Origin of the sequence: Pseudomonas sp. Mn2068, assembly GCF_049319725.1 — a bacterium.
Lineage (GTDB): Bacteria > Pseudomonadota > Gammaproteobacteria > Pseudomonadales > Pseudomonadaceae > Aquipseudomonas > Aquipseudomonas gingeri.
The window spans coordinates 1-112366 of the sequence record NZ_JBMOUG010000011.1 but is presented as its reverse complement, the minus strand read 5'-3'; the positions used below and the strand labels follow the sequence as shown (position 1 = coordinate 112366).

Here is a 112366-nt window from a genome sequence, read left to right as displayed (position 1 = left end):
CCTGGACAACAGCAACGGCACCTTCAGTGGCAATGCCGGCGTGACCCTCGACCTGCTCGGCACCCTGACCAATACCAACGGCAAACTCTCCAGCGTCGGGCCGCTGCTGGTGCAGCGCAGTGCACAGATCAACAACCAGAACGGCGGGATCAACAGCCAGGGCCTGCTGACCCTGCTCACTGGCGGCCTGGACAACAGCCATCAGGGCACCATCGGCGCCAACGACACCTTGCTGGTGACCGCCAGCGGCAGCGTGGACAACAGCGCCGACGGCCTGATCGCCAGCCGTAACGCCGACCTGCAACTCACCGCGGCCAGCCTCGGCAATGCCAAGGGCTCGCTGCAGGGCAAGGGCGCGGTGAACCTCATTGTCAGCGGCGATATCGACAACCAGAGCGGCAAGGTCATCGCCCAGGATGGCGACCTGAGCGTGAGCGCGGCCAATCTCGACAGTCGCGGTGGCACGCTGTCCAGCGTCAAGGGCGCATTGGAAACCCAGGTCGTCGGCGTCCTGAAAAACGGTTACGACCAGGGCAACAACAGCCAGGGCGGCACACTCCAGGCCCAGCGCCTGATGCTCAATGCGTTGGGCGGCATCGATAATAATGGCGGGCGTATCGCCGCCCAGGCCGGCGATGCCGTGCTTGATGCCCGCAGCGGTAACATCGATAACCGCAACGGCGGTCTCTACGCCAGCAACCTGGTGCGGGTCAGCGGTAATGATCTGGACAACAGCGGTGATCAGGGCGGCAAGATCAGCGGCAGCGAAATCAGCTTCTCCTTGTTGGGCAAGCTGAACAACCGCAAGGGCATCATCGAGAGTGGCAGCACCTTGTCGACCACGGCAGCCAGTCTGGACAACCAGAACGGCCAGTTGCGGGCACTGGGCAAGAGCCTCAGGACTGTCTTCGCCATTGGCGGCCTGCTCGACAACAGCAATGGCACCCTGGAAACCGCCAACACCGATCTGGGACTCGACGCCGGCAGTTTCCAGAACCTGGGCGGCAGCGTGTTGCACGTGGGCACGGGGATCTTCGGTCTCTCCATGGCCAATCTCGAAGATGTCGGTGGCCGCCTGGTCACCCATGGCGACCTGACGCTCGACGGCGACAGCTGGACCAACAGCAGTTCCATCCAGGCCAAACACCTGACCGTCAACGTCAACCACCTGACCCAGACCACGACCGGCCAGTTGCTGTCCACGTCCGACCTGAAAGGCCGTGGTATCGACTGGGCCAACGATGGGCTGTTCGGCACGGACGGTTCCCTCGACGTCGACCTGAGCGGCAGCTACGCGGGCAAAGGGCGCTTGAGCAGTCTCGGCACCCTGGATTTTCATGCGGCGCGAGTCGACCTGACGGACTCGGCGAGCATTGCCAGCGGCGCGGATACCACGATCAACATCGACGGCCTGCTCAACAGCGCTGGTCGCATGACCTCCAGCAACAATCTGAAGCTGACTGCCGCGGGTATCACCAACAGCGGAACCTTGGGCAGCGGCAAGGACCTGACGGTCACGACCGGGGCGCTGGTCAACGATCACGGCCTGGTTTCCAGTGGCGGCGAAATGCAGCTGCTGGTATCGAGCTTCAGTAACCGTTATGCGCAGGTCTACAGCCTGGGCACGGCATTGATTGCCAAGGACTCGACGGGGGCCAAGGCTGATCTGCTGGATAATCGTTCGGGGGATATCGAGAGTCTCGGCAAGTTGACGATTACCGCGACCACCGTCAATAACGTCATGGACGTACTGGAGTACACCGAGCACGAGAAGAGCGCTGCCAGTATTACGCGGCTCTCCTGCAACCTGATTGCGGGGATTGGCTGCGACGATCGTGGTGGTGGTCGCATCAACGGTTTGTGGGAAGTGGCGGAAACCGATCGCCTGAATGTCATCCGCAGCAGCGCCGCCGCCAGCCTCACCAGCGGCGCTGACCTACTGATCGACACACAGACGCTGAACAACACCAGCAGCATCGTCGCCGCGACCGGGAACCTGCAAGTCAACGCTGCGACCATCAACAACAAAGGTCTGCAACCCCAGGAAATCAAAACGGTTCGGCAGGTGGTGAGTTGGGTCAACGAGACCGCCAGCGCCATTGACACGGCGGCCACCTTCAATGCGCGAAACAACCCGACCCCTTCGGCGTTTTTTGCCTCTGACCTGGGGGCGTTCCTGTTCTGGGCTCGCGTGCCGATCAGTACCCGTTCGGTAACCACGAACATCAGCGACAAGTCGTTCGATGCGATTATCCAGGCGGGCGGCAACGTCAGCCTCAACGCTGGCGAGACGATCAACAACAGCGCGGTCCGTCCCTTCTATGAGTATGTGGCCGTGGGTCGTACCCGTGCCGACACCGGGGCCGGCAGTGGCTATTCCACGCCGGTTTACATCAACGCCCAGCTACCGCCCGACCTGGCCCAGCAACAGATCAATCCGCTGTCCTTGCCGGGCTTTACCTTGCCGACAGGCCAGAACGGCCTGTTCCGCCTGAGCGGGCAGGGCAGCAGTATTCCGGTCGCCACGTCGCCCCAGGTGCCGGGTCTGCCTGATACCTCGGGCAGGTCCAATCCGCAGAAATACCTGATCGAAACCAACCCGATGCTCACCGACCTCAAGCAGTTCATGAGCTCGGATTATCTGCTGTCCAACCTGGGTTACGACCCGCAGGCCAGTGCCAAGCGCCTGGGTGACGGTTTCTACGAGCAGAAGCTGATCCAGCAGGCCGTAAGCGCTCGCACGGGCCAACGTTTCATCGATGGTCAGACCTCCGACGAGGCGATGTTCAAGTACCTGATGAATAACGCCGTCGCCAGCAAGCAGGAACTGAACCTGCAACTGGGGGTGAGCCTGACGTCCGAGCAGGTCGCAGCGCTGACCCACGATATCGTCTGGATGGAAAACCAGACGGTAAACGGCGAGCCGGTGCTGGTACCGGTGTTGTACCTGGCCAACGCCAACAACCGCCTGGCGGCCAATGGTGCCTTGGTGCAGGGCAAGGACATGACCTTGATTGCTGGCAAGGATCTGGTCAGTGCCGGTACCTTGCGGGCCAGCAATAACCTGTCCGGTGTCGCGGGGAACAACCTGGTCAACATGGGATTGGCTGAGGCTGGCAATCGTCTTGACCTGCTCGCGGCTACTCATCTGGCGAACATGGCCGGTGGGATTATCGCCGGGCGTGATGTGGGGCTGACCGCGGTGACCGGTGATCTGCTCAACGAGCGTACGACCACGACCCACAGAAGCAGCGACGAGCGCTACAGCCAGGAACGGATTTTTGTCGACAGCGCTGCCCGCATCGAGGCGGCGAACACCCTGACCGTCAAGGCCGGAAACGATATCAGCAACAACGGCAGCGTACTGCAGAGTGGCGGTGATACGTCTCTCAGCGCCGGTCGTGATGTGAACATCGCTTCAACCCAGGCGGGGATCAAGGAAGCTTTCGGCCCACAGAACAACAACTCGAGCATCAGCCAGAACGGTTCCAGTGTCAGTGTGGGTAATGACCTGACGGTCAGTGCCGGGCGGGATATCGCGGCGGGGGCCAGCCAGATCGATGCCAAGCGCGATATCAGCATGACGGCCGCCGAAAACCTCACGCTCGCGGCGGCGGCCAACGAAGGTCATTCCTACTCCAAGACCAAGACGCTGACGATGCAAGAGGACCACGTCAGTCAGGTTGCGACCACGGTCAGCGCGGGTGGCGATGTCAAGCTGAACGCCGGTAAGGACATGACGTTGATCTCCAGCAAGATCGGTGCGGGAGATGAAGCCTACCTGGTGGCGGGCGGCAAGCTGGAGCTGCTGGCGGCGCAGGACACTGATTACTCGCTGCTGGACATGAAGAAAAAGGGCGGCTTCGGCAACTTGAAGACCCGTCGTGACGAAGTGACCGAAATCGTTAACGTCGGGAGCGAAATCAAGACCGGCGGCAACCTCACGCTCAAGAGCAACGGCGACCAGCGTTATCAGGTGGCGAAACTCGAAAGTAGCAACGATCTGATGCTGGACAGCGGTGGCGCCATTACTTTTGAAGGGGTGAAAGACCTTCATCAAGAGAGTCACGAGAAGACCAATAACAATTCGTTCTGGAACTCCTCCAAGGGTAAGGGTAATACCGACGAGACCCTGCGCCAGACCCAGATGACGGCTGCCGGTGCGATCACCATCAAGGCCGTCGAAGGCCTGAAGATCGATATCAAGCAGGTCAATCAACAGTCGGTCAGCCAGACCATTGACGCGATGGTCAAGGCAGACCCGCAACTGGCCTGGCTCAAGGATGCCGAGCAGCGCGGAGACGTTGACTGGCATCAGGTGAAGGAAATTCATGACTCCTTCAAGTACAACAACTCGGGGTTGGGTCCGGCTTCGCAATTGATTATTGCGATTGTGATGGCGGCGGTTGTCGGGCCGATGGTCATGACCGCCATGGCGGGCTCCAGCCCGGCCATCGCGGCGGGTGTAGCGGCTATTGCCTCAAGCGCGGCCGCCAATGCCACCACCAGCTTCATCAACAACGGCGGAAACCTGGGCGCGGTCTTCAAGGATCTCAGTTCTTCCGACGCCCTGAAGGGTTATGTCATCTCCGGGATGACGGCCGGACTGACGGCGAAATACTTTGATGGCTGGACCGGCACCAAGACTGATCCGGTGACGGGGAAAGTGACGGGACCGTCCCTTAATACCTGGACCGGTGTCGGGCAGTTTGCGGCTAATCAGACCTTGCAGGCGGGCACGTCAACGCTGCTGAGCAAAGCTCTGGGGCAGGGTGGGAATCTCAGTGACGCGTTGAAAGGTGCGTTGTTCAATACCTTGGCGGCTGCCAGTTTCAACTCTGTTGGGGATTACACGAAAGATGTGAGCGGGTTTGACGATGGCTCCATCGGGAAAATCGCTGTGCATGCCATGGTCGGAGGACTTTTGGCGCAAGCAACTGGTGGTGACTTCAAAACTGGGGCTTTGGCCGCTGGTGCGAATGAAGCATTGGTGGCGCAGCTTAACAATCTGGTTAGTGGCGATAAAAACCTGTTGACCATGAGCTCTCAGATAGTGGGGGTTCTAGCTGCCGCAGCTCAGAAAGATGTTGATGCCAGCAAACTCGAGAAGGGAGCTTGGATTGCAAAAAATGCTACACAGTACAACTGGTTGCTACATCATGAAACGGAGCAGATGATCCGTGAAGTGGACGAGCAAACAACGGATGAGGAAAAGAACAAGGTTCGTGAGCGATATGCTGAGCTGGACGAGGCGCGGAATAAGGAGCTGCCTGACCTATGTAGGAAGAATCCAGATTTTTGCATACGTTTGTCAGATAAGTTGGCCGCCGACAATCCTGAGCTTCTGGCGTTCGCACATGATTTGGCTCGAGAGGGTAAGGTTGATCAGGCGCTTGTGATTGGGTTTCTGATAACAGGAAATAATCAGACGGCGCAGGATATCATTGCTAGTGAGCTGAGCGCTATTTCAGGAGGGGATAGTTCGCGTTTTAAGAATGTATTGGGTACAATTCTGCTTGGTGCAGCAACTGGTGGGGTAAGGCCTTCCAGCGGTGCAGGTGGTGGGCCGAAGACTCCCAATGCAATTGAGGAAATATCAAACCCGCCGCAGGCGCCGGTAATTCCGGCCGGTTGGGTCAGCCGTCCGGGGCGAAATGGTGGTGAGATCTATTTTCCAGCCGGTACTGATCCTGCGAAAGGAGAGCATATTAGAGTTATGCCGCCTGGTTCATCACCTGTTCCAGGATATGAGAACGGCTATTGGCGTTGGCAGAATTCTGGTAAGCAGCCAATGGATCCGTCGACCGGTAAGCCGGGTAAAGGTCCAGGAGATACGCATGTTCCACTCCCTCCGAATTCTTTACCGCCCTTCCGCCGATAAAATTTACAGTGAGAGTTTTGATTATATATGGCCACGTTACCGGATGATTTTGATTTCTCATTGCTTTCGGAGTGCTATTTGGAAATGGTTTCTTTTGGCGCTTCTATCACGCGATTAGATTTTTCGCGCGTGCAACGTTCTCCTGGTATTCCTCCGTACAAGGTTTCGTTTTGTGTTGAGGGTGGGTTGAAGTATCAAGTGAACGGTTTTGTAGGGGAGCGGTTTTTTACGAACTCGTCTACCAGTGCTCCGTTGTTAGATTTATTGCTGAAGGATGTAGTGTTAGTCTCAAAAAAAGAGACTGCTTCGATCCAGATAGAATTTTGCTCTGGTGATAGAGTCTTGATTGATGGTGATAGTGGTGGTTATGAGTCATATTCTATTTACTTGGATTCTGGTGACGTTGTGGTTGTGTAGTGTGGAGGAGTTAGTAAGTCTTTAGGATGGCGGAAAGTTTTTGGGTTTTGCAGTGGGGTTTAGCATTATCCCATGGTGCAATGGAAGATATGGATAAAATTCAAAATATTGCATTTCAGACGCCTTCAATCAGTAAGGTCGATAGCCTGCTTTTCCAACACCGAATCCATCCACATCTACGCCATCTCGATCAGACGTACCACGCCCATCGCAACCTTGCGATTTAAGCCGGTCTGGTTATCTGCATTCTCGTATGCGGTGGCCGCCGCCGATTGCAGGATGGAGTAGAGGGTGACCAGGGCGTCTTCCCGGCTGTGTGGTTCTGGCAGACGATCAGGCAGCGAGAGGGGCGGTAAGGCGGGGGATTCTTAACGTCAGCAGCCTGAGAGTCGTGATGGACAGATCATCGTTTCTGATTTCGCAGACTTTTGCAGTTGATACACGTACAGCCTGCCTCATCGTGAGATCTCGATTCGATTGAATTCAACCTCAGCAGTGCGAAGGTCGAGATAAGAATCGCAGCCAACGACAAGAGTCCGGTGGCGCTGTTGAGAAAATCCCACATCCGTTCGGTTCCTTCCCTGGAAGTATCTGAATGACCTCTTCGGTAAAGGCTGCCCAAAAAAACTGCGGCTGCCTACTGTCAGAAATGACAGGTCGGATGACCGTTCGTCTGGAATATCCTCAGTTCCCGCGACTATCAAGACGGCACCAGTGGCTCGGGTGTTGGGTGACCCTTTGGATATCGCCCAATTGGCGATACTGGCTGACGGCTGACCCCGCCTCACCGAGGCATAAAATCCTTCTGCCAGCGATGGGGGATTTTCAGCGCCAGCAGCCCCAGCACCGTGGCGATTGCTGCACTCACCACCAAGGCCTGGACACCCAGCTGGCGTTCCAGCACGGCGCCGCATACCGCGCCCAGCAGCATGCCGCTCCACGGCACCAACTGCACCCGCCAGCCATCGCGCTTTTCGCCCAGCAGTCGCCGCCCCAGGCCGCGGCCGAAGCGTGACAGCGCGCCGGTGACGTAGGTCAGGCCGATGGGCAGGCCGTTGACCTGTTCCACCGCGGCATTGAGCATGCCCATGGCGATGATCGCGGTCAGCAGCGCCGGTACCCGGGTCTGGAAGGGCAGCGCCGCGGCCACGCACAGCAAGGTGGCGATGCATAGCAGCAAAGGCAGGGAGCGTCGACCGCCGGCGCGCCCGGCCACCACCCCCAGCGCATTGCCAGCGATAAAGGCGGCCACCGCCGCGAACAGGCGCAGCACCATGGACAGGTCGCCCTCGCTGATCGCCACCGCCAGGCGCGTGGTGTTGCCGCTCATGAAGGACACGAAGTCACCGGTGGCCATGAAGCCGATGGCGTCGGTCATGCCCGCGAGGAAGGACAGGCTGGCCACCAGGGCCAGGCCGACCCGGCCACGCAGGCGGCGCAGGTGCAGGCGATTGCCGGAAAGGGTCGGTGATGAGGGCAGCATCCGCATGACTCCTGGCGGGTGGTTCAGGCGTTGGATGAAGAGGTTGCATCCACGGCGGGATGTTCCTCCTTGCGGTACAGGGTGAGGGGAATCTCCAGGGTGAACAAGGCCCCTTTTCCCGGTCCGTCGCTATGGGCGTACAGGCGACCGTTCATCTCGACCGCCGCCAGGGCACAGCTGTGCAGGCCGAAGCCGTGGCCGTCCTTGCGTGTGGTGAAGCCGTGATTGAAGATCCGCGAGATGTTTTCCGGCGCAATCCCCTCGCCATCGTCCTTCACGCTGATGCGCAGGGTCGTGCCGTCGACCACCCTGACGCCGAGGGTGATGTCGCGTTCACGGTTCGACAGGTCGGACACCGCATACTTGGCGTTGCTGATCAGGTTGATCAGGACCAGCAGCAGGCGGTGCTTGTCGCCCAGCAGGGTGGGCACGTCCTGGTAATCCTTGAGCACCGTGACCTGGTGCCGGGTCAGGGCGCCCGAGTTCATGCGCAGGGCATCTTCGAGCAGGTCGGTGATGTTCAGCGGCTCCAGCAGCCTGGCCGCCCCGGCATAGGACTGCTGGGTGGCGACGATTTCCTTGATGTGGTCGACGCTTTTGCTCAGTTGTGCCAGTTCCTGGACGATCTCCGCCTGCTCGGTGCCGATGGCCGTGACCAGTTGGCCGAGATAGGCGGGCAGCAGCTTGCCTTTTTCATCCTGGCTGACGAAGTGCCCCAGGTCGTCGGCATGCTCGTTCATCAGTTGCACGGCCTTGCCCAGTCCCTGCGCTTTGCTCGCGCGGACCTTGCGGCTGACCAGGTCGGCGGAGATGTTCACGCTGTTGAGCACGTTGCCGACGTTGTGCAGGACGTTGGTGGCGATCTCCGCCATGCCGGCCATGCGCGCAGTGTCGAGCAGCTCGCTCTGGGCCTCCCTGAGTTCGCGGGTGCGTTCTTCCACCCGTTGTTCGAGGCGCTCGTTGGCTGCCTGCAGTGCGCTGTTCATCTGGTTGATCAGGGCATGGCTGCGTAGTTGGCGAATGATCAGGTAGAACACCAGCAACGCCATGCAGGCAGCGCACAGGGTCAGGTAGAGATGGTCCTGGTGGCTCTGCAGGTCGGCGCGCCGCTGGCTTTCATTGAGGTATTCATTGATGGCGTCGAGGCTGGAGGCAACCGGGATGAAGCCGATGCGGTCAAGCAGGTCGTTGGCCAGGGGCTGTTCGCGCACGATCAGGTTGACCTGCTCGACCAGCTTGTCGAGCGAGGGGGTCAAGGTCGTCGCCAGGGCGCTCCTCTGGGTGGTCAGGTTGTCGATCTGGCCCTGAATCCGCTCGGCTTTTTCATTCGAGGCGTGTTGGGCGTACTCCAGGGTGCCCAAGGTCAGTTTCGAGGCGCTGTAGAGCACGCTCAGCGTGGCTACCGGGTGTTCGACGCTGGAAGGTTCCAGCTCTTTCTGAATGGTTTCTTCTATGGATGACAGGGTTTCCAGGTCATCGCGCAGGGTGATGTTCTGCAACTGGAACTGCTCGATCAGCTTGTTCTTTTCCGCCGTGGCGTCGAGGTAGGCTTTTTTCCGGGCCTGCCAGATGGGGGAATCGTCCAGTGTCGCGTTCAGCGTCACCAACTGCTCCCAGCGGCGGCTCGACTCCGTAGTCGAACCGGTGAGCAGGTTGTAATTGTACTCGGCGCTGATCCGCGCCTTGAGCACCTTCGCATCGAGCTTGCCGTCCAGTTGCTTGAGCTGGCGGAGCAGGTCGCGTGATTCGAAGTAGGTGGAGGTGTCCCGTGAGTAGACCTTGACCAGCAGGAACGCCAGGAGGCTGACGAGGATGATGAACAGCGCCACCAGGGCACTGCTGCGGTACCTGTTCCATCGCGTCATGGTCTACATCCTTGCAGGAGTTGACGGCAATTATCGCAGGTCCTCGGCAGTTCTGCCGGAGCCTTTTGCCCAGCGCCTGACAAGATGGTCAATGGCGAAGGGGCCCGGTCCGCCGATGACCAGTGTGATCAGCGCGGCCAGATAGAGCAGATCGGTTTCATAGCCCGGCTGGCCGAAAAGTGCGCCGTTCGGGCCGATGGATAACAACTTTATGGAACTGAACCCATAAGGCAAGTGCACTGTGAAAGTAGCCACTAATAACGTGATGATCATCGGGATACTTGCCAGTGTGACAAAGGCCCCCAGTAATATCGCCAGTCCGCCGAATATTTCAATCGCCACGGTCAGCCATGAAAAAACAGCGGCGGCGGGAAAGTGCATGGCCTGAAGAATAACGGTGAATGCTTCCGGCCCCCTGAACAGTTTCGCCAGGCCGTGGGCCATGAAGCCGTAGCCGACGATCAGGCGCAGGGTCAGCGGTGCCCAGTGGCCAAGCCTGCGTGGGTTGGGGAGGCAGGTGGCAAGGCGGACAAGGTGCCTGATCGTATTCTTTGTGGGTGGGGTAGTTTTCATGAATATTTCGTCATCTTCCAGTTGGAATAAGTGGCGAAATTTGGCGTGTGGATAATTAACAAATCGTTAAGTCATTTATAACGATTTGTTTAAGTTTTTTCATGGTCCTCTTAATTTGCGGATAATGCGCGATGGCGACTCTTCACTCAGAAACTTTTGCCCGACAGTTCATGTTGGCGAGTATTTTTCCTCTTGAGTGAGTTGCGATGAAGATCTATGCGAAGTGTTTGACCGTGGCGGTTTTTCTTTTCAGTGCCCAGGCCTTTGCCCTGGACAAGAAGGATGTGGCCGAAGTGATCCGGGTGGATTCCGATCCCTATGCCTGTGGCATCGTCGACGCCAAGATGACCTACAAGACCCCGAGTGGCGAGATCAAGGAGTACAACTACAAGACCTGGGGTAGTGGTTGTTCCGGGGATTGAGGGAGGCCAAGAGCAGGCATGAGCACACGCGCCGGCTCATTGGCTGAGACCAGCGCGTGCGGGTTCGCCGCTGTCGGGCGGGTTCAGAGATCCGTCAGGCGTACGATCAGTTTGCCGAAGTTCTTGCCCTGCAATAGCCCGATAAAGGCCTGCGGTGCCTGGGCCAGGCCATCGACGATATCCTCGCGCCATTTCAGCTTGCCCTGGGCAATCCACTGCGCGGCCTCGTTCAGGAAATCAGCCTGCTGCCGATCGACAAATTCGTGCTGGATAAAACCGCGTACGGTGAGGCTCTTGGTGAGGATGTCACGCATTGTCGCGGGGAGGCGATCAACGCTGGCACTCGGCGACGCATCGTTGTAGTGAGCGATCACCCCGCAGACCGGAATGCGCGCAAAGTCATTGAGCAGCGGCCTGACCGCATCCCAGATGGCTCCCGATACATTCTCGAAGTACACGTCGATGCCGTTCGGACAGGCTTCGGCCAGCTTCTCGGCGAAGTCCGGCGCCTGGTGGTCGACGACGGCATCGAAGCCCAGTTCATTTTTCACGAATGCACATTTTTGCGCTCCACCGGCGATACCCACGGCGCGTGCGCCCTGGATACGGGCGAGTTGGCCGACCACGGAGCCTACTGCGCCACTGGCCGCCGCGACCACCAGTGTTTCTCCGGGCTTTGGCTGACCGATATTGCGCAAGCCGGCATAGGCGGTGAAGCCAGGCATGCCTAGCACGCCGAGCGCCGTGGTGGGAGGAGCAATGGCCGGGTCCAGAAGTCGCAGCTCCTGCCCATTCGACAGGGCGAAATGCTGCCAACCCGCATCGGCCAATACGATGTCGCCTTCGCGCCATTGCGGATGACGCGACTGCTTTATCCGGGCGATCGTGGCCCCCACTATCACCTCACCGATGCCTATCGGCTGGGCATAGGACTTGGCTGCACTCATACGTCCGCGCATGTACGGGTCAAGAGACAGGTACAGATTTTCGAGCAGCACCTGGCCCTCGCCCGGGGCAGGGATATCGGCGTACTCCAGGCGGAAATCGGCCGGTTTTGGAAGCCCCTCGGGACGTGTGGCCAGCACGATGCGCGGGTTCTGGTTATTGCTCATGGATACGCTCCTGATGAATGGAAAACCTTTCGAGGGGTGATGGTAGTCATTGGCAGGGTATTCAAATAGGCTTATATCGAATCAATCAGAGTTAATCGAAACATGATATCCGATGCCTTCGACCCCTATCTGTTGCGTACCTTCGTCTCGGTTTGCCAGCATCGCAGCCTCAGTGGCGCCGCCAATCAGGCGGGCAGGGCGCAATCGGCGTTGAGCGCGCAGATCCGCAGGCTTGAGGAACTGCTGGGGCAGCGGCTCCTGCACAGGACGGGGCGTGGCGTGGTGCCGACGACCGAGGGCGAACTGCTGCTCAGTTACGCAACCCGTATCCTCGCGCTGGGAGACACCGTGGCCGCGCGGCTGAAAGAGCGGACCTTGATGGGCAATGTCCGTATCGGCCTTTCGGAGAATGTCGCGATATCGACCTTGCCGGCTGCCCTGGGGCGGTTGCGTCGAGCCTGTCCCCACATGCACCTGGAAATCAGCGTGGAACACGGCGATGCGCTTGCCGAGCGTTGGCATGAAGGGGTGCTTGATGTGGCCATCGGGGTCAGTTCGGCGTTCGCGGCTGATCCGCTGCGCTCATGGAATGTTGACCTGTACTGGGTCTGCGCGATCGACGAGGAGATCGATCCGGCGCAACCACTCGATGTGATTGTGTATGCCGAGCCTTGCTCGTGGCGACGCTTGATGTTCGATGCCCTGCTACAGGCGGGACGCGATTTTCGCGTGGCGGTGACGAGTCCCAATATTGGTGTGATCACGGCGGCCGTGGAAAATGGGCTGGGGGTGGCTCTGCTACCGGCTGAAAGTATCCGGCCCGAGACCATGCGGGTGGTTTCATTGGCGGCGGCGAACGGTGGGCCGGGATTGAGCGTCAACTATGGCCTGTTTGCGGTTCACCGACAGAGCGAAAGTATCCGTGCCGCAGTCGCGTTGCTCAGTGAAAGCCTGCATTCGATGACGCGGCCGATATTCTGTTGAACGCCCGGTAAAGCAGGCAGAAGCGCCATGGGCGCCCCTGCCTGGTTTCTTACCAGAGGGGAATCACGTAGCTGACGTAGAAGCGGTTTTCGTCCTGAATCGTCTGGCCGGTGATTTCCGGCGCCGCGTGGGCGTTCTGCCATTTCACGCCCAGGCCTTTCAACTGGCCGGTCGGTACTTCGTACGCGAGGGATATGTCACGTTCCCATTCGCTGGCATCGCGGTTGGCCGGGGTACGCACCTGGTCGCCATGGGCGTAGGTCGCGGCGAACTTCAGGCCGTCGACACCCAGTTGGGCGAAGTCGTATTTGTACTGCGCCAGCCAGGTGCGTTCACCCGCGTGCTGGAACTTGTTCAATTGCAGGTTGGTCAGCGCCGGGGTATCCGCGCCCGAGCCAGGGCCTTGGCGGTTGTCGCCGCTGTTCAGGCCCGAATCCAGGTACGGGAAGTCGCTGTTGCCACTGTTCTTCTGCGCGCCCAGGCCAATGGTGTGACCGGCCAGGGTGTAGCTTTCCAGCAAGCTGATGGTCGACTGGTTGATGCGGCCCTTGGTCGAACCGTCGCCATAGAAACCGGACGCGGCGAACTGGCTGTCACCATCGCTGTTGCCGCCGGTGCCGATGCTGCGATAGGCACGGAAGTCGCTGTCGATGGCACCGACCGGCAAGGCGTCATGGCGCTTGGCGCCGAGGAAGGCCTGCTGGTAGTAGTCCTCGAGGTTCGAGTACCAGGCGCTCAGGGTGGTACCCGCAAGGCCGGTGTAGTCGGCGCCACCGTAGAGGAAGCGATCGCTCTTCTTGGTGCCGCCGGCGGTGATCATGCCGGTGTCGCCGGTTTCGTTACGAATCTTAGTCTGGGTGATATCACCGACGGTAAAGGTGAAGTTATCCAGGTCCTTGGACACCAGTTGCGCGCCGGTGTTGGTCTGGCGGTACAGGCGGCCGTCGGTGTTGGCCAGCATCGGGTTGTTCTGGTACAGGGTGCCGATGCGCAGTTCGTCTTTCAGGAAGCGCGCCTTGAAGGTCGGGCTGAGCACGCCGAACTGGTCGGCGGACTTGCCGTCATCCAGGGGGAACATGCTGCCGGGGTAGCGGCCCTGGTGATCCTTGTCGTTCAGGTCGCCACCCGAGTCGAGCTTGAGGCCGTAGAACGCCTGCAAGTCCAGGCCCAGGCCGATGGTGCCTTCGGTGTAGCCGGACTTGAAGTCGAACTGGAAGCCCTGACCCCAGTCACGAATGCTATGTGCCTTGGCACTGCTGCCGCTGATGTCACGCCCCTCCTGGTTGAGGTAGCGGTTGAGCAGGGTCACGTCGGCGTGACTGTCATCGATGAAATCCGCGTGGGCAGACATCATGACGCTCGCCAGAGCGGCGCCCATCATAGGACTAAACAGCTTGTTCATTGGTTCGGATCCTGGTCACAGAATTGAAATAAGAGCAGCAAACTCTTGAAACAATTAAGGGGTGGCGATGTGACAGTTCTGAGTCAAAGCGGGGCTGGAACGGATGAAATTAAATTTAAGAACTGAACTTTTTCGGGGCGTTTTTCGTCCGGTTGGGCAGTTTTTCATGATGTGATTTTGGATTATTTAATCAATTATTTTTCAGATTTTTATTCTATTGGTAGGGCTTGTGATGCTATTTTGGATTTTTTAATCCAAAATAGGTGGTGCGTCATGATGTCCGAATTCCAGTCCCTGAAAAATAAAGTCGCCCTGGTGACAGGCGGTTCCCGTGGCATCGGCGCGGCGGTGGTGAAGCGCCTCGCGCGCGAGGGCGCGCTGGTCGCGTTCACCTACTCAGCGTCCGCGCAAAAGGCCCGGGAAGTGGTGGTGGCGGTCGAGGCGGAGGGCGGCAAGGCATTGGCGATCCACGCCGACAGTGCCGATGCGCAAGCCATCGAACAGGCTGTGAGCCAGACCGTGGAGACCCTGGGTGGCCTGAATATCCTGGTCAATAACGCCGGGATTCTGCTGCTCGGAGGGATCGGCGAGTTCAAGCTGGAGGACTTCGACCGGACGTTCGCCATCAATGTCCGCGCGGCTTTTGTCGCCGCCCAGTGCGCCGCGCGGCACATGGCCGAGGGCGACCGGATCATCCTGATGGGCAGCGTGGTGGCCGAGCGTTCGGGGTTTCCCGGTTCCAGCGTGTATTCGATGAGCAAGTCGGCGCTGGTCGGACTGACCCGGGGCATTGCCCTGGACCTGGCGCCGCGGGGCATCACGGTCAATCTGGTCCAGCCCGGTCCCACGGCCACCGACATGAACCCGGCCGATGGCCCGCACCACGAGGCGGTACGCAACCTGGTGCCGCTCAAGCGCATGGGCAGCGGCGAGGAGATCGCCGACATGGTGGCCTATCTGGCCAGTCCGGGAGCGTCGTTTGTCACCGGCACGAGCCTGAGCGTCGATGGCGGCTACCTGGCCTGAGGCGAGACGCCGTGCCGAAGGCGCCGTATCATGCACGGTTTATGGCAGCCGGCGGCGCAGACCGTCGGAGCCTGCCTTGAACGACGAGAACGAGCATGGCCAGAACCCGAGCATTCAACCGCGAACAGGCGCTGCAACAGGCGATCCGGGTCTTTTGCGACAAGGGTTTCAGCGCGGCGTCCACCGACGAGTTGATGCAGGCCATGCAGCTTGGCCGGCAGAGCATGTACAACACCTTTGGCGACAAGCGTACGTTGTACATGCACGCCATGCGGCAGTACATCGCCGACAGCGTCAGTGACCTGATCCTCAAGCTGGGCAAGGGGGCTTCGCCCCTGGCCGGCCTGGAATCGGCCCTGCTGGCGTTTGTCTCACGGGTACAGTCGGAGGGGACCGCCGGTTGCATGGGGGTCAACGCGGTCTGTGAGTTCGGCGTCGAGGATGCCGAGATCAACCAGCTGCGCGAGAGCGCGGCGCAGACCTTGATGGCGGCGTTCGAACGGGCGTTGCACGAAGCTCGGGAAGCGGGGGAGATCGACCGCGAGATCGATATCCCCGCCGCGGCCCGCTACCTGATGAGCAGCCTGGGCGGTCTGAAGATCAGTGCCAAGGCCGGGGCACCGGTTCAGGTCCTGCAGGAGACTGCGAGGTTTGCCCTGCGCAGTCTCAGATAGGTGGCTGAAGGCTGTAGGCGGCTGAAGGTTCAGGCGCCGGCCTTGGTTTCCGGCAGGAACCAGTTCAGCACCAGGGCGCAGATGCCGCCGGTGGCAACACCCGACTCCAGCACATTGCGCAGCGCCGCCGGCATATGGGCGAGGAACTCCGGCACCTGGGAAACGCCAAGCCCCAGTGCCAGGGACACGGCGATGATCAGCAGGGCACGACGGTCGAGGGTGATGCTCGCCAGGATGTTGATGCCCGAGGCCGCGACGGCGCCGAACATGACCATGGCCGCTCCCCCCAGTACCGGCTCCGGCACGGCCTGGATCGCCCCGGCGACCGAAGGGAACAGGCCCAGCAGTACCAGCATCAGGGCGATCCACTTGCCGATATGCCGGCTGGCAATCCCGGTCAGCTGAATCACGCCGTTGTTCTGGGCGAAGATCGAGCTGGGAAAGGTGTTGAAGACACCGGCCAGCAGCGAGTTGGCGCCGTTGACCAGCACGCCGCCCTTGATCCGCTGCATCCACAGCGGACCTTCCACCGGCTGGCGCGACACCTTGCTGGTGGCGGTGACGTCGCCGATGGCTTCCAGGGAAGTGACCAGGTAGATCACCAGCATCGGAATGAACAGCGCCCAGGAAAATCCCAGTCCGAAGTGCAGCGGTGTCGGCACCTGGAACAGCGGCGCTTCGTGCATGCCGGTGAAGTCCAGGCGTCCCAGGTAACCGGCCAGGGCATAGCCGGCGGCCAGGGCGATGACGATCGCGCAGCTGCGCATCCACACCAGCGGGATGCGGTTGAGCACGACGATGATCGCCAGCACCACCCCGGACAGCAGCAGGTTCTCGCCGTTGGCGAAGGTGCCGTTGCCCATGGCGCTGAAGCCGCCGCCCATGCTGATCAGGCCGACCTTGATCAGGGTCAGGCCGATCATCAGGACGACGATGCCGGTCACCAGCGGGGTGATCATGCGCTTGACGAAAGGCAGGATGCGCGAGATGCCCATCTCGACGAACGAACCGGCGATGACCACGCCGAAGATCGCCGCCATCACCGCTTCCACCGGCGTGCCTTGCTTGACCATCAGGGCGCCGCCGGCAATCAGCGGGCCGACGAAGTTGAAGCTGGTGCCCTGGACGATCAGCAAGCCGGCGCCGAAGGGGCCGAAGCGCCGGCACTGGACGAAGGTGGCGATCCCGGAGATCACCAGCGACATCGAGACGATCAGGTTGGTGTCCCGCGCCGAGACGCCCAGGGCCTGGCAGATCAGCAGGCCGGGGGTGACGATCGGCACGATGATCGCCAGCAGGTGCTGCAGCGCGGCCAGCAGGCCGATCAGCAGCCGGGGCCGGTCTTCCAGGCCGAGGATCAGTTCGTTGGCCTGGGGCGCGGCGGTGGGCGGAGTCTGGTGAGAGGTCATGGCGGGGCCCTGAAAAAATTAGGCGGCGATTCTACTGCAACACCCTTCAGTTGCGTGAAGCACAATCGGTAGGCGCGACCTTGAGATCGCCATCGCCAGCAAGCCGGCTCCCACGGGTCGGTGCCTCTCCGCAAAATAGCGTCGCGCCTGAAACCTTGTGGGAGCTGGCTTGCCGGCGATGAACGATAACGCGGTGTTCCTGCAAGCCGGCTCCCACGGGTCGGTGCCTCGCCGCCAAATAGCGTCGTGCCTGAAACCTTGTGGGAGCTGGCTTGCCGGCGATGAACGATAACGCGGTGTGCCTGCAAGTTGGCTCCAGGGAGTTTATTCGAGAATATCGAAGCCGCTGCTGCCCAGGCGCTCGCCATTGATCAGCAGGTGCACCGCGTGATGGCCGCTGTAGTGCTTGCGGGTGGTCAGTTCACGAATGTGCTGGCGCCGACTCAGGGTTTCGCTCGCGCCAGCGGCCAGGTGCAGGGTCTTGAGCTTGAAGACCTTGGTCGAGGTGCCGCCGTTGGCCTTCACGTAGTCGATGCCGTAGTCGATCACCAGCTTCTGGCTGGCCGGTGCCGTGGAGGCCAGGGTGAAGGAGAGGGTGACGCTGTCGCCAAGGCGGATCACTGCCGGCTCGACCTTCAGTTCCAGCACCTCGACCTGGGCCTTGGCGCCTGCGCCCATCAGCGCCAGGGCCCGTGGATTGCCCTGCTTGATCAGGCTGCGCAGGGCATGGCGGGCGATCCAGGCGGTACGCGGGTCTTCCAGCGACCAGCCTTCGATCAGGTCCAGCACCCAGTCGGGATGTTCCTTGGTGATATCGTTGAGGTGATTGGCCACCGACTTGCGCACGTACAGGCTGTCATCGCTCTTGAGTCGCTCGAGTATGCCGGCGGCCAGGCTCGGGTCGGCCTGGATCCGTGCCAGTCGGAACGACCACGGCAGGCGCGGTCGCGAACCTTCGCTGGCGAGGCGCCGGACATGTTCGTTGGTGTCCGAGGCCCAGCTTTCCATCACCGCCAGGGTGCGTTCGAAATCGTTGAGCAGGAAGTGGCGGATGGCGAATTCGGCGGAGCCGAAGGTGGTGAAGTACTTCAGGGCCTCCATCGACAGATCGAAATCCTTCGCCCCGTAGCTGGCGACATAATGCGGCAGGCACAGGGTGACAAAGCTGCTGTTGAGGCGCGGGGCGAGCTGGCGCAACACCTTGAGCGATTGCTTGTAGGTCAGTGGCAGCACGGCGTGCAGGCTCTCGCTGACCCTGGCCAGGCGCTGCATGATCGACAGTTCGTCCAGGCCCTGGTGGGTCAGGCCGAGAAAGCCGGCACTGTCGAAATCGGGATACACCGCGCGCATTTCGCTGGCGATATGCTGCAGGCGTTCGCTGTTGAAGATCTCCTTCAGCGCCGGGGCTTGTTCCGTGCTCATGGCGATACCTTTTCCGTTAGAACGTTGGCGGGGTGATGACCCAGATGACCACGGCCTCGACATCGCCGGGGTTGCCGTAGCGGTGCGGTTCCTGGCTGGAGAAGCTGAAACTGTCGCCTTCGGCCAGCAGGAAATGCCGCTCGCCGACCCACAGTTCGAAGACGCCGGACAACAGGTAGCCGGCTTCCTCGCCTTCATGGCTGTAGCTTTGCTGGCTGTAGGTGCCCGGCGGGAAGCGCGAGTGGAGGATTTCCAGCTGGCGGTTGGGTTGCGGGGTCAGCAACTGGTCGACGATACCGTCCTCGTAGTGCACGCTCAGGCGGCTGTTCTTGCGCACTACATAGCCGTTGTCTTCGGGAGCGGTGGTGGCTTCGCTGGCGAAGAACCACTGGATGGTCACTCCCAGGCTGCGGGCGATATTGAACAGGGCCGGGATCGACGGGTAGGCGAGATTGCGTTCCAGTTGGCTGATGTAGCCGGCGGTGAGCTCGGCCTGGGTCGCCAGTTCGGTCAGGGTCATGCCGCGCCGTTTGCGCAGGCCGCGAATACGCGTGCCGAGAAACTGCGGGCCCGCTGCGGTGCTGTCGCCGGCGGGCGTTGGGGCGTTGCTCATGACCAGCTCCGATCCTTGAAAGGGCCGCAGTATAAGGCACTTGGCGCTTATTGAGGTGCAACGAAACCTTGTAGGAGCCGGCTTGCTGGCGATGGCGTCCCGAGGGGCGGTGCAAGGTTCGGGAACCTCATCGCCGGCAAGCCGGCTCCTACAGGGGATGGTGTGGGGTATCAGATTTCCCAGGCCACCTTCAGGCCCTCGTAGATCGCTTCTTCCACCGTGCGCGGCGCCAGGCAGTCGCCGATCCGGCGAAACTCCACCAGCCCCTGCAACTGGTCGCCGAGGGTGTCGACCGGTTGATGGCCCTGGCACAGCACCAGGGTATCGACGTCCTCGAACAGCATCGGCTCGCCGCTGGCGGTGTGTTGCAGGTACACGGTGCTGTCGTCGCAACCATAGAGCCGGGCATAGGGGGTGATGGCAATGCCCAGGCGGTGCAGTTCGCCCGCCAGTTGATCGCGCACATAGAGGGGCAGGTTCTCGCCGCAATGGGTGCCGTTGACCGCCAGCCGTACCTGATGCCCGGCGCGCACCAGTCGCTCGGCAATCCCCGGGCCGATCCAGTCGCAACGCCAGTCGACCACCACCACCGAACGACCGATCGGCACTTCGTCACGCAGCACCTGCCAGGCATCCACCACCTGCAGTTCGCCGCCGCGCTCGAACGGCGGCCAATAGGGTTCGGCCCCCGTGGCGACGATCACCTGGTCCGGCCGCTCGCGCTCCACCAGCGCCCGGTCGACCCGGGTATTGCGCAGCACCCGTACGCCTGCCAGCTCCATCTCCCGTTGCAGGTTGGTGCTGGCGCCGCCGAACTCGCTGCGTCGTGGCAGCAACTGCGCCAGCAGGACCTGGCCGCCCAGTTGCGACCCGGCTTCGTACAGCGTCACCTCATGGCCGCGTTGAGCCGCGACGGCCGCGGCCTTCATCCCCGCGGGGCCGCCGCCGACCACCATCACCCGCTGACGTCTGGCCGTGGCGATCAACTGTCCGTACTGCAACTCGCGACCGGTTTCCGGATGCTGGATGCAACTGATCGGCAGACCCTTGTGGAAGTGGCCGATACAGGCCTGGTTGCAGGCAATGCAGGCGCGGACGTCTTCGCTGTGGCCGCTGTCGGTCTTGTTCGGCATCTGCGGATCACAGATCAGTGCGCGGGTCATGCCGCACACGTCCGCCTGGCCGCGGGCAATGATCAGCTCGGCTTCCTGGGGCTGGTTGATCCGCCCCGTCACGAACAGCGGAATCGACAGGCTGGCCTTGAAGGTCCCGGCTTCCTTCGCCAGGTACGCCGCCTCGATGGCCATCGGCGGCACGATATGTATCGCACCGCCAAGGGAGGCCGAGGTGCCGGCGACGATGTGCACGTAGTCCAGTTCACCTTGCAGTCGCACCACGGCGGCCAGGGATTCGTCTTCGGTCAGGCCTTCGGGATCGCGCTCGTCGGCGCAGATCCGCAGGCCGATGATGAACTGCGGGTCGCTGGCCGCCCGTATCGCCGCAATCACTTCCCGCAGGAAACGCAGGCGCTGGTCGAGGTCGCCGTTGTAGCCGTCGGTACGCCGGTTGACCCGTGGGTTGAGAAATTGCGCCGGCAGGTAGCCGTGGCTGGCGACCACCTCCACGCCATCGATGCCAGCTCGGTGCAAGCGCCGGGCGGCAGCGGCATAACCGCTGACGATCTCGTCGATCATCGTCTGGTCCAGCGCCCGGGGCATGACCCGGAAGCGCTCGTTGGGCACGCTGGACGCCGAGTAGGCGACGGCCAGCAAGCCGTCGCTGGACTCCATGATTTCCCGGCCGGGATGAAATACCTGGGACAGCACGACCGTGCCCTGTGCATGACAGACCTCGGCCAGCCGCCGGTAGCCGTCGATGCAGGCATCGTCGGTGGCCATCAGCACATGGGAGGTGTAGCGCGCACTGTCGTGGACCCCGGCCACCTGCAGCACGATCAGGCCGACGCCGCCCTCGGCGCGAGCCCGGTGATAGGCGATCAACTGTTCGTTGACCAGGTTGTCGGTCGGCATGGAGGTGTCGTGTCCGCTGGACATGATGCGGTTCTTCAGGCGCTTGCCGCGCAGTTGCAACGGTTCGAACAGGTGGGCGAAGGCGTGCGGGGACGACGGCATGGCGACACTCCGGGCGACCCGGAATCGATGCCGGGCAGTTGTTATTGTTCTTGTATGAAAATTTACCTGTAGTAAAAAATCAACTTATATTTTTACTATGAAAGATATCGGATGCTCACAAATCAGAACACCAAGGGCCTTTCAATGTGCGGGCAAGCCAGTAAAGTAGCCAGGGTCGGGCGCTGCCGTGGCGCACCGTCGGCCTGAGCCGATCCACCTGCCTGAGGGAGTCCTCCGCTTGAACGACCTTCTGCATACCGCTGCCGCGCCGGCAGCCATCGAGCGCCAATTGCGCGAGCAACTGGCGGCCTGTTATCGCCTGGTTGCGCACTTTCGCATGACCGACCTGATCTTCACCCATATCTCCCTGCGCCTGCCCGGGCCGGATCACCATTTCCTGATCAACCCCTACGGACTGATGTTCGAGGAGATCACCGCGTCGAGCCTGGTGAAGATCGATCTGGACGGCCGGGCGGTGGAGGATTCGCCGTACCCGGTGAATCCGGCCGGCTTCGTGATCCACAGTGCGATCCATGGCGCGCGCAAGGATGCCCACTGTGTGCTGCACACCCATACCCGGGCCGGTTGCGCGGTGGCGGCCCTCAAGTGCGGGCTGCTGCCGGTGAACCAGATCTCCATGGAGTTCTACGGACGCACGGCTTACCACGACTATGAAGGCGTGGCGCTGGACATGGATGAGCAGGCACGGCTGGTGCACGACCTGGGGGACAAGTCGGTGATGGTGCTGCGCAATCACGGTTTGTTGAGCGTGGGCGAGACGGTGGGCCAGGCGTTCCTGCGCATGTACTACCTGGAAAAGGCTTGCCAGATCCAGGTCACCGCCCAGGCCTGTGGCGAGCTGGTGTTGCCGTCCCATGAAGTCTGTGCGCATACCGAGCGCCAGTTCAACGATCCGGGGCGGCCGGTGGAGGAAGGGCAACTGACCGACCCGGACGCCATGGAGCTGGCGTGGTCGGCGATGCTGCGCCTGCTGGATCGGGTGGCGCCGGATTATCGGGATTGATGCTTTTCGAATGAGCGCCGGGAGTTGTGTATACGACACTCCACTGTAGGAGCGGGCTTGCCCGCGAAGGCGTCAGTCCTGACGCTGCAAGGCTTGAGGGCCTCATCGCTGGCAAGCCAGCTCCCACAACGGCGCCTGGCTGGGCACAAGATTGCAACCCTGTGGGAGCGGGCTTGCCCGCGAAGTCGTCAGTCCTGACGCTGCAAGGCTTGAGGGCCTCATCGCTGGCAAGCCAGCTCCCACAACGGCGCCTGGCTGAGCACAAGATTGCAACCCGGCACGGACCTTGTGGGAGCGGGCTTGCCCGCGAAGGCGTCAGTCCTGACGCTACAAGGCTTGAGGGCCTCATCGCTGGCAAGCCAGCTCCTACATGGGATGGTGTCAGTCGGTTGAAACGGGTACGCCATCAGACATGCAACGCATGCCCCAGCGCCCGCAGGGCCGCCTCCTGCACCGCTTCACCCAGGGTCGGATGGGCATGGATGGTCCCGGCGATATCTTCCAGGCGCGCGCCCATTTCCAGCGACTGGCCAAAGGCGGCCGCCAGTTCCGAGACCCCGGCACCCACCGCTTGCCAGCCGACAATCAGGTGATTGTCACGCTGCGCCACCACCCGCACAAAACCGCTTTTCGCTTCCAGGGTCATGGCGCGGCCATTGGCGGCGAACGGGAAGTTCGACACCAGGCAGTCCAGTCCGGCAGCCTTGGCTTCGTCCGGCGTCTTGCCAACCACCACCAGTTCCGGGTCGGTAAAGCACACGGCGGCAATGGCCGTGGGGTTGAACTCGCGGTGCTTGCCGGCAATCAGTTCGGCAACCATTTCGCCTTGTGCCATGGCGCGGTGGGCCAGCATCGGCTCGCCGGTCAGGTCGCCGATGGCCCAGACATTGCGCATGCTGGTCTGGCAACGGTTGTCGATGCGGATCGCCGCGCCGTTCATTTCCAGGGCCAGCGCCTCGAGGTTCCAGCCCTGGGTACGCGGCTTGCGGCCGACGGCCACCAGCACCTGGTCGGTCGCCAGCTTCAGGGTTTCACCCTGGGGATCGCGTACCTCAAGGGTGGTTGTCGCGGCATCGAAGCCTTCGACACTGTGGCCCAGGAGGACGCTGATGCCCAGGGCCTTGATCGACTCGGCCACCGGCTGGGTCAGTTCGCGGTCGTAGGTCGGCAGAATCCGCTCGCGGGCCTCGACCACCGTCACTTCTGCGCCGAGCTTGCGGTAGGCAATGCCCAGTTCCAGGCCGATGTAGCCGGCGCCGACCACGATCAGGCGCTTGGGAATCGAGGTCGGGGCCAGGGCTTCGGTGGAGGAAATCACCGCGCCGCCCACCGGCAGCATCGGCAGGTTGACTGTCTGCGAACCGCTGGCCAGCAGCAGGTGTTCACACTGGATGCGCAGGCCGTCGACTTCGACGTGCTTGCCGTCGATCACCTTGGCCCAGCCATGAATGACCTTGACCCCGTTCTTCTTCAGCAGCGCCGCGACGCCACTGGTCAGGCGGTCGACGATGCCGTCCTTCCACTCGACGCTCTTGCCGATATCCAGGGTCGGTGCCGACACCTTGATCCCCAGTGGCGAGGTATCGCCGCTGTAGCTTTGCGTGGTGTGGAACTGTTCGGCGACATGGATCAGCGCCTTGGACGGGATGCAGCCGACATTCAGGCAGGTGCCGCCCAGTGCCTGGCCTTCCACCAGCACGGTGGGAATGCCCAGTTGCCCGGCACGGATGGCCGCGACGTAACCGCCGGGGCCGCCACCGATGATCAGCAGGGTGGTGTTTTGAGTCTGTTGCATGGTCACTCCACAAACAGGCAGGCGGGTTGTTCGAGCAGGCCGCGAATGGCCTGGATGAATTGCGCCGCGTCCATGCCGTCGACCACGCGGTGATCGAAGGAACTGGAAAGGTTCATCATCTTGCGAATGACGATCTGGCCCTTGATTACCACGGGCCGCTCGACAATGCGGTTGACGCCGACGATGGCGACTTCCGGCAGGTTCAGCACCGGCGTGCTGACGATGCCGCCGAGGGCACCGAGGCTGGTCAGGGTGATAGTCGAGCCGGACATTTCCTCACGCGTGGCCTTGCCCGTGCGTGCGGCCTTGGCCAGGCGGTTGATCTCGTCCGCGGTGCCCCACAGGTTGAGGCTTTCGGCATGCCGTACCACCGGCACCATGAGGCCGCCGTCGGTCTGCGCGGCGACGCCGACATGCACCGCGCCGTGGCGGGTGATGACCTGGGCTTCATCGTCGTAGCGCACGTTGATCTGCGGGAAGTCGCGCAGGGCCACGACCAGCGCCCGCACGAGGAACGGCAGCAGGGTCAGCTTGCCGCGGCTGTCGCCGTGCTTGTGGTTCAGGTGCACGCGCAGTTCTTCGAGGGCCGTGACATCGACTTCCTCGACATAGCTGAAGTGCGCGGCACGGCGCTTGGCGTCCTGCATGCGCTGGGCGATCTTGCGGCGCAGGCCGATCACCGGGATCTGCTCTTCGTCGGTGCGTCGGGCATAGCCGCTGCCGCTGCTCTGCACGGGTTGCCCGGCCTGGGCCAGGTAGGCGTCCAGGTCGTCGTGGAGGATTCGTCCCGCCGGGCCGCTACCCTGGACGAAACGCAATTCGATCCCGGCATCCCAGGCGCGCTTGCGCACGGCCGGGGAGGCCAGCGGACGTTCATCGGCCTGGCGTGCCACCGGCGCCGGGCGTGCCGCTGCCGGGGTAGCCGCGGGCTTGGCGGCCGGGCTTTCGACTTTCGGTTCGGCAACCGCTGCCTGCGCTACCGGAGCGGGAGCCGGAGCCGTCTTGGTCGCCGGGGCTTCGCAGCCCTCACGGAGGTTGCCGGCGCCTTCCACTTCAATGCTGATCAGGATGCTGCCGACCGCCATGACTTCACCCGGCTGGCCGCCAAGGGAAATCACCTTGCCGTGGACCGGCGAGGGAATATCGACCATGGCCTTGTCGGTCATGACGTCCGCCAGAACCTGGTCCTCGACCACCAGGTCGCCGACCTGGACATGCCACTGGGACAGTTCTACTTCTGCGATGCCTTCGCCAATGTCAGGCATCTTGATGACGTGGGTACCCATTCAGACCTCCATGACCCGTTTCAAAGCCGCCCCGACACGCACCGGACCCGGGAAATACGCCCACTCCTGTGCATGAGGGTAGGGCGTGTCCCAGCCGGTGACGCGCTCGATCGGCGCTTCCAGGTAGTGGAAGCAGTGCTCCTGGATCAGCGAGATCAGCTCGGCACCGAAGCCGCAGGTGCGCGTGGCTTCGTGGACGACGACACAGCGACGGGTTTTCTTCACGGAATTGACGATGGTTTCCAGGTCCAGCGGCCACAGGCTGCGCAGGTCGATGACTTCGGCATCGACACCGGTTTCCTCGGCGGCGGCCTGGGCCACATAGACGGTGGTGCCATAGGTGAGGATGGTCACCTCGCTGCCCGGCCGGACAATCGCGGCGCTGTCCAGGGGCACGGTGTAGTAGCCGTCGGGCACGGCGCTGGCCGGGTGTTTCGACCACGGTGTTACCGGGCGGTCGTGATGGCCGTCGAACGGGCCGTTATACAGGCGCTTGGGTTCGAGGAAGATCACCGGATCATCGTTTTCGATGGCGGCGATCAGCAGGCCCTTGGCGTCATAGGGGTTGGACGGCATGACGGTACGCAGGCCGCAGACCTGGGTGAACATGGCTTCCGGGCTCTGGCTGTGGGTCTGGCCGCCGTAGATGCCGCCACCGCAGGGCATGCGCAGGGTCATCGGCGCGACGAACTCGCCGGCCGAGCGATAGCGCAGGCGCGCCGCTTCCGAGACGATCTGGTCGGAGGCCGGGTAGAAGTAGTCGGCGAACTGGATTTCCGCCACCGGCCGCAGGCCGTAGGCGCCCATGCCGACCGCGACGCCGACGATCCCGCTTTCCGAGATCGGCGCATCGAATACCCGCGAGGTGCCGTACTTGCCCTGCAGGCCTTCGGTGCAGCGGAACACGCCGCCGAAGTAGCCCACGTCCTGGCCGAACACCACCACGTTGTCGTCGCGCTCGAGCATCACATCCATGGCCGAGCGCAGGGCCTGGATCATGGTCATGGTGCTGGTCGCCACGGCGTTCTCCGTTTGCAGTTTGCTGTGATCGTTCATGACTTATAACCCCAATTCCTGGCGCTGCCGACGCAAGTGGTCGGGCATTTCCTTGTAGACGTCCTCGAAGATGGTCGCGGCGCTGGGCATCTGCCCGCCGGCCAGGGTGCCGAAGCGCTCGGCTTCTTTCTGGGCGGCGATGACCTCGGCCTCCAGTTCGGCGCTGACGCTGGCGTGTTCTTCTTCGGACCATTGGCCGATGGCGATCAGGTGCTGCTTGAGGCGCGTGATCGGGTCACCGAGGGGGAAGTGGCTCCAGTCGTCGGCGGGGCGGTACTTGGACGGATCGTCGGAGGTGGAGTGCGGCCCGGCGCGGTAGGTCACCCACTCGATCAGGGTCGGGCCGAGGTTGCGCCGGGCGCGTTCGGCGGCCCAGGCGGAGGCGGCATAGACCGCGATGAAATCGTTGCCGTCGACCCGCAGCGAGGCGATACCGCAGCCCACGCCACGTCCGGCGAAGGTGGTGGCCTCACCGCCGGCGATGGCCTGGAAGGTAGAGATCGCCCACTGGTTGTTGACCACGTTGAGGATCACCGGGGCGCGGTAGACGTGGGCGAAGGTCAGGGCGGTGTGGAAGTCCGATTCGGCGGTGGCGCCGTCGCCGATCCAGGCCGAGGCGATCTTGGTATCGCCCTTGATCGCCGAGGCCATGCCCCAGCCGACGGCCTGGACGAACTGGGTGGCGAGGTTGCCGGAAATGGTGAAGAAGCCATGTTCGCGGACCGAATACATGATAGGCAGTTGCCGGCCCTTGAGCGGATCGCGCTCGTTGGACAGCAGTTGGCAGATCAGGTCCACCAGCGGCACTTCGCGGGCCATCAGGATGCTTTGCTGGCGGTAGGTCGGAAAGCACATGTCGGTGACGTTCAGGGCCAGGGCCTGGGCGCTGCCGATGGCTTCCTCGCCGAGGCTCTGCATGTAGAACGACATTTTCTTCTGGCGCTGGGCGACCACCATGCGGGTGTCGAAGATCCGCGTCTTGAGCATGGCACGCATGCCCTTGCGCAGGATCTCCACCGGCACGTCCTCGGCCCAGGGACCGAGGGCCTGGCCCTTGTCGTCGAGCACGCGGATCAGGCCCCTGGCCAGGTCGGCGGTGTCGGCGGGTTCGACGTCGATGGGCGGTTTGCGGACCTGGCCGGCATCGGTCAGGCGCAGGTAACTGAAGTCGGTCTTGCAACCGGGACGGCCTGAGGGTTCAGGAACGTGCAGGCGCAGCGGTTCGTACGCTGAGGTCATGGCTTTCTACGCTCTATCTTGTGAATTTCTTGTAGTGGGCGCGCTAGCTGGCAATCATTCCCTGGGTAAGGGAAATCTTGTCCTACAACAATCATAGGCCGGTCGTAGGAGAATATTTCTCTCTGTTTGGTTGCGCTTGAAGGTATTTGCAGATAAAAAATCTTCATAACCATAAAAAACAGGTGTTTTTATCTCATGCGCAAACTGGATCGTACTGACATCGGGATTCTCAACAGCCTTCAGGAGAATGCCCGCATCACCAACGCCGACCTGGCCCGCTCGGTCAACCTGTCGCCGACGCCGTGCTTCAACCGGGTCAAGGCGATGGAGGAACTGGGGTTGATCCGCGAGCAGGTGACCTTGCTCGATCCGGAACTGTTGGGGTTGCACGTCAACGTGTTTATCCACGTCAGCCTGGAAAAGCAGGTGGAAGAGGCGCTGCAGCATTTCGAGGCGGCGATCGCCGATCGGCCGGAGGTGATGGAGTGCTACCTGATGGCGGGGGACCCGGATTACCTGATTCGCGTTCTGGTGCCGACCATCCAGGCGCTGGAGCGCTTCATGATGGACTTCCTGACCAAGGTGCCGGGCGTGGCGAACATCCGCTCCAGTTTCGCGCTCAAGCAGGTGCGCTACAAGACGGCGCTGCCGTTGCCGGCGGGCGGCCTGAACCTGGCCCTGTGACAGGGCGATGCATGGGCAAAGGCAAGGAGGAGGCGAGGGGAACTTTCGTCAGCCGCGACCGTGGGCGGCAGGGCTGACGAGTGTGAAGTCCTACAGAGGGTCTTTCTTTTCTCCGGCAGACAGGCCGGCCTGGATACGCTGGTAAATCTCTTCACGATGCACGGCGACGTCCTTGGGGGCGTTGATGCCAACCCGGACTTGCTGGCCGCTAACGCCCAGAATCGTGATCGTGATGTCGTCACCGATGTTGATGCTTTCACCGACTTTGCGGGTGAGTATCAGCATGTCTTTCTCCTTGATTGTTACTAAGGTGCCTTTCGCAGGCATTCCTGGCTTAGGTCTTACACACAGAATACCGCCAAGTTCATTCGAGCGGGTGGTTCATTACAGACGTCATTTCATTCTATTTAATTCCCCGAAGCCGGAAAATCGTCGGTAATTCAGCCTGATAAGACAGGAGCAGCCCAGTTCAACTAAGGTTGAGACAAGCCGTAAGGTGATAAAATCACATTAACTGATCATTACGGGAGACGCTTTGTGCGCAGAATAGCAGTGATGGTGGCATTCGTGGTGCTGGCCGGTTGTGGCGATGGTTCGGGAAACAAGGTCGAGCCGGTCAAGGCGGCCGTTGCGCCGGTGCCCGCGGCTGCGGCAACCACGGGATGGGACCTGCTGATCAAGGATGACAAGTCCAAGGCGCTGACCGACTGGACCGCCTGGCTGATCGAGCACGGCTTCCCGTTCAAGATCCTCGACGACGGTCGGGTGATTGCCGGGCCGTTCGCGAGCAAGGAAATTGCCGAGCAGAAAAAGGCGCAACTGGCCGACAAGCAGAACATGGATTCCGAGGTCGTGGAGCACAAGGCGCAGCCTTGATAACGCAGGGGAGCCGGTTTGCCGGCGATGGCGGTTGATCGTTCCCACGCTCCGCGTGGAATGCCGCCCAGGACGCTTTGCGTCCGCTCTGTCGGTGACGCGGAGCGTCACCCGATGCGTTCCCACGCAGAGCGTGGGAACGATCATCACTTCTGTAGGCGCCGGCACGTCGGCTCCTACAGAAGGATGTGTAGGGTAAGGTCAGCCGCAGGCCTTCAGGTCTACCGCCCCGACGAACTCGTTGCCACGGCCCATCACGCAGGCCACGCTCTGGTTGCGCTGGCGTTCCCAGACCTGCACCGGGTAGGTCTTGTCCCACGCCTCATACAACTGGCGATCCTGTTTCGACAGGCGCAGGCCATACTGCTTGCTCATGTAGAAATAGGTGCGGGCGATCATCCCGCGAATAGAGGGCCGCGGCATGACCTTCTTCGCCTTGAAGTCGACCTGGGTCAGGCACGAACCGTATTGGCCTTTCTGCTCCGGCAGCCAGCCGAAGCTGAAGTTGCTGCGGTCGCCGTTCACTTCGCCGATGCTCGGCACCAGGTTGTGCAGATCGGCTTCGGCGCGCTTGTAGACCGGATCGTGCTGGCTGCATTGCTTGCGCCCGCCCTGTTGCCAGCACTGGCGCTGGTGGCCGATCTGCCAGGCGGGGACGATATGTTCCCACTCGATGCGCGCGGCACGGTTGGCGTTCTTGCGCGGGACATAACCGCAGGCCTCGAGATTGACCCGGTTGCCGCTGTACTTGCAGCCGCAATAGAACTCCGTGGACTGCCGTTCATAGAGTTTCCAGGCGACTTTCTTGGCTTCGGCGAAGGTGCGTGGGGCCTCTGCCTGGGCCGGCAGCAGCCAGCCCAGGCAGAGCAAAGCGATAACGCGCACAAGCATTGTTTCAGTCTTCCTTCGGCACGACCCAGAAAATCTGCACGCCACCGTCATCGCGGTAGGCGAGGGTGACGTTGTCGTTCTCGGCGATTTCCTCGAGCAGTTGTTCCCACTCGTCGACGGACTCGTCCAGCAGGCGGAAGATCAGCGCGGCCCTGGCTTTCTGGGCGGTGGGCGAGTTGATGATTTTCTGTACGCGCAGGCCCATGCGTTCGTAGGAGCTGGGGACGGCGGAAGCTGAGGTTGGGTTTGCCACGGAACAATCCTTAATAAGCTGTACGTGCATACAGTATTTAACTGTAAGCAATTTCGCAACTCCCAGCGAGGGCTGGTGCGGTTTCTGACAACAGCTTTTGCGATTTGATGTCGGTCGTAGGAAAAATTATAAGAATTTACAGTGGGATAGATGTCGGTCGGTGATTCTTGAACGGTAGGGCTTTTCAGCTTTTGCGGGGGGAGGCGGGGGTGACTTTAGGGGGGGGATGTATCGGTGGGGGATACAAGGTCGTACAGGATGGCTAAAGATCAGGCGATTGCCGCCGATACACCGGTACAGAAAATTTTCCTGAGGTTCCTATGTCCATGTCAGTCGGTTTTCCTTCTCCTGGCGGTTTGCTGATCAACGGCAAGCTGCCTGGTTCGACGGAGTCCAAGACCATCGCCATGACGGACGAGATCGACAAGGCGGTGAAAGACACCAGCGAGGCCGACGCGAAGGACGGCAAAGTGAAGACCGGCGGGGCCGCTGCCGATGCGCCGGATGCCGACAGCGGCGCAAGCTCGCAGAACATCACGATCAAGATGCTGCAAAAGCGCATGAAGGAATTGCAGGAACTCTTGCGTCAGCAGGAACAGCAACTGGCCGCGGCGGAAAAGGCCTCCTACCCATCGGATGATGTGCGCACCACCACGCTGATGGGGATCCAGGGCCAGATTTCCCAGACCAACGGCAGCCTGATGGAAGTGGCCAATGCCTTGGTCAAGGCGCTGACCGATCAGGCGGGCAAGGGCTCTGCGATCAACACCACTGCCTGATCGTCCCTTCGCGTCGACGTTTTGTCGATGACGCTTTTTTCATGAAATTCTCTGGTTGAAACCCCTGCAACCCCGTTGACAAAAGTCAGCGGGGTTCTCATAGTTTGTCTCACGCAAACGTTTGCGCGGACTGTTTCAGGGGCTTTCTCCAAAAGTCGCATCCGAAGTCCTGTCGCGCTCCTGGCGTTGCTCACAATAATCATAAGATCGGAGTGAACCCATGAAGTTGCCATTCGCTGGACGTCTTCTCGCTGTCGCTGTGCTGGCTGCCGCCTCTGCCGCTCTGCCACTTTCTTCGGCCTTCGCCGCAGAAACCGCCAAGCCGAAAGTCGGCCTGGTCATGAAATCCCTCGCCAATGAATTCTTCGTCACCATGCAGGATGGCGCCAAGGATTACCAGAAAGCCCACGCCGCCGATTTCGACATGATCACCAACGGTATCAAGAACGAAACCGATACCGCCGCGCAGATCGATATCGTCAACCAGATGATCCTCTCCAAGGTCGATGCCCTGGTGATTGCCCCCGCCGACTCCAAGGCCCTGGTGACCGTGCTGAAAAAAGCCAGCGACGCCGGGATCAAGGTCGTCAACATCGACAACCGCCTGGACCCGGACGTACTGAAAAGCAAGAATCTCGATATCCCTTTCGTAGGGCCGGATAACCGCAAGGGTGCCCGCCTGGTGGGTGACTACCTGGCCAAGACCCTGGCGGCCGGTGACAAGGTCGGCATCATCGAAGGCGTACCGACCACCACCAACGCCCAGCAGCGTACCGCCGGGTTCAAGGACGCGATGGACGCGGCCGGCATGAAGATCGTTTCCACCCAGTCCGGTAACTGGGAAATCGACCAGGGCAACAAGGTTGCCTCCGCCATGCTGAGCGAGTACCCGGACCTCAAGGCCTTGCTGGCCGGTAACGACAACATGGCCCTGGGCGCCGTTTCCGCGGTACGTGCCGCGGGCAAGGCTGGCAAGGTGCAAGTGGTCGGCTACGACAACATCGAGGCCATCAAGCCGATGCTCCAGGATGGCCGTGTCCTGGCCACCGCCGACCAGGCCGCTGCCCAGCAAGCCGTCTTCGGTATCCAGAACGCGCTCAAGCTGGTCAAGGGCGAGAAGGTCGACAGCGTCAACGGCGTGATCGAAACCCCGGTCGAACTGGTCCTCAAGAAGTAATCCCTGCACTTGGCTGCACCCAACAGCGCCCGCTCGTCCTGAGCGGGCGCCTGGAGACTTTCCTATGTCATCTTCCGCACCGAACGCTGTCCTGTCGGTCAGCGGTATCGGCAAGACCTACGCGCAACCTGTCCTGAGCAACATCGACCTGACGCTGATGCGTGGGGAAGTGTTGGCGCTGACCGGTGAAAACGGCGCGGGGAAAAGCACGCTGTCGAAGATCATCGGCGGGCTGGTCACACCGACCACCGGCCAGATGCAGTTCAATGGCCGGGCCTATACCCCCGGCAGTCGGACCCAGGCTGAAGAGCAGGGGATCCGCATGGTCATGCAGGAGCTCAATCTGTTGCCGACGCTGTCGGTGGCGGAGAACCTGTTTCTCGACAACCTGCCCAGCCATGGCGGCTGGATCAGTCGCAAGCAACTGCGCAAGGCCGCCATCGAGGCGATGGCCCAGGTCGGCCTGGACGCGATCGATCCGGATACCCTGGTCGGCGAGCTGGGCATCGGCCACCAGCAGATGGTGGAAATTGCCCGCAACCTGATCGGCGATTGCCATGTACTGATTCTCGACGAGCCGACCGCGATGCTCACCGCCCGCGAAGTCGAAATGCTCTTCGAGCAGATCACCCGCCTGCAGGCCCGTGGCGTGTCGATCATCTATATCTCCCACCGGCTCGAAGAACTGGCCCGGGTCGCCCAGCGCATCGCGGTACTGCGCGACGGCAATCTGGTCTGCGTCGAACCGATGGCCAATTACAACAGCGAGCAACTGGTCAACCTGATGGTGGGCCGCGAACTCGGCGAACACATGGATATGGGCGTGCGCAAGATTGGCGCGCCGGCCCTGACGGTCAAGGGCCTGAGCCGTGCGGACAAGGTGCTCGATGTTTCCTTCGAGGTACGTGCCGGAGAGATCTATGGCATCTCCGGCCTGATCGGCGCGGGCCGCACGGAGCTGTTGCGCCTGATCTACGGTGCGGATATCGCCGACAGCGGCACGGTGTCCCTCGGTTCGCCGGCGCAGATCGTGGACATCCGCTCCCCGGTGGATGCGGTACGCCATGGCATTGCGCTGATCACCGAGGATCGCAAGGGCGAGGGGCTGCTGCTGACGCAATCGATCAGCGCCAATATCGCCCTGGGCAACATGCCGGCGATTTCCAGCGGCGGCGTGGTCAACGGTCGTGACGAAACCGCCCTGGCGCGGCGGCAGATCGAGGCCATGCGCATTCGCAGTTCGAGCCCGGACCAACTGGTGTCCGAGCTGTCCGGCGGCAACCAGCAGAAGGTGGTGATCGGCCGCTGGCTGGAGCGCGACTGTTCGGTATTGCTGTTCGATGAGCCGACGCGCGGGATCGACGTCGGTGCCAAGTTCGATATCTATGCCTTGCTCGGCGAACTGACCCGCCAGGGCAAGGCGCTGGTGGTGGTGTCCAGCGACCTGCGCGAACTGATGCTGATCTGCGACCGGATCGGCGTGCTGTCGGCCGGGCGCCTGATCGAAACCTTCGAGCGCGACACCTGGACCCAGGACGATTTGCTTGCTGCCGCCTTTGCCGGCTACCAAAAACGTGACGCGCTGCTCAACGATGCGGCGCCTAGGGATACCCTATGAAAACTGCACCCTCGGCCGGTAAAGCCAGTCGCAACTTCTATGGCCTCGGCACCTACCTGGGGCTGGCCGGCGCGCTGTTGGCGATGATCATCCTGTTCTCCAGCCTGAGCAGTCATTTCCTGTCCTATGACACCTTCAGCACCCTGGCCAACCAGATTCCCGATCTGATGGTGCTGGCGGTGGGCATGACCTTCGTACTGATCATCGGCGGCATCGACCTGTCGGTGGGCTCGGTACTGGCGCTGGCGGCGTCCGCGGTCAGCGTGGCGATTCTCGGCTGGGGCTGGGGCGTGTTGCCGGCGGCGGTGCTGGGCATGGGTTGTGCGGCCCTGGCCGGGACCATCACCGGTTCGATCACCGTGGCCTGGCGGATTCCGTCGTTTATCGTGTCCCTCGGCGTGCTGGAAATGGCCCGTGGTGTCGCCTACCAGATGACCGGCTCGCGCACCGCCTATATCGGCGACTCGTTCGCCTGGCTGTCGAACCCGATCGCCTTCGGTATCTCGCCGTCGTTCATCATCGCCCTGGCGATCATCATCGCGGCGCAGTTGGTATTGACCAGGACCGTGTTCGGTCGCTACCTGATCGGTATCGGCACCAACGAGGAAGCGGTACGGCTGGCGGGGATCAATCCCAAGCCCTACAAGATCCTGGTGTTCAGCCTGATGGGGTTGCTGGCCGGGGTCGCGGCCCTGTTCCAGATCTCGCGCCTGGAAGCGGCTGACCCGAACGCCGGTTCCGGCCTGGAACTGCAAGTGATCGCCGCCGTGGTGATCGGTGGCACCAGCCTGATGGGCGGACGCGGCTCGGTGATCAGCACCTTCTTCGGTGTCCTGATCATCTCGGTACTGGCGGCCGGCCTGGCGCAGATCGGCGCGACCGAACCGACCAAGCGGATCATCACCGGTGCCGTGATCGTCATCGCGGTGGTGCTCGATACCTACCGCAGCCAACGCGCCCGTCGGCGGGCTTGAGCCATGGCGACCATCAAGGACGTTGCTGCGCTGGCCGGGATCTCCTACACCACGGTGTCCCATGTGCTGAACAAGACCCGGCCGGTCAGCGAGGAAGTGCGACTCAAGGTCGAGGCGGCGATTGCCACCCTCGACTATGTGCCCAGTGCCGTGGCGCGCTCGCTCAAGGCCAAGACTACCGCGACCATCGGCCTGCTGGTGCCCAACAGCCTGAACCCGTACTTCGCCGAACTGGCACGGGGCATCGAGGATTACTGCGAGCGCAACAATTACTGCGTGATCCTCTGCAACTCCGACGATGACCCGGACAAACAGCGAAGCTACCTGCGGGTGCTGCTGGAGAAACGCGTCGACGGCCTGATCGTGGCGTCCACCGGCGGCGACGAAAGTTTCGCGGCCGGCCTGTCGGCGGTGCGCACGCCGATGGTGATCGTCGACCGGGGGGTCGTCGGCCTGGAAACCGACATGGTGCGGATCGACCACGAGGAGGGCGCGTACCTCGCGACCCGGCACCTGCTGGAGCTGGGGCACCGGGCGATCGCGTTCATCGGCGGGCCGGACAATACCAGCGTGGCGCAACTGCGCCTGGCCGGTTATCGCCGGGCGTTGCAGCGGGTGAAAGTCAAGGTGCCCGCCCAGTGGGTGGTGGCCAGCGACTTCACCAGCACTGGCGGTTATCAGGCGGCGGCGCTGTTGCTGGACGGTGACCGGCCCAGCGCGATTTTTGCCGGTAACGACTTGCTCGGCATCGGTGTGCTGCGGGCGGCGGCGGAACGTAATATCCGCGTGCCCGGCGAGCTGTCGGTCATCGGCTTCGACGATATCCAGATGAGTCGCTATGTCTATCCGGCGCTGACCACGGTTGGCCAGTCGATCCTGCAACTGGGGGAGACGGCGGCCGAACTACTGCTGCGACGTATTGCAACGCCGCAGGTGCCGATCGATCAGCGGATCGTGATCCCGAGTATCGTCCTGCGCGAGTCGACGGCGCCGGTCTCGACCGGGTTCGCCTGAGCCCTTGGGGCTGCAGCGCTGAATCTGACCGAATTGAATTCAAGAGTAATGATGCATGCAAGCAAAAGTAGTGGTCATAGGCAGTCTCAACATGGACCTGGTCACCCGGGCCGAGCGGTTGCCGCGCGCGGGTGAGACCCTGATCGGCCAGTCCTTCGCCACGGTTCCCGGCGGCAAGGGCGCCAACCAGGCGGTAGCGGCGGCGCGACTGGGGGCCCAGGTGTCGATGGTCGGCTGCGTCGGCGATGACGCCTACGGCCGGCAACTGCGCGATGCCTTGCTGGTCGAGGGCATCGATTGCCGGGCGGTCACCGCGGTGGACGGCGTGTCCAGCGGGGTTGCACTGATCGTGGTCGATGCCAGCAGCCAGAACGCGATTGTCATTGTCGCCGGCGGCAACGGCTGTCTGACGACCGATGTGCTCAAGGGGTTCGATGCGGTGCTGCAGGCGGCGGATGTGATCATCTGTCAGCTCGAAGTGCCGATGGAAACCGTCGGTTATGCGCTCAAGCGCGGTCGTGAACTGGGCAAGACGGTGATCCTCAATCCGGCGCCGGCCAGCGCGCCGTTGCCGGCCGACTGGTATGCGGCCATCGACTACCTGATTCCCAATGAAAGCGAGGCCTCGGCCCTGAGCGGCTTGCCGGTGGATTCGCTGGCGACTGCCGAGGCTGCCGCGACGCGCCTGATGGCGGCCGGGGCAGGGAAGGTGATCATCACTCTGGGGGCCCAGGGTTCGTTGTTTGCCGATGGCCAGGCCTTTGCGCATTTCCCTGCGCCCAAGGTCAAGGCACTCGACACCACGGCTGCCGGCGACACCTTTGTCGGCGGTTTTGCCGCCGCGCTGGCCTCCGGCAAGAGCGAAGCCGAGGCCATTCGTTTTGGCCAGGTCGCGGCGGCGCTGTCGGTCACCCGCGCCGGCGCGCAGCCGTCCATTCCCCATTTGTCCGACGTACAGGGTTTCAAACAGCCATGAAAAAAGCACCGCTGCTCAATATCGCGCTGTCACGCCTGATCGCCTCCCTGGGCCACGGCGACATGCTGGTGATCGGCGATGCCGGTCTGCCGGTGCCACCGGGTGTCGAGTTGATCGACCTGGCCCTGACCCAGGGTATTCCGGATTTCGTCAGCACCCTGCGCACCGTGCTCAGCGAGATGCAGGTAGAAAGCCATGTGCTGGCCGAAGAGGTCCTGCTCAAGCGCCCGCCGGCCCTGGAGCACCTGGAGGCCTTGAATGCCCAGGGCGATCTCGGACAGCGCCGGTTGCTCAGTCACGAAGAGCTCAAAGCGCTCAGCCGCCAGGCGAGGGCGGTGGTGCGCACCGGCGAATGCCAGCCGTACTGCAACATCGTCCTGGTCGCCGGCGTCACGTTTTAAATCCCAATCCATGCACAAGGAGTGCACCATGCACCGCTATGCTCAGATCTTGCAACGCTGGTTCCGGAGTCTGCTGATTTTGTCCTTGCTCACTGCTACAGGCGCCCAGGCGGCGGAAAAAATCGACCTGATCATCGACACTGACCCGGGGGCCGACGATGTGGTCGCGCTGCTGTTCGCCCTGGCTTCTCCGGAGGAGCTGCATATCCGTGCCCTGACCACCGTGGCCGGCAATGTGCGCCTGGACAAGACCTCGCGCAACGCGCGCCTGGCCCGTGAGTGGGCAGGGCGCGAGGAGGTGCCGGTGTATGCCGGTGCGCCCAGGCCGCTGCTGCGCACGCCGATCTATGCCGAGAACATCCACGGCAAGGAAGGCATTTCCGGCGTCACCGTGCACGAACCCAAGGCACCCCTGGCCAAGGGTAACGCGGTCAACTACCTGATCGAGACCCTGCGCGCGGCCAAGCCCCACAGCATCACCATTGCCATGCTTGGGCCACAGACCAACCTGGCGCTGGCGTTGATCCAGGATCCGGAGATCACCCAGGGCATCAAGGAAGTGGTGGTCATGGGCGGTGCGCACTTCAACGGCGGCAATATCACGCCGGTGGCCGAGTTCAACCTGTTCGCCGACCCGCAGGCCGCCGAGGTGGTGCTCAAGAGCGGGGTCAAGCTGACCTACCTGCCGCTGGACGTGACCCACAAGATCCTCACCAGCGACGAGCGCCTGAAGAAGATCGCGGCGTTGAACAACAACGCCAGCAAGGTGGTCGGCGATATTCTCAACGAGTACGTCAAGGGTGACATGGAGCACTACGGCATTCCCGGTGGCCCGGTGCACGACGCCACGGTGATCGCCTACCTGCTCAAGCCCGGGCTGTTCAGCGGGCGCCAGGTCAACATGGTGGTCGACAGCCGTGAAGGCCCGACCTTCGGCCAGACCATCGTCGACTGGTACGACGGCCTGAAGCAGAACAAGAACGTGTTCTGGGTCGAGAACGGCGACGCCCAGGGCTTCTTCGACCTGCTGACGGCGCGCCTGGCCCGCCTGAAGTAACACCCGGCACTGATTGTTCCCAGGCGCGGCAACCCGTAGCCCGGGGGCGATCAAACCGCTCGCGGCGACTGGGCACAAGGGCCGGTCGCATGCCAAACTCGGGTTTTGTTTTTTCTGGAACCCGCCCGTGCAGATCGACCTGAACAACCCCGCCAACCTGACCCTCGACGCTGTGCGCCAACTGCTCGCTTCGGCCAGCGATGACGTGCACACCCAGTTGCGCGTGACCCGTTCCGGCATCGCCTACCTGTCCTCCGGCGTGGTCGGTGGGCAGGATATCGACGGCCTGCTGTTCCGGCTGGAAACCTGGGCGGCCGGCTCGGGTTATGTCGGCAACGTCGCGGCCAGTGACGAGGTCTGGGTCATGCAGATCTTCAATGCGTTGAAGGAGAACTGGCCCAACCCGCCGTTCGACTACATCGACATCTACTGACTCAACAATTCGTTCATATTCAGTCACGATTCATTGTGCAGGTGAGTCGGTGGCTCAGGCAGACTTGTCCTGCGTTGCCGTAGGAATCAGGCCAACGATCATTCGGCATGCAACCAATGGCGTAAACGGCGGTCGCACGCACTCTACTTATTTTCTGAAAGGAGGCTTCATGCCTTGGAAGCTTGCATCTTTGGGGGCGTTGTTCGCCATGTCGGTCCTGGCGGGTTGCGCGAACAGTGGTTCCGCGCCGGCAGCCAGTGCGCCTGCCGGCGAGAGCGGCAATGGCAGCGGCCGTTGTGAAGCCAAAGGCGCCGAGTTCACGATCGGCAAGCAGGTCTCTGCCGAACTGCTGGAGCAGGCGCGCAGCCGCAGTGGCGCACAAAGCGCCCGCATCCTCGGGCCGGATGACATGGTCACGCTGGAGTACCGTTCCGACCGGCTGAACCTCAATGTCGACAGCACCGGCAAGGTCGAGCGGGTCAACTGTGGCTGATCGGCCGACGGTTTTGTAGCGCCCATAAAAAACCCCGCCACATGGACGGGGTTTTTTCAGTTCGCGGAAACTTACTCCGGACGAACCTGTGCAGCTTGCATACCCTTTTGGCCTTTCTCAGCCACGAAGGAAACGGTCTGGCCTTCTTTCAGGCTTTTGAAACCGTCGCTTTCGATAGCTTTGAAGTGTACGAACAGGTCGTCACCGCCACCTTGAGGAGTGATGAAGCCGAAGCCTTTTTCATCGTTGAACCATTTTACGGTGCCGGTTTGGCGATTAGACATGGTGTATCTCCAAGAAACATATATTTTCAGTAGTACTGTGCTGCTCAGGCCAACTGGGCACACTGGCCTATCATAGTCGAAATGTTCGACTTGGGAGCCCCCCGCAGCGGCGGATTGCCAATCAGTCGCGCTTTCTTTACCGCTGTGTTTGTCTGAGAGGCCCGGTTTAAAAGGCCTGCAGGTAAAAATGGCGGTGATAAAAAAAGCCGTAAAAGCTGCATAAAATGTGTGAAAAAGCTGTTTTTCAGGCTGTTTTCAGCCCTGAAGGCCTCACAAACGTCCCTGTTTCAGGGGCTATTTGACGACGCGGCAGGCGGCAATGGCGTTCAGGGCATCGGTCTTGAGCTCTTTACTCGGTTCTTTTTTCGTGTCCATCAGTTGGCTGATCTGCTCGGTGGTGAACTTCTCCTTGAGCCTGTCGGCACCACAGGCGCAATGTTGCTGCGCGACATTGACCGGGACGCTCTTGCTGGCGGCGGCGGTACAGTCTTTCATGTAGGCCTCGCGCTGGCCGGCGGGCCAATCCGCGTGGGCGCTCAACGGCAGCAGCAGGAGGGCGGGGGCGGCAAAGGCAAAAAGATGAGTCAGGCGCATGTTCGAATACTCCTCTGGATAAAAAAACGACGGGCTGGGTAGCGCTTGCCCTGTATTTGAGGGCGAGAGTGCAATTCAAGTTCACCCGGGCTGCAAAACCTGCGGACTTTAGCAGTTTGTGCGTCAGGCGAGGCGATGACCGTTCATCTGTGCTAGCATCCCCGACCTGGCTATTTCCGGCGTCGGTGCGGGTTGCACCCGACTGATGCCCCGCCATCAACCCTTTTTCTTGAACTCCAGTCACGGTGGTTCGTTTTCCGGTTGGCCTTGCGGCTCCTGCCACTGTGCGGCAGGCGTTCTTCACTGAACGGCTGGACGGATCATGTACTGGCTGCTCATCCCAACCCACGTGACCTTTGGTAGGGGTCACCACTAGGAGAGGAGGCGCCATGCCCACTATTACTCTTCCCGACGGCAGTCAACGTTCGTTCGATCATCCGGTTTCCGTCGCCGACGTCGCCGCATCCATCGGTGCCGGCCTGGCCAAGGCCACCGTGGCCGGCAAGGTCAACGGCAAGCTGGTCGATGCCTGTGACCTGATCGACGCCGACGCCACGCTGCAGATCATCACGCCCAAGGATGAAGAGGGGCTGGAGATCATTCGCCACTCTTGCGCCCACCTGGTCGGTCATGCGGTCAAGCAGCTGTATCCGACGGCCAAGATGGTGATCGGTCCGGTCATCGACGAAGGTTTCTACTACGACATCGCCTATGAGCGTCCTTTCACCCCGGACGACCTGGCCGCGATCGAGCAGCGCATGCAGCTGCTGATCGAAAAAGACTACGACGTGATCAAGAAGGTCACGCCGCGCGCCGAAGTGATCGACGTGTTCACCCAGCGTGGCGAGGACTACAAGCTGCGCCTGGTCGAAGACATGCCGAATGAGCAGGCCATGGGCCTGTACTATCACGAAGAATACGTCGACATGTGCCGTGGCCCGCACGTGCCGAACACGCGCTTCCTGAAGTCGTTCAAACTGACCAAGCTGTCCGGTGCCTACTGGCGCGGCGACGCCAAGAACGAGCAACTGCAGCGCGTCTACGGCACCGCCTGGGCGGACAAGAAGCAGCTGGCTGCCTACATCCAGCGCATCGAGGAAGCGGAAAAACGCGACCACCGCAAGATCGGCAAGCGCCTGGGCCTGTTCCATACCCAGGAAGAAGCGCCGGGCATGGTGTTCTGGCACCCGAACGGCTGGACCCTGTACCAGGTGCTCGAGCAGTACATGCGCAAGGTGCAGCGTGACAACGGCTACCTGGAGATCAAGACCCCGCAAGTGGTCGATCGCTCCCTGTGGGAGAAGTCCGGGCACTGGGCCAACTACGCCGAGAACATGTTCACCACCGAGTCGGAAAGCCGCGACTACGCCATCAAGCCGATGAACTGCCCATGCCACGTGCAGGTGTTCAACCAGGGCTTGAAGAGCTACCGCGAGCTGCCGATGCGCCTGGCCGAGTTCGGTGCCTGCCACCGCAACGAGCCGTCGGGTGCGCTGCACGGCATCATGCGCGTGCGCGCCTTCACCCAGGACGATGCCCATATCTTCTGCACCGAAGAGCAGATGCAGGCCGAATCCGCCGCGTTCATCAAGCTGACCATGGATGTCTATGCCGACTTCGGCTTCAAGGACATCGAGATGAAGCTGTCCACCCGTCCGGAAAAGCGCGTGGGTTCCGACGAGTTGTGGGATCGGGCTGAAAATGCCCTGGCCGCGGCACTCGACAGCGCGGGCCTGCCGTATGACCTGCAGCCGGGCGAGGGCGCCTTCTATGGTCCGAAGATCGAGTTTTCCCTGAAGGACTGTCTCGGTCGCGTCTGGCAGTGTGGTACCCTGCAGCTCGATTTCAACCTGCCTATCCGTCTCGGCGCCGAATACGTGTCCGAAGACAACAGCCGCAAGCACCCGGTGATGTTGCACCGGGCGATCCTTGGTTCGTTCGAGCGTTTCGTCGGAATTCTGATCGAGCACTACGAGGGCGCGTTCCCCGCGTGGCTGGCGCCAACCCAGGCCGTGATCATGAATATCACGGACAAGCAGGCTGATTTCGCCCTCGAAGTGGAAAAAACTCTGGCCGAAAGCGGATTTCGTGCCAAGTCCGACTTGAGAAATGAAAAGATCGGCTTTAAAATCCGCGAGCATACTTTGCTCAAGGTTCCCTATCTTTTGGTTATCGGAGATCGGGAAGTCGAGATGCAGACTGTCGCTGTGCGTACTCGTGAAGGTGCTGACCTGGGCTCGATGCCCGTCGCCCAGTTCGCCGAGTTCCTCGCGCAAGCGGTTTCCCGGCGTGGTCGCCCAGATTCGGAGTAATTATTATTAAGCGTGAAATGAGACAAGATAAACGAGCTGCACCGAAGGCCCCGATCAACGAGAATATCTCGGCACGCGAGGTTCGGTTAATTGGCGCTGATGGCGAGCAGATTGGCATCGTCTCGATTGATGAAGCGCTTCGGATTGCTGAAGAAGCCAAGCTGGATCTGGTGGAGATTTCCGCCGATGCAGTGCCACCCGTCTGCCGGGTGATGGACTACGGCAAGTCGATTTTCGAAAAGAAAAAGCAAATTGCTGCTGCGAAGAAAAACCAGAAGCAAGTGCAGGTTAAAGAAATCAAGTTTCGTCCAGGGACGGAGGAAGGGGATTACCAGGTAAAACTGCGCAACCTGGTACGTTTCCTGAGTGATGGGGACAGGGCCAAGGTTTCCTTGAGATTCCGCGGTCGTGAGATGGCCCACCAGGAGCTGGGGATGGAACTCCTCAAGCGGGTTGAAGGTGACCTGCTCGAGTACGGTTCGGTCGAACAGCATCCTAAGATGGAAGGACGCCAGCTTATTATGGTCATCGCCCCGAAAAAGAAGAAGTAACCACCAGGGCACGGCAGGCCTTGCGGTTATGTTTATCAACTGAATGCGGAGTATCCGAACATGCCAAAGATGAAAACTAAAAGTGGTGCTGCTAAGCGGTTTCTGAAAACTGCTAACGGTATCAAGCACAAGCACGCTTTCAAGAGCCACATCCTGACCAAAATGTCGACCAAGCGTAAGCGTCAACTGCGCGGTAGCAGCTTGCTGCATCCGTCTGACGTGGCAAAAGTCGAGCGCATGCTGCGCCTTCGTTAATTTTTGGATCAAGAATAGAGGAAGTAACTCATGGCTCGTGTAAAGCGTGGCGTCATTGCCCGTAAACGTCACAAAAAAATTCTGAAACTTGCTAAAGGCTACTACGGCGCTCGCTCGCGCGTATTCCGTGTTGCCAAGCAAGCGGTAATCAAGGCAGGCCAATACGCCTACCGTGACCGTCGTCAGAAAAAGCGTCAGTTCCGCGCTCTGTGGATCGCTCGTATCAACGCTGGTGCTCGTATCAACGGTCTGTCCTACAGCCGTTTCATCGCCGGCCTGAAAAAAGCGTCCATCGAGATCGACCGTAAGGTTCTGGCTGATCTGGCAGTGAACGAAAAAGCGGCGTTTGCTGCGATTGTCGAGAAAGCTAAAGCCACCTTGGCTTAAGTACCCCCCGACAATCACCCGGGTTCGCCTTTGCGGGTTCGGGTGTTAAACGTCAGTAAATAGGGGAAGAGCCTTAAAGCTCTTCCCCTATTTCGTATCTGGAGTCTGTACATGGAAAACCTGGACGCACTGGTCTCTCAAGCACTTGAGGCTGTGCAAAGCGCTGAAGACATCAATGCCCTGGAGCAAATCCGGGTTCACTACCTTGGCAAGAAGGGCGAGCTGACTCAGGTGATGAAGACCCTGGGGAGCCTGCCGGCAGAAGAGCGTCCGCAAGTCGGCGCCCTGATCAACGTTGCCAAGGAACGTGTCACAGAGGTTCTCAATGCGCGCAAGGCGTCGTTCGAGGAGGCGGATCTGGCTGCCAGACTCGCCGCCGAGTCCATTGACGTGACCCTGCCTGGCCGCGGCCAGACCTCGGGCGGTCTGCATCCGGTTACCCGGACTCTGGAACGCGTCGAACAATTCTTCACCCGCATCGGCTACGGCATCGCCGAAGGTCCCGAGGTGGAAGACGATTACCACAACTTCGAAGCGCTCAACATCCCAGGCCATCACCCGGCCCGGTCGATGCATGACACCTTCTATTTCAACGCGAACATGCTGTTGCGCACCCACACCTCGCCGGTACAGGTCCGCACCATGGAATCGCAGAAGCCGCCGATCCGCATCGTCTGCCCAGGCCGTGTGTATCGTAGCGACTCCGATATCACCCACTCGCCGATGTTCCACCAGGTCGAAGGCCTGCTGGTCGATCGCGACATCAATTTCGCCGATCTCAAAGGCACCATCGAAGAGTTCCTGCGGGTGTTCTTCGAGAAAGAGCTGGCGGTGCGTTTCCGTCCTTCGTACTTCCCATTCACCGAGCCGTCCGCTGAAGTCGACATGGAATGCGTGATGTGCAGTGGCAAAGGCTGTCGCGTCTGCAAGCAGACCGGCTGGCTGGAAGTCATGGGCTGCGGCATGGTGCACCCGAACGTGCTGCGCATGTCCGGCATCGATCCGGAAGAGTTCCAGGGCTTTGCCTTCGGCATGGGCGTCGAGCGTCTGGCCATGCTGCGTTACGGCGTGAACGACTTGCGTCTGTTCTTCGACAACGACTTGCGGTTCCTCGCGCAATTTCGCTAGTCGTAACGAATCTATTAGGAGAACAGGATGAAATTCAGTGAACAATGGCTGCGCGGCTGGGTAAGCCCGCAGGTGAGCCGCGACGAGCTGGTTGCTCGTCTGTCGATGGCCGGCCTCGAGGTCGATAGCGTGACCCCGGCCGCCGGTGCCTTCAGCGGCGTGATCGTCGGCGAGGTGCTCAGCACCGAACAGCACCCGGATGCCGACAAGCTGCGCGTCTGCCAGGTCAGCAACGGTTCGGAGACCTTCCAGGTCGTCTGTGGCGCGCCCAACGTGCGCCCGGGCCTGAAGATCCCGTTCGCGATGATCGGTGCCGAACTGCCCGGCGACTTCAAGATCAAGAAAGCCAAGCTGCGCGGCGTCGAGTCCAACGGCATGCTGTGCTCGCAAGCCGAACTGCAGATCGGCGAAGGCAATGACGGCCTGATGGAACTGGCGGCCGATGCGCCGGTGGGCGAAGACATTCGTGTCTACCTGAACCTGGACGACGCGAGCATCGAGGTCGACCTGACCCCGAACCGTGGCGACTGCCTGTCCCTGGCCGGTCTGGCCCGTGAAGTCGGCGCGCTGTATGCCGCTCCGGTCACTCGTCCAGTCGTGGCGGCGGTGCCCGCCGTGCATGATGAAGTGCGTTCGATCGAAGTCCTGGCGCCGGCAGCGTGCCCGCGTTACCTGGGCCGCGTGATCCGCAATGTCGACCTGTCGAAGCCGACCCCGCTGTGGATGGTCGAGCGTCTGCGTCGTTCCGACGTGCGCAGCATCGATGCCGCCGTCGACATCACCAACTACGTGATGATCGAACTGGGCCAGCCGCTGCACGCGTTCGACCTCGCCGAAATCAACGGCGGTATCCGCGTGCGGATGGCGGAAGAGGGCGAGAAGCTGGTACTGCTCGACGGTCAGGAAGTCAGCCTGCGTAGCGATACCCTGGTGATTGCCGACCACACCCGCGCCCTGGCGATTGCCGGCGTGATGGGCGGTGAGCACAGCGGCGTCAACACCGCGACCACCCGTGACATCTTCCTCGAAAGCGCTTTCTTCGACCAGATCGCCGTCGCTGGCAAGGCCCGTTCCTACGGCCTGCACACCGATGCCTCGCATCGCTACGAGCGTGGCGTGGATTGGCAACTGGCCCGTGAAGCCATGGAGCGCGCCACCGGCCTGCTGCTGGAAATCACCGGTGGCGAAGCCGGTCCGATCATCGAAACCGTCAGTGAAGCGCATCTGCCGGCCATTGCCCCGGTGACCCTGCGTGCCGAGCGCATCACCCAGATGCTGGGCATGGAAATGGATGCTCCTCAGGTTGAGCGTCTGCTGTCCGGCCTGGGCCTGGGCATTGTTGCCAGCGGCGCGGGGCAGTGGCAGGTCGAAGTACCTAGTCATCGCTTCGATATCAGCCTGGAAGTCGACCTGATCGAAGAGCTGGCGCGGCTGTACGGCTACAACCGCCTGCCGGTTCGTTACCCGCAGGCCCGTCTGGCCCCGAAAGCCAAGGCAGAAGCCCGTAGCGACCTGCCTGAGCTGCGTCGTCTGCTGGTGGCTCGTGGTTACCAGGAAGCGATCACCTACAGCTTCATCGATCCGAAGCAGTTCGAACTGTTCAACCCCGGCGTCGAGCCGCTGTTGCTGGCCAACCCGATCTCCAACGACATGGCGGCCATGCGTTCGTCCTTGTGGCCGGGTCTGGTCAAGGCGCTGCAGCACAACCTGAACCGCCAGCAGGATCGCGTCCGTCTGTTCGAAAGCGGCCTGCGTTTCGTCGGTCAGCTGGAAGGCCTGAAGCAAGAGCCGATGCTCGCCGGTGTGGTCTGCGGCAGCCGTCTGCCGGAAGGCTGGGCACAGGGGCGCGACACCGTCGACTTCTTCGACGTCAAGGCTGACGTGGAAGCGTTGCTGGGCTTTGCCGGTGCCCTGGACTCGTTCACCTTCGTGCCGGGCAAACACCCCGCGCTGCATCCGGGTCAGACCGCGCGCATCGAGCGGGAAGGGCGCCTGGTCGGTTTCATCGGCGCAATCCACCCCGAATTGTCGAAAACCCTCGGTCTCGACCGTCCGGTCTTCGTGTTCGAGCTGGTTCTGGCTGAAGTGGCTCTGGGCAAAATGCCGAAATTCAGCGAGTTGTCGCGTTTCCCTGAAGTGCGTCGTGACCTTGCGCTGCTGGCAGACAAGGGCGTGGCGGCCAGTGCCGTACTGGACGTAATTCGAGAAAATGCAGGCGAATGGCTCACAGAGCTCAGGCTCTTTGACGTCTATGAGGGTAAAGGCATTGATCCGCATAGAAAAAGCCTTGCAGTTGGCTTGACCTGGCAGCATCCATCGCGCACTCTTAATGACGATGAGGTGAATTCCACGACGCAAAATATCCTCACCTCGCTTGAAACCAGGTTGAACGCCACGTTAAGGAAGTGACGTATGGGGGCTCTGACGAAAGCTGAAATGGCGGAACGTCTCTACGAAGAGCTGGGTCTGAATAAACGTGAGGCCAAGGAATTGGTCGAACTGTTTTTTGAAGAAATCAGACACGCTCTCGAAGACAACGAGCAGGTCAAACTGTCGGGATTCGGCAATTTTGATCTGCGGGACAAACGCCAGCGGCCTGGCCGCAATCCAAAAACGGGAGAAGAAATCCCGATCACGGCTCGCCGTGTGGTCACCTTTCGTCCAGGGCAGAAGTTGAAAGCCCGAGTTGAGGCCTATGCTGGAACCAAGTCATAACGACGAGCTCCCGCCGATCCCAGGCAAACGCTACTTCACCATTGGTGAAGTCAGCGAGCTGTGTGCGGTAAAACCGCACGTGCTGCGTTACTGGGAACAAGAGTTTCCTCAACTCAACCCCGCCAAGCGTGGTGGTAATCGTCGGTATTATCAGCGCCATGACGTGCTGATGATCCGTCAGATCCGCGCCTTGCTGTACGACCAGGGATTCACCATCGGCGGGGCGCGTCTGCGTCTCTCCGGTGACGAGGCCAAGGACGACAGTACCCAGTACAAACAGCTGATCCGCCAGATGATTTCCGAGCTGGAGGATGTGCTGGTGGTACTGAAGAAGTAAATTTTTTGGAAATAATACTTCCAAAATTCAAAAGGTTAGGTTAGATTCCTAATCGCTTTCAGAGGTTTGAAAGCACAGCTACTCAGTGTCGGGGCGTAGCGCAGCCCGGTAGCGCACTTGCATGGGGTGCAAGGGGTCGAGTGTTCGAATCACTCCGTCCCGACCAATAATTTAGTAGACGGCTCAAGCACTTACGGTGATTGAGCCGTTTTCTTTTGCGGCATCACAATCAAAACAGAATCAAAATAAAATCAAAACATCAGCCCGAAGAAAGGTTGGGCTTTTTCATGTGCGTCACTTTTGAAGCCCGCCCACCTGAAACACCTGTAGAGGGATCTATGCACATTACCCGTCTGGCGCATCTCCATACCGTCTCTGTCGTTTGCGAGGGGCTGGTCTCATGTTCCTGAAGCATATTCCTCTGTATGCCGGCCTGATCCTGCTCACTGCCTGTGGCATGCGGCCGTGGGTCCCCTATGTCGAGCCGGCTCCAGGTACCGACACCGCCCAGCTTCGCGTGATCACCAATGGTGAGGTGCGGGGCGGCGTGTACGACGGCTGTGTGGGGAATGAGCAGGGCCTGGCCAGGGCGGGGCGCTTCTATGGCGATCACCTGCCATCAATCAACTACCCGCAGTCACCCGTGGTGCCGCCGCAGTTGGATATGCCCGCCCGTTTTGCGCCGAAACTGAGTGACTACCTGGGCGCGATAAGAATGGCTGAAGGCAACTATTCGGAAATCGTGGCCGAGTACCGGGTGCCGGCGGGCAAGCCATTTGTGCTGGCGCTGCAAACGCTGCAGGCGGGCACCTATGGCAGTAGCTATATGCAGTGTTCGGCGCAGGCCGCTGTTTTTACCTTTGAAAAAGGTAAAAACTATGAGGTGTTCATGGGCATCAATAGCGTCACCGCCAAAGATGGCACGACTCAGGTGAAATGCCCTTTTGCGGCGTATGAGCTGGTGAGTCTGGGCACGCGGGGGTTGGTGCTTCCGAGCATGCTCAAGCCCACGGCCCCGTCGGGGCAGAAGTGTCCGGCTCGATGAGTGGGCGGGGCTTTTTGAGCAAACAACCCCGCCGGTTTGCTGGCGGGGTATCACTGCTCTGTCCCATGGTGTGACAAGGGGGCTGCGTTCTGGCTCACGCTTCATGCACACGTTTGCCCACGTCGATCGTGACCTCGCTCGACAAGGCAATACCGTTCTTGGCCGCCAGTATTTCGGCCATGACGCTCACCGCGATCTCGGACGGGGTCTTGCTGCCGATGTAGATGCCGATCGGCCCCCGCAGGCGCTTGAGCGAGGCTTCGGTCTGGGCGAAGTGCTCGATCAGCCGCTCGCGGCGCAACTGGCTGTTGCGACGCGAGCCGATGGCGCCGATGTAGAAGGCGGGGCCCTGCAAGGCTTCCAGCAGCGCCAGGTCGTCGAGCTTGGGGTCATGGCTGAGCGCGACGATGCAGGTCCGCAGGTCGACGGAAAAGGCGCGGACGACATCGTCCGGCATGCCGACGATGCACTCCACGTCGGCGACCGCCCAGGACTCCATGTACTCGGGTCGAGGATCGCAGACCGCCACCTTGAAGCCGTTGAACAGCGCCATGGTCGCCAGGTATTCGGCCAGCGCGCCGGCGCCGATCAGTAGCATGCGATAGCCGGGGCCCAGGGTGTTGGTCATGTACTGCCCATCGAAGCTGAACTGCTCAGGGATCGCGGCAGGTTCCAGGACCACTTCGTTGGTGTCTACCGCCAGCCGGCGACGAATGAGACTGCCGGCATCGAGCCGGTTCAGGATTTCATCGAGCTGCTGTCGCGACGGGCTGAACTCGAGAACCAGTTCCAGGGTGCCGCCGCAGGGCAGGCCAAAGCGATGGGCCTCGTCCGCGCTGATACCGTAACGCACGACTTCGGGCAGCCCGTCTGTCAGGCCCGTGCCGCCATGGGCGGTGGTGTATCGGTGGATCAGGTCATCCTCGATACAGCCCCCGGAGACGCTGCCCACCACACGGCCATCGTTACGCAAGGCCATCATCGAGCCGACGGGACGCGGCGACGAGCCCCAGGTACGCGCCACGGTTGCCAGCAGCACGCGTTCCCCGGCGCCGAGCCAGTCCCGGGCGGTGCGCAAGACCAGCAGATCGATACTCTCCATGATGTCCAGGCTCAACGCATCTGCAGGATGATGGGGCTGCTGCTGGCGGGACCGGTATGCCCGCGCAACGTGCCGACCGCTTGGGCATCAACGGCGCCACCCTGATTGCCCCAGGTGCTGCGCACGAACGTCAGCACCTCGGCGATTTCCTGGTCCGACAGTTGCTCGCGGAATGCCGGCATCCGGTAGGCATCCGGCACGCCAGCCGCCACCACGCGCTGCGAGCCGTTGAGGGTGATATTGATCGCCGACTCGGCATGCGCGGCCAGTGCCGAGGTGGCTCCGGCCAGCGGTGGCATCCATTCGGGCTGACCCTCGCCCGCCAGGCCATGGCAGGCAGCGCAACGGGTCACATAGGTGTGGGCGCCGGGAGTGTCCTGGCGCGTCGCGGCGGATACCGCCTGGTATTGCCAGGCGGGCCCGTCACGCCCGGGGTCGCCGGGAAGTGATTTGAGATAGCGGGCGATTGCCCGCAAGTCATCGTCGCTCATGAACTGGGTGGAGTTGTTGAACGCCTCGGTCATCGAGCCATAGACCACCGCGTGCTGGTTACGCCCGGTCTTGAGAAACTGGACGATCTGCGGCTCGCTCCAGCGCCCCAGGCCCGTGTTGTGATCGTCGCGCAGGCTCGGCGCGTACCAGCCGTCGAGCAGGGCGCCGGCCAGGAACGGTGTGCCGGAGTCGTCCAGTGCCTTCTCGTTGAAGGCCAGGCCTCGCGGCGTATGGCAACTGCCGCAATGACCGGGTCCCTGGACGAGGTAGGCGCCACGGTTCCACAGTGCATCGTTTGCCGGCTTGGCCGCGTAGGGCGCCGTATCGGCAAAGACGCCATTCCACAGGGCGATGGGCCAGCGCATGTTCAGCGGCCAGGGGATCTGGCTGGGGATATTGGCCTGTTTGACCGGGGCCACACCCTGCATGAAAAACGCGTACAGCGCACGCACGTCGTCGTCGCTGAGTTTGCCGTAGGACGGGTAGGGCATGGCCGGGTACAGGCGCCGTCCACCCGGAGCGACGCCGCTGCGCACGGCACGGTCGAAGTCCGCCAGGCTATAGTGGCCGATACCGGTATCGCGGTCCGGAGTGACGTTGGTGGTGTGAATCGCGCCCAGCGGCGTGGCCATCTCCAGGCCACCGGCGAAGGGCGCACCGCCCGGCACACTGTGGCAGGCCACGCAGTCGCTGAGGCGGGCGACGTACTCGCCACGAGCGACCAGGGCCGGGTCGAAGCGGGCCTCGGCGGCCTGATCGCTTGCCAGGGGCGAGGTCGGCTCGCGGGTGACGTACCAGGCCAGCAGGCCTGCCGCGACCAGGCACGGCACGGCCAGCCAGCCAGCGGTTCTTGCGAATCGGCTGTTCTTCATAATGGCTCCGGCGCCGTTCAGGCGAAGGTGTATCGGCTCAGGGGCATGCTGCGGATGCGCTGGCCGGTCAGCCGCGCCACCGCGTTGGCCACGGCGGGCGCCACTGCCGGCAGCGGCGGCTCGCCGACGCCGCCCATCTTTTCCCCGCTCTCGACGATACGCACGTGCACCCGCGCCATGCGTGACGGTGGCAGGATCGGGTACAGGTCGTAATTGCGCGCGCGGGGCTTGCCGTCGACATACACCGCTTCTTCCACCAGCACCTGGGACAGGCCCAGGGCCACGGCACCGTTGACCTGGGCTTCGACGATGGCGGGGTTGACGATGCTGCCAGGGTCGATGGCTTGCCAGATGTCGTGCACCTTGACCTGGCCCTTGTCGATCGATACCTCGGCGATCACCGCGGTCTGGGTGCCGAACGGCGACGCCATGGCCACGCCCCGGGCGCGTCGGGTGCCGTCTTCGGCGGTGAACGGGCCGCGTTTCCAGCCTCCCGACAGCTCGCCGACGGCTTGCAGCAAGTGAGTCAGGCGCGGGTTGCCGCGCAGCAGGTGCAGGCGCAATTCGAACGGGTCCTTGCCGCCTTTGTCGGCCAGTTCATCGAGGAAGGCCTCGTAGAAAAAGTCGTTGAGCGAATTGCCCACCGAACGCCAGTAGCCGAGCATGACCGGCCCCTTGACGTAGACCTGGGCGATGCGTTTGTTGGCGATGGCGTAGGACTTGCCCGCCAACCCTTCGAGGGCGGTGGGGTCGAGCTTTTCGCCCTGTTTGCCCGCCAGGGCCTCGCTGGGACCTTCGGTGGCGCTGATCGCCTCGATGGCGACGGGCAGGCCGTCATTGTCCAGTGCCGCGCGGAACCTGACCGCGGCGATGGGGCGCAGCGCATCGCGCAGGAACTCTTCCTCGCGACTCCAGATAAGCTTGACCGGGCGCCCCACGGCCTTGGCCAAGGCAATGGCCTGCGGGTAGGGGTTGGCCGAGTCGTAGAGGAAATGGCGCCCGAAAAAGCCACCCAGCAGGGGCGAGTGCAAGGTGATCCGGGACGGATCAAGGCCGGTACGTTTCGCGATGTCGTTGCGGAACATGTCGGGCGCCTGGTTGGGCAGCCAGACCTCCAGCGAACCGTCGGCATTGAAGCGCGCCAGGGCGGAGGGCGGCTCCAGCTGGCCATGATTGAGGTACTGGTTGTGGTACGTCGCCTCGACGCGGGTTTTGGCGTTGGCCAGGGTGGTGGCGACATCGCCTTCATTTTCCGCGTCGCGGCCCGGCCCCTGCTCGGCGGCAAGGCGCTGCACAAAGGCATCGCTGGAAAAGTCCGCGGGCATTGGCCGTACCTGGGTGTCGGCCGCAGGCTCCTGCCAATCGACCTGGATCGCTTCCACCGCGCGCTTGGCGTGCCACCAGCGTTCGGCCACCACGGCCACCGCGCCGGGCAACTGATGCACCGAGTGCACGCCCTTCATGGCCTTGACCTGTTCTTCGTTGCGCAGGCCACCGACCGTCATGCCCAGGCGTGGGGCGTGCTGGACGGCGGCGTGGAGCATGCCGTCGACCTTCAAGTCGATGCTGTACAGGGCCTTGCCGGTGGACTTGTCGTAGGCGTCGACACGTTTGACCGGCTTGCCGATCCAGCGGAACTGGCTCGGGTCGCGCAGTTTTACACTGGCGGGATCCGGTACCGGCAGGTCCATGGCGTGCTCGGCCAGTTCGCCATAGGCGACCGAACGCCCGGACGCGGCATGGATCACCTTGCCCGGCTCGGTGGACAGCTCGCCCACCGGCACCCCGAGTTTCTGCGCGCCGGCCTGGAGCAACATGGCCCGGGCCAGGGCCCCGAGGCGACGCATGGTCGGGTAGCTGGTGCGCACCGACATGCTGCCGCCGGTGATGCGCATGCCGTTGTCCATCACCACGTAAACGTCGCCGGGAGGCGCGCTGTCGACCACAAAGGTGGCGGGGTCTGCGTCCAGTTCTTCGCCGACGATCTGCGCCATGGCGGTGTAGGTGCCTTGTCCGCCTTCCATGAACGAGCACAGCAGACGCACGGTGTTGTCCGGGCGGATCTCCAGGAATGCCGGCACCTGTGTCCCGCGCTCGGCGGCCGCAACGGCCGCCTGCACCCTGGCCGAACCCAGCGGCAGGCCGAAGCCGAGGACCAGGGCGCCTACGGCGGTACCTGCCAGGAAACGCCGGCGCGAGAGGTTGATCGGCTCGCCCAGGGCGTTTTCAAGGGGATCGATGTGCGCGCTCATCATGCGTCTCCTTTCGCGGGTTGTGCCGCGAGGTCGTGCACGGCGGCATGAATGGCGTTATAGGTGCCGCAGCGGCACAGGTTGACCATCGCCGCGGCGATCTGCTCGTCGCTGGGGCGTGGGGTGTGCTTGAGCAGCGCCGTGGCTGCCATGACCTGGCCGGACTGGCAGTAACCGCACTGGGCAACTTGATGCTCGACCCAGGCCGCGACCACGCGCTTGCCCACCTCATCCGCCTCGATGGCTTCGATCGTGGTGACCTCGCGGCCGACCACGCCGGCCACCGGCGTGACGCAGGCGCGCACCACGTTGCCGTCCACCAGCACCGAACAGGCCCCGCACTGCGCCAGACCGCAGCCGTACTTGGTGCCGGTCAGGCCCAGATCATCGCGGATCACCCACAGCAGGGGCGTATCGGCGTCGGCATCGACCTGATAACTCTTCTGGTTGATTCGTAGTTCCATGGCTAACCCGCTGATCATCGGTTGATGTATCGTTGTTATAAGGGGCGATGGGCAGCGAAGCGCATCGCCATCAAGCGTCATGCCGTGCTCGATGTCGCTGTATCCGTCTCGAACACCTGACCGCGCAGCAGGGCGATATCGCGCCTGGGCGTATCGCCGAACAGCCGCGCGTATTCACGGCTGAACTGCGACGGGCTCTCGTAGCCCACGGCAAACGCGGCTCGCGATACATCCAGGCGCTCACTGAGCATCAGCCGCCGCGCTTCGGTCAGGCGTAGCCATTTCTGGTACTGCAGCGGGCTCATGGCGGTGAGCTGGCGAAAGTGGTGATGAAAAGTCTGCGGGCTCATCTGTACCCGGGCGGCCAATTCTTCGATGCGCAGCGCTTCGGTGTAGTTCCGCTTGAGCCAATCGATGGCCTTGGCGATGCGATAGCCCTGGCCATCCACGGCGGTCATGCGTCGAAGCCGCGGCCCCTGGTTGCTGTTCAGCAGGCGATAGTGGATCTCGCGCATGATCAGCGGGCCCAACACCGGAATCGTCTCGGGTTCATCCAGCAACCCCAGCAAACGCCCGATCGCTTCCTCCAGCGCAGCGGTCATAGTGCCGATCCCCACGCCTTTGCCCTGGGCACGGTCGCGTGTCGACGGCAGGCCGCCCTTGGCGATCAGCTCGGCGAGCATGGCGACGTCCAGCTTCATCACCAGTCCGACGCAGGGTTGCTGGGCACTGGCGACGAGCACCTGGGAGTTGGCGGGTAGATCCAGCGAGTTGATCAGAAACCGCGAGGGGTCATACACGTAGCCCTCGCCACCGACCCAGAGTTGTTTTGCACCTCGGGCGACCAGGACCAGGCTGGGCTCGACCATGCACACCGCGGGTGGTGCCGGATGGTCGCGGCGAAAGACGGACACGCCGGCAATGGCCGTCGGGAAATCCCCCGGCTCACGGGTGTGCGGGTCGATGCTCGATGCCAGGTGCCATGCCTGGCGCGAGCTTGAATGGGGCGTGTCGGCTAAATCCTTCATGTCTTGACTCTAGCTCGCGCGCACAGGGTTTCCCAACCATAGGTCGGCATGCTCGGAGGATCAGGCAAGTATTCAAGAGGATTACGCTAGAGTGGCGGGGCAACGGACGGTGGCGGGTCGAACCGATCGTGCGTGTCCATGCGAATGTTTCGCAGGCTCGCCGTTTCCAGGTGCGACGCATACAGCGACTCCGCGTAATAGCTGATCAGCAGGGAGCGACGATGGGCGCCGCTGGCGTTCAGGCTGCCCGCGTGCACGAGGTCGGCATCAAACACCAGGATATCGCCCGCGCAACCTGCAAGCTGCACGGAGCCGCACTCGTCATTGAAATCCAATGGCGATTTTCCCGGCTCGGGACGATGACTGCCGGGGACGATACGGGTCGCGCCGTTTTCGGGGCCATAATCGTCGAAGTAGGCCAGGGCGATGACGATGTCGCCCGGTCGTTGCGCCGACAAATCGCGGTGCAACTGCTGGTGACCGCCACCGGCCAGGGGCTCGCGGCCTTCCACCTGGGAGAGAAAGAAGCGCTCGGCGATCAACTCGCCCACCACCGCGAGCACCTGCGGCAGGCGACACACCGCCTGAACCTTCGAGTCAATGTCCAGCAGCGAATGGCGCCAGTCCATGCCACGTGGCACCGGCCATTGGTCCGGCGGCTTCACGCCCGCCTCGAACACGTCACGCAGGTCGGCCAGCCACTCGGCCGGGATGGCCCGACGAAGCAATGCATAGCCGTCTCGATGGAGTTGTTCGCGGTCAGTCATTGCGTCGTCAATTCCCTTGTCAGCAACGTGTTTTGCCGTGCGGCCTGCGGCTAGGCAAAAGCATCGGCCAATGTTGCGCAGAATGCCAATACGGTATCTGAAAAAAAAACGGCATCGTGGGTGCCGTTTCTGTGGAGGTGTTCCGCCTTACCCCAGGCGCTTGTCCAGATTGATCAGGCTCTGGGCCAATACCGCCGCGCCGCGGGCCAGTTGCTCTTCGGTGATCGACTCTTCCGGGCAATGGCTGCGGCCATTCAGGCACGGAATAAACACCATGCCGACGGGGCCGGTCGGCGCCACATAGACCGCGTCATGCCCGGCGCCGCTGGGCAGGCGACGGTTGGGCAGGTCCAGGCCATCGGCGGCTTCGGTGATGGCCTGCATCACCGTTTCCGAGCACTGGGTGGGGCGGGCGCGGCTGACGTGTTCCATCTTGGCCTCCAATAGCAACGCCTCAAGACGTGTCTCGCACTCGGCCATGATGGCTTCCGGAAAGGTATCCAGCACCTGCTGGCTGTCGCTGCGCACTTCCAGCATGAGCTCGACCCAGCCCGGCACGGCGTTGGGCACATTCGGTGTCATGGCGATGCGGCCAACGGTGGCGACCACGTAATGCGGGTTGCCACTTTGTGTCGCCGCCATGCGCTGCACCTGGTCAATAACATGGGCCGCGCCCACCAGGGCATCGCGACGGATATCCATCGGCGTGGTGCCGGCGTGGTCGGGCTGGCCGATCACGGTGATCAGCGCACGACGAATGCCGACGATATGGGTCACGACACCAATCGGCAGGCCGGCCCGTTCCAGCACCGGTCCTTGTTCAATGTGCAACTCGACAAACGCGGCGGTTTCTCCGGGCTGGCGCAGGGGGCGAGCGAGGGCCTCCGGTCGCGCGCCGATGCGGCGCATGCCTTCGGCGAGGGTTTCGCCCGCCTGGTTTCTGGCCGCCAGTTGGCCGGCGTCCAGCTCTCCGGAAAAGGCGCGGCTGCCCACGCAGGAGATGCCATAGTCGCTGGGTTCTTCGGAAAGGAAGTCGATCACCTCCAGGGGATGATCCAGCTCGATACCCTGTTCCTTGAAACGCTGGGCGATTTCGATACCGGCCAGCACGCCGATAATGCCGTCATATCGCCCGCCGCTGACCACGGTGTCGCAGTGGGAACCGGTGACCAGAGCGGGCAGGTTTTTCCGGCCTTCGCGGCGGCCGATCAGGTTGCCGCCGGCGTCGAGGTGCACGCTGAGACCGGCTTCTTCCATCTGCGCGGTCAGCCACTCGCGCGCTTGCATGAACAACGGGCTGAAGGCCCGGCGGGTCCAGGGCATGTCGTCGCGGGTGAATTCGGACAGGCGCACAGTGCGTGCCCACAGGCGTTCGGAGTTGATCAGGTCAGTGACGTTCATTGGCTGGCTTCCACGGTGTTGGCGCGGGGGCGCAGGAAGCGTCCATAGCCGGCCTGGTTGATGATCGTGTGGTTTTTGAACACGGCCTGGCCCCGGCAATAGGTGGCCTCGACGCGCACGCTGAACTCCATGCCTTCGAAGGCGCTCCAGGTCACGGCGGACAGGCTGGTGCTCGGGTCGAAGCGGTATTTTTGCGGGTTGAGAATCACGAAGTCGGCATCCTTGCCCACCTCGAACGAACCCTTGCGGTCATCCAGCAGAAAGTGCCGGGCGGGATTGCGGCACAGCAGTTGGGCGACGGTGGTGGGCGGCAGACCATGCTGCTCGCAACCGGTCCACAAGGCAGGCAGCAGGGTTTCCAGGCCCGGGCCACCGGAGGCGTTCTTGAACACATCCGGATTGCCCTTGCGCTCCAGGCCCCAGCTCACGTGGTCGGACGAGACGAAGGTGCAACGCCCTTCGGCGATATGCCCCCAGAGTTTTTCCGACTCGGCCCTGGGACGAATCGGCGGGTAGTGCTTGGTCCTGGCGCCGAAGCGGCGGGTGTGTTCCTCGTGGTTGAGCATCAGGTACTGCACACAGGTCTCGATGCTGACGTCGTGCCCGGCGTTCCTGTACATCTGGTACAGCTCGAAGCCTCGGGAGGTGGAGACATGCACCGCATGGGCGCGGGCGCCGGTCTGGGCGCCGATTTCATAGATCTGCACCGTGGCCAGGTCTTCGATCAGCGGCGTATGGGCGCGAAGGAACGCGTCCCAGCCGGTGTCGTTGGCCGCCTGCAAGGCCTGGATGTTCTTGCGGGTCAGTTCCTGCATCTGGTTGTGCACGGCGCAGGCCAGGCCGCTGGGGGCGATCAGTTCGAAGGCGGTCTGCAGATCGTCTTCTTCCACGCGCGGGAAACGGCCGGGGCTGGCCTCGAAGGTGGAGAACTTGAAGGCGCACACACCGGCCTCGATCAGCCCGGCCGCGGCGGCGAAACCATGGGTCTTGTTCAGGGTGCCGAACAGCGCCACGTCCACATGGCAATCGCGCTCCACCTCGGCGATCTTGCCTTCCAGCAACTCGCGGCAAGCCATGGGCTCCGGATCGTCGTAGGGCATGTCCACCATCACGGTGATCCCGCCAGCGGCGGCCGCCCGCGAAGCCCAGCCCAGGCCTTCCTGGTTGGCCTGGCTGCCGGAATGAACCTGGCCGTCGATCACCCCGGGCAACACCCATTTGCCCCGTGCATCCAGCACCTCCCGCGCCTGTGGCGGCTGGCCGTTGCCGCTGGCGGCGATCTTGCCGTCGCGCACCGCCAACCAACCGTTTTCGGTTACCCGGTCTGCATCGACCAGGTTGCCCAACACCATTAAATCGTACTCGCCCATGTGCTTGGAACCCTCGTTCAGTTGCCTGTTTGCGTCTGGAAAAGCCAGAAGCGACAGGCCTTTCTTGTCGTCTTGTACCGATGAGGGGGCCAGTGTAAGTTGCGCGTTTTCATCATGTCTTATGCTTGTTTATTGCTCATGCATAACACGTTGTTATGCCTTTTGCGGGAGCGACCGAAGTGAACCTGAAGCAGATCGAAGTGTTTCGCGCCATCATGCTGACCGGCTCCATCAGCGGCGCCACCAAACTGCTGCACGTGTCACAGCCGGCGGTGTCACGGTTGTTGTCCTACACCGAACAGCGCCTGGGCCTGGTGCTGTTCGAGCGCATCAAGGGACGGCTGTACCCCACGCCCGAGGCGCGCATTCTGTTTGCCGAGGTCAACTCGGTGTATCAGGGGGTGCAGCGAGTCAATGAGGTGGCCGAAGACCTGATCCAGAATCGCATGGGCCACCTGCGCATCGCCTGCAGCCCCAGCCTGGGGCTGAGCCTGATTCCGGCGGCCATCGCCCGCTTTCACCGCGAATTGCCCGAGGCACGGGTGATCCTGCACACGATGATTCCCGATGTGCTGCTGCAGGCGGTGATCACCCAGCAGGTGGAACTGGGCATCGCCTTCCTGCACGAAGGCCATCCCAATGTCGAATCCCGCGAGCTGTACGAAAACCGCCTGGTGGCTGCGCTACCGGTGGATCACCCGCTGACGGCCAAATCGGTGATTCAACTGGAGGACCTGGTGGATCAGCCGTTCATTGGCTACGGCACCGACATTCCCGTCGGCCGCCTGGTGAGGAAGCTGCTGGCCGAGCGCAATATCGTCCTGCGTTCGGCGGTGGAGGTGCAGCAGATTCACGTGGCCTGTGCACTGGTACAGGCCGGGGCGGGCATCGCCCTGCTCGATGAAATCACCGCCCTGGGGCCGGTGTGGACCAACGTGGTGTTCCGTCCGGTGGAGCCCACGGCGAACACGCCGATCAGCATCGTCCACGGCATGTACGAACCGTTGTCGCGCCTGGCCCAGCGCTTTATCGAGACCCTGGAAGCGGTGAAGGTTCAGGGCTGATCGGCCTGCGAGTGCGTCAGAAAAATCCTTAACATTCTGTTATGCGTAAGCAATAAAAAGTAATACGACAACACGATTGAACGCCCCCTAGTATCGGCTCCATGCAGCGCAACCACCCATTGGCCAAGGCTTTTGGAGCCGGTGCGCGACGAATAATCAGACAGGCCGAAAGAGGAAATAGACATGGGGCGCGTGTTGACGCTGAAGGATGTGGACGCCGCGGTGAAGGGCGGTTCCGTCTTCGCTTGTGGGGGCGGTGGCTGGGTCGAGCATGGCCTTGAACTGGGCCGTCTGGCCGTGACCATCGGCCGGCCGGAACTGGTCAGCCTGGATGAAGTGGCGGATGACGCCTGGATCGCCACGGCCGCCGCCATCGGTGCGCCCGGTGGCCTCACCGACTGGCAGATGCTCGGCGTCGATTACGTCAAGGCCGTGCAGTTGGTACAGCAGGAGCTGGGCGCGCCGATCCATGGCCTGATCGTCGGCCAGAACGGCATGTCCAGCACCCTCAACGGCTGGTTGCCGTCGGCAATTCTCGGCACCAAGGTCATCGATGCCGTCGGCGATCTGCGGGCGCACCCCACCGGCGACATGGGCTCCCTGGGGCTGGCGTCCAGCACGGCACCGATGATCCAGGCCGCCGTGGGCGGCAACCGCAAGAACAACGCCTACATCGAACTGGTGGTCAAGGGCGCCACCGCCAAAGTCTCACCGATCCTGCGCAAGGCGTCCGACATGTCGGGTGGCTTTATCGCCAGTTGCCGCAACCCGATTCCCGCTTCCTATGTTCGCCAGCACGCCGCGCTCGGCGGTATCAGCCAGGCCCTCGGCCTGGGCGAGGCGATCATCGCCGCCGGCGGCAAGGGCGGCAGCGCGGTGATCGACGCGATCTGCAGCTACACCGGCGGGCACATTCTCGGCAGTGGCAAGGTCACGGCCAACACCTTGCGTTACACCGACGAAGCGTTCGATGTGGGGGTGGTGGATATTGGCCAGGGCAGCGGGATGTGCCGGGTGCATGTGATGAATGAGCACATGGCGGTGGACGATGCCCAGGGCCAGCGACTGGCGACCTACCCGGACGTGATCACCACCCTGGATATGCAGGGCAACCCCATCAGCGCCGGTCAGCTCAAGCCGGGCATGGAAGTGGTGATTTTCCATATTCACCATCGGCAGATTCCGCTGTCGTCGTCGGTGATTGACCCGGCGGTGTACCCCTCGGTGGAGAAGACCCTGGGGATTGAATTGTTCAGCTACCTGGATCAGGGAGCGCGGTCATGAGCAAGTCTTTCACCGTGACCGGCGGTAACCAACTGCGGTGCCGCGGCTGGCGCCAGGAAGCCCTGTTGCGCCTGCTGGAAAACGTTTTGGCGGTGGGCGAAAACCCTGAGGAACTGGTGGTCTATGCCGCCCTGGGCCGTGCGGCGCGGGACTGGCCGTCCCACGATGCCATCGTCCACGCGCTGAAAACCATGCGTGAAGACCAGACGCTGATGATCCAGTCCGGCAAGCCCATCGGCTTGTTGCAGACCCACGCGAATGCGCCGCTGGTGATCATGGCCAACTGCAATATGGTCGGTCAGTGGGCCAGGGCGGAAAATTTCTACCAGTGGGAAAAAGACAACCTGATCTGCTGGGGAGGGCTGACGGCCGGCGCCTGGCAGTACATTGGCTCACAAGGAGTGATCCAGGGCACATACGAGATTTTCTCGCGTATCGCTGAAAAGCACTTCAATGGTGACCTGACCGGGCGCTTCATTCTCACCGCCGGCCTCGGCGGCATGGGCGGCGCGCAACCCCTGGCCGGCACCATGTGCAACGCGACGATCCTCACCGTCGAGGTCAACCAGAAGAGCCTCGACAAGCGCATGAAGATCGGCTTCCTGCAACACCAGGCGCCGGACCTCGACAGCGCCCTGGCGATGATCGCCGACGCCCGGGCGAAACGCGTGCCGATCTCCGTCGGCCTGCTGGGCAACGCTGCCGAGATCTATCCGCAGATCCTCGCGCGGGGCATCGTCCCCGATATCGTCACCGACCAGACCGCCGCCCACGACCTGGTCTATGGCTACGTGCCGGCCGGCTACAGCCTGGAGCAGGTCAGGCAGCAGCGTGAAAGCGATATCAATGGCCTGATGGACGCCAGCCGCCGTTCCATCGTCGCCCATGTGGAAGCCATGCTTGGCTTCAAGGACCGTGGCGCGGTGGTGTTCGACAACGGCAACCTGATCCGTACCCACGCCCATCAGGGCGGCGTGTCCCGTGCCTTCGAGATTCCGATCTTTACCGAGGCCTATCTGCGGCCGCTGTTCTGCCGGGCCATCGGGCCGTTTCGCTGGATGGCGCTGTCCAACGACAGTGACGATATCCGCGTGATCGACGACTACCTGCTGCAGCGATTCGCCGATAACCGGATCGTCAGCAACTGGATTCACCTGGCGCGCCAGTACGTGCCGTTTGAGGGCTTGCCGGCGCGGATCGCCTGGCTGGGCCACGGTGAGCGCACCGAGTTGGCGCTGGAGGTCAACCGCATGGTCGCCGACGGTCGGCTCAAGGGCCCGATCGCCTTCAGCCGCGATCACCTGGATGCCGGCGCCATGGCCCATCCGAACATCATGACCGAGAACATGCGCGACGGTTCCGACGCCATCGCCGACTGGCCGTTGCTCAACGCGCTGATGAACTGCTGCTCGATGGCCGACCTGGTGGTGATCCACTCCGGTGGCGGCGGCTACAGCGGCTATATGACCAGCTCCGGCGTGACCACCGTGGCCGATGGCAGCGAGGCCGCGGCACAGCGCTTGCAGCTGGTGATGACCAATGACACCAGCGTCGGGGTGATGCGTTATGCCGATGCGGGTTACCCGGAGTCGCTCGACGAAATTTCCCGCAAGGCCTTGCCCTATATCCCGTTGGCAGCCCACTGACCCCAGGCGATGAGCATGAATAATAAAAACACGATTGCGCCCGTGATGATTCACTCCGTCCCCCCCGGGACGGCGGTCCCGGCCGGGCACCACAGCGGGCGCAGGGCGATTGCCGCCGCGTCCATCGGCAATGCCCTGGAGTGGTATGACTTTTCGGTGTACGCGTTTTTTGCGGTGTACATCGCGCAGAACTTCTTTGCGCAGCAGGACGCGGGGGCGCAGTTGTTCGAGGCGTTCCTGGCGTTCGGCATCGGCTTTGTGATCCGCCCCCTCGGGGCACTGGTGATCGGCGCGTACGGCGATCGGGTAGGGCGCAAGGCCGCCCTGATGTTGACCATTCTGACCATGGCGGCGGGCACGGCGATCATCGCGTTCGCGCCGCCCTACAGCGCCATCGGTATCGGTGCGCCGCTGTTGATCCTGTGTGGACGGGTGCTGCAGGGTTTTTCCGCCGGTGGTGAAGTGGGCGGGGCGGCGGCGTTCCTGATCGAGCATGCGCCGGCCGATAAAAAAGGCCAGTACGCGTCCTGGTTGCAGGCGAGCATGGGCATTTCCAACGTGCTGGGCGCACTGGTGGCCACGGCGGTCACCCTGACCCTGACCCATGAGCAGGTCGGCGACTGGGGCTGGCGTATTCCCTTCATCCTGGGGTTGTCCATCGCGCCGATTGGCCTGTGGATGCGTCGTACCCTGCATGAAACCCCGGTGTTCGAGGCCGAGCAGGCGCGTCGCGAGCATCAGCCCGAGGCGGCCCCGCTGGCACCCCTGATGCACCTGTTCAAAAGCCAGCAACGCGCACTGCTCCAGGGCACCGGGTTGTCGGTGTTGTGGGCCATCAGCGTGTATTCGCTGGTGATCTACATGCCGATCTATATGCAGCGGGTGCTGCATTTTGAAAGTCACCAGGCGTTTCTCGCCGCGCTGATCGGCAACTGCGCGATGGTCGTGGCCTGTGTGATGGCCGGCTCCTGGTCCGATCGGGTGGGCACCTACCGCATTCTCGCCACGGGGGCGGGGTTGTTGCTGGTCGCGCCGTATCCGTTGCTGGTGCTGCTCGATCAGGTTCACACCACCGGCATGTTGATCCTGGTGCAAACGCTGTTCTGCGCGCTGATCTCGCTGTTTGTCGGCGTGGCGCCCAAGGCCCTGGCCGACCTGTTTCCCACCGAGGTGCGGGCCAGTGGCATGTCCGTTTCCTACAACCTGGCGGTCACGGTGTTTGGCGGCTTTGCTCCGGCGATCCTGACATGGCTGGCGGATAACACCGCCACGCGTTTTGCCCCGGCCTGGTACGTGATGATCGCCAGTGTCATCGCGCTGCTGACCTTGTGTTCCATCGCCCGTAACACCTCATCCACCCAATGATCCGTGCAAGGGCCGGCCAACCGGTCCCTGCCACTCCCCACTTGCATAACCTCGAAGGTTCATCATGCTAAACAGGCTCGCTTTGCTGTTGGTTTCCACGGTGTGCGCAGGATTCAGCCCGTTCATTTTCGCGGTGCAACTCGATGGCCGATCCATCACGCCGGCGATCATCGCCCAAGTGGCGGATGGCGAACCGGTCACGGTGGTGGCGTCGGCCACCCAGCGCGTCGCGCAAGGTCATCAGGTGCTGCTCGAAGCGGCTCGCCACGGTCAGAAAATCTACGGCCTGACCGTCGGCGTGGGGCTTAACAAAGACCGGAAAATGGTCGACATCCATGGTCAATTGAGCCAGGAAGTGATTGAGGCCTCGCGCCAATTCAATATCGGCCTGTTGCACGCACATTCCGGCGGTGCGGGCGCCCCGGCCACGGTACGCGCCGTACGTGCGGCCATGGTGGTGCGCCTGAATACCCTGCTCACCGGCAGCGGCGGGGTGGCGCCAGAGATCGTTGATGCCTATGTGGCTTTCCTGAACAAGGGCATCACGCCGTATGTGCCGGTTCACGGCTCGGTGGGCGAGGGTGATATCACCGTGCTGAGCCATGTCGGCCTGGCGATGCTGGGGGAAGGCGAGGTGTTCTATCAGGGGGCCAGGGTCCCGGCGAAGCAGGCGCTGCAAAGCACGGGCACCAAGGCCATCGTGCCGTATGCCAAGGATGCCCTGTCGATCCTCAGCTCCAATGCCTGGTCTGCCGCCAATGCCGCCCTGGCGTTGAATGACCTGGCCCATCTGCTGCCGCTCAATACGCTGACCTTCACCCTGAGCTTGCAAGGCCTGAACGGCAACGTCTCGCCGTTCCTGGAAAACACCCTGGCCCTGCGACCATACCCCGAAGTGCGGGCCATGGGCGCGCAGCTGCGGGATTTGCTGCAAGGCGCCAGCCTGTGGCAGCACGACGACCAGCGGCCGTTGCAGGATCCGCTGAGCTTCCGTTCCGGCGTGTACCTGCTCGCCGAACTGCAGCGCAGCTACGGCCTGGCCAACGAGCAATTGACCATCCAGCTCAACCACTCCGACGATAACCCGGGCATCGCCCTGGATGTCAGCGCGCCGTCGGACCGCGACCAGGACGCTTTCGGCTATGTCGACAGCAACGGCGTGAAAGGCGCGGTGCTGCCCAGCGCCAATTTCGAGCCGCTGCCCTGGGTGCTGGCGTTCGAGCAACTGAGCCTGGCCCTGGCCCACAACTCCCTGGCCAACGTGCAGCAGATCATCAAGCTCAACAACCCGGGCATCACTGGCCTTACGCGTTTCCTCGGTACCGACAAGACGGTCCACGCATTCGGCGCCATGGAGAAACCGGCGGCGATGCTGGCGATGCAGAACAAGAATCTGGCGATGCCGGTGTCCATGGATTACTTTCCGGTGGCCGGCGATATCGAGGACATCGCCACCAACGCACCGATGGTGGTCGAGCGCCTGCAACAGCAGATCGACAACAGCTACGAGCTGCTGGGCATCGTGCTCGTACATGATGCCCAGGCGATCGACCTGCGCAAGCAGGGCGGCAAGGGCTTTGTCCTGGCGCCGAAGACCGCGGGCCTGTATGACGCGCTGCGCAGGAAGGTCACCTTCATGGCCACCGACCGGGCCATGACCCCGGATTTTGCGGCGGCTGAAGCGGTGGCGCGGGCTTACAGGCCAGAGTGAGCGATTGCGCGATAGCCATGTGGCGCGCCCTGGGGGTGTTGTGTTTGAGCCCCTGGTTGAGCGCTCACTCCCGTTGCTCGGCGACTAACAGCAACGACTGCGGCACGGGACTTTGCGGGTGCTGTGGCTCCTGCAGGGTGGCCAGTCGCAAACCCGCCATATCCAGTGCGTTGAGCCAGCTGGACAGGGTACGGAAATACCACGGCATGGGCTGCCACTGTCCCTTGAATCCGTCGAAGGTCTCGGTTCGCCAGCCATCCTGGTAATCGCCCGCCGCCGCGGTCCACGGATGCAGCGTCTGGATCACCAGCGCTCCGCCGGGGGCGAGCAGGGCACTCATGGCGGCGAGTAACGGGATGATGTCCTGGTGCAGCAGGGCGAAGTTGGCGCAGATCAGCTCGTAATCGCGGCCGATGTCGACTGTTGCCGCCACCAACTCTTCATAACTCGCCAAATGCACCTGCGCGGAACCCGCCGCCCGCGCCGCTTCGACCAGGGTTACATCGCCGTCCACCCCGACCGCGTTGATGGCCCGTTGCGCCAGCGCCCGCAACAGCCAGCCTTCGCCGCAGCCCAGGTCGAGCACGCGTTCGGGCTGACGGCCTAGCACTGCGAGCAGGATGGCCTGGTCGGTGACCTGGCGGCGGCTTTCGATGGCGCCGCTGCGCACGGCATCGATCCAGGCGTGGGCGTTGTGGTGCCAGCTTTGCAGGAGCGGGGATTCGGAGGCAGGCATTTCAATGTCCTGAACGGAGAGTCAGATGCACAAGCATAGGACAGGCGCATGTGCATCCCGTTGCGCCTGAGCCCCCAAGTCACTCAATGAAGCGTCACCGCCCGGCGACTCTCGCCGATCCGGATCCTGTCCAGCGCCCGGTTCAACGCATCCAGGGCATCGAGAAGGGCTTTGGCCTCGGTCTCGCGACCATCCCCCCACAGCCGTTCGGCCATTTTGTTCAAGGCCTGGATGGATTTTTCGATGTCTGCCGCGGTGGCGGTCGAGGTGCCTGATGGCTGTGTCTTTGGCATTTGCGGACCTTCGACGATTAAGGGCAGATTGATTCATGGCAGGCCAACAGTCAGCTGCCGCCGAGCATTATAGCGACAGAACCTCGCGCCAAGTTTTCCGTTCGACTGCCGACTCTCTTTTCTCGTCAATGGACTGCTTGCTCAGTACCTGGACTCACCATGCCGGTGCACCCGATCCATTCTTGCGCCCATTTGAAGCGGCTGCTGATGACCTGGAGTTGCGCGTTTCGGGGTATCAGGGACGGCCAGCAGTACTGGCCGCACTGATGGCACAAACGCTGCAAGCCATTACCTGACGCTTGCCGGTCTCCAGCACCAGGCAGGCACGCCGCATCGGTCAACGAGGATCGATGCCGATTGGGCGGTATCCGCCTGGCCACTTTGCACCATGAATTCGAACAGGCAACGACGCCTGGAGCCGAAAGGCTTCAGGCGTTTTTTTGTTCGGGCAACCATCGATCGGGAATGCAGTTGATATGTCCAGACTCAGTACGGCCAAACGTATTGTCATAGGGTTTGCCGTGGCGCCGTTGGCGCTGATCGCCATGGGGCTGTATGCCTCGCATGACATGGAGATCCTCAAGGAGCAGGCGGTGGTGATCGTCAAGCAGGACTGGCCGAAGATCGATCCGATCATGGTGATCGCCACCGGCGTGCGCGACAACGGCCGCAATACCCGCGACTTGCTGATCAACAAGGACAACCAGCAGGTGCAGCAGTCCATCGACGCCACCCGGCAGGCGATCAGCCAGGCGTTCACGGTTCTGGAGCCGTTGTTGCCAACCGCTGAAGGCAAGGCTGCTTTCGCCGCGCTGAAAAGTCGTCGCGAGGCGTATGTCGCCGCCTTTGTGAAGGTCCAGGCGCTGATTCGTGGCGGCAAGATCGACGAGGCCACGGCGCAGCTCAATGAGCAGGTGATCCCCGCCGAGCGCGAGGTGTACAAGAGCCTGGATGCGCTGATGGCTTTCCAGGGCCGGCTGTTCGCCGAGCGCCAGGTCGCCGCGCAAACCCTTTATGACGATGCCCGCCTGAATATGCTGGGGCTGTTTGTGCTGTGTCTGGTCACGGTTGGTGTGGCGGCGATTATCGTCACTCGCAGTGTCACCCGTCCCCTGGGGGGCGAACCGGCCGATGCCGCGCGAGTGCTGAGCCTGATCGCCGAGGGCGACCTGACCATCGAGGTGCCGGCGCGCCCGGGCAACGGGGTCAGTGTGATGACTCATATGCAGGCGATGCAGCAGAACCTGCACACCCTGGTCACGCAGATCGCCGCCTCGGTGGATCGCGTGGCCAGTTCCTCGCAGGCCTTGAGCCGGGTCAGCGGCCAGACCAGCACCAGCCTCAAGGCCCAGGGACTGGAGATCGAACAGGCGGCCACGGCGGTCAACCAGATGATGGCGGCCGTGGAGGAGGTGGCGCGCAATGCGATCAGCACCAGCGAAGCGTCGCGGGTGTCGGAGCAGACGGCGCAGCGCGGGCGTGAACAGGTGCAGGAAACCGTGACTTCCATCGGTGCCCTGGCAAACGGTGTGACCGACACTTCCGGGCGCATCCAGCAACTGGCCGACCGCGTGCAGGGCATCAGCGCCGTGCTGGACGTGATCCGCAGCATTGCCGAGCAGACCAACCTGCTGGCCCTCAATGCGGCCATTGAGGCGGCACGGGCGGGAGACGCCGGACGTGGCTTCGCGGTAGTGGCCGATGAAGTGCGGGCGCTGGCCCATCGCACCCAGGTGTCGACCCAGGAGATCGAGCAGATGATCGGCAATATCCGCCAGGACACCGGGCAGGCGGTCACGGCCATGCAGAACAGCCGTGACCTGGTCGGTGCCACGCTGGCCATCGCGCAACGCTCGGGCGAGGCGCTGGATGAGATCACCGGCTCGATCTCGCAGATCAACGAGCGTAATCAGTTGATCGCCGCCGCCACCGAACAGCAGGCGCAGGTGGCGCGGGAGGTGGATCGTAACCTGGTGGGCATTCGCACGCTGTCGGAGCAGGTCATGCTGGGGGCGCAGCAGACCGACAGGTCGGGGCAGGAACTGGCGCAGATGGCCGGCGATCTGCATGCCACGGTCGGGCGCTTCAAGGTCTGAGGGGCGGCGGGGCCGGGATTTCACGAAGCCGATCGCAACTTTCCCGCAACGAATCCTCTCCAAGGAGCGATACTTGCACTCCATGAGTCAGGCATTTCACCTCGACCTGCTTTTCTTTCAAGCGCCCGGCGAATAACCTCCCGGCCGCTTGAGCCTTGATAGCGTATGACGGATTTCCAATGAACACCCCTGCACCTGAACACACCGGCAACTGGCACCAGGTCATTGCCCTGGCCTTGGCCGCCTTTGTCTTCAACACCACCGAGTTCGTGCCGGTCGGCCTGTTGAGCGCCATCGGCGACAGCTTCGACATGTCGACCGCCCAGGTCGGGCTGATGCTCACCATCTACGCCTGGGTCGTGTCGCTGACCTCGCTGCCGATCATGCTGCTCACCCGCAACGTCGAGCGGCGCAAATTGTTGATGGTGTTGTTCGGGCTGTTTATTGTCAGCCATGTGCTGTCCAGCCTGGCCACCGGCTTTGGCGTCCTGATGGTGAGCCGTATCGGCATCGCCTTGTCCCATGCATTGTTCTGGTCCATCACCGCCTCCCTGGCGGTGCGGGTGGCGCCACCGGGCAAGCAGGTCCAGGCGCTGGGGTTGCTGGCGACCGGTACGTCCATGGCGATGGTGCTGGGTATTCCCCTGGGCCGATTGCTCGGCGAAGCCATGGGCTGGCGCACCACCTTCCTGGTGATCGCCTTGATGGCCGGCGCACTGGTACTGTGGCTGGCCAGGACCTTGCCGCTGTTGCCAAGCCAGAACTCGGGTTCCCTGAGAAGCCTGCCGGTGCTGTTCAAGCGTCCTGCCCTGGTGGCGGTCTACATCCTCACGGCAACGGTAATCACCGCGCAGTTCACGGCCTACAGCTACATCGAACCCTTCATCAAGACGGTGGCGGGCATGAGTGGCGAGGTGGTGACCCTGATCCTGCTGTTGTTCGGGGGCGCGGGGATTTTCGGGTCGCTGCTGTTCAGTCGCTTCAACCGCCAGCACCCGCAAAGCTTTCTGATCGCGGCCACCTCGTTACTGGTGGTGTGCCTGGCCTTGCTGCTGCCGTTGAGCGGGGACGTTTCGACCCTGGGCGTGCTCAGCGTGTTCTGGGGCATGGCGATCATGGGCTTCGGCCTGTCGCTGCAGCGCAAGGTACTGGTGCTGGCACCGGACGCTACCGATGTGGCGATGGCACTGTTCTCGGGGATCTACAACATCGGCATCGGTGGCGGAGCACTGGTGGGCAGTTGGGTCGGCCGACAGCTCGGATTCGCCTATATCGGTGTGGTGGGCGGCGTGCTGGCGGGCGTGGCCCTGGCGTTTTATGGCTGGTCGGTTTATCGCGCGAATCGGGCAGCAGCGGGGGCCTGAGCTCCACTATCGATGGGCTGGGATGAGCTCAAGTCCCGTTTGAGCGGCGGCCCGCAGCTCGGGGAGTTCGGCGCCGGCGATCCAGTAATGCGAGGAGGCCCAGCACCTGGATCGCGACTACCCCCATAGCCACTTTCTGCGCCACTGGCCCCAGGTTGATCAACCATATGATCAGGAGAATCAGCAGTCCTGCGTAGAAGGGGTACATGCAGATGATAAACAACACCCGGATCAACTTTCGATGTCGTCGAAGCCATGTGGGCGAGTTGTCTTTCTGGGCCTCGGAATCCAGAAGGTCCACTCCTTGCAGAATCCCGAGGATAAAATCAAACATGGTTTCTTCTCAGGCAACATTTTGAACTGAGGGCAGTGTGAACGCTCAGGTCCATGGAGTCCTTCATTAGCTCTTGGTGCTACAGACGGGAACGATGAATTCCCGAGTGGCAGGCTCCAGTGCCTGCATGGCCGCCATGTTCTCTTTTTCGAAGCAGATCAGCGGAATCGGGACGGAGCTGATTTCCCTGGCGTTGAGCAAGTCATTGGCATAAGCCATCTGTGACGCTGCGCATTGGTAAGTCGCCCTCAACCCCTTGAAAGCCTTGGGCGCAAACGCGGCGATTTGTTCTATGTCAGTCAAATTTGCATATTTCTCGCTAACACTTCTGGCACATTGGGCGGCGAGCGCAGGATTGTGAGTGTCCTTGTAGTGGATGGCATAAGCGATGGCGTAGACGGTGATATCGGAAATTGCAGACTCAGCATCTTTTTTTGAGCAACCCAAAAGGGTTGCCAAGAGAAGAAAAGTGACTACCCGCTTCATAACATTCCTTGTAGAAAAGTGGTTAAGCCCAAGATGCTACTAAATAACCAGCGCAAGGGATATGGCTACTTGCCATTGCTTTTTATGAAGAAGTAGCTTGCTGAAAAATCTAATATTTCCCACGTATTTCAGGCATGGAAGAGCATTGCGTGCACCAAATGCGGCGGATACCGTTGGTTCGAGAGGTCGCCGAAAATTCGGAGGCGCGAGCTTCGCAGCCATAGGGAGCAGGCGCACAGCGCCGCGCAATCAGCGTTTGGTGTCCACGTTATGGCGAGTTGTGCGCAGGAGGCTTTGGCCTGCCGGTTCCTTTGTTGCCGGTCTGCAAACCTGTGTACGGCTCGTCTCCTTTTACCCTTTGTCGCGACACGGTTTGCTTTTTTCTCAAAACGTTTCATGGCAGGTACTTGAGGCTCCTCGGTGGTGTAGCGTCCGTCGAGATGTTGTTAAGCCATGGAAAGCACCAATCAGGAGGACAATGTGATGACAGCCTGCATAAAGGATGGATGGGAAGATTATTGAATGGATTCAGTTGCCATAGAGCAGCCACTCAAGATTCTTGGTGAAACCATCGGATTTTGGGTTCAGACGGTGGTAATCCTGCTAGGTGCCGAAGCCGCCGTTCTCACGATCATCATCAATGGACGTCTTTCTCGCCAGTCCATTGCCCACAACGAAAATCAAGAGCTTGAATTGCTGGCGAAGCGATGGGATCAGCACAAACTCAAATGTGACGCTTGAAATACCAAACCCCCAAGAAGAAACCTGGCCCAATCCTCACCGATTGGGCCTTCCAGTCCCCGAAGATAAGCCCGGCCTAGTGCTGTTCCTCCGGTCCATCATGGAGCAGGTGAAAGATCTCCCGCTTCATCCGGATAAACGAAGGTTCCATGACCATGTCCAGGTTTCTCGGGCGACCGATGGGTACATCCAGTACCTCTTTGATCCGCCCGGGCCGGGCACCCATGACGAAGATACGATCCCCCAGCAGGATGGCTTCGTCGATGTCATGGGTTACGAACAACACGGTTTTCTTGGTGTTTTCCCAGACCTTCAGCAGCAGTTGCTGCATCTGCAGTCGCGTCTGGCTGTCCAGCGCGCCGAAAGGTTCGTCCATCAGCAGGATCTGCGGGTCGTTGGCCAGGGCGCGGGCAATCGCCACCCGTTGCATCATCCCGCCCGACAGTTGCTTGGAGTAGTTGTCGGCAAAGCGCAGCAGGCCGACTTCGTTCAGGTAGTAGTCGACCGTCTCGCGGCGCTCGGCGGCGGGGATGCCACGGCGCTTGAGGCCGAACTCGATGTTCTTGCGTACCGTCAGCCAGGGAAACAGGGTGTAGCTCTGGAACACCATGCCGCGGTCGGCGCCGGGGCCGTCGACCTGCTGGCCGCCGACGTAGATTTCGCCCGAGGTAGGCTCGGCCAGCCCCGCCGTCAGGTAGAGCAGGCTCGATTTGCCGCAGCCCGAAGGGCCGACCAGGACCGCGAACTGCTGGTCGGGGACTTCGAAAGAAACATTTTCCAACGCGGTGAAGGTGTCGCCCGAGGGCGTCTTGTATTGCAGGCTGACATTGTCGACCCGCAGCCGCGCAGCGGCCTCGGGGGCGATGTTCGTCGGCGTGACGAGCCTTGGCATTGTCGCGGTTACTGAGCCCATGCGGCCACCTTCAAGCGAAGAAGTCTGAACAGTTGATCGGTGACCAGGCCCAGCAGGCCGATGACAGCGATCGCCAGGAAAATCACGTCGACCTGAAAGCCTCGCATGGCCTTGAGACTGAGGTAGCCCAGGCCGCTGGAAGCCGCCACCAGTTCGGCCACCACCAGGTAGGTCCAGGCCCAGCCCATGGTGACGCGCAAGGTGTCCAGCACACCCGGCAACGAGGCCGGGGCGATGACGTGCAATACCGCATCCCTGCGGGTGGAGCCCAGGGTGTAGGAGGCGTTGATCAGGTCCTTGGAAATGCCCTTGGACACGTCGGCGATCATCACCAGTTGCTGGAAGAACACCCCGAAGATGATCACCGAGACCCGCTGTTCCAGGCCGATGCCGATCCACAGGATGAACAGCGGCACGAACGAGGTCACCGGCAGGTAGCGGATGAAGTTGACCAGCGGTTCCAGGAACGCCTGCACCACCCGGAAACTGCCCATCAGCAAGCCGATGGGCACCGCCACCACCGAAGAGATCACGAAACCGACCATGACCACTTCCACGCTGGCCCAGACATGCGGCCCCAGGGTGCCGTCATGGGCCAGGCGCAGGGCCGCATCCATGACCGCGCCCGGGGTGGGCAGGAACATCGCCGGCACCACGCCACCGTAGGACAGCACGGCCCAGAGGCCGATCAGCAGCGCCCAGGCCAGTGCGCTGGCGCTCCAGATCACCTGGATCGGCAAGCCGGTCTTGGGCGTCAGGCAACGGTTGAACCACGAATTACGCTTGGACATGCCGCCTCCTATTTCGGGGTGATGAAACGGTTGTCGATCAGATCGCTGTAGCTGACGTTGTAAGGCTTGCCCTGCAACTCGCTGGCGGTCTCGTTGGCCAGCTTGATGACGTTTTCAGCCGTGCCCTTGCTGCCGTTGCTGCCCAGCAGGGCTTCGCTCATGGCCTGGTCATAGAAACGCACGCCCTTGGCCGCCGAGGCCAGTTCCTTCGGATCCGCCAGGTAGCCGCCCACGCCCTTGGCCATGATCGCGTAGGCTTCCTGCGGGTGCTCCTGGGTGTACTGCACCGCCTTGTACAGGCCGGCGACCAGGGCCTTGATATCGTCCGGCTGCTTGTCGACCACATCGCAGCTCAGGGCCACCACGTCGACGATCACCCCTGGCGTGCTGCTGCTGTCCACGAGTACCTTGCCGGTCTGCTTGGCGCGCACGGTGGACAGGTGGGGTTCCCAGGTCACGGCGGCGGGGACGCGGCCGGCGATAAAGGCGGTCGCCGCGTCGTCGGCGGTCATGTTCTGGATGGTCAGGTCGCTCATCTTCATGCCGGCGTTCTTCAGCAGGTAGTTGAGCCAGAACTGCGAGACGGAACCTTCGTTGACCGCCACGGCCTTGCCCTTGAGGTCTTGCAGGCTGTTGACGTCCTTGCCCACCAGCACACCATCGCCACCATGGCTCTCGTCCAGGGCGGCCACGGCCTTGAAGCAGAACTGCGGGCGGTACTTGAGGATCTCGTCCAGGGTCGAGGCCGAGCCGGACAATTTGCCCGAGGCCTGGGCGGCCATGTACATGGAGGCTTCTTCGATGGTCGGCAACTCCACGGTCAGGCCCTTTTCCTTGAAGTAGCCAAGGTCCTTGGCCAGGTAGAGGGTGCCGTAGCCGACCCAGGTGGTATGACCGATCGACAGGGTACCGGCCTGGGCACCGCTGGCAACGCCGGCGGCGATAGCGGTCAGGGCCAGCGGACGGATGCAGCGCGAGACGAAAGACTTGATCATTGTGCACTCCCGGAATGATGGTTTTTTAGTTCGTATATTTCGGGGCAGTGGGGCTAGACGCCAAAAACTGAGCAGACCTGGCGGTCTCTGACGGACCTTGTGCCTCTTTGGGGCGAGGTTGATGTTGGCTGATGTCGCGAGCCAGGAAAATTAGTAAATATGTCGTCGCTAATGAGGAAAAAGCTGTCTTGGCCTTGAGGCGGCGAAATCCTCCGGGACGGCCGTTCCAGGCCGGCGAACCCGCAGCACAACGCCGCCACCCGGTGCGGGGTGGCGGCGTTTTTCACAGCAGTAGCAATCAGCTTGCCAGAAGGTCGCTGCTGCGCGCGTCGGCGGCGCCCAGGGGCGCTTGTCGCAGGATCAGGTCCGCGGCTTTCTCGCCGATCATGATGCACGGCGCGTTGGTGTTGCCGCTGACCAGGGTCGGCATGATCGAGGCGTCGACCACCCGCAGCCCCTTGAGGCCATGGACCTTGAGATCGGGGCCGACCACGCTCATGGGATCGACGCCCATCTTGCAGGTGCCCACCGGGTGGAACACTGTCGAGGCATGGTTGCGTACGTAGTCCATCAGTTGTTCATCGGTTTGCACGGTCTTGCCGGGCAGCATTTCCTCACCCCGAATCCCGTCGAACTGCGGCGCGGCGAGAATACGCCGGGCCAGCTTCAGGCCTTCGACCAGCACCCTGGCATCGGTCGGATCGGCGAGGAAGTTGAAATCGATGACCAGCCTGCCGTCACGGTCCAGGTGCAGCGAGCCGATGCTTTTCGGGCGCAGCACGCAGGTATGCAGGGCGTAGCCATGGCCCCATTCGAACAATCGCCCGCGATGGCTGCGATAACCCGGCACAAAGTGGAATTGCACGTCCGGCAGGGCATCGGCCAGGGGCGTACGGGCAAAGCCTCCGGCCTCGACGTAGTTGGTGGTCAACCAGCCTTTCTTTTCCAGCAGATAGCGCAGCGGTGCGGCGAGCACGCTCGGCAGGGACCTCAGGGAGAATCCCAGGGTCAAGGGGCTCCTGGAGCGGATCGTGACCAGGCCGTCGAGGTGGTCCTGCAGGTTCTTGCCGACGCCGGGCAGGTCGTGGGCCACCGCAATACCGGCTGCCTGCAGTTCCTGCGCCGGACCGATACCGGACGCCAGCAGCAGTTGCGGGCTGCCCAGGGCGCCGGCGCAGAGAATGACCTCGCGGTAGGCGTGCAGGGTGTGCCGGTTGCCGTCCACCTCGACCCTGACGCCCTTGGCGGTGCGCAGTTCGACGATCAGCGACTGTACGGTGCAGTCGGTCAGCACGGTGAGATTGGGGCGGTCGATCACTGGCGCGACAAAGGCCCGGTAGCTGGACAGCCGGCGGGCATTCTTCTGGGTCAGGTTGTAGATCCCGCAGCCTTCGAGCCGTTCGCCGTTGAAGTCGTCGTTGCGGCGCAGGCCCAGGCGCTCGGCGGCCTGCACGAACAGCGTCGACACCGGGTTGGGATCACGGGCGGCCTCGACATTCAGCTCGCCGGCGCTGCCATGCAGGCGCGGGTCCTGGCCGAGCCGGTTGTTCTCGGATTTCTTGAAGTAGGGCAGCACCCCGGCCCAGTCCCAGCCCGGACAACCGGCTTGCGCCCAGCGGTCGTAGTCGCTGGCATGACCGCGAATATAGATCATGCTGTTCATCGAACTGGAACCGCCGAGGGCCTTGCCCCGCGGTGTGTGCAGGCTACGGCCGCCCAGGTGGCGCTGCGGCGCGGAAAAGAAGTTCCAGCTGTACTTTTTGCTCTTGTACAGGGTGATGGTACCGGCCGGCGTCTGGATGCGTGGGCTGTTGTCGTGGCCGCCGGCCTCGATCAGGCAGACGCTGATGGCCGGGTCGGCGCTCAGCCGGTTCGCCAGTACGCAGCCCGATGAGCCGGCGCCGACGATGACATAGTCGAAGTGCGTCTTCATGCGCGTGTCCCCGCTAAGGTAATGGATGGAGGCGGGCCGGTATGCCGGCCCGCGAGGTCATGGGCAGTCCAGGGTCAGCGCAGTTGAAACCAGGTGGTCTTCAGCTGGGTGTACTTGTCGAACGAATGCAGCGACAGGTCGCGGCCAAAACCCGATTGCTTGCCGCCGCCAAAGGGCACGCAGACGTCCAGCGCATCCACGGTATTGACCGACACGGTGCCGGCATTGAGGCGCGAGGCGACGCGATGAGCGCGGTTGAGGTCGTCGCTCCACACCGACGCGGCCAGGCCATAGACATGGTCGTTGGCCATTCGTACCGCGTGGTCTTCGTCGTCGAAGGCGCTGATCGCCAGCACCGGGCCGAACACTTCCTCGCGGGACAGGCGCATCTCGGGGCTGACCCGGGTGAACAGCGTCGGCTGGATGAAATTGTCCGAGCCGTTGATCGTCACTCGTTCGCCACCGGCCACCCGGCGGGCACCGTCGGCGCTGGCCTGGTCGATATGGGCCATCACCCGCGCGGCTTGCCGGGCATCCACCAGGGCGCCCATCCGGCTGGCCGGGTCGAGGGGATCGCCCGGTTGCCAGTGCCGGGCCTTGTCCTGCAGGCGCTCGACGAACTCATCGTGAATGGAGCGCTCCACCAGCAGGCGCGAGTTGGCCGAACAGACTTCGCCCTGGTTGAAGAAGATCCCGAAGGCGGCCTTTTCCGCCGCCAGGTCGAGGTCCTGGCAATCGGCGAAGACCAGGTTCGGGCTTTTGCCGCCGCATTCCAGCCAGACCTGCTTGAGGTTCGATTGCGCGGCGTATTGCATGAAGTATTTGCCGACCTGGGTTGAACCGGTGAAGGCCAGCGCATCGATATCCGGGTGCAGGCCCAGGGCGCGACCGGCCTGTTCGCCAAGGCCGGTGACCACGTTCAGCACGCCCGGCGGCACACCGGCCTCAAGGGCCAGTTCGGCCAGGCGCAGGGCGGAGAAGGGCGACTGTTCGGCGGGCTTGAGGATCACACTGTTGCCCGCGGCGAGGGCCGGGGCGAGTTTCCAGGCGGCCATGTCCAGCGGGAAATTCCAGGGCACCACGGCGGCGATCACGCCCAGGGGCACGCGGGTGATGGTCGCCAGGGTGCCCGGCCCGGTGGGCGCGACCTGGTCATACAGCTTGTCGAGGCTTTCGGCATACCAGGCAAACACCTGGGCCGCGCCGGGGACGTCAATGGCGTAGGCATCCATCACCGGCTTGCCCATGCTCAACGAATCCAGCAAGGCCAGTTCCTCGCGATGGGCCAGGATCAGTTCGCTCAGCCGCAGCAGGATCGCCTTGCGCTCCCGCGGTTGCATGCGGGCCCAGGGGCCGTTTGCGAAGCTGTTGCGGGCCACGCTCACGGCCAGATCGATATCGGCCTCGGAGCAGGCGGCGACATGGGCCAGCAGGGCATTGGTGGCGGGGTTGATAACGGCGAAGGTACGCCCGTCCCGGGCGGCGTGGGCGCGCCCGTCGATGCAGGCGAGATCGATCAGGCGTTGTTGTCCGGCCAGGCGCTGCCAGGTGTTCAAGTCAGTCACTGCATTCTCCCTGATAGCCCGCGACGAGCTATGTTCACGATCGGTGGCCTCGATAGTGGGGTAAGCACGCGACTCGGGAAATTAGTAAAAATGTCTTCGCTATCGATAAAAAAACTCACCAGCCCTGCACCGTGATGGCGCACGCCTGGACAGGTTTTTTAAGGTCAGGCCCGAGGAAATTACTGGTTTATCGCGCGCCGCGAACACCGCAAAATCCAGGAAAACGGGAGATGGAAAACATCACCTAACCTTGTGGGAGCGAGGCTTGCCCGCGAAGGGGCCCTTGAGCCCTGCGAAAGCTGCGCGGGCAAGCACCGCTCCTGTGGGACCCGGCCCGATTCTTGATGGGTGCTGTCGATGCATTCGCTTTGCCACTTCCGAGGTAGCCATGGCCGCTTACAACTTGCGACAACTCAAATATTTCGTGACCACCGTCGAGTGCGGCAGCGTCGCCGAAGCCTCGCGCAAGCTCTATATCGCCCAGCCCTCGGTCTCGACCGCGATCAAGCACCTGGAAGAAAGCTTTGCCGTGCAGTTGTTCATTCGTCATCACGCCCAGGGTGTGTCGTTGACTCCCAGCGGGGCGCGTTTCTACCGCAAGGCCCAGGAACTGCTGCGGGTGGCCCACGAGTTCGAGCAGAACGCCCTGGCGGACAACGATGTGGTCGCCGGGCAGATCGATATCGGTTGCTTCGAAACCGTCGCGCCACTCTATCTGCCGCGCCTGATCGCCGGCTTTCGCGACCGCTGGCCGGGGGTGGAAATCCGTATCCGCGATGGCGAGCAGCAGGAACTGGTGCAGGCGCTGACCTCCGGCAGTATCGACCTGGCGATTCTTTACGAGCACGACCTGGACAGCACCATCGACACCGTGCCACTGATGGCGCCGCAGCAACCTTATGCGCTGTTGCCGGAAGGTCATCGCTTCGCCAACCAGGCCAAGGTCTCGTTGAACGACCTGGTACTGGAACCGATGGTGCTGCTGGATGTGCAGCCCAGCCGCACCTACTTCGTGAGCATCTTCGAGGAGCGGGGCCTGACCCCGAACATCCTGTTCAGTTCGCCCTCCATCGAGATGGTCCGGGGCATGGTCGGGCGCGGGTTCGGATTTTCCATCCTGGTGACCCGGCCGCATTCGGACTACACCTACGACGGGCAGAAAGTGGTGCGCGTGCCCCTGGCTGAAACGGTCACCGGCTCGGGGTTGTCCGCCGCGTGGCTGCGCCGCTCGCAGTTGACCAAGCCGGCGCAGCTGTTTGTCGATCACTGTCGCGAAGTGCTGGCGCCCAAGCCGGGCGCCTGAGCCGGGTCAGGTTCGCAGCGCCTGGGTCAGGCGCGCGAGCATGGCATCGCACGCCTGGAGTTGCTCGACACTGACGAACTCATCGGGCTTGTGGCCCTGGTCCATGCTGCCAGGGCCACAGACCACGGTGGGGATGCCGATGGCGTCGAACAGGCCGCCTTCGGTGCCAAAGGCGACGGTGCTGAAGTCGCTCGATCCACAGAACTGCGCAATCAACTGCGCCGCCTGGCTCTGCGGGTCGGTCGCCAGTCCGGGGTAGGCCGACAGCTGGGAAAAGCGGATGCTGCTGCCGGCGTCCACCGCCTGCATTTTCGGCAGCACCTGTTGCTCGGCGTACTGCGCCAGCTGTTGGGCGACGTCACGGGGATCCTGGCTGGGCAGGGCGCGCACCTCGAAGTCGAAACGGCAGTCGGCGGGGACGATATTGAGCGCCTTGCCGCCGCTGATCACGCCGGTCTGCACGGTGCTGAAGGGCGGGTCGAAGCGCGGGTCATGCAGATGGGCCGCGCGCAGGCGCGAGCCGATGCGGCCCAGTTCGCCGATCAGTTCGGCGGCGTATTCGATGGCATTCACGCCCTGCGGTGCATAGGCCGAGTGACAGGCCGCGCCATGGACATCGCAACGCATCGCCAGCTTGCCCTTGTGGCCCAGCACCGGCTTGAGTTCGGTGGGCTCGCCGATGATGCACAGCAGCGGCTTGTGTGGTCGCTGTGCGAGCTCGGCGAGCAGCGAGCGCACGCCCAGGCAGCCGACTTCCTCGTCATAGGACAGGGCAATGTGTACCGGCATGCGCAACGGCGCCGCCAGCAACTGCGGCACGGCCGCCAGCACGCAGGCGATATAGCCTTTCATGTCGGCGGTGCCACGGCCGTACAGGCGGCCGTCCCGCTCGGTGAGTTCGAATGGCGCCACCGTCCAGGGCTGGCCATCCACCGGCACCACATCGGTGTGGCCGGACAGCACGATACCCGGGCGATCAACCGGGCCCAGGGTGGCGAACAGGTTGGCCTTGCTGCGCTCTTCATTGAAGATCAACTCGCAAGGCACGCCGAGGCGCGCCAGGTAGTCGCGGACAAATTCGATCAGTTGCAGGTTGGACTCGCGGCTGGTGGTGTCGAAGTCGATCAGCGCGGCCAGTACCTCACGGCTGCTGCTCATTCATTCGTCCCCGGGCACGCCGTAACTCGGCGCCTTGGTCGGATCGAGGGCGCGGACGAGATAGTCCTGCATCTGCGGGCGGTAATCGGTCCACAGTTGTGCGAGTTTGCCGACCGGGTCCTCGTCGGCCCAGTCGACCCGCAGGTCGATGATCGGCCAGATCAGTTCGCCGACCACCACCATCGCCGCCGAATGCACCGGGCCGGCTTCGCCCCCGGCGGCCACCGCGGCCTGCATCGCTGCGATCAGGCGATCGGCGAGCTGACCGCCACTGGTCTCGAAGGTGCGCACCATGGCCTCGATCACCGCGGTGTTCGCCAGCAGGTTGCCGGCGGCCACGCACTGTTCGCCGGACAGCGCGTTGTGACAGCCCAGGGTTTCGCTGCCGCTGAAGTGCGCGGTATTGCCCAGGTGGTCGATCGCGGTCAGTTGGCGGAACTGGCTGTAGCCGTTGCTGGTCAGCGCCTTGTCCAGCGCCTGGGTCGGCGACAGCCCTTGCTCCAGCTGGTCGAGGACGTGCGGGCCCAAGGCGGGGAGGGTGATGTTCTGGGTGGCGACCGCGCCCACGCTGGGACGCAGCCAGGGGCAGCGGGCGCCCACGGCAATACTGGAAGAACTGATGGCTATGCCCAGCTGGCCGGTTTCGGCACAACGGGCGACGATGGAAAACGTCATGGTGGGGTATCCTGTTTCCGGCCAGACTCGCCATCCGCGTCCCGGGCAACCTGTTCAAGGCCGCCCGGGCGCGGGGTGGGTATGACGGCATTCTGTCCATGAGTGGCCGCGGGCGAAACGAGGTTTTTTATGGTGCTGGCTTAGGCAAAAGCTGGGCTAGGGTAAAAGCTTGCCACTCGCCCTGCGTAGCCTACAGGCGCCCATACTCGCGCGCGGTGCGGTCGACGACGATGCGGGTCTTGTCCACCAGTTCGTCCAGCTCCGCCCGCGTGGCGATCAGTGCCGGCGCCATGATCATGCGGCCCAGGGTCGAGCGGATGATCAGGCCTTCCTCGAAGCCGAGGGTGCGGCAGCGCCAAGCCATATCGTTCTCGTTGGCAAAGCGCTTGCGGGTCGCCTTGTCCTCGGCGAACTGCAGCGCGGCGACCAGGCCGACGCCCTGCACTTCACCCACCAGCGGATGCTGGTCGAACACTTCCCGCAGGCAACGCTGCAGGTACGGTCCGGTATCGGTTTTCACCTGCTGCACCACCCCTTCGTCGCGCAACGCCTTGAGGTTGGCGATCGCCACGGCCGCCGCCACCGGGTGGCCGGAATAGGTCAGCCCGTGGGCGAACACTCCGCCTTTTTCCACCAGCGCCTCGGCCATGCGTCGTGACAGGATCAGGCCGCCCATGGGGATGTAGCCCGAGGTCAGGCCCTTGGCGATGGACAGCGTGTCGGGCTCGAAGCCGAAGGTCTGGTGGGCGAACCATTCGCCGGTGCGACCGAAGCCGCCGATGACTTCGTCGGCGCACAGCAGCACGTCGTACTGGCGACAGATGCGCTGGATTTCCGGCCAGTAGGTAGCGGGTGGAATGATCATCCCGCCAGCGCCCTGGAACGGCTCGGCGACAAAGGCGGCGACCTTGTCGGCGCCCAGTTCGAGGATTTTCTCTTCCAGTTGGCGGGCCGCGCGCAGGCCGAACGCCTCTGGTGTCAGGTCGCCTTCGTGGGCGAACCAGTACGGCTCGTCGATGTGCGCCACATCAGGAATGGTGCCGCCCATTTCGTGCATGAACTTCATGCCGCCCAGGGCCGTGGCCGCCAGGGTCGAGCCGTGGTAGCCGTTCCAGCGGCCGATCATGATTTTCTTCTCGGGCTTGCCCATCACCTGCCAGAACTTGCGCACCGTGCGGATCAGCACCTCGTTGGCCTCGGAGCCGGAGTTGGTATAGATCGCGTGGCTGTAGTGCGTCGGCAAGAGGCTGAACAGCAGCTCCGACAGCTCGATCACCGTCGGGTGGGTGGTGTGGAAGAACATATTGTAATAGGGCAGCTGTTGCAGTTGCGCGTGGGCGGCGGCGGCGAGGTCCTTGCGGCCGTAGCCGAGGTTGGTACACCACAGGCCCGACATGCCGTCCAGGTAGCGCTTGCCATCGTTGTCCCAGAGCGTCAGGCGGTCGCCGCCGACCATCACCCGCGGGCCTTCCGCGTTGAGCGCCTTCTGGTCGACGAACGCATGGATGTGGTGGGCGGCATCGGCGGCCTGATAGTCACGGGTGGGGCGGTTGGCGTCGAGTTCGGCGGTCATGGCGGGTCTCCAGGGTGGGGTGTTCCGAATAATGTTTGTCATCATAAAATATTTTTGTAAAGAAAATATTTGTTGGCGAAAAGAGATTTCCGTAGGCTGGGAGCTATCGCCCAACCCCATCAGGACACCCCATGACCGGACTCAGGGAGCGGCAAAAGGAGCAGCGTCGGCAGGTGATCGCCGATGCCGCGCTGGCGCTGTTCAAGACCCACGGTTTCGTCGCCACCACCCTGGAGCAGATCGCCAACCGGGCCGGTGTCTCGGCGCCGACGGTGGTGAATTATTTCGGTGGCAAGCAGGAAATCCTGGTGGCCTTGCTCAAGGCCCCCGACGAACTGGCGATACGCGAGGCTCGGGCCCATCTCGACGAGCGCAGCGATCCGCTGGAAGCCCTGTGCGAGCTGGAAGGGCTGATGACCGAATACCAGTTGCGGGCCATGCCGGCGTCGCTGTGGCGGGAATTGGCGCCGTCGCTGTTCACCGGGGAACTGTCCCAGGCCCTGCAGCCGTGGAATGACGCGGTGATCGAAGAAACCCAGGCGTTGCTCCAGCACTTCCAGCGCCTGGGCAAGGTGCGCCAGGACGTGGACATCGAAGTGGCCGCGACCCTCTTCAACCAGTATGCCAACGTCGCCTTTATCCGCCTGGCCACCGAGCCGAGTCCCGACCGCGCCGCCCATGCCCGGCACATGCGCAGTGTCCTGGCGCTGATGTGCCATGGCATGCTGGCCGACCAGGACGCAGGCGAGTCCTAGTTTTCAAGCCCTAGCTTTTTCCTGTCTTGCGACGACAAAAAACATAATTTCGCTATTCCCGGTATCTGCACAGAATGCCTGCACACCCGTCTTCGAGAAGGACACAGGCATGACAGCTGGAATGATTGAAATCGATACCCTGGTGGTGGGCGCCGGCCAGGCCGGTGTGGCCATGAGCGAGCACCTGAGCAGGCTGGGCGTGCCGCACCTGGTGCTCGAGCGCAGTCGCATCGCCGAGGCCTGGCGCACCGGTCGCTGGGATTCGCTGGTGGCCAACGGGCCGGCCTGGCACGATCGTTTTCCCGGCCTGGCGTTCGACGATCTCAGCCCCGATGACTTTGCGCCGAAGGAGCGGGTAGCGGCGTACTTCGAGGCCTATGCAAAGAAATTCAACGCGCCGATCCGCACTGGCGTAGAGGTGCGCAAGGTCGAGCGCAACCACGGCCGCCCCGGCTTTACCGTGGAAACCTCCGACGGCGTGATTCAGGCCAACCGCGTGGTGGTCGCCACCGGGCCGTTCCAGCGTCCGGTGATTCCGGCCATCGCCCCGCAGATTCCAGGGCTCAACCAGATTCACTCCGCGCATTACCGCAATCCCCAGCAACTGCCCGCCGGTGCCGTGCTGGTGGTGGGGGCCGGTTCCTCGGGCACGCAGATCGCCGACGAACTGCAGCGAAACGGCAGGACCGTGTACCTCTCGGTCGGCCAGCACGACCGGCCGCCGCGTGCCTATCGCAACCGGGATTTCTGCTGGTGGCTGGGGGTGCTCGGTGAATGGGATGCCGCGGCCATGAAGCCGGGCCGCGAACACGTGACCATCGCTGTCAGTGGCGCGGAAGGCGGACGCACGGTGGACTTCCGTGAGCTGGCCCAGCGCGGTCTGAACCTGGTGGGCCTGACCCGCGCGTTCGACAACGGCGTGGTCAGCTTCCAGGCGGACCTGGCCGACAACCTCAACCGCGGTGATGAAAACTACCTGGCGCTGCTCGATGCCGCCGATGCCTATATCGAGCGCAACGGCCTCGACCTGCCACTGGACCCCGAGGCCCGCCGGACCTTTCCGGATCCCGAGTGCGTGACCCGGCCGATTCTCCAGCTCGACCTGGCCGCGGCGGGCATCACCACGATCATCTGGGCCACCGGCTTTGCCACCGACTACAGCTGGCTGAAGGTCGATGCCTTCGAGGCCAACGGCAAGCCGCGTCACCAGCGGGGGATTTCCACCGAGTCGGGTATCTACTTCCTGGGCCTGCCGTGGCAGTCACGACGGGGGTCCTCGTTTATCTGGGGCGTCTGGCACGATGCCAAGTACATCGCCGACCAGATTGCCATCCAGCGCCAGTACCTGACCTACCGCGATGCCGCGCAGCGCGAAGCGGACGCGGCCGACGCCGATCCGATCGCCAGCCGATCCGCCGTCAGTGCCTGACCTTCGGTTGCCGCACCACCCCGTCGCCGTAACGCCGTGCGCGGCGCAGTCTTTTTCTTGAGGAGTCGCAGATGTCCAAGCCAACCCATACCCGCATCCGCATGTTCAACACCAAGGATACCTACCCGAACCAGGCGCTGGACAATGACCTGTGCCAGGCCGTGCGAGCCGGCAACACGGTCTATGTCCGTGGTCAGATCGGTACTGATTTCGACGGCAACCTGGTGGGCCTGGGCGACCCCGCGGCGCAGGCCGAGCAGGCGATGAAAAACGTCAGGCAGTTGCTGGAGGAGGCCGGCTCGGACCTGTCCCATATCGTCAAGACCACCACCTACATCATCGACCCGCGCTATCGCGAGCCGGTGTACCAGGTGGTCGGCAAGTGGCTCAAGGGCGTGTTCCCGATTTCCACCGGGCTGGTGATCTCGGGCCTGGGCCAGCCGCAGTGGCTGATGGAGATCGATGTGATCGCGGTGATTCCCGACGACTGGCCCGCCAGCCGGGCTTGAGGTGAGCGGGGCGGTGGATCCGCCTAGTCATCCCCTTTGAGGTCGTCGGCAAAACGGCGGATGAGACGCACCAGGTCAGCCACATCCTGGTGCTCCCATTTCGCGAAAATACCCTGTCCCATCCTTTCCCGGGCGGCGTCGATCCGATCGGTCATCGCCTTGCCTTTCGCCGTGATGACGGCTTCTCGCACACGCCGGTCGTTGGCGTTTTCCTGGCGCCCGACCAGGCCGAGACTGTCCAGCTTCGCCACCTGGCGGCTGACCGTGGTGTAGTCGCGTCCCACCCGATCCGCCAGCTCGACCACGCCGATAGGGCCCAGCCGCTCGACCAGCACCAACAGTGGGAACAGCGCGCGGTCCAGGGAAATGCCGGCCTCGCGAACCATTGCCTCATCGCGCTGGGGACGGTTCATGACCCCGACAATCTCGACCAATGCCCCATGCAATTCACGGATCTGTGCATTGATATGTGTATTTTGCACATTTTTTGTTGACACGGTTTCTGCTCCGGCTTGACACTTATATGTGCAAATTACACATATCGAGGTCGAGATGAAAGAACAAGGTGAAGTTGACGTACTGATTTGTGGTGCGGGAGCAGCCGGTCTGACGCTGGCCATCGACCTGGCACGCCGGGGCATTTCCTTGCGCCTGATCGAGAAGCGGGACGGCCCGTTCGGCGGTTCGCGCGGCAAGGGTATCCAGCCCCGGACCCAGGAAATCTTCGAGGACCTCGGCGTTCTCGATCGCATGGTCGCGGCGGGTGGGCAATACCCCCTCCAGCGCCAGTACCGCGACGATGGCGGTTACATCGACGCGGATGTCATGGAGCGCAACCCGCCGACGCCGGGCGAGCCTTATCAGCAGCCGCTGATGCTGCCGCAGTTCCTCACCGAGGGCATCCTGCGTGAACGCCTGCTCGAACTGGGCCAGCGGCCGCAATTCGGCTGCGAGCTGGTGGGGTTCGAGCAGGATGCCGGTGGCGTCACGGCACGGCTGGTCGGCGAGGGTGGTGAAGAAACCCTTCGAGCGCGCTGGCTGGTGGGCGCCGATGGCGGTCGCAGCTTCGTGCGCACGGCGCTGGGTATCGGCTTTGCCGGCAAGACCCTCGGTGTACGTGCCGTGGTCGCCGATGTGCGGCTGACCGGCCTGGGGCGCGATGCCTGGCACTGCTTCAACGAAGGCGACAGGCTGCGCCAGATCGCCCTTTGCCCGCTCGCCGGCACCGAGATGTTTCAGATACAGGGACCGATTGCCCTGGACATCGACGTCGACCTTGGCGCCGAAGGCCTGGCCGCCCTGGTGGCGCAGCGTACGGGGCGCGACGATATCGCCATCCAGTCCGTCTCCTGGGCCTCGGCCTACACCATGAATGCCCGGCTGGCCGACAGCTACCGCAGCGCTCGGGTGTTTCTGGTCGGGGATGCCGCGCACACCCATCCGCCGACCGGTGGCCAGGGGCTCAACACCAGCGTGCAGGATGCCTATAACCTTGGCTGGAAACTGGCGGCGGTCGCCCGGGGCGCGGCCGATGCGTTGCTCGATACCTATGAAGAAGAACGCCGGCCGGTCGCCGCGGCCATGCTCGGCCTGTCGACCCGGCTGCTCGATGCCCAGGTGCGAGGCAACATGCGCCGCGGACGCGAAGTGCATCAGCTCGATATAGGTTATCCCGACGCTTCCCTTGCCCTGCGCAATACCGCGCGCGTCAGCGGTGTAGCGGCGGGCGATCGGGCCCCGGACGCTCCGGTGCGGGGCGCGGCCGGCCAATCGACCCGGCTGTTCGAGCTGTTCCGGGGCAGTCACTGGACGTTGCTGGGTTACCAGGTCGAGCGTGGTTCGGTGCCGCCACGCCCGGGCCTGCACATTCATGCGTTCGGTGCGCACGGCGACCTGTCCGATACGCACGGCCACTTCCGTGACGCCTACGCGCCTGCCGACGGCGACTGGATACTGGTGCGCCCGGACGGCTACATCGCCGCCATTGTCGGCAGCGATGACCTGGCGTTGCTGGAGGATTACTTCAGGTACCAGCCCCAGGGTTGATCGCTGACGTACTCGGTCACCTGCTTGACCTCCAGGTAGTTGTCCAGTCCCCATTGGCCGAGTTCCCGGCCAATGCCGCTGTGTTTCATGCCGCCCCACGGCGCCTCGACGAAGGTCGGTTGCGAGCAGTTGATCCAGATGATCCCGGCTCGCAACTGGTTGGCGACGCGGGCGGTGCGTTGCAGGTCGGCGCTCATGACCGCGGCGGCCAGGCCGAAGCGACTGGCGTTGGCCATCTGCACGGCCTGTTCCTCGGTCTTGAAGCGCTTGAGGCACAGCACCGGACCGAAGATTTCCTCGCGCCAGACAATGCTGTTGTGGTCGGGCTCGTCGAAGATCGCCGGTTCGATGAAATAGCCGTGTTCCAGATACGTCGGGCGTTGCCCGCCGGTGAGCAGGCGGGCGCCACCGGCCTGGCCCTGGTCGATGAACCCCAGGACCTTTTCGTGCTGGCCCTGGCTGACCAGCGGGCCCAGCAGGACGCCGGGTTCCAGGCCTGGCCCGATGGTGATCCTGCGGGTGGCTTCCACCAGCCGTTCGATCAGGCGCGGGGCAATCTGCTCCTGCACCAGCAGGCGCGAAGTGGCGCTGCACACCTGGCCCTGGTTCCAGAAAATCCCGAACAGGATCCACTCCACCGCGGCCTCGACATCGGCGTCGTCGAACACGATGAACGCAGACTTTCCGCCCAGCTCCAGGCTGATGTTCTTGATGTCGCGGGCGGCCGCCGACATGATCCGCGCCCCGGTCGGCACGCTGCCGGTAAAGGCCAGTTTGTCTACGCCGGGATGTTCGGTGAGCGGGCTGCCGGCATCGGCGCCCAGGCCCGTGACCACGTTCAGGACACCGGCCGGCAGGCCGATACGGTCGGCGGCGGCGGCCAGTTCCAGCGCCGTCAGCGAGGTCAGTTCGGAGGGCTTGAGCACTGACGTGGCCCCGGCGGCCAAGGCCGGCGCGACCTTCCAGGCGGCCATCAGCAACGGGTAGTTCCAGGGAATGATCTGCCCGGCGACACCGATCGGTTCATGGCGGATGCGGCAGCGGAAGCGCTCGTCGGCCAGGGCCAGCGGCTGGTCCTGGCGCTGGTCGAGTTCGCGGGCCAGGCCGGCGTAGTAGCGAAAGCAGCCGATGCTATCGCCGACGTCCCACAGGGCTTCGGGCAAGGGCTTGCCGTTGTCGCGCACCTCCAGTTCGGCCAGCGCCTGCTGGCTGCCTTCCAGCTCATCGGCCAGCGCCTCCAGCCACTGCGCGCGCTCGGCCCCGGTGGTCTGGCTCCAGCCACTGTCGAACGCCCGCCGGGCCGCCCGCACGGCATGATCGACATCCTCCTCGGTGCCAGCGGCGATCTGCTGGAACGCCTGCCCGGTGGCCGGGTCGATGACCGGCAGGTAGCCGCCCAGGTCCGGGCCGACCCATTCGCCGTTGATGTAGTGCTGGTCACGCATGGTGAGACTCCTGGGCGCCGGTGCGGCGGTTTTGCAGGTGGCGGGAAGTAAACAGCAGGGCCAGCGACGCGCAGATGATCACCGTCGAGACCGCATTGATCTCCGGAGTCACCCCCCGGCGAATGGAGGAAAAGATATAGATCGGCAAGGTCGTTTCCGAGCCGGCGACGAAGAACGCGATGATGAAATCGTCGAAGCTGAAGGTGAACGCCAGCAGGAACCCGGCCATGATCGCCGGGCTGATCTGCGGCAGGGTGACCCGCCAGAACGTCTGCATCGGCGGCGCATAGAGATCGGCGGAGGCTTCCAGCAAGGCCTTGTCCAGGGCGTCGACGCGGCTGCGCACGATGACCATGACCAGCGCCATGGTGAACAGCGAGTGGGCGGCGATCACCGTGAAGAAGCCCATGTTCAGGCGCGGGACGTCCGGTATCCAGTGCGCCAGCAGCGGGTTGATCAGGTCGAACAGGCTGATGAAGGCAATCAGCGTCGAAATGCCGATGACAATGCCGGGCACGATGATCGCGCAGTAGGTCAGTGCATCGAACAGCAGGCGAATCCTCGGTCCGCAACGCTGCAGGCCGAACACCGCCAGGGTGCCGAACAGCGTGGCGATCAGCGCCGAAGTGAAGGCGATGAAGGCGCTGTGACCCAGTGCTTCCATGATGAACGGATTGCCGAAGGCGCGGCCGAACCACTGGGTCGAGCAGCACTCGAAGGCCAGGCCACTGCGTCCGGCGTTGAAGCTGAACAATACGATCAGGGCGATGGGCGCATAGAGAAACAGGTACAGCGACGTCGAATAGCTGCGCAGCCACATATCACACACCTCCATCGGCAGGCCGGCCGCCGTAGCGCGCCACCAGTTTCAGATACAGCCCGATGATCAGCAGCATCATGGCCACCAGGCTCATCGCCAGCGCACTGCCGAAGGGCCAGTTGCGCGATTGCAGGAACAGGTCGACCAGCGCGTTGCCGACAAAGAACACCTTGCCGCCGCCGAGGATGGCCGGGATCAGGAACTCGCCCATCAGCAGGATGAACACCAGCATCACCCCGGTGATGATGCCCGGCGCCGACAGCGGCAGGGTGATCCGCCGAAAGCTTTCGAAGGCACTGGCCCCCAGGTCCGCCGACGCTTCGAGCAGGCGCTTGTCGAGTTTTTCCAGGCTGACGTAGATCGGGAAAACCATCAGCGGCAGGTAGCCGTAGACGATGCCGATCAGCACCGCCCAGGGCGTGTTGATCAGACGTACGTCCTCCAGCCCGAGGCTGGCCAGCAACGCCGGGATGCCCTTGCCGCTGAGGATGAAGATCCATGCATAGGTGCGGATCAGGAAGCTGGTCCAGAACGGCACGATCACCAGCGTCAGCAGCAGCGAGCGGTTCTTGCGCACCTTCACCGCCAGGAAGTACGCCAGCGGGTAAGCCGCCACCAGGCACACCAGGGTGCCCAGTGGCGCCAGCATCAGCGTGTTGCCGAATGCCGCTCCCCGGGAACCGAGGTTCAGGTAGTTGGCCAGGGTGAAGCCGCCGGCGTAACCACCCACGGTGCTGCGTTCGCCGAAGCTGAACACCAGGATAATCACCAATGGCATCAGCAACAGCAGCAGGAACCACAGGGTCGAAGGCAAGAGCATCAGCAGGCTGATCCGCCGGCCGAGGCTGCGCCGTTGGCGAACCTCGGCCGACAGGGCATTGCCCAGCGGCACCGTTTGCGGGTGGGCGGCGGCGTTCATGGGGGACTCCTCATTGGCCATGGCGGGGCGATCAGGCGGACTTGAAGCGGGCCATCAGTTCGGCGCGGGCCGGACTGGTCAGCGTCGCGGCGGCACCGAACTCCAGCGGGCTGAGGGCCTCGGCGGCCGGGTACATGATCGGATCGTCGAGCATGGCCACGGGCAGCAAGGCATCGACGCGCTTGTCGCCACTGGGGTAGCCGTGGCTGAGCACTTCGAGCTTGTTGTGCTGGGGATCGAGCAGATAGTTGATAAAGGCGTAGGCGGCGTCCTTGTGTTCCGAGCTTTTCGGGATGGCGAAGAAATCGCTCCAGAGTTCGCCGCCTTCCTTGCCCAGGGTGAAATGCATCTGCTCGTTGTCGCGGTGCAGTTGCGAGGCGTCGCCGGTCCAGGACATCGCCAGCCAGGCATCGCCGCTGCGCATCGACGGCTGGATATCGGAGTTGATGGCGAACAGGTGTGGCTTGACCGCGATCAGCAGCTTTTCGGCGTCGGCGAGTTCTTTCGCATCGAGGGAATTGAAGCTGTAGCCAAAGCTTTTCAGGGCGTTGCCGATGGCTGTCAGCTGATAGTCGTGCACCATCGTCCGACCGCTGGCGGGCCCCTGGGCGGCGGCCCAGAACTCTTTCCAACTGGTCGGGCCGTTCTTCAGTTTGCCGGTGTCGTAGAGCATGCCGGTGGTGCCCCAGTTCTTCGGCACCGCGTAGACCTTGCCGTCCACCGTGCCCTGGGCCATGAACTTCTGCTGGAAGGCCGAAGCCTGGAAGTTGGGAATGCGCGACAGGTCCAGCGGTTCGATCAGGCCCAGACCGACGTAGGTGCTGATGGTGTAGTTGGTCGGCACCAGCACGTCCCAGCCACTGCCGCCGGCCTGCAACTTGGCGAGCATCTCTTCGTTGGAGCCGAACACGCTCATGGAGACGCGGGCGCCGGTGGTCTTGGCGAAATTGTCGAGGTTTTCCTGGCTGTGGTAATTCGGCCAGGTGGCCAGTGACAGCCGGTCCCCCAGTTTGCCGGCTTCGGCGGCTTCGGCGCTGGCGGTCAGCAGGCCGGGCATGTTGCTGGCGACCACCGCCGCGGCGATACCCAGGCCGGTACGGCCGAGGAAATCGCGGCGGCTGATCGAGCCGTTCTGCCAGCTGCGCAGGGTCTTGATAAAGGTCTTCTGGTCCATGTCACGCTCCCCAATCGGTTGATGAAACGAATCGATGATTTACAACGCCATGGCCAGGCCATTGGCGTGATCCCAGCCGACGCTTACTGCCGCGCCGTGTTCGAATGCGTTGGCGCCGTGATCCTGCTGGCGCGGTACCCGCACGCAGACCACGCCGAAGGCCTGGGTGCGCACGCGGTACTCGGTGGTGTTGCCGAGGTAGATGCGGTCCTCCACGCAGCCCTGGAGTTTCACTTCACGGACCAGTTCGGCCTGGGCGCCGGCGATGCCGATCAGCTCCGGGCGCACGGCTATGCAGCCGGCGGCGTTCGCGCTCAAGGCCTTGCCGGTGGGCGTCAGCGGGCTGGTCAGTTCCAGGCCCTGTTCGGTGCGCAGGACCACCGAGTTGCCGTGCAGATGGCGAACCGTGCCGTTGAACAGATTGGATTCGCCGATAAAGTCGGCCACGTAGCGACTGGCCGGTGCTTCATAGAGCTGTTCCGGGGTGGCGGTCTGGATGATCGAACCGTTGTGCATCACGCTGATGCTGTCGCTCATCGACAGGGCTTCTTCCTGGTCGTGGGTGACCAGCACGAAGGTGATGCCGACTTCGCGTTGCAGGCGCAGCAGTTCCGATTGCATCTCCTTGCGCAACTTGCGGTCCAGCGCGGCCAGCGGCTCGTCGAGCAGCAGCACCGTGGGTTTGTTGACCAGCGCCCGGGCCAGGGCCACGCGCTGCTGCTGGCCGCCGGACAGTTCACTCGGCTTGCGCTGGCCGAAGCCGCTGAGCCGGACCATCTCCAGGGCTTCGTCGGCCATGCGCAGCTGGCTTTTCTTGTCCGGGCGCGGGGTGCGATAACGCAGGCCGTAGGCGATGTTCTGCGCCACGGTCAGGTGCGGGAAGAGGGCGTAGTGCTGGAACACCATGTTCACCGGGCGTTCGAACGCCGGGACCCCGGCAACGCTTTTCCCGGCCAGGCGCACTTCGCCGCTGGTGGGCTGTTCGAAGCCGGCGATCATGCGCAGGGTGGTGGTCTTGCCGCAGCCCGAGCCGCCGAGAAAGGAGTGGAACGCGCCACGCTGCACCGCGAAGTTCAGCCCGTTGACGGCCGGTACCTCGCCATAGCGTTTGACCACGTTGCAGAATTCGATATCGCTTGGCGGGCTGTCATTCACGCTGTTGTTCACGAGGCGGGCTCCCTTGCAGTGATGGATCAGTGCGTCGGGGGCCAAACTAGCAACGAGGGTTTTACGCTGTATATATCCCTTGGGGGATAGAGTCGTTTTCAGCCATCAGGCTTCGGCGGCCTGCTGGTGGCCGGTGAGGTCGCGGATGAACAGCCCGAGCAATTCGGCCTGGCTGCCGATGCCGAGCTTGGCGTAGATGTTCTTGCGATGGATCTTTACCGTCCCCGGACTGATGCTCAGTTGTTCGGCCACCGAGGCGCTGGAGTGCCCGCGCAGCAGCAACTGGACGATTTCCTGTTCGCGGCGGGTGAGGATATGGGCGCCGAACTGGTCGAAGGCTTCGCGGATCTTGAAGTCCAGGTCTCGCGCCGGGCGCGGTTGCTGGGCCTGGTGCAGGCGCCAGGCCTGGTTGACGACCTGTTCGACCACCGCCTGCGCGCACTCGATCAACTGCATCTCGTCGCGGCCGAAGGCGCAGTTGGCGGTGGAGCGCATCAGCGACAGCACGGCCATGGCGCCGTCGCCGAGGTCGACGAAAAACGCCACTTCCTCGGCCAGGCCGGTGAGCTGGTAATAGGTCAGGTAGTACTCGCCGAGGTAGAAGTGGTCCGGGGCGAACTGGCGCAGGCGCCAGAGTCCGGGCGCCTGTCCGCGGGTACAGGCGAGGTAGAACGGATCCAGCAGATAGGGCCCGCACTGATAGTCATCGACATACACCGCGCGCTTGTCGGCGGCGAAGGTGTCGAACAGCGCCAGCGGCCGGTGATTGCCCTCGTAGACGAACAAGACGAAGTGATCGACCGGGCACACCTGCCGCAACCAGTGGCTCAGGCCCATCAGCCGCGCCTGCCCGGGAGGCAGGTCGAGCAGATGGGCGACACCGGTGGTCCAGAGTTTCAGTTCCTTGGGGCGCATGACGGCTTCAAGCGAAGTGGGAGCGCATCCAGATGCACGATTTACGCCAGGGCCGTTGCAGCCTTGCAGGGCCGCGCTGCGTCCCGGCCCTTGCGGGAAAAGACGCACCGCAACAGGGCCGGGTGTTACCGAGCACCACAGGGCCGGTCATTCTCGCGGAGGAAACCCGCCCTGGTCGCCAGGCGCCGCTCGGTGGCTGCTGTTCCAGGGCCTGGACAGTCCGCGAGATCTTCGGCACGAACACTCATCGCTTACAGCAGATAGCGCGGTGCATCCATTCGATCGTGCAGAATGCGAACGATCACGATCCCGTAAGCGGTGATACGCAGGTAGATCATGTGCCGTCCGGCGCTGCTGCGGCGATAGCCGGGCCGAATGTGATCGCATGCCTGGGCGGTCTTGGGCGTCTGCGCCAATTCTGCAAAAGCGGCAGTCATGACATCGATATAGCGATTGGCCTGATCCATGCCCCATTGCCGAACGGTATAAATCCAGATCGCTTCAAGATCGCGTTCGGCAGCGGGCGTAAGGCGATATTCAGCCATGCGTGCTTATCATTCTGCGCTTGAATTCATCGGCGTCGAATGGGCGTGGTTCCCCGCTGGCCTCACCTTCCATCAGCGCGCTGCGGATCGCTTCAAGTTCGGCACTGCGCTCCTGCTCGCGTCTGATCAGGTCACGGATATATTCGCTGTCATTGGTATAGTGACCGGCGTCGATTTGCGCTTTGATCCAGCCGTCTTGCTGAGCGGTCACGGTAATGGTTTTACGCACGGTTCCCATGATTGGGCCTCAGAGACATTTCATCGGTAGGGTAAAGCGTATCATACTATTGGTGCGGTATTGTGCGTAACGATTATCGCCCGGAGCGACGGTTGCCCGCCGCCCCGGCGTTGTCGTTCGCCGGTTTCAGGCCTGTAAGTGGCACCTGGTCTGCTGTCGTTCATCCCCCCGCAAGACCTGCGGTTTTTCACAAGCGCTGGTACACAAATCGCACCGCTCACGGAAGAAGCAGCCCTGCGGCAGGATACGGTTGCCCGGCAACTCGGTCGGTGCCGCCACCTGCTCCGCGTGCAAGGGTACGCCCAGGCGTGGCACCGCCTCGAACAGCAGGCGGGTGTAGGGATGGCGCGGCTGTTCAAGCACCTGGGCAGCGCTGCCCAGTTCGACGATCTGCCCCAGGTACATCACCGCCACCCGGTCAGCCATGTGCCGCACGACGGAAACATTGTGGGAAATCAGGATGTAGGTCAGGTTGCGTGCCCGTTGCAGTTCCGCCAGCAGGTTGAGGATCTGCGCCTGGACCGAGATGTCCAGGGCGGAAGTCGGTTCGTCCAGGACGATGATGTCCGGGTCCGACGAGAGGGCGCGGGCAATCGCGATCCTCTGGCGCTGGCCGCCGGAAAACTGATGCGCGAAGCGGTCCAGGTATTCCGGACGGATGCCGACCTGCGACGCGACCCGGGCGGCGATGTCGCGCATCTGCTGGCGGGGCGCGTGACCACGGGCGTACAACGGCTCGGTGATGATCTTCCAGATCGGCAACCGTGGATCGAGCGAGGATTGCGGGTCCTGGAAGACGATCTGCACATTGCTCCTGGCCTTGCCGTCGGGGCGAGGAGGCCAGTTCAGTTCGCCGCTGCTCGGGGCCAGCAGCCCCATCAGCAACTGGGCCAGGGTGCTTTTGCCGCAGCCCGACTCGCCGACGATGCCCAGGGTTTCACCGGCCCTGACCTGCAGGTCGATACCGTTCAGTGCATGAGCGTAGCCCCGTGGCCGGCCCAGCCAGTCGTTGCTCACCGGAAAACGCACGCGAACATCCTCCAGCCGGAGAATGTCGGGGGCCCTTTGCGTAGGGGGGGAGATGACGGCACTGTTCATCACGAAAGCTCCTTGACCGGCAGCCAGCACGCACTGCGGCGTTGCTCATTGCCGTTGACGGGGTTGAGGCGCGGGCGCTGGGCGCAGATCGGCATGCTGTGGGGGCAGCGCTCCTCGAAGGTGCAGCCGACGGGCAGGGAAGCCAGGTTGGGCACCTGGCCGGGAATGGTCATCAGGGGCTGCCCCGGTTCGACCATTTCCGGCAGGCCGCTGAGCAGTCCCTGGGTGTAGGGATGCTGCGGATTGCCCATCACTTCGTCGGTGCGACCCTGTTCGACCACGGTACCGGTGTACATGACATAGACCCGGTCGCAGAACTGCGAAACCAGGGCCATGTCGTGGGTGATCAGCAGGATGGCCGTGCCTTTCTGCCGGGCCTTCTCCCTGAGCAGCAACAGCACCTGGCGTTGCACGGTCACATCGAGGGCGGTGGTCGGTTCGTCGGCAATCAGCAGTTGCGGTTCACAGGAGAACGCCAGGGCGATCATCACCCGCTGGCGCATGCCGCCGGACAGCTCGAACGGGTAGCTTTCCAGCACCTGCTCGGGGCTGGCGATATGCATGTCGCGCAGCAGCGCGATGGCCTTGAGACGGGCTTCGGCCGCGCTGAGCTTCTGGTGATGAATGATCACGTCGAGCATTTGCCGGCCGATGCGCCGGGTCGGGTTCAGGGCCGTCATCGGCTCCTGGAAGATCATCGCCGCATCGCGGCCGCGTATCTGCAGCAGTTCCTTTTCCGAGGCGGCGAGCATGTCGCGGTCGAGCATGCTCAGGCTGCCGGCGGTGATGCGATAACTGCGCTCGGGCAGCAGGCGCATGCTGAGCATCGCGGTGACCGACTTGCCCGAACCGGACTCGCCGACCACGCCGACGATCTCGCCGGGATCGACGTGCAGCGAGACGCCGTTGAGGGCCTTGACGTTGTTCTTGTACGCCGGGAATTCCAGGCTCAGGTTGTCGATGAGCAATACGGGAGTGGCGGTGTGCATGGTCATTTCCCCTGTTGCCGTGGATCGAGCAGATCGCGCACGCCATCGCCCAGCAGGTTGAAACCGGTGGCGGTGATCAGGATCGCCAGGCCGGGAAAGGTCGAGTACCACCAGTTGTCGAGGATGTAGTTGCGCCCGGTGGCGACCATGGCGCCCCATTCGGCGGTGGGCTGCTGTGCCCCCAGGCCGATAAAGCCCAGGGCCGAGGCCATGAGAATGGCGCTGCCGATATCCAGGCTCAGTTGCACCAGCAGCGGCGGCATGGCGTTGCGGGCGACGTGCCAGTGCACCATGTGCCAGCGTCCGGCCCCGAAGGTCTGGGCCGCCTTGACGTAGCCCATCTGGCGGATGCTCAGGGCCTGGCCGCGGGCCAGGCGCACATAGGACGGGATCCGCACGAGGGTGATCGCCAGCATGGCGTTGAACAGGCTGGCGCCCAGGGCTGCGGCCAGGGCCATGATCAGCACCAGGGAGGGCACCGACAGCATGATGTCCATCAGGCGCATGATCAGCGCGTCGAAACGCCCGCCGATGATCCCGGAGAAGCAGCCCAGCAGGCCACCGATCAGGCAGGAGGCAAAGGCCACGAACAGGCCGACGCCCACCGATTGCTGGCTGCCGAACAGGACACGGCTGAACAGGTCCCGACCGACTTCATCGGTGCCGAACCAGTGTTCGGCGGACGGCGGCATAAGCCGCGCGGTGAGGTCCAGTGCGTTGGGGTCGTGGCTGGCGAGCCAGGGGGCGAAGATCATGCACAGCAGGACGATGCTGGTGATCGCCAGGCCGGCCATGGTCAGCGGGCTGCGGCGGACCTGGTAGGCCAGGTAGGCGAGTTTCTCGCTCCAGCGCGGGCCGCGCGCCGCGGTCAGGGGGACGGACATTTCAATTCACCTCGCCGATGCGTGGGTCGATCACGCGGTACAGAAGATCGATGGCCATGTTCAACAGCACATAGATGAATGACACCAGGATCGCGAAGCCCATCACCGCCGGGAAATCCAGCGACTGGATCGACTTGACCACGTAGGCGCCCATGCCCGGCCAGGCGAATACGGTTTCGGTCAGCACGGCGCCATACAGCAGGTCGCCCAGGGTCAGGCCGAGCACGGTGACCGAGGGGATCAGCGCGTTGGGCAGGGCGTGGCGCAGGATCACCGTCCAGCGCGACAGGCCGTAGGCACGGGCGGTGCGGATATAGTCCTCGCCCAGTTGATCGAGCATGGCCGAACGGATCTGCCGGGCAACCACGCCGAGGGTGACGAAGCCCAGGGTCGCGGCGGGCAGAATCAGGTGTTGCAGGGCATCGAGAAACAGGCCGGCGTTACCGGCGAGCAACGCGTCGATCAGGTAGAAACCGGTAAAGGTCGGTGGCGGGACGAGTCCTTCGGACAGCCGTCCACCGCCGGGCAACCAGCCCAACTGGCCGTAGAACAGCACGATCGCGCCCAGGCCGAGCCAGAAGGCCGGGGTGGAAATACCGGTGACCGCCAGGGTGCGGGCGAACTGGTCGATGGCCCGGTTGTGATAGACCGCCGACAGCACGCCCAGCGGCACACCGACCAGGATTGCCAGCACCAGCGCCACCAGCGCCAGTTCCAGGGTGGCCGGGAAGAACGCCTGCAGGTCTTCCAGCACCGGACGGTTGGTACGTATCGACGTACCCAGGTCGCCGTGCAGCAGGTCCATCAGGTAACGACCGTATTGTTGATACAGCGGCAGGTCCAGGCCCAACTGGTGACGGATACCGGCCACCAGCGCGTCGCTGGCCCGGTCGCCGGCGATCAGTCGGGCAGGGTCCCCGGGAATCAGGTGCGAAATTGCAAAGGTAATCAGCGAAACGCCGAACACGACCAACACCAGGCCGAGCAGGCGCTTGCGCAACAGAGTCAGGAAGGCCATCGGGCACCTCAGTCACACGAACGACGAGAATCAGACACGCGCCGCCCCCGCAAGGCCGGCGCGCGCGAGCAGGTTTACTTGCTCATGCTGCCCAGGTTGAAGACCTGTTCGAGCATCGGGTTGAACACGTAGCCCTTGACCGAATCACGCATCGGCAAGGTATAGCTCTTCTGATAGAGGTAGGCGTAGACGCTGTCCTTGAGCACTTTTTTCTGTGCCGTCTGGTACAGCTCGACGCGCCTGGCGGTGTCGCTGGTGGAGGCCGCTTCGCGGATCAGCTGGTCGACTTCGGGATTGCTGTAGAACGAACGGTTGCCCTGCAGGCCCTGCATCTTGGAATCGAACCAGAAGTTCATGAACATGTAGGGGTCGGCAAAGTCCGGGCTCCAGGCCCCCGAGGCGATGTCGAAGTCGGCCTGGCCGACGCGCTCGCGCAAGGTCGCGTTGGCGAGTTTTTCCAGCTTGAGGTTGATGCCCAGGGGGGCCAGCGCCGCTTGCAGGGTCAGGCCGATCGGTTCCCAGTTGGGGTCCTTGTCCGAGTACATGTAGCTCAGGGTGGTGATCTTCTGCGGGACCTTGGCGAGGCTGTCCCTGGCGCCGGCGAGGTCCTGTTTCATCGGTGGCAGCGAGCTGTCATAGGCCCACATGCCGTCCGGGATCGGCCCGTTCATCAGCTTGGCCTTGTCCTTGAGGATACCTTTGACAATGCCGTTGTAGTCCACGGCCTCGGTGATCGCCCGGCGGGCATCGACGTTGGCCAGCGGGCCCTTCTTGTTGTTCAGGTAGAGGTAGGTCACCCGCAGCGACGGGAACTCCCGGACCACCACGCCGGACTTTTTGCCGAGCGCGCCGAGCTGGTCTTCGGGCATGTCTTCGATGATGTCCAGGTCACCGTGTTCGAGCTGCAGGCGACGCACGGAAGGCTCGGCGATGATCTTGATCACCACGCTTTTCAGTGCCGGTTTGGGGCCGGCGAAATAACTGTTCGGTTCCAGGGTCAACGACTGGCCTTTCTGCCAGTTGCTCAGGCGGAAGGGCCCGGAACCGGCGGTGTGGCTGGACAGCCAGGCATTGACGTCGGCGCCCTTGCTCATCACCGCCGGGTTGATGATCGAGGCACCGTTATGGGCCAGGGTGAAGAGGAATGGCGCGAACGGTGTCTTCAGGGTGAAACGGATGGTCTGCGGGTCGACCACGGTCACCACCATGTCTTCCGGAAAGGCCCCCGATGGCCCCTGCTTGAGGGTCATCAGGCGGTCGAAGGAGAACTTCACCGCGGCCGCATCCACCGGGGCGCCGTCATCGAACTTGTTGCCGGGCCTGATCTTGAATTCCCAGACCAGGTTGTCCGGGGATACGGTCCAGCTCTCGGCCAGGTCGCCCTGGACTTCGGTGCTGCTCTTGTCACCTTCGACCTTGTAGCCGACCAGGCGCTGGTACGACGGGTAGGTGATGGTCCAGTCGTTGTTGTCGAAGGTCACGGCCGGGTCCAGCGTCTGCGGATCGGCCGGTTTGCCGATGACCAGCGTGTCCTGGGGCACGGCCGCCGTGGCAGCCTGCCAGGCCCCCAGGCTCAAGGCGCTGCACAGGACGGTCAGCAGCAGTTTGCCAGTGCCGGAAGAGGGGTTGTGGGTCACGGTGTTCGTTGGGTTCATGCCGGTTTCCTTGATCATTCGATGTATGGAAGTTCGTCAGGTTTTTTATAAAAGCTATAACCGGGCAGTTGCAGGTGAAACGTAAGTCATGCGGGTTATTGTTGTTCTCAGCCACACCGGGGCGGGCTGTGCTGTGTCGCTTGCGAAACTCTGCGGTTTCGTCGGTGCTGGCGTTGCGCGTGGATCGGGTTTCTCGGGACGGTGGCTCAATCCTCCTCCAGCAATGGGTAGTCGTCGGCGTTCGGTAATTCGTAATGCCACCATTCGGTATCGATGGCCTGGAACCCGGCGCCGAGCATGATCCCCAGCAGCAGCAGGCGATTGCGTTGCACATCGGCGGGCAGGTCGGGGTAGAACTGATGGGAGCGTTCTTCCATGGCGTCGAAGGCGGTGCCCATGTCCAGCGGCTCGCCATCGCTGCCCACCAGGGTCAGGTCCACGGCCACGCCACGGCTGTGATGGGAGCCCAGGTGCGGGTCGCGCACGTAGTCGTTGTTCGGCAAGGCTTCCCACAACAGGTACTGAGCGTAGGGCGGGCGGTAGGCGTCATAGAGGCGCAGGGTCAATCCGGCCAGGCGCGCCAGTCGGCTGGCCTTGTCCAGGCACTCGGCGGCGCGGCGATGCAGCAGGCAGCGGGCCGTCGGGTAGATCACTTTTCCAGCCAGGTTGTCTGCACTGGCGTAGATCAGGTCGATTTGCACCTGATAGCGCTGGGCATCAATCTCTACAAGGGGGCTGTCGTTCACGCAAACACTCCAGTGGGATTCGGCGAGGCGGTAGGTCAGCCTTCGAACTGGCCGAAGGCTTTTTGCAGTTGACGGTTCCTGGCCAGGCGCTCGTCGAGGCGCTCGCCGTATTTCTCCGCGACCGCCGAAACCACCAGGTTCAACAGGCAGGCCAGTGGAGCAGGGGAGTCCCAGAACTGCCCGACATCGGTTTTCAGTTGCAGCAGATCCAGCGGGTAGTCTCGCGCCCAGGGGCATTGCAGGTCGGTGATCAGGGCCGTGGCCAACTCGTTGTCGATCGCTGCGTTGCAGAAGGCCTGGGTCACGCTGGAGTAGGCGCGGAAGTCGGCAATGATGGCGTAGGGATTGGCGAAGCCGGAGTTCAGCGTTTCGGCGTAGATCCCCGACAGGCCATCGACGTAGTAGACCTTGGGACGAATGTATTCGAGGTGGCTGTGGAACGCCGTGAGAATCCCGCGGGTGGATTGAATCCCGAGAATGAACACGGCATCGGCTTCATGGATGCGTTGCACGATCCTGGCGAAAGCCTCGCTGCGTGCCAGGCCATAGGCATGCTGGATGGCCTCGAGCTCGCGGCTCATGGACCTGTCGAGGGCATCTTCCTGGTTGGTCTCGGCACGAAAGGCGGCAATCCGGTCGGTGATCAACCATGAGCTCGGTGCTTCGCCACGCAGGCTCTTCTTGACCTCATCGATGTTCTGGTAACCCAGCGAGCGCAGGAAGCGCCCCACGGAAATCCCCGTGGTGGAAGCCTGCTGCGCGATGCTGTCGGCCGACTCGAACGGCAGTTGCTCAGGGTTGCCCAGCAGGTAGCTGGCGATGCGCTTGCCGGTGGGGGTCAGGCTGGAGAACTGCTGTTCCAGCACTTGAAGAAAGCTGTTCTTTTCCGTGGACATATCGGCGCGCCAGCATGGGGTTGTTATATTTATGTCATTTGTTTAGATCTTGTTATAAAAATAACATCGGCTTTCGAGATAGCACAATGCCTTTTTTTGACGAGGTCGCAACGCGTAAAAACGACTCGGGCCATTCGGGCTGATTATTCGGAAATACCGAAATGGATTTTCGATCAAGGCTCGATTATCAAAGCAGGACCGAATGATTAACGTGGTGTCCAGCGATCGGGCGACGGGCTGCCAACTGGCGGCGCCCATGTCCGATTTCCCTGATCAGTCCCCTCAACGGAGCCCTGGACCATGCCACGTTCAACCCTGTCCCGCCGTCTCACCACCCGTATCACGGGTACGTTCATCGCCCTGGCACTTTCGGGCCTGGCCAGCGCCGCTACCCCCGAACTCGTGAGGCCGGGCGTGCTGGCAGCCGACAAGAGCCTGCCAGCCGCCCAACTGAAACTTGCGCAGACCGCGGCCCTGCGTTATGACACGTTCTGGCACACGGGTGACGAAGCCCTGGCCCGTGCGGCACTGGCGGACAATTTCGTCGATCACACCCTGCCTGCCGGGCGCCAGCAGGGGCCTGAGGGGCCGTTGCAGGCTTCCCGGACCTTTCGGGCCGCGGTCCCCGACCTGACGTGCGAAGTCGTGCAAATGATCGTCGCCGGCGATCGGGTCAGCGCGCAGCTGCGCTTTCGCGGGCATTTCACCGGGACCTTTGGCGAGCGCAAGGGCAGCGGCCAGGTGGTGGACTTCATCGCCTTCGATATCTACCAGATCGAAAACGGCAAGATTGCCGCCGACTGGCACCTTGAAGACAACCTGACCTTGATGAAGCAACTGGGGGCACTATGACGATCCAGCATCTCGATCACTTCACCCTGCGTACCTCGCGGGTCGACGAGACGGTGGCGTTCTTTCGCGATGCCATTGGCCTTGAGGTGGGCTGGCGCCCGGCGTTTCCGTTCCCGGGCCAATGGCTCTACGCGGGAGAACGGGCACTGCTGCATATCGCCGACCTGGACCGCGGCAACTCCGAGCTGGAGGCTTATCTGGGCGCCCGTGTCGGTGGAGGGGGAACAGGCGCTCTCGATCACATCGCCTTTCGCTGCAGCGACCTGCCGGGGATGCGCCAACGCCTGCGCGACCTCGGCCTGCCCTTTGACGAGCGGGTGGTCCCCGACCTGGCGGAACACCAACTGTTCGTCGAAGACCCGAACGGCATCGGGATCGAGCTGATCTTTGCCTATTCGCCGCCGGCCAGTCGCTGACGCATTCCTTCACTGGCCGCCGGTCCGGCCTGCACGGTGCTGCGCTCCAGCGGCACCGGACGGCCGTCGGCGCTATCCGCCATCATCAGGTGCAATGGCCGGCCGCTGTCGCGTTCGACGATCTGCACGCTTTCGCCCTCCGGTGCGTAATGGCGATTGCCCCATTCCACCAGGGCCAGGATCACCACGCGAAAATCCCTGCCCTTGGCGGTCGGCACATACTGGTAGCGCAGCGGGCGCTGGCTGTAGGCCTCGCGCTCGAGCAGGCCGTCTTCCACCAGCGCATTCAGGCGCCGGGTCAGCATGTTCGGGGCAATCTCCAGGCTGCGGGAGAATTCGTCGAAGCGTTTCAGGCCCTGCAAGGCGTCGCGCATGATCAGGATGCTCCACCACTCGCCAACCCGTTCAAGGCTGCGGGCGATGGGGCATTCGGCATGGATCAGGGTCTTGCGTTGCATGGTGGCTCCTGTCGGGCGAGCGGATTTTTGTCCGGTGAGTATGTTACTTTCATGATGATAGTAGCGTCCATAAGCCAATACCTCGCTCAATCACCTGAAGGAGTTGGATTGTCATGAACAAACGCATCGTTGTCACGGGCATGGGCGCATTGACCCCACTGGGCTGCGGCGTCGAACCGACCTGGCAGCGCCTGCTGGCCGGACAGTCCGGGATCCGGCCGCTGCCGCCGGAGCTGATCGGCGACCTGTCGATCAGCATCGGTGGCCAGGTGCCGGACCGCCTCCAGGACCCGCAGGCCGGCTTCGATCCCGACCAACTGCTGGCGGCCAAGGAGCAGCGCAAGATGGACCGCTTCATCCTGTTCGCCCTGGCGGCCGCCGATGAAGCCCTGGCCCAGGCCGGCTGGGCGCCAGATACCGACGAGGCGCGGGAACGCACGGCAACCATCATCGCCACTGGCGTCGGCGGCTTTCCGGCCATTGCCGAGGCGGTGCGCACCACCGACAGCAAGGGCCCGCGGCGCCTGTCGCCGTTCACCATCCCGTCGTTTCTCGGCAATATGGCCGCCGGGCATGTCTCGATCCGCTACGGTTTCAAGGGGCCGCTGGGTACACCGGTGACCGCTTGCGCGGCCGGCGTCCAGGCGATCGGCGACGCCGCGCGGATGATCCGTGCGGGAGAAGTCGATGTCGCGATCTGCGGTGGCGCCGAGGCCTGCATCCACCGCGTCAGCCTGGCCGGCTTCGCCGCGGCAAGGGCGCTGTCCAGTGATTTCAACGATACACCGGAGCGTGCCTCGCGGCCTTTCGATCAGGCCCGCGATGGTTTTGTCATGGGCGAGGGCGCCGGCCTGCTGGTGATCGAGGAACTCGAACATGCCCTGGCCCGTGGCGCCAAGCCCCTGGCCGAACTGGTGGGGTATGGCACCAGCTCCGATGCCTACCACATGACCGCCGGCCCCGAAGACGGCGACGGTGCTCGTCGTTCGATGCAGCAGGCCTTGCGCCAGGCCGGTGTCGAGCCGGCTCGGGTTCGCCACCTGAATGCCCACGCCACCTCGACCCCGGTGGGCGACAAGGGCGAGATGGCGGCGATCAAGGCGCTGTTCGGTACGCTGGACGGCCCGGCCATCAGCTCGACCAAATCCGCCACCGGCCACCTGTTGGGCGCCGCCGGCGGGATCGAGGCGATCTTCACGGTCCTGGCCTTGCGCGACCAGATCGCGCCGGCCACGCTCAACCTGGACAACCCCGACGAGGCCGCCGCAGGCCTTGACCTGATTCGCGGCGGGGCGCGGCCGTTGACCATGGAGTACGCGTTGTCCAATGGCTTCGGTTTCGGCGGGGTCAATGCCAGCGTGCTGTTCAAACGCTGGGTGTAGAGGGCTCAGGCAACGATCCCGCGGGACAGGCCGGCCAGCCGTGGCCTGGCCCGCGGGGCCGGGTGGCGGGCCACGGCCGTTTTTCCCCCTCTCGCTACTGGACTTGACCCGCATCGAATGGGGACAATGTGTTTTTGATGCGGAAATGGAAGCTCTCATGAGTGACAGTGCACAGCGCGGCCCCAGTGACATCGATCTGATGACGGACGTTGCCATGCTTTATTACCTTGAGAACATCACGCAGGAGGCTATTGCCAAGCGTTTCGAGTTGTCCCGGGCAAAAGTCAGCCGGCTGCTCAAGCGCGCGCGCGACGAAGGGATCGTCGAAGTGCGGGTACTGCAGCACCCGGCGATGAACAGCGAGCTGGAGCAGACGCTGGTCGAGCGTTTCAAGCTGGATCGGGCACTGATCGCCGTCGATCACGGTGACCCGGATGCCCAGCGTTCCGCGGTCGCCAGCCTGGTGGCCCACTACCTGAACAAGACCCTGGACGACGGCATGATCGTCGCCGTCGGCATGGGCCGCAATGTCGGCGCCGTGGCTGAAAACGTGTTCCTGCCGGTGACGCGCAACTGCACGTTCGTCTGCGCCATTGGCGGTTCGCTCAAGGCCGGCGAATACATGAATCCCGACCACATCTGCCGTCGGCTTGCCCTGCGCTTCGGTGCGGAAAGCGAAACCCTCTACGCCCCGGCGCTGGTGGCAAACCACGAGTTGCGCAGCGCCCTGATCAACAACGACACGGTGCGCTCGACCCTGGATCGGGCGCGTCGTGCCGATATCGCGCTGATCGGCATCGGCGACATGAGCGAGAACAGCAACATGGTGCGCATGGGCTGGTTCTCTCCCCAGGAGATCGCCCAGGCGCGACTGTCCGGTACGGTGGGCGACATGATGGGGTACGACTTCATCGATATCCACGGCCAGCCGGCGGTCAACACCATGCAGGGGCGGGTGATCGGGCTGTCGGTCCAGGAGCTGGCGCGGATTCCCGATGTCGTGGCGATTGCCAGCGAGAATACCAAGGCGGCGGCGACGCTCGGCGCGTTGCGTTCCGGGGTGATCAATACCCTGGCGACAACCGTGTCCAACGCCTACACCATCCTCGCGCTGGACGATGCGACTCGCAAACTCGCGTGAAGGGCTCAAGAGTGCCCTGACCGGCGCTTCTCGACGAGCGCCCGGTCAGGGGGGGCTGGATGCTCAGTCGAGCAGTTGCGCCTCGACCGATTCGGCGAGGTTGGTGAGGATCAGGCAGCAGGACACCGCACCGGCATCCAGCACGCCCAGGGAGCGTTCGCCCAGGCGACTGGCCCGACCGATTTTCGCCACCAGGTCGCGGGTGGAGTCGCGGCCCCGGGACGCCGCGCTTTTCATCTGGCCCAGGGCATCCTGGAACGAAGCGCCGCTGGCATGGGCCTGTTCGAAGGCTTCCACGGAGGGGATCAGCGTGTCCATCAGGCACTTGTCGCCGACACCGGCATCGGTGATGTCTTGCAACGACGTGAGGCCGCCGCGCAGCAGCCGGGCGAAACTGGCCCCATCGATCTCGGCGCGGCCCCGTACTTCGTCGGCCATGCCGATGAACAGGCTGCCGTAGAGCGGTCCCATCGAGCCGCCGATACCTTCCATCAGGGCCAGGGTCAGCTCGTCGAGCGCGTCGGCCAGGGACAGCTGGCGACCTTCAAGGCTCTTGCCGCAGCGGGAGAAGCCCTTGGCCATGTTGATGCCGTGGTCGCCGTCGCCGATGGCACCGTCCACTTCGCTGAGGTATTCGCGGTTGGCGACGATCACCGAGACCAGGTTGGTAACGATGGCGCTGCCGGTGCTGCTGGAGAAATGCTGGCTCATGGTTTACTCCGACTGCGACAGGCCGATGGAGCGGCACGGTTGATCGATCAGGGTGGTCAGTTCGGTATCGAGTCCGAGCAGGGTCAGGGTGACGCCCATCATTTCCAGGGACGTGAAGTAATTGCCGACATAGCAGCGATGAACCCGCAGGCCCTTGGCCTTGAGCAGGCGTTCGACTTCGGCGTAGAAAATATACAACTCCATCACCGGCGTGGCGCCCAGGCCGGAGACCAGGACCACCACGCTGTCGTCCCGGCTGAAGTCGCGGTCGGCGAGAATCGGTGCGAGCATGCGCTCGGCCATGGCCGCGGCGGACTCGACGGGTATGACCTCGATCCCCGGTTCGCCGTGATGGCCGATCCCCAGTTCCATCATGCCATTGGCGATCTGGAAGTTCGGTTTGCCCACCGCCGGGATGACGCACGGAGTCAGGCCCACGCCAATGGAGCGGCAGTGGTCGACGGCCTTCTGCGCGACACGGATCACGCCGTCGAGGTCGTAGCCCTGGGCGGCGGCGGCGCCACCGACTTTCCACATGAAGATTTCCCCGGCGACCCCGCGACGCTTGGCGATATCGGCCGGCGGGGCGGAGGCCACGTCATCGTTGGCGACCACGGTACGAATGGTCATGTCCTTGCTGGCGGCCATTTTCATCGCCAGCTTGACGTTCATGTTGTCGCCGGCGTAGTTGCCGTACAGGCAGGCGACCCCGGCGCCCTGGTCGGCGGCGCGGAAGGCGTCGAAGAAGCTCTTGGCGGTGGGCGAGGAGAATATTTCGCCGACGGCCACGGCATCGACCAGTCCTGGACCGACATAACCCAGGAAGGCCGGTTCATGGCCGGAGCCGCCACCGGTGACGATCCCCACCCGACCCTCTGGCGAAGGAGTGCGCTTGCCGATGACCCGTGGGTTGGCTTCGTACTGGGCCAGCTCCGGATGGGCCACGAGGATGCCCTTGAGCATGTCCTCGACTACCTGGTCCGGATCGTTGATGACTCGATTCATGGCGTGTTTCCTTGTTCTTGTAAGGTCTGAGCCGATTACTGAATGCTGTAGCCGCCGTCGATCACGACGTTCTCGCCGGTGATCATCTTCGCTGCGTCGCTGAGCAGATAAAGTACCAGCCCGGCGATTTCTTCCGGCTGGGCGAAGCGTCCGACCGGGATCTGCGATTTGGCCCGTTCGCCGAGCTCGCCGGCCCAGGCCTTCTTGCCCAGGGCCGTCTCGACGATGGTCGGGGATACCGCGTTGACGTTGATGCCATGGGACGCCCACTCCATGGCCAGCACCTTGGTCATGCCGACTACCGCCGCCTTGCTGGCACAGTAGGCCACATGCCGGTCCAGGCCAATCACGGCGGCCTGGGACGCGAGGTTGACGATGCGGCCGGTGCCTTGTCCGATCATGTGCCGGGCGCAGGCCTGGGCGACGAAGAAACTGGCCTTGAGGTTGATGTCCAGGGTGGTGTCCCAGGCGCTTTCGTCGACGTCCAGGGCCTTGTCCAGCAGGGCGACGCCCGCGCTGTTGACCAGGAAATCCAGCCGGCCGAGGTGCGCGGCGGCCTGGTCGACGGCGGTCTGCACCTGGTCGAGCTGGCGCAGGTCGACGGCCAGGCCGATATGCCCGGCGCCGAGGCCGGCTGCCACCTCGACCACCGCCGGATCGCGATCCAGCAGGGCGACCCTGGCGCCACGCTCCACCAGCAGGCTGGCACAGGCCAGACCGATACCGGCGGCGCCACCGGTGATCACGGCGCAGCGGCCGTTGAGGTCGAACGCCTGGTTCCAGAAATTGGACATTACATACACTCCATACGGGTCGGATCCGGCCCGGGTTTTCGATTGGGCAGACGCTTGCTTATAGGTTGTCGTTCGTTTGACGGGGGCGAAGAGCAACGCCTGGCTCAGCGTTTTTTCTTGCGCCAGACATCGATCAGTACGGCGAACACGATGATCAGCCCCTTGGCGACCTGTTGGTAATAAGAGGATACCCCGAGCAGGTTCAGGCCGTTGTTGATCACGCCGATCAGCAGGGCGCCGAACAGTGTGCCGACAATGCTCCCGGTGCCGCCGGAGAGGCTGGTGCCGCCGATCACCACGGCGGCGATGGCGTCCAGTTCATAGGACGTACCCGCCTGGGGCAGGGCGGAGGTGGTTCGCGCCGAGAGCACGACACCGGCCAGACCGGCCAGCAGCCCCGAGACCACATAGACCGAGAACATCACCTTGCGCACGCCGATCCCCGAGGTGCGCGCGCTTTTTTCGTTGCCGCCCACCGCGTAGATATAGCGGCCGTAGGTGGTGTAGCGCAGGACCATCCAGAAGATCAGCGCGACCACCGCGAAGATGATGATCGGCACGCCGATCGGGCCGATCTTGCCGATGCCCAGGGCCAGGTAGCTGTCGGGCAGGTCGGTGACCGGACTGCCGTCATTGAGGATGAAGGTCATGCCGCGGGCGACGCTGAGCATGCCCAGCGTCGCGACAAAGGGCGGGATCGACAGGTTGGCGACCATGAAGCCGTTGACCACGCCAAGCATGGCGCCGGCGAACATGCCGGCGCTGACCGACGCCAGCAGGCCGTGGCCCTGGGTTGCCACCAGGGCGCTGCACAGGCCGGCGAAGGCGAGAATCGAGCCGACCGACAGGTCGATGCCCTTGGTCAGGATCACGTAGGTCATGCCCACGGCGAGAATGCCGTTGATGGAGGTCTGGCGCAGGATGTCCATCCAGTTGCGCCAGGTCATGAAGTATTCGCTGGCAAAGGCCATGGCGATGCACAGCAGGATGAATACCAGCGGCAGGCCGAAGCGGTCCATGGCCTGGCGCAGGCGCGCGCGCGGGCGGCCGGTCGCGGCTACGGGAAGGGGGGCAGGGGCGGCAAGGATTTTACTGTTCATGAGGCGAGACTCAACAGGGCTTCCTGGGAAAGAGCGGTATCGGTGCTGACGGTGACCAGTCGGCCGCCTTTGAATACCGCGATGCGATCACTCAGATGGAGCAGTTCCGGGGCTTCGGACGAGACCACGATGGCCGCGCCACCGGCGCGGACAAACTCGTCGAGCAGGTGGTAGATCTCCTGTTTGGCGCCTTCGTCGATGCCCCGGGTCGGTTCGTCGCAAAGCAGGCAGATCGGCTGGGTCGACAGGCATTTGGCGAGCACCACTTTCTGCTGGTTGCCGCCGCTCATGGACGCCACCGGCAGGTCGAGGGAGGAAATCTTGATCTGCAGGCGCTTGACCATGCTGCGGGCCAGTTCGTTTTCCTTGCGCGCGCTGATCACCGACCAGCTCGATAGCTGCTTGTAGGCCGAGAGGGCGATGTTGGCCATGATGCTGCCGCTGAGGACCAGGCCGCTGTCCTTGCGATCCTCGGTGACCAGCGACATGCCGGCGCGGATGGTGGCCGCCGGCACGCCGATCGGCAGGGGCCGGCCTTGCAGGGTGGCCGTCCCCGAGTCGGGCTCGGTGAGGCCGTAGAGGCAGTTGAGGAACTCGCTGCGGCCCGAGCCCATCAGGCCGTAGATGCCGAGAATCTCGCCCTGGCGCAGTTGCAGGCTGATGTCCTGGAACTCGCCGTCGCGGCTCAGGCCTTCGACATCCAGGCAGTTCTGCGTGGTGCATTCGCGACCGACCTTGTGATCGATGCGTTGCAGTTCCTGGCCGACGATGCCGCGTACCAGATGGGCGCGGTCGATATCGGCCATGCGTCCGCTTTCGACGAAGGCGCCGTCGCGGAAGATGCTGTAGTCGTCGGCGATCTGCGCCAGCTCGCTCAGGCGATGCGATACATAGATGATCCCGGCGCCGCGGGCGGTCAGGCGGCGGATGGCCTTGAACAATGTTTCAGTCTCGCGTTCGCCGATGGCCGAGGTCGGCTCGTCCATGATCATCACCTGGCAGTCGTGGCTGAAGGCCTTGGCGATTTCCACCAACTGGATCTGTGCCACGCTCAGGCGATGCATGGGGCTGGTGGCGTCCACCTCGAACTCCAGGCTGTGCAGCAATTCGCGGGTGCGCCGGTTCAGCTCCCTACTGTCGACGATACAGCCGGCGCGGCGGGGTTCGCGGCCCAGCCAGATGTTCTCGGCGACGGTCATGTAGGGGATCGGTTCCAGCTCCTGGGTGATCATCGCCACGCCGGCGGCCAGCGCCTCGCCGGGGCGCTGGAAATGCACCGGTTGGCCATTGAGCAGGATGCTGCCGGCGTCACGCTGGGTGATGCCCATGAGAATGCTGAGAAAGGTCGATTTGCCCGCACCGTTGCCGCCGCACAAGGCGTGCACGCTACCTGCACGGAGAGAGAGGCGCCCGTCGCGCAGGGCCGGGATCCCTGCATAGGCTTTGGCGACATGTTCAGCCTGGAGCAGTAATGGCGTAGCCATCGGGGTGTCCTCTTGCTGATTTTCTTGTTAGATCAAGTCGATCAAATGATCGGCGAGTGATCATATGTTTAAAGCAAATCCCTGGCATGTGTCAACGAGGCTTTCTGTTATTTGGCGATTTTCAATGGATGATGACTGTTATGGCAACGGATCATTCAAAAAACAGCTTGACACTCCTCTGTTTCTAGCGGGCTAATACTTGTGCAAAATTTCATTGAGTGATCATTTGATCGCTGTCTGTGCTTCTGTCGGGCAGCAGAGGAAAATTTATGGATGCAACCACATTGTTTTCGGTAGCCGTCGGCAGCGACGAGGCCGGCTACGAGCTCAAGGAGCTGCTCAAGCTCCATATCGAAAGCCTGGGCTACGGGCTCCAGGATTTCGGCTGTTACTCCTCCAGCCCCGTGCTTTACCCGGATATCGCCGCCGCGGTCGCGACGGCCGTGGGTGGCGGGGAGCATCGCCTGGGTATCCTGATTTGCGGCACCGGTATCGGCATGGCCATTTCCGCGAACAAGATCAAGGGTGTGCGTGCGGCCCAGGCCCACGACACCTATTCGGCCGAGCGTGCGCGCAAGAGCAACGATGCGCAGATCCTGTCCATTGGTGCACGGGTGATCGGTCCCGAGTTGGCCAAGAGCATTGTGAAAATCTTTCTCGAGTCCGACTTCGAAGCCGAGCGCTCCGGTCCGAAGGTCGAGCGGATCAGCGCCGTCGAGGCGGCGAACAGGGCACTGACCGGCCTCTAGGGCCAGGGCTGCCGCGCCTGCATGAAGTCTGGTCGGGATAAGCGCCAGGGACTGAAATAAAAATCAACAAGAGCCCAAGAAATGTCCAACCTGCAACCGATTCCGAAACCGAGCCAGCGTACCCTGGCCAACGCCATTCGTGCCCTCAGCATGGATGCCGTGCAAAAAGCCAACAGCGGCCATCCGGGTGCCCCGATGGGCAT

The 112366-nt window shown here is 62.8% G+C and carries 107 protein-coding genes, 1 tRNA gene and 1 pseudogene (1 of these 109 cut by a window edge); 48 read left to right on the top strand and 61 right to left on the bottom strand.

Translation table 11 applies throughout. The features are described from left to right. Positions 1-5881, top strand: partial view of a DUF637 domain-containing protein gene (locus ACL9RJ_RS23005; protein ID WP_422765696.1) — the 3' portion only. 1925 nt of this gene lie to the left of the window's left edge; 5881 of the gene's 7806 nt are visible here — the last part of the coding sequence; its start codon lies off the left edge, out of view; it ends in the stop codon at positions 5879-5881. Between the two features lie 27 nt (positions 5882-5908). Continuing rightward, on the top strand, positions 5909-6298 hold the full coding sequence (locus ACL9RJ_RS23000; protein WP_177061785.1) for a hypothetical protein: 390 nt from the start codon (positions 5909-5911) through the stop codon (positions 6296-6298). 176 nt (positions 6299-6474) lie between these two features. Here ACL9RJ_RS23000 and ACL9RJ_RS22995 read toward each other — a convergent pair whose 3' ends face one another. The 4 genes from ACL9RJ_RS22995 to ACL9RJ_RS22980 all read right to left on the bottom strand — a co-directional run bounded on the left by ACL9RJ_RS22995 (position 6475) and on the right by ACL9RJ_RS22980 (position 10219). Then, positions 6475-6597 (bottom strand): DUF6124 family protein, encoded by a 123-nt coding sequence (locus ACL9RJ_RS22995; protein WP_422765716.1) that lies wholly within the window; start codon positions 6595-6597, stop codon positions 6475-6477. A gap of 485 nt (positions 6598-7082) precedes the next feature. Further along, positions 7083-7781 (bottom strand): YoaK family protein, encoded by a 699-nt coding sequence (locus ACL9RJ_RS22990; RefSeq protein ID WP_370590961.1) that lies wholly within the window; start codon positions 7779-7781, stop codon positions 7083-7085. A gap of 23 nt (positions 7782-7804) precedes the next feature. After that, positions 7805-9646, bottom strand: coding sequence for a DAHL domain-containing protein (locus ACL9RJ_RS22985; protein ID WP_177130243.1), 1842 nt, complete (start codon positions 9644-9646; stop codon positions 7805-7807). Positions 9647-9676: 30 nt separating this feature from the next. After that, positions 9677-10219, bottom strand: a complete 543-nt coding sequence (locus ACL9RJ_RS22980) for a DoxX family protein (RefSeq protein ID WP_177118311.1) — start codon at positions 10217-10219, stop codon at positions 9677-9679. Positions 10220-10452: 233 nt separating this feature from the next. On the opposite strand from ACL9RJ_RS22980, the gene ACL9RJ_RS22975 reads away from it, so the two are divergent. Continuing rightward, positions 10453-10641 carry a DUF2790 domain-containing protein gene (locus ACL9RJ_RS22975; RefSeq protein ID WP_244861836.1) on the top strand — a complete coding sequence of 63 codons (189 nt, stop codon included), beginning with the start codon at positions 10453-10455 and terminating at the stop codon, positions 10639-10641. Between the two features lie 83 nt (positions 10642-10724). Here ACL9RJ_RS22975 and ACL9RJ_RS22970 read toward each other — a convergent pair whose 3' ends face one another. Further along, positions 10725-11753: an NADP-dependent oxidoreductase gene (locus tag ACL9RJ_RS22970; RefSeq protein WP_177118312.1), complete on the bottom strand. Its 1029-nt coding sequence runs from the start codon at positions 11751-11753 to the stop codon at positions 10725-10727. A 102-nt stretch (positions 11754-11855) separates the two neighbouring features. Between ACL9RJ_RS22970 and ACL9RJ_RS22965 the strand changes: the two genes are divergently transcribed. Further along, a complete protein-coding gene (locus ACL9RJ_RS22965) occupies positions 11856-12737 on the top strand; it encodes a LysR family transcriptional regulator (RefSeq protein ID WP_017128207.1) in 882 nt (293 codons plus the stop codon). A gap of 49 nt (positions 12738-12786) precedes the next feature. On the opposite strand, the gene ACL9RJ_RS22960 is transcribed toward ACL9RJ_RS22965, so the two are convergent. Next, positions 12787-14139 carry an OprD family outer membrane porin gene (locus ACL9RJ_RS22960; RefSeq protein WP_017128208.1) on the bottom strand — a complete coding sequence of 451 codons (1353 nt, stop codon included), beginning with the start codon at positions 14137-14139 and terminating at the stop codon, positions 12787-12789. Between the two features lie 273 nt (positions 14140-14412). Between ACL9RJ_RS22960 and ACL9RJ_RS22955 the strand changes: the two genes are divergently transcribed. Beyond that, positions 14413-15165 (top strand): 3-oxoacyl-ACP reductase family protein, encoded by a 753-nt coding sequence (locus tag ACL9RJ_RS22955; RefSeq protein ID WP_377651228.1) that lies wholly within the window; start codon positions 14413-14415, stop codon positions 15163-15165. 95 nt (positions 15166-15260) lie between these two features. Next, positions 15261-15839, top strand: a complete 579-nt coding sequence (locus ACL9RJ_RS22950; protein WP_017128210.1) for a TetR/AcrR family transcriptional regulator — start codon at positions 15261-15263, stop codon at positions 15837-15839. Between the two features lie 29 nt (positions 15840-15868). Here ACL9RJ_RS22950 and ACL9RJ_RS22945 read toward each other — a convergent pair whose 3' ends face one another. From ACL9RJ_RS22945 to ACL9RJ_RS22930, 4 genes are all read right to left on the bottom strand, one after another. After that, the gene (locus ACL9RJ_RS22945) at positions 15869-17248 is read right to left on the bottom strand and encodes a nucleobase:cation symporter-2 family protein (RefSeq protein ID WP_017128211.1); all 1380 of its coding nucleotides are present in this window, start codon (positions 17246-17248) and stop codon (positions 15869-15871) included. 324 nt (positions 17249-17572) lie between these two features. Further along, positions 17573-18670, bottom strand: a complete 1098-nt coding sequence (locus ACL9RJ_RS22940; RefSeq protein ID WP_177088415.1) for a DNA alkylation repair protein — start codon at positions 18668-18670, stop codon at positions 17573-17575. Positions 18671-18686: 16 nt separating this feature from the next. Then, the gene (locus ACL9RJ_RS22935) at positions 18687-19283 is read right to left on the bottom strand and encodes a helix-turn-helix domain-containing protein (RefSeq protein ID WP_177088413.1); all 597 of its coding nucleotides are present in this window, start codon (positions 19281-19283) and stop codon (positions 18687-18689) included. Between the two features lie 170 nt (positions 19284-19453). Continuing rightward, positions 19454-21415, bottom strand: coding sequence for an FAD-dependent oxidoreductase (locus ACL9RJ_RS22930; RefSeq protein WP_177088411.1), 1962 nt, complete (start codon positions 21413-21415; stop codon positions 19454-19456). A gap of 238 nt (positions 21416-21653) precedes the next feature. On the opposite strand from ACL9RJ_RS22930, the gene ACL9RJ_RS22925 reads away from it, so the two are divergent. Continuing rightward, positions 21654-22439, top strand: coding sequence for a class II aldolase/adducin family protein (locus ACL9RJ_RS22925; RefSeq protein WP_017128215.1), 786 nt, complete (start codon positions 21654-21656; stop codon positions 22437-22439). 406 nt (positions 22440-22845) lie between these two features. Here ACL9RJ_RS22925 and lpdA read toward each other — a convergent pair whose 3' ends face one another. From lpdA to ACL9RJ_RS22905, 4 genes are read right to left on the bottom strand one after another with little or no spacing between them, the layout of a single operon-like run. Next, the gene (gene lpdA, locus ACL9RJ_RS22920) at positions 22846-24234 is read right to left on the bottom strand and encodes a dihydrolipoyl dehydrogenase (protein WP_422765695.1); all 1389 of its coding nucleotides are present in this window, start codon (positions 24232-24234) and stop codon (positions 22846-22848) included. A gap of 2 nt (positions 24235-24236) precedes the next feature. Beyond that, on the bottom strand, positions 24237-25520 hold the full coding sequence (locus ACL9RJ_RS22915) for a dihydrolipoamide acetyltransferase family protein (protein ID WP_422765694.1): 1284 nt from the start codon (positions 25518-25520) through the stop codon (positions 24237-24239). Then, complete coding sequence (locus ACL9RJ_RS22910; RefSeq protein ID WP_017128217.1) at positions 25521-26576, bottom strand: alpha-ketoacid dehydrogenase subunit beta; 1056 nt, start codon at positions 26574-26576, stop codon at positions 25521-25523. A 3-nt stretch (positions 26577-26579) separates the two neighbouring features. Next, on the bottom strand, positions 26580-27815 hold the full coding sequence (locus tag ACL9RJ_RS22905; RefSeq protein ID WP_422765693.1) for a 3-methyl-2-oxobutanoate dehydrogenase (2-methylpropanoyl-transferring) subunit alpha: 1236 nt from the start codon (positions 27813-27815) through the stop codon (positions 26580-26582). Positions 27816-28010: 195 nt separating this feature from the next. Here ACL9RJ_RS22905 and bkdR point away from each other — a divergent pair, with 195 nt between their 5' ends. Then, positions 28011-28499, top strand: a complete 489-nt coding sequence (gene bkdR, locus ACL9RJ_RS22900) for a Bkd operon transcriptional regulator BkdR (RefSeq protein WP_177061814.1) — start codon at positions 28011-28013, stop codon at positions 28497-28499. A 90-nt stretch (positions 28500-28589) separates the two neighbouring features. On the opposite strand, the gene csrA is transcribed toward bkdR, so the two are convergent. Next, a complete protein-coding gene (gene csrA, locus ACL9RJ_RS22895; protein WP_017128220.1) occupies positions 28590-28784 on the bottom strand; it encodes a carbon storage regulator CsrA in 195 nt (64 codons plus the stop codon). Between the two features lie 252 nt (positions 28785-29036). On the opposite strand from csrA, the gene ACL9RJ_RS22890 reads away from it, so the two are divergent. Further along, positions 29037-29375: an SPOR domain-containing protein gene (locus tag ACL9RJ_RS22890; protein ID WP_244861837.1), complete on the top strand. Its 339-nt coding sequence runs from the start codon at positions 29037-29039 to the stop codon at positions 29373-29375. Positions 29376-29576: 201 nt separating this feature from the next. Here the strand turns inward: ACL9RJ_RS22890 and ACL9RJ_RS22885 are convergent, their stop codons facing one another. Further along, positions 29577-30266 carry an endonuclease gene (locus ACL9RJ_RS22885; RefSeq protein ID WP_017128222.1) on the bottom strand — a complete coding sequence of 230 codons (690 nt, stop codon included), beginning with the start codon at positions 30264-30266 and terminating at the stop codon, positions 29577-29579. 4 nt (positions 30267-30270) lie between these two features. After that, positions 30271-30570: a DUF1654 domain-containing protein gene (locus ACL9RJ_RS22880; RefSeq protein ID WP_083875435.1), complete on the bottom strand. Its 300-nt coding sequence runs from the start codon at positions 30568-30570 to the stop codon at positions 30271-30273. A gap of 269 nt (positions 30571-30839) precedes the next feature. On the opposite strand from ACL9RJ_RS22880, the gene ACL9RJ_RS22875 reads away from it, so the two are divergent. From ACL9RJ_RS22875 to ACL9RJ_RS22830, 10 genes are all read left to right on the top strand, one after another. Beyond that, the gene (locus ACL9RJ_RS22875) at positions 30840-31298 is read left to right on the top strand and encodes a hypothetical protein (protein ID WP_244861838.1); all 459 of its coding nucleotides are present in this window, start codon (positions 30840-30842) and stop codon (positions 31296-31298) included. A gap of 220 nt (positions 31299-31518) precedes the next feature. Continuing rightward, a complete protein-coding gene (locus ACL9RJ_RS22870) occupies positions 31519-32475 on the top strand; it encodes a sugar ABC transporter substrate-binding protein (RefSeq protein ID WP_042936334.1) in 957 nt (318 codons plus the stop codon). Between the two features lie 64 nt (positions 32476-32539). Continuing rightward, the gene (locus ACL9RJ_RS22865; protein WP_177088403.1) at positions 32540-34093 is read left to right on the top strand and encodes a sugar ABC transporter ATP-binding protein; all 1554 of its coding nucleotides are present in this window, start codon (positions 32540-32542) and stop codon (positions 34091-34093) included. Beyond that, entirely contained in the window at positions 34090-35067 is a 978-nt protein-coding gene (locus tag ACL9RJ_RS22860) for an ABC transporter permease (protein WP_017128227.1), read from the top strand. Before ACL9RJ_RS22865 ends, ACL9RJ_RS22860 begins: the two co-directional genes overlap by 4 nt. A 3-nt stretch (positions 35068-35070) precedes the next feature. Further along, a complete protein-coding gene (locus tag ACL9RJ_RS22855; RefSeq protein ID WP_178990434.1) occupies positions 35071-36081 on the top strand; it encodes a LacI family DNA-binding transcriptional regulator in 1011 nt (336 codons plus the stop codon). A gap of 55 nt (positions 36082-36136) precedes the next feature. After that, positions 36137-37057 (top strand): ribokinase, encoded by a 921-nt coding sequence (gene rbsK, locus ACL9RJ_RS22850; protein WP_177088400.1) that lies wholly within the window; start codon positions 36137-36139, stop codon positions 37055-37057. Further along, positions 37054-37458: a D-ribose pyranase gene (gene rbsD, locus ACL9RJ_RS22845; protein WP_017128230.1), complete on the top strand. Its 405-nt coding sequence runs from the start codon at positions 37054-37056 to the stop codon at positions 37456-37458. Before rbsK ends, rbsD begins: the two co-directional genes overlap by 4 nt. A gap of 28 nt (positions 37459-37486) precedes the next feature. Further along, a complete protein-coding gene (locus tag ACL9RJ_RS22840) occupies positions 37487-38515 on the top strand; it encodes a nucleoside hydrolase (protein ID WP_017128231.1) in 1029 nt (342 codons plus the stop codon). Between the two features lie 127 nt (positions 38516-38642). Then, positions 38643-38948 carry a hypothetical protein gene (locus tag ACL9RJ_RS22835; protein ID WP_017128232.1) on the top strand — a complete coding sequence of 102 codons (306 nt, stop codon included), beginning with the start codon at positions 38643-38645 and terminating at the stop codon, positions 38946-38948. A 169-nt stretch (positions 38949-39117) separates the two neighbouring features. Beyond that, entirely contained in the window at positions 39118-39441 is a 324-nt protein-coding gene (locus ACL9RJ_RS22830; protein ID WP_042936337.1) for an I78 family peptidase inhibitor, read from the top strand. A gap of 71 nt (positions 39442-39512) precedes the next feature. On the opposite strand, the gene ACL9RJ_RS22825 is transcribed toward ACL9RJ_RS22830, so the two are convergent. Continuing rightward, positions 39513-39725: a cold-shock protein gene (locus ACL9RJ_RS22825; RefSeq protein WP_003179963.1), complete on the bottom strand. Its 213-nt coding sequence runs from the start codon at positions 39723-39725 to the stop codon at positions 39513-39515. Positions 39726-40019: 294 nt separating this feature from the next. After that, the gene (locus tag ACL9RJ_RS22820) at positions 40020-40319 is read right to left on the bottom strand and encodes a hypothetical protein (protein ID WP_422765692.1); all 300 of its coding nucleotides are present in this window, start codon (positions 40317-40319) and stop codon (positions 40020-40022) included. Positions 40320-40708: 389 nt separating this feature from the next. Between ACL9RJ_RS22820 and thrS the strand changes: the two genes are divergently transcribed. From thrS to ACL9RJ_RS22770, 10 genes are all read left to right on the top strand, one after another. Next, positions 40709-42631: a threonine--tRNA ligase gene (thrS, locus tag ACL9RJ_RS22815; RefSeq protein ID WP_017128235.1), complete on the top strand. Its 1923-nt coding sequence runs from the start codon at positions 40709-40711 to the stop codon at positions 42629-42631. Then, entirely contained in the window at positions 42631-43182 is a 552-nt protein-coding gene (infC, locus tag ACL9RJ_RS22810) for a translation initiation factor IF-3 (protein ID WP_177061863.1), read from the top strand. The genes thrS and infC overlap by 1 nt, the downstream gene beginning before the upstream one ends. A gap of 60 nt (positions 43183-43242) precedes the next feature. Next, positions 43243-43437, top strand: coding sequence for a 50S ribosomal protein L35 (gene rpmI / locus ACL9RJ_RS22805; RefSeq protein ID WP_002553160.1), 195 nt, complete (start codon positions 43243-43245; stop codon positions 43435-43437). A 30-nt stretch (positions 43438-43467) separates the two neighbouring features. Then, on the top strand, positions 43468-43824 hold the full coding sequence (rplT, locus tag ACL9RJ_RS22800; protein WP_007905879.1) for a 50S ribosomal protein L20: 357 nt from the start codon (positions 43468-43470) through the stop codon (positions 43822-43824). A 111-nt stretch (positions 43825-43935) separates the two neighbouring features. After that, positions 43936-44952 (top strand): phenylalanine--tRNA ligase subunit alpha, encoded by a 1017-nt coding sequence (gene pheS, locus ACL9RJ_RS22795; protein WP_017128237.1) that lies wholly within the window; start codon positions 43936-43938, stop codon positions 44950-44952. Between the two features lie 27 nt (positions 44953-44979). Beyond that, positions 44980-47361, top strand: a complete 2382-nt coding sequence (gene pheT, locus ACL9RJ_RS22790) for a phenylalanine--tRNA ligase subunit beta (protein ID WP_017128238.1) — start codon at positions 44980-44982, stop codon at positions 47359-47361. Positions 47362-47364: 3 nt separating this feature from the next. Next, complete coding sequence (gene ihfA / locus ACL9RJ_RS22785; protein WP_002553164.1) at positions 47365-47667, top strand: integration host factor subunit alpha; 303 nt, start codon at positions 47365-47367, stop codon at positions 47665-47667. Then, a complete protein-coding gene (locus tag ACL9RJ_RS22780) occupies positions 47648-48004 on the top strand; it encodes a MerR family transcriptional regulator (protein ID WP_017128239.1) in 357 nt (118 codons plus the stop codon). Before ihfA ends, ACL9RJ_RS22780 begins: the two co-directional genes overlap by 20 nt. Positions 48005-48093: 89 nt before the next feature. Further along, positions 48094-48170: transfer RNA gene (locus ACL9RJ_RS22775), tRNA-Pro, on the top strand. A 234-nt stretch (positions 48171-48404) separates the two neighbouring features. Further along, positions 48405-49049, top strand: a complete 645-nt coding sequence (locus ACL9RJ_RS22770) for a hypothetical protein (protein ID WP_017128240.1) — start codon at positions 48405-48407, stop codon at positions 49047-49049. Between the two features lie 94 nt (positions 49050-49143). Here ACL9RJ_RS22770 and ACL9RJ_RS22765 read toward each other — a convergent pair whose 3' ends face one another. The 8 genes from ACL9RJ_RS22765 to ACL9RJ_RS22730 form a co-directional block, all read right to left on the bottom strand. Beyond that, positions 49144-50151: an XdhC family protein gene (locus ACL9RJ_RS22765; protein WP_103032798.1), complete on the bottom strand. Its 1008-nt coding sequence runs from the start codon at positions 50149-50151 to the stop codon at positions 49144-49146. A gap of 11 nt (positions 50152-50162) precedes the next feature. Further along, on the bottom strand, positions 50163-51515 hold the full coding sequence (locus ACL9RJ_RS22760; protein WP_017128242.1) for a c-type cytochrome: 1353 nt from the start codon (positions 51513-51515) through the stop codon (positions 50163-50165). A gap of 17 nt (positions 51516-51532) precedes the next feature. Continuing rightward, on the bottom strand, positions 51533-53767 hold the full coding sequence (locus ACL9RJ_RS22755) for a xanthine dehydrogenase family protein molybdopterin-binding subunit (protein WP_177088371.1): 2235 nt from the start codon (positions 53765-53767) through the stop codon (positions 51533-51535). Further along, positions 53767-54231 carry a (2Fe-2S)-binding protein gene (locus ACL9RJ_RS22750; protein WP_017128244.1) on the bottom strand — a complete coding sequence of 155 codons (465 nt, stop codon included), beginning with the start codon at positions 54229-54231 and terminating at the stop codon, positions 53767-53769. The genes ACL9RJ_RS22755 and ACL9RJ_RS22750 overlap by 1 nt, the downstream gene beginning before the upstream one ends. A 77-nt stretch (positions 54232-54308) precedes the next feature. Next, positions 54309-55259 carry an AraC family transcriptional regulator gene (locus ACL9RJ_RS22745; RefSeq protein WP_178990290.1) on the bottom strand — a complete coding sequence of 317 codons (951 nt, stop codon included), beginning with the start codon at positions 55257-55259 and terminating at the stop codon, positions 54309-54311. Positions 55260-55345: 86 nt separating this feature from the next. Continuing rightward, complete coding sequence (locus tag ACL9RJ_RS22740) at positions 55346-56026, bottom strand: phytanoyl-CoA dioxygenase family protein (RefSeq protein ID WP_178990289.1); 681 nt, start codon at positions 56024-56026, stop codon at positions 55346-55348. Positions 56027-56173: 147 nt separating this feature from the next. Beyond that, positions 56174-57427, bottom strand: a complete 1254-nt coding sequence (locus ACL9RJ_RS22735; RefSeq protein ID WP_178990288.1) for a Zn-dependent hydrolase — start codon at positions 57425-57427, stop codon at positions 56174-56176. Continuing rightward, entirely contained in the window at positions 57424-58797 is a 1374-nt protein-coding gene (locus ACL9RJ_RS22730; protein ID WP_103032794.1) for a dihydroorotase, read from the bottom strand. The genes ACL9RJ_RS22735 and ACL9RJ_RS22730 overlap by 4 nt, the downstream gene beginning before the upstream one ends. Before the next feature lie 179 nt (positions 58798-58976). Here ACL9RJ_RS22730 and ACL9RJ_RS22725 point away from each other — a divergent pair, with 179 nt between their 5' ends. From ACL9RJ_RS22725 to ACL9RJ_RS22705, 5 genes are all read left to right on the top strand, one after another. Continuing rightward, on the top strand, positions 58977-59861 hold the full coding sequence (locus tag ACL9RJ_RS22725) for a LysR family transcriptional regulator (protein WP_017128249.1): 885 nt from the start codon (positions 58977-58979) through the stop codon (positions 59859-59861). A gap of 183 nt (positions 59862-60044) precedes the next feature. Next, positions 60045-61145, top strand: coding sequence for a DUF917 domain-containing protein (locus ACL9RJ_RS22720; RefSeq protein WP_017128250.1), 1101 nt, complete (start codon positions 60045-60047; stop codon positions 61143-61145). Continuing rightward, positions 61142-62791, top strand: coding sequence for a urocanate hydratase (locus ACL9RJ_RS22715; RefSeq protein ID WP_103032795.1), 1650 nt, complete (start codon positions 61142-61144; stop codon positions 62789-62791). The genes ACL9RJ_RS22720 and ACL9RJ_RS22715 overlap by 4 nt, the downstream gene beginning before the upstream one ends. A 15-nt stretch (positions 62792-62806) precedes the next feature. Then, complete coding sequence (locus ACL9RJ_RS22710; protein WP_209436761.1) at positions 62807-64156, top strand: MFS transporter; 1350 nt, start codon at positions 62807-62809, stop codon at positions 64154-64156. 64 nt (positions 64157-64220) lie between these two features. Beyond that, a complete protein-coding gene (locus ACL9RJ_RS22705) occupies positions 64221-65867 on the top strand; it encodes an HAL/PAL/TAL family ammonia-lyase (RefSeq protein WP_042936348.1) in 1647 nt (548 codons plus the stop codon). A gap of 64 nt (positions 65868-65931) precedes the next feature. On the opposite strand, the gene ACL9RJ_RS22700 is transcribed toward ACL9RJ_RS22705, so the two are convergent. After that, positions 65932-66603: a class I SAM-dependent methyltransferase gene (locus ACL9RJ_RS22700; protein ID WP_017128254.1), complete on the bottom strand. Its 672-nt coding sequence runs from the start codon at positions 66601-66603 to the stop codon at positions 65932-65934. 83 nt (positions 66604-66686) lie between these two features. Further along, positions 66687-66896 (bottom strand): hypothetical protein, encoded by a 210-nt coding sequence (locus ACL9RJ_RS22695; protein WP_017128255.1) that lies wholly within the window; start codon positions 66894-66896, stop codon positions 66687-66689. 476 nt (positions 66897-67372) lie between these two features. On the opposite strand from ACL9RJ_RS22695, the gene ACL9RJ_RS22690 reads away from it, so the two are divergent. Together ACL9RJ_RS22690 and ACL9RJ_RS22685 are read left to right on the top strand one after the other, a co-directional pair. Continuing rightward, positions 67373-68992 carry a methyl-accepting chemotaxis protein gene (locus tag ACL9RJ_RS22690; RefSeq protein ID WP_103032796.1) on the top strand — a complete coding sequence of 540 codons (1620 nt, stop codon included), beginning with the start codon at positions 67373-67375 and terminating at the stop codon, positions 68990-68992. 179 nt (positions 68993-69171) lie between these two features. Continuing rightward, complete coding sequence (locus ACL9RJ_RS22685) at positions 69172-70356, top strand: sugar transporter (RefSeq protein WP_017128256.1); 1185 nt, start codon at positions 69172-69174, stop codon at positions 70354-70356. 28 nt (positions 70357-70384) lie between these two features. Here the strand turns inward: ACL9RJ_RS22685 and ACL9RJ_RS22680 are convergent, their stop codons facing one another. Both ACL9RJ_RS22680 and ACL9RJ_RS22675 read right to left on the bottom strand, forming a co-directional pair. After that, a complete protein-coding gene (locus ACL9RJ_RS22680) occupies positions 70385-70690 on the bottom strand; it encodes a hypothetical protein (RefSeq protein ID WP_422765691.1) in 306 nt (101 codons plus the stop codon). Positions 70691-70756: 66 nt separating this feature from the next. Beyond that, entirely contained in the window at positions 70757-71176 is a 420-nt protein-coding gene (locus tag ACL9RJ_RS22675; protein WP_177130184.1) for a hypothetical protein, read from the bottom strand. A 522-nt stretch (positions 71177-71698) separates the two neighbouring features. On the opposite strand from ACL9RJ_RS22675, the gene ACL9RJ_RS22670 reads away from it, so the two are divergent. After that, positions 71699-71917 (top strand): hypothetical protein, encoded by a 219-nt coding sequence (locus ACL9RJ_RS22670; RefSeq protein ID WP_177088354.1) that lies wholly within the window; start codon positions 71699-71701, stop codon positions 71915-71917. A 76-nt stretch (positions 71918-71993) separates the two neighbouring features. Here ACL9RJ_RS22670 and ACL9RJ_RS22665 read toward each other — a convergent pair whose 3' ends face one another. The 5 genes from ACL9RJ_RS22665 to ACL9RJ_RS22645 all read right to left on the bottom strand — a co-directional run bounded on the left by ACL9RJ_RS22665 (position 71994) and on the right by ACL9RJ_RS22645 (position 78114). Next, entirely contained in the window at positions 71994-72830 is an 837-nt protein-coding gene (locus ACL9RJ_RS22665; RefSeq protein ID WP_042936353.1) for an ABC transporter ATP-binding protein, read from the bottom strand. After that, positions 72818-73621: an ABC transporter permease gene (locus ACL9RJ_RS22660; protein ID WP_017128265.1), complete on the bottom strand. Its 804-nt coding sequence runs from the start codon at positions 73619-73621 to the stop codon at positions 72818-72820. The genes ACL9RJ_RS22665 and ACL9RJ_RS22660 overlap by 13 nt, the downstream gene beginning before the upstream one ends. A gap of 8 nt (positions 73622-73629) precedes the next feature. Further along, positions 73630-74616 (bottom strand): ABC transporter substrate-binding protein, encoded by a 987-nt coding sequence (locus ACL9RJ_RS22655; protein ID WP_017128266.1) that lies wholly within the window; start codon positions 74614-74616, stop codon positions 73630-73632. Between the two features lie 298 nt (positions 74617-74914). Then, complete coding sequence (locus tag ACL9RJ_RS22650) at positions 74915-76549, bottom strand: GMC family oxidoreductase (protein ID WP_177119566.1); 1635 nt, start codon at positions 76547-76549, stop codon at positions 74915-74917. Positions 76550-76623: 74 nt separating this feature from the next. Beyond that, complete coding sequence (locus tag ACL9RJ_RS22645; RefSeq protein ID WP_017128268.1) at positions 76624-78114, bottom strand: aldehyde dehydrogenase; 1491 nt, start codon at positions 78112-78114, stop codon at positions 76624-76626. A 388-nt stretch (positions 78115-78502) separates the two neighbouring features. Between ACL9RJ_RS22645 and ACL9RJ_RS22640 the strand changes: the two genes are divergently transcribed. Beyond that, positions 78503-79417 carry a LysR family transcriptional regulator gene (locus tag ACL9RJ_RS22640; RefSeq protein WP_017128269.1) on the top strand — a complete coding sequence of 305 codons (915 nt, stop codon included), beginning with the start codon at positions 78503-78505 and terminating at the stop codon, positions 79415-79417. Positions 79418-79423: 6 nt separating this feature from the next. On the opposite strand, the gene argE is transcribed toward ACL9RJ_RS22640, so the two are convergent. From argE to ACL9RJ_RS22625, 3 genes are all read right to left on the bottom strand, one after another. Further along, on the bottom strand, positions 79424-80575 hold the full coding sequence (gene argE, locus ACL9RJ_RS22635) for an acetylornithine deacetylase (protein WP_017128270.1): 1152 nt from the start codon (positions 80573-80575) through the stop codon (positions 79424-79426). Beyond that, positions 80576-81250: a DUF1028 domain-containing protein gene (locus ACL9RJ_RS22630; RefSeq protein ID WP_017128271.1), complete on the bottom strand. Its 675-nt coding sequence runs from the start codon at positions 81248-81250 to the stop codon at positions 80576-80578. 190 nt (positions 81251-81440) lie between these two features. Continuing rightward, complete coding sequence (locus ACL9RJ_RS22625; protein WP_103032797.1) at positions 81441-82823, bottom strand: aspartate aminotransferase family protein; 1383 nt, start codon at positions 82821-82823, stop codon at positions 81441-81443. A gap of 131 nt (positions 82824-82954) precedes the next feature. Here ACL9RJ_RS22625 and ACL9RJ_RS22620 point away from each other — a divergent pair, with 131 nt between their 5' ends. From ACL9RJ_RS22620 to ACL9RJ_RS22610, 3 genes are all read left to right on the top strand, one after another. Next, entirely contained in the window at positions 82955-83578 is a 624-nt protein-coding gene (locus ACL9RJ_RS22620; RefSeq protein ID WP_017128273.1) for a TetR/AcrR family transcriptional regulator, read from the top strand. Positions 83579-83687: 109 nt separating this feature from the next. Next, positions 83688-85007 (top strand): flavin-containing monooxygenase, encoded by a 1320-nt coding sequence (locus ACL9RJ_RS22615; protein ID WP_042936355.1) that lies wholly within the window; start codon positions 83688-83690, stop codon positions 85005-85007. A gap of 71 nt (positions 85008-85078) precedes the next feature. After that, positions 85079-85516, top strand: coding sequence for a RidA family protein (locus tag ACL9RJ_RS22610; protein WP_017128275.1), 438 nt, complete (start codon positions 85079-85081; stop codon positions 85514-85516). Positions 85517-85539: 23 nt separating this feature from the next. Here ACL9RJ_RS22610 and ACL9RJ_RS22605 read toward each other — a convergent pair whose 3' ends face one another. Next, on the bottom strand, positions 85540-86013 hold the full coding sequence (locus ACL9RJ_RS22605; RefSeq protein WP_042936356.1) for a MarR family winged helix-turn-helix transcriptional regulator: 474 nt from the start codon (positions 86011-86013) through the stop codon (positions 85540-85542). A gap of 55 nt (positions 86014-86068) precedes the next feature. Here ACL9RJ_RS22605 and ACL9RJ_RS22600 point away from each other — a divergent pair, with 55 nt between their 5' ends. Further along, positions 86069-87562 (top strand): FAD-dependent oxidoreductase, encoded by a 1494-nt coding sequence (locus ACL9RJ_RS22600; RefSeq protein WP_017128277.1) that lies wholly within the window; start codon positions 86069-86071, stop codon positions 87560-87562. Here the strand turns inward: ACL9RJ_RS22600 and ACL9RJ_RS22595 are convergent. The 15 genes from ACL9RJ_RS22595 to ACL9RJ_RS22525 all read right to left on the bottom strand — a co-directional run bounded on the left by ACL9RJ_RS22595 (position 87535) and on the right by ACL9RJ_RS22525 (position 102071). Beyond that, positions 87535-89007, bottom strand: coding sequence for an aldehyde dehydrogenase family protein (locus ACL9RJ_RS22595; RefSeq protein ID WP_422765690.1), 1473 nt, complete (start codon positions 89005-89007; stop codon positions 87535-87537). The genes ACL9RJ_RS22600 and ACL9RJ_RS22595 overlap by 28 nt on opposite strands. Further along, a complete protein-coding gene (locus tag ACL9RJ_RS22590) occupies positions 89000-89827 on the bottom strand; it encodes an ABC transporter permease (RefSeq protein WP_017128279.1) in 828 nt (275 codons plus the stop codon). Before ACL9RJ_RS22590 ends, ACL9RJ_RS22595 begins: the two co-directional genes overlap by 8 nt. Position 89828: 1 nt before the next feature. Beyond that, the gene (locus ACL9RJ_RS22585) at positions 89829-90746 is read right to left on the bottom strand and encodes an ABC transporter permease (RefSeq protein WP_017128280.1); all 918 of its coding nucleotides are present in this window, start codon (positions 90744-90746) and stop codon (positions 89829-89831) included. Between the two features lie 31 nt (positions 90747-90777). Beyond that, positions 90778-91920 carry an ABC transporter substrate-binding protein gene (locus tag ACL9RJ_RS22580; protein ID WP_017128281.1) on the bottom strand — a complete coding sequence of 381 codons (1143 nt, stop codon included), beginning with the start codon at positions 91918-91920 and terminating at the stop codon, positions 90778-90780. Positions 91921-91959: 39 nt separating this feature from the next. After that, positions 91960-93087 carry an ABC transporter ATP-binding protein gene (locus ACL9RJ_RS22575; protein ID WP_369682257.1) on the bottom strand — a complete coding sequence of 376 codons (1128 nt, stop codon included), beginning with the start codon at positions 93085-93087 and terminating at the stop codon, positions 91960-91962. 105 nt (positions 93088-93192) lie between these two features. Then, positions 93193-94002 (bottom strand): response regulator transcription factor, encoded by an 810-nt coding sequence (locus ACL9RJ_RS22570; protein ID WP_017128283.1) that lies wholly within the window; start codon positions 94000-94002, stop codon positions 93193-93195. Between the two features lie 251 nt (positions 94003-94253). Continuing rightward, a complete protein-coding gene (locus ACL9RJ_RS22565; protein ID WP_017128284.1) occupies positions 94254-94547 on the bottom strand; it encodes a type II toxin-antitoxin system RelE/ParE family toxin in 294 nt (97 codons plus the stop codon). After that, positions 94540-94785 (bottom strand): type II toxin-antitoxin system ParD family antitoxin, encoded by a 246-nt coding sequence (locus ACL9RJ_RS22560; protein ID WP_017128285.1) that lies wholly within the window; start codon positions 94783-94785, stop codon positions 94540-94542. Before ACL9RJ_RS22560 ends, ACL9RJ_RS22565 begins: the two co-directional genes overlap by 8 nt. Positions 94786-94911: 126 nt before the next feature. Then, on the bottom strand, positions 94912-95883 hold the full coding sequence (locus ACL9RJ_RS22555; protein WP_017128286.1) for an oligopeptide/dipeptide ABC transporter ATP-binding protein: 972 nt from the start codon (positions 95881-95883) through the stop codon (positions 94912-94914). Next, the gene (locus ACL9RJ_RS22550; protein ID WP_042936357.1) at positions 95883-96872 is read right to left on the bottom strand and encodes an ABC transporter ATP-binding protein; all 990 of its coding nucleotides are present in this window, start codon (positions 96870-96872) and stop codon (positions 95883-95885) included. The genes ACL9RJ_RS22555 and ACL9RJ_RS22550 overlap by 1 nt, the downstream gene beginning before the upstream one ends. 2 nt (positions 96873-96874) lie before the next feature. After that, positions 96875-97756 carry a D,D-dipeptide ABC transporter permease gene (gene ddpC, locus ACL9RJ_RS22545; RefSeq protein ID WP_177088332.1) on the bottom strand — a complete coding sequence of 294 codons (882 nt, stop codon included), beginning with the start codon at positions 97754-97756 and terminating at the stop codon, positions 96875-96877. 1 nt (position 97757) lies between these two features. Then, complete coding sequence (locus tag ACL9RJ_RS22540) at positions 97758-98774, bottom strand: ABC transporter permease (RefSeq protein WP_177119468.1); 1017 nt, start codon at positions 98772-98774, stop codon at positions 97758-97760. A 74-nt stretch (positions 98775-98848) separates the two neighbouring features. Further along, entirely contained in the window at positions 98849-100429 is a 1581-nt protein-coding gene (locus ACL9RJ_RS22535) for an ABC transporter substrate-binding protein (protein ID WP_422765689.1), read from the bottom strand. 206 nt (positions 100430-100635) lie between these two features. Beyond that, entirely contained in the window at positions 100636-101175 is a 540-nt protein-coding gene (ddpX, locus tag ACL9RJ_RS22530) for a D-alanyl-D-alanine dipeptidase (protein WP_177088329.1), read from the bottom strand. A gap of 35 nt (positions 101176-101210) precedes the next feature. After that, entirely contained in the window at positions 101211-102071 is an 861-nt protein-coding gene (locus tag ACL9RJ_RS22525; RefSeq protein ID WP_017128292.1) for a MurR/RpiR family transcriptional regulator, read from the bottom strand. 300 nt (positions 102072-102371) lie between these two features. On the opposite strand from ACL9RJ_RS22525, the gene ACL9RJ_RS22520 reads away from it, so the two are divergent. After that, on the top strand, positions 102372-102923 hold the full coding sequence (locus tag ACL9RJ_RS22520; protein ID WP_177119470.1) for an ester cyclase: 552 nt from the start codon (positions 102372-102374) through the stop codon (positions 102921-102923). Further along, positions 102920-103339: a VOC family protein gene (locus tag ACL9RJ_RS22515; protein WP_017128294.1), complete on the top strand. Its 420-nt coding sequence runs from the start codon at positions 102920-102922 to the stop codon at positions 103337-103339. Before ACL9RJ_RS22520 ends, ACL9RJ_RS22515 begins: the two co-directional genes overlap by 4 nt. On the opposite strand, the gene ACL9RJ_RS22510 is transcribed toward ACL9RJ_RS22515, so the two are convergent. Then, on the bottom strand, positions 103315-103797 hold the full coding sequence (locus ACL9RJ_RS22510) for a winged helix-turn-helix transcriptional regulator (RefSeq protein ID WP_017128295.1): 483 nt from the start codon (positions 103795-103797) through the stop codon (positions 103315-103317). The two genes, ACL9RJ_RS22515 and ACL9RJ_RS22510, sit on opposite strands and share 25 nt — an antisense overlap. A 113-nt stretch (positions 103798-103910) precedes the next feature. On the opposite strand from ACL9RJ_RS22510, the gene fabF reads away from it, so the two are divergent. After that, positions 103911-105179, top strand: a complete 1269-nt coding sequence (fabF, locus tag ACL9RJ_RS22505) for a beta-ketoacyl-ACP synthase II (protein ID WP_177106939.1) — start codon at positions 103911-103913, stop codon at positions 105177-105179. A gap of 157 nt (positions 105180-105336) precedes the next feature. After that, positions 105337-106320, top strand: a complete 984-nt coding sequence (locus ACL9RJ_RS22500) for a sugar-binding transcriptional regulator (RefSeq protein WP_017128297.1) — start codon at positions 105337-105339, stop codon at positions 106318-106320. A gap of 63 nt (positions 106321-106383) precedes the next feature. Here the strand turns inward: ACL9RJ_RS22500 and dhaL are convergent, their stop codons facing one another. The 5 genes from dhaL to ACL9RJ_RS22475 form a co-directional block, all read right to left on the bottom strand. Then, positions 106384-107031 (bottom strand): dihydroxyacetone kinase subunit DhaL, encoded by a 648-nt coding sequence (gene dhaL, locus ACL9RJ_RS22495; protein ID WP_017128298.1) that lies wholly within the window; start codon positions 107029-107031, stop codon positions 106384-106386. 3 nt (positions 107032-107034) lie between these two features. After that, positions 107035-108036 (bottom strand): dihydroxyacetone kinase subunit DhaK, encoded by a 1002-nt coding sequence (locus ACL9RJ_RS22490; RefSeq protein WP_422765688.1) that lies wholly within the window; start codon positions 108034-108036, stop codon positions 107035-107037. Positions 108037-108071: 35 nt separating this feature from the next. After that, positions 108072-108830 carry an SDR family oxidoreductase gene (locus ACL9RJ_RS22485; RefSeq protein ID WP_017128300.1) on the bottom strand — a complete coding sequence of 253 codons (759 nt, stop codon included), beginning with the start codon at positions 108828-108830 and terminating at the stop codon, positions 108072-108074. A 104-nt stretch (positions 108831-108934) separates the two neighbouring features. Next, entirely contained in the window at positions 108935-109930 is a 996-nt protein-coding gene (locus ACL9RJ_RS22480) for an ABC transporter permease (protein ID WP_017128301.1), read from the bottom strand. Continuing rightward, the gene (locus ACL9RJ_RS22475) at positions 109927-111414 is read right to left on the bottom strand and encodes a sugar ABC transporter ATP-binding protein (protein ID WP_042936358.1); all 1488 of its coding nucleotides are present in this window, start codon (positions 111412-111414) and stop codon (positions 109927-109929) included. The genes ACL9RJ_RS22480 and ACL9RJ_RS22475 overlap by 4 nt, the downstream gene beginning before the upstream one ends. Before the next feature lie 269 nt (positions 111415-111683). Between ACL9RJ_RS22475 and rpiB the strand changes: the two genes are divergently transcribed. After that, a complete protein-coding gene (gene rpiB / locus ACL9RJ_RS22470; protein ID WP_177088317.1) occupies positions 111684-112163 on the top strand; it encodes a ribose 5-phosphate isomerase B in 480 nt (159 codons plus the stop codon). An 81-nt stretch (positions 112164-112244) separates the two neighbouring features. After that, positions 112245-112366 (top strand): annotated as a pseudogene (locus tag ACL9RJ_RS22465) (hypothetical protein); the annotation flags it as partial.

Bases quoted from the DNA above. Each gene is read 5' to 3' on its own strand.
- ACL9RJ_RS23000 (WP_177061785.1), top strand. From the start codon at position 5,909: ATGGCCACGTTACCGGATGATTTTGATTTCTCATTGCTTTCGGAGTGC.
- ACL9RJ_RS22990 (WP_370590961.1), bottom strand. From the start codon at position 7,781: ATGCTGCCCTCATCACCGACCCTTTCCGGCAATCGCCTGCACCTGCGC.
- ACL9RJ_RS22985 (WP_177130243.1), bottom strand. From the start codon at position 9,646: ATGACGCGATGGAACAGGTACCGCAGCAGTGCCCTGGTGGCGCTGTTC.
- ACL9RJ_RS22980 (WP_177118311.1), bottom strand. From the start codon at position 10,219: ATGAAAACTACCCCACCCACAAAGAATACGATCAGGCACCTTGTCCGC.
- ACL9RJ_RS22970 (WP_177118312.1), bottom strand. From the start codon at position 11,753: ATGAGCAATAACCAGAACCCGCGCATCGTGCTGGCCACACGTCCCGAG.
- ACL9RJ_RS22965 (WP_017128207.1), top strand. From the start codon at position 11,856: ATGATATCCGATGCCTTCGACCCCTATCTGTTGCGTACCTTCGTCTCG.
- ACL9RJ_RS22960 (WP_017128208.1), bottom strand. From the start codon at position 14,139: ATGAACAAGCTGTTTAGTCCTATGATGGGCGCCGCTCTGGCGAGCGTC.
- ACL9RJ_RS22955 (WP_377651228.1), top strand. From the start codon at position 14,413: ATGATGTCCGAATTCCAGTCCCTGAAAAATAAAGTCGCCCTGGTGACA.
- ACL9RJ_RS22950 (WP_017128210.1), top strand. From the start codon at position 15,261: ATGGCCAGAACCCGAGCATTCAACCGCGAACAGGCGCTGCAACAGGCG.
- ACL9RJ_RS22945 (WP_017128211.1), bottom strand. From the start codon at position 17,248: ATGACCTCTCACCAGACTCCGCCCACCGCCGCGCCCCAGGCCAACGAA.
- ACL9RJ_RS22940 (WP_177088415.1), bottom strand. From the start codon at position 18,670: ATGAGCACGGAACAAGCCCCGGCGCTGAAGGAGATCTTCAACAGCGAA.
- ACL9RJ_RS22935 (WP_177088413.1), bottom strand. From the start codon at position 19,283: ATGAGCAACGCCCCAACGCCCGCCGGCGACAGCACCGCAGCGGGCCCG.
- ACL9RJ_RS22930 (WP_177088411.1), bottom strand. From the start codon at position 21,415: ATGCCGTCGTCCCCGCACGCCTTCGCCCACCTGTTCGAACCGTTGCAA.
- lpdA (WP_422765695.1), bottom strand. From the start codon at position 24,234: ATGCAACAGACTCAAAACACCACCCTGCTGATCATCGGTGGCGGCCCC.
- ACL9RJ_RS22915 (WP_422765694.1), bottom strand. From the start codon at position 25,520: ATGGGTACCCACGTCATCAAGATGCCTGACATTGGCGAAGGCATCGCA.
- ACL9RJ_RS22910 (WP_017128217.1), bottom strand. From the start codon at position 26,576: ATGAACGATCACAGCAAACTGCAAACGGAGAACGCCGTGGCGACCAGC.
- ACL9RJ_RS22905 (WP_422765693.1), bottom strand. From the start codon at position 27,815: ATGACCTCAGCGTACGAACCGCTGCGCCTGCACGTTCCTGAACCCTCA.
- bkdR (WP_177061814.1), top strand. From the start codon at position 28,011: ATGCGCAAACTGGATCGTACTGACATCGGGATTCTCAACAGCCTTCAG.
- csrA (WP_017128220.1), bottom strand. From the start codon at position 28,784: ATGCTGATACTCACCCGCAAAGTCGGTGAAAGCATCAACATCGGTGAC.
- ACL9RJ_RS22885 (WP_017128222.1), bottom strand. From the start codon at position 30,266: ATGCTTGTGCGCGTTATCGCTTTGCTCTGCCTGGGCTGGCTGCTGCCG.
- ACL9RJ_RS22875 (WP_244861838.1), top strand. From the start codon at position 30,840: ATGTCCATGTCAGTCGGTTTTCCTTCTCCTGGCGGTTTGCTGATCAAC.
- ACL9RJ_RS22870 (WP_042936334.1), top strand. From the start codon at position 31,519: ATGAAGTTGCCATTCGCTGGACGTCTTCTCGCTGTCGCTGTGCTGGCT.
- ACL9RJ_RS22865 (WP_177088403.1), top strand. From the start codon at position 32,540: ATGTCATCTTCCGCACCGAACGCTGTCCTGTCGGTCAGCGGTATCGGC.
- ACL9RJ_RS22860 (WP_017128227.1), top strand. From the start codon at position 34,090: ATGAAAACTGCACCCTCGGCCGGTAAAGCCAGTCGCAACTTCTATGGC.
- ACL9RJ_RS22855 (WP_178990434.1), top strand. From the start codon at position 35,071: ATGGCGACCATCAAGGACGTTGCTGCGCTGGCCGGGATCTCCTACACC.
- rbsK (WP_177088400.1), top strand. From the start codon at position 36,137: ATGCAAGCAAAAGTAGTGGTCATAGGCAGTCTCAACATGGACCTGGTC.
- rbsD (WP_017128230.1), top strand. From the start codon at position 37,054: ATGAAAAAAGCACCGCTGCTCAATATCGCGCTGTCACGCCTGATCGCC.
- ACL9RJ_RS22840 (WP_017128231.1), top strand. From the start codon at position 37,487: ATGCACCGCTATGCTCAGATCTTGCAACGCTGGTTCCGGAGTCTGCTG.
- ACL9RJ_RS22830 (WP_042936337.1), top strand. From the start codon at position 39,118: ATGCCTTGGAAGCTTGCATCTTTGGGGGCGTTGTTCGCCATGTCGGTC.
- ACL9RJ_RS22825 (WP_003179963.1), bottom strand. From the start codon at position 39,725: ATGTCTAATCGCCAAACCGGCACCGTAAAATGGTTCAACGATGAAAAA.
- ACL9RJ_RS22820 (WP_422765692.1), bottom strand. From the start codon at position 40,319: ATGCGCCTGACTCATCTTTTTGCCTTTGCCGCCCCCGCCCTCCTGCTG.
- thrS (WP_017128235.1), top strand. From the start codon at position 40,709: ATGCCCACTATTACTCTTCCCGACGGCAGTCAACGTTCGTTCGATCAT.
- rpmI (WP_002553160.1), top strand. From the start codon at position 43,243: ATGCCAAAGATGAAAACTAAAAGTGGTGCTGCTAAGCGGTTTCTGAAA.
- rplT (WP_007905879.1), top strand. From the start codon at position 43,468: ATGGCTCGTGTAAAGCGTGGCGTCATTGCCCGTAAACGTCACAAAAAA.
- pheS (WP_017128237.1), top strand. From the start codon at position 43,936: ATGGAAAACCTGGACGCACTGGTCTCTCAAGCACTTGAGGCTGTGCAA.
- pheT (WP_017128238.1), top strand. From the start codon at position 44,980: ATGAAATTCAGTGAACAATGGCTGCGCGGCTGGGTAAGCCCGCAGGTG.
- ihfA (WP_002553164.1), top strand. From the start codon at position 47,365: ATGGGGGCTCTGACGAAAGCTGAAATGGCGGAACGTCTCTACGAAGAG.
- ACL9RJ_RS22780 (WP_017128239.1), top strand. From the start codon at position 47,648: ATGCTGGAACCAAGTCATAACGACGAGCTCCCGCCGATCCCAGGCAAA.
- ACL9RJ_RS22770 (WP_017128240.1), top strand. From the start codon at position 48,405: ATGTTCCTGAAGCATATTCCTCTGTATGCCGGCCTGATCCTGCTCACT.
- ACL9RJ_RS22765 (WP_103032798.1), bottom strand. From the start codon at position 50,151: ATGGAGAGTATCGATCTGCTGGTCTTGCGCACCGCCCGGGACTGGCTC.
- ACL9RJ_RS22760 (WP_017128242.1), bottom strand. From the start codon at position 51,515: ATGAAGAACAGCCGATTCGCAAGAACCGCTGGCTGGCTGGCCGTGCCG.
- ACL9RJ_RS22755 (WP_177088371.1), bottom strand. From the start codon at position 53,767: ATGAGCGCGCACATCGATCCCCTTGAAAACGCCCTGGGCGAGCCGATC.
- ACL9RJ_RS22750 (WP_017128244.1), bottom strand. From the start codon at position 54,231: ATGGAACTACGAATCAACCAGAAGAGTTATCAGGTCGATGCCGACGCC.
- ACL9RJ_RS22745 (WP_178990290.1), bottom strand. From the start codon at position 55,259: ATGAAGGATTTAGCCGACACGCCCCATTCAAGCTCGCGCCAGGCATGG.
- ACL9RJ_RS22740 (WP_178990289.1), bottom strand. From the start codon at position 56,026: ATGACTGACCGCGAACAACTCCATCGAGACGGCTATGCATTGCTTCGT.
- ACL9RJ_RS22735 (WP_178990288.1), bottom strand. From the start codon at position 57,427: ATGAACGTCACTGACCTGATCAACTCCGAACGCCTGTGGGCACGCACT.
- ACL9RJ_RS22730 (WP_103032794.1), bottom strand. From the start codon at position 58,797: ATGGGCGAGTACGATTTAATGGTGTTGGGCAACCTGGTCGATGCAGAC.
- ACL9RJ_RS22720 (WP_017128250.1), top strand. From the start codon at position 60,045: ATGGGGCGCGTGTTGACGCTGAAGGATGTGGACGCCGCGGTGAAGGGC.
- ACL9RJ_RS22715 (WP_103032795.1), top strand. From the start codon at position 61,142: ATGAGCAAGTCTTTCACCGTGACCGGCGGTAACCAACTGCGGTGCCGC.
- ACL9RJ_RS22710 (WP_209436761.1), top strand. From the start codon at position 62,807: ATGAATAATAAAAACACGATTGCGCCCGTGATGATTCACTCCGTCCCC.
- ACL9RJ_RS22705 (WP_042936348.1), top strand. From the start codon at position 64,221: ATGCTAAACAGGCTCGCTTTGCTGTTGGTTTCCACGGTGTGCGCAGGA.
- ACL9RJ_RS22700 (WP_017128254.1), bottom strand. From the start codon at position 66,603: ATGCCTGCCTCCGAATCCCCGCTCCTGCAAAGCTGGCACCACAACGCC.
- ACL9RJ_RS22695 (WP_017128255.1), bottom strand. From the start codon at position 66,896: ATGCCAAAGACACAGCCATCAGGCACCTCGACCGCCACCGCGGCAGAC.
- ACL9RJ_RS22690 (WP_103032796.1), top strand. From the start codon at position 67,373: ATGTCCAGACTCAGTACGGCCAAACGTATTGTCATAGGGTTTGCCGTG.
- ACL9RJ_RS22685 (WP_017128256.1), top strand. From the start codon at position 69,172: ATGAACACCCCTGCACCTGAACACACCGGCAACTGGCACCAGGTCATT.
- ACL9RJ_RS22680 (WP_422765691.1), bottom strand. From the start codon at position 70,690: ATGTTTGATTTTATCCTCGGGATTCTGCAAGGAGTGGACCTTCTGGAT.
- ACL9RJ_RS22675 (WP_177130184.1), bottom strand. From the start codon at position 71,176: ATGAAGCGGGTAGTCACTTTTCTTCTCTTGGCAACCCTTTTGGGTTGC.
- ACL9RJ_RS22670 (WP_177088354.1), top strand. From the start codon at position 71,699: ATGGATTCAGTTGCCATAGAGCAGCCACTCAAGATTCTTGGTGAAACC.
- ACL9RJ_RS22665 (WP_042936353.1), bottom strand. From the start codon at position 72,830: ATGGGCTCAGTAACCGCGACAATGCCAAGGCTCGTCACGCCGACGAAC.
- ACL9RJ_RS22660 (WP_017128265.1), bottom strand. From the start codon at position 73,621: ATGTCCAAGCGTAATTCGTGGTTCAACCGTTGCCTGACGCCCAAGACC.
- ACL9RJ_RS22655 (WP_017128266.1), bottom strand. From the start codon at position 74,616: ATGATCAAGTCTTTCGTCTCGCGCTGCATCCGTCCGCTGGCCCTGACC.
- ACL9RJ_RS22650 (WP_177119566.1), bottom strand. From the start codon at position 76,549: ATGAAGACGCACTTCGACTATGTCATCGTCGGCGCCGGCTCATCGGGC.
- ACL9RJ_RS22640 (WP_017128269.1), top strand. From the start codon at position 78,503: ATGGCCGCTTACAACTTGCGACAACTCAAATATTTCGTGACCACCGTC.
- argE (WP_017128270.1), bottom strand. From the start codon at position 80,575: ATGAGCAGCAGCCGTGAGGTACTGGCCGCGCTGATCGACTTCGACACC.
- ACL9RJ_RS22630 (WP_017128271.1), bottom strand. From the start codon at position 81,250: ATGACGTTTTCCATCGTCGCCCGTTGTGCCGAAACCGGCCAGCTGGGC.
- ACL9RJ_RS22625 (WP_103032797.1), bottom strand. From the start codon at position 82,823: ATGACCGCCGAACTCGACGCCAACCGCCCCACCCGTGACTATCAGGCC.
- ACL9RJ_RS22620 (WP_017128273.1), top strand. From the start codon at position 82,955: ATGACCGGACTCAGGGAGCGGCAAAAGGAGCAGCGTCGGCAGGTGATC.
- ACL9RJ_RS22615 (WP_042936355.1), top strand. From the start codon at position 83,688: ATGACAGCTGGAATGATTGAAATCGATACCCTGGTGGTGGGCGCCGGC.
- ACL9RJ_RS22610 (WP_017128275.1), top strand. From the start codon at position 85,079: ATGTCCAAGCCAACCCATACCCGCATCCGCATGTTCAACACCAAGGAT.
- ACL9RJ_RS22600 (WP_017128277.1), top strand. From the start codon at position 86,069: ATGAAAGAACAAGGTGAAGTTGACGTACTGATTTGTGGTGCGGGAGCA.
- ACL9RJ_RS22595 (WP_422765690.1), bottom strand. From the start codon at position 89,007: ATGCGTGACCAGCACTACATCAACGGCGAATGGGTCGGCCCGGACCTG.
- ACL9RJ_RS22590 (WP_017128279.1), bottom strand. From the start codon at position 89,827: ATGTGGCTGCGCAGCTATTCGACGTCGCTGTACCTGTTTCTCTATGCG.
- ACL9RJ_RS22585 (WP_017128280.1), bottom strand. From the start codon at position 90,746: ATGAACGCCGCCGCCCACCCGCAAACGGTGCCGCTGGGCAATGCCCTG.
- ACL9RJ_RS22580 (WP_017128281.1), bottom strand. From the start codon at position 91,920: ATGGACCAGAAGACCTTTATCAAGACCCTGCGCAGCTGGCAGAACGGC.
- ACL9RJ_RS22570 (WP_017128283.1), bottom strand. From the start codon at position 94,002: ATGCGCCCCAAGGAACTGAAACTCTGGACCACCGGTGTCGCCCATCTG.
- ACL9RJ_RS22565 (WP_017128284.1), bottom strand. From the start codon at position 94,547: ATGGCTGAATATCGCCTTACGCCCGCTGCCGAACGCGATCTTGAAGCG.
- ACL9RJ_RS22560 (WP_017128285.1), bottom strand. From the start codon at position 94,785: ATGGGAACCGTGCGTAAAACCATTACCGTGACCGCTCAGCAAGACGGC.
- ACL9RJ_RS22555 (WP_017128286.1), bottom strand. From the start codon at position 95,883: ATGAACAGTGCCGTCATCTCCCCCCCTACGCAAAGGGCCCCCGACATT.
- ACL9RJ_RS22550 (WP_042936357.1), bottom strand. From the start codon at position 96,872: ATGCACACCGCCACTCCCGTATTGCTCATCGACAACCTGAGCCTGGAA.
- ddpC (WP_177088332.1), bottom strand. From the start codon at position 97,756: ATGTCCGTCCCCCTGACCGCGGCGCGCGGCCCGCGCTGGAGCGAGAAA.
- ACL9RJ_RS22540 (WP_177119468.1), bottom strand. From the start codon at position 98,774: ATGGCCTTCCTGACTCTGTTGCGCAAGCGCCTGCTCGGCCTGGTGTTG.
- ACL9RJ_RS22535 (WP_422765689.1), bottom strand. From the start codon at position 100,429: ATGAACCCAACGAACACCGTGACCCACAACCCCTCTTCCGGCACTGGC.
- ACL9RJ_RS22525 (WP_017128292.1), bottom strand. From the start codon at position 102,071: ATGTCCACGGAAAAGAACAGCTTTCTTCAAGTGCTGGAACAGCAGTTC.
- ACL9RJ_RS22520 (WP_177119470.1), top strand. From the start codon at position 102,372: ATGCCACGTTCAACCCTGTCCCGCCGTCTCACCACCCGTATCACGGGT.
- ACL9RJ_RS22515 (WP_017128294.1), top strand. From the start codon at position 102,920: ATGACGATCCAGCATCTCGATCACTTCACCCTGCGTACCTCGCGGGTC.
- ACL9RJ_RS22510 (WP_017128295.1), bottom strand. From the start codon at position 103,797: ATGCAACGCAAGACCCTGATCCATGCCGAATGCCCCATCGCCCGCAGC.
- fabF (WP_177106939.1), top strand. From the start codon at position 103,911: ATGAACAAACGCATCGTTGTCACGGGCATGGGCGCATTGACCCCACTG.
- ACL9RJ_RS22500 (WP_017128297.1), top strand. From the start codon at position 105,337: ATGAGTGACAGTGCACAGCGCGGCCCCAGTGACATCGATCTGATGACG.
- dhaL (WP_017128298.1), bottom strand. From the start codon at position 107,031: ATGAGCCAGCATTTCTCCAGCAGCACCGGCAGCGCCATCGTTACCAAC.
- ACL9RJ_RS22490 (WP_422765688.1), bottom strand. From the start codon at position 108,036: ATGAATCGAGTCATCAACGATCCGGACCAGGTAGTCGAGGACATGCTC.
- ACL9RJ_RS22485 (WP_017128300.1), bottom strand. From the start codon at position 108,830: ATGTCCAATTTCTGGAACCAGGCGTTCGACCTCAACGGCCGCTGCGCC.
- ACL9RJ_RS22480 (WP_017128301.1), bottom strand. From the start codon at position 109,930: ATGAACAGTAAAATCCTTGCCGCCCCTGCCCCCCTTCCCGTAGCCGCG.
- ACL9RJ_RS22475 (WP_042936358.1), bottom strand. From the start codon at position 111,414: ATGGCTACGCCATTACTGCTCCAGGCTGAACATGTCGCCAAAGCCTAT.
- rpiB (WP_177088317.1), top strand. From the start codon at position 111,684: ATGGATGCAACCACATTGTTTTCGGTAGCCGTCGGCAGCGACGAGGCC.